Annotated in this window: 108 protein-coding genes and 1 tRNA gene (2 of these 109 running past the window's edge); 28 read left to right on the plus strand and 81 right to left on the minus strand. The window is 62.8% G+C overall.

What is annotated here, in order from left to right; translation table 11 throughout:
* The 12 genes from ACP7BZ_RS17570 to ssuE all read right to left on the minus strand — a co-directional run.
* Positions 1–626: the 5' portion of an acetyl-CoA C-acyltransferase gene (locus ACP7BZ_RS17570; protein WP_426115506.1), read on the minus strand. Its footprint begins 571 nt before the window's first position; 626 of the gene's 1,197 nt are visible here — the first part of the coding sequence; the start codon lies at positions 624–626; the stop codon falls past the left edge of the window.
* Between the two features lie 27 nt (positions 627–653).
* Positions 654–3,053 (minus strand): 3-hydroxyacyl-CoA dehydrogenase/enoyl-CoA hydratase family protein, encoded by a 2,400-nt coding sequence (locus tag ACP7BZ_RS17575; RefSeq protein ID WP_426115508.1) that lies wholly within the window; start codon positions 3,051–3,053, stop codon positions 654–656.
* Positions 3,054–3,075: 22 nt separating this feature from the next.
* Positions 3,076–4,866 carry an acyl-CoA dehydrogenase C-terminal domain-containing protein gene (locus ACP7BZ_RS17580; protein WP_426115510.1) on the minus strand — a complete coding sequence of 597 codons (1,791 nt, stop codon included), beginning with the start codon at positions 4,864–4,866 and terminating at the stop codon, positions 3,076–3,078.
* A 98-nt stretch (positions 4,867–4,964) separates the two neighbouring features.
* Positions 4,965–5,594, minus strand: a complete 630-nt coding sequence (locus tag ACP7BZ_RS17585; protein ID WP_426115512.1) for a TetR/AcrR family transcriptional regulator — start codon at positions 5,592–5,594, stop codon at positions 4,965–4,967.
* A 229-nt stretch (positions 5,595–5,823) separates the two neighbouring features.
* Positions 5,824–6,198: an RNA-binding S4 domain-containing protein gene (locus ACP7BZ_RS17590; RefSeq protein WP_426115514.1), complete on the minus strand. Its 375-nt coding sequence runs from the start codon at positions 6,196–6,198 to the stop codon at positions 5,824–5,826.
* A 13-nt stretch (positions 6,199–6,211) separates the two neighbouring features.
* Positions 6,212–7,372 carry a cardiolipin synthase ClsB gene (clsB, locus tag ACP7BZ_RS17595; RefSeq protein WP_426115516.1) on the minus strand — a complete coding sequence of 387 codons (1,161 nt, stop codon included), beginning with the start codon at positions 7,370–7,372 and terminating at the stop codon, positions 6,212–6,214.
* Positions 7,373–7,398: 26 nt separating this feature from the next.
* Positions 7,399–8,211, minus strand: coding sequence for an endonuclease/exonuclease/phosphatase family protein (locus tag ACP7BZ_RS17600; RefSeq protein ID WP_426115518.1), 813 nt, complete (start codon positions 8,209–8,211; stop codon positions 7,399–7,401).
* 66 nt (positions 8,212–8,277) lie between these two features.
* Positions 8,278–9,087, minus strand: coding sequence for an ATP-binding cassette domain-containing protein (locus ACP7BZ_RS17605; protein WP_426115520.1), 810 nt, complete (start codon positions 9,085–9,087; stop codon positions 8,278–8,280).
* Positions 9,088–9,093: 6 nt separating this feature from the next.
* On the minus strand, positions 9,094–9,879 hold the full coding sequence (gene ssuC / locus ACP7BZ_RS17610; RefSeq protein WP_426115522.1) for an aliphatic sulfonate ABC transporter permease SsuC: 786 nt from the start codon (positions 9,877–9,879) through the stop codon (positions 9,094–9,096).
* A 1-nt stretch (position 9,880) separates the two neighbouring features.
* Positions 9,881–11,023, minus strand: coding sequence for an FMNH2-dependent alkanesulfonate monooxygenase (gene ssuD, locus ACP7BZ_RS17615; RefSeq protein WP_426115757.1), 1,143 nt, complete (start codon positions 11,021–11,023; stop codon positions 9,881–9,883).
* Positions 11,024–11,074: 51 nt separating this feature from the next.
* Entirely contained in the window at positions 11,075–12,052 is a 978-nt protein-coding gene (locus tag ACP7BZ_RS17620) for a sulfonate ABC transporter substrate-binding protein (protein ID WP_426115524.1), read from the minus strand.
* Positions 12,053–12,065: 13 nt separating this feature from the next.
* Positions 12,066–12,641 carry an NADPH-dependent FMN reductase gene (gene ssuE / locus ACP7BZ_RS17625; RefSeq protein WP_426115526.1) on the minus strand — a complete coding sequence of 192 codons (576 nt, stop codon included), beginning with the start codon at positions 12,639–12,641 and terminating at the stop codon, positions 12,066–12,068.
* Between the two features lie 195 nt (positions 12,642–12,836).
* Between ssuE and ACP7BZ_RS17630 the strand changes: the two genes are divergently transcribed.
* Genes ACP7BZ_RS17630 through ACP7BZ_RS17665 form a run of 8 tightly spaced genes read left to right on the plus strand, consistent with a single transcriptional unit; the run spans position 12,837 to position 20,245 of the window.
* Complete coding sequence (locus ACP7BZ_RS17630) at positions 12,837–14,015, plus strand: acyl-CoA dehydrogenase family protein (protein WP_426115528.1); 1,179 nt, start codon at positions 12,837–12,839, stop codon at positions 14,013–14,015.
* Between the two features lies 1 nt (position 14,016).
* Entirely contained in the window at positions 14,017–14,820 is an 804-nt protein-coding gene (locus ACP7BZ_RS17635) for a methionine ABC transporter ATP-binding protein (RefSeq protein ID WP_426115530.1), read from the plus strand.
* Entirely contained in the window at positions 14,813–15,487 is a 675-nt protein-coding gene (locus ACP7BZ_RS17640; RefSeq protein WP_426115532.1) for a methionine ABC transporter permease, read from the plus strand. Before ACP7BZ_RS17635 ends, ACP7BZ_RS17640 begins: the two co-directional genes overlap by 8 nt.
* A gap of 35 nt (positions 15,488–15,522) precedes the next feature.
* Positions 15,523–16,356, plus strand: coding sequence for a MetQ/NlpA family ABC transporter substrate-binding protein (locus ACP7BZ_RS17645; protein WP_426115534.1), 834 nt, complete (start codon positions 15,523–15,525; stop codon positions 16,354–16,356).
* A complete protein-coding gene (locus tag ACP7BZ_RS17650; RefSeq protein ID WP_426115536.1) occupies positions 16,353–17,747 on the plus strand; it encodes an LLM class flavin-dependent oxidoreductase in 1,395 nt (464 codons plus the stop codon). The genes ACP7BZ_RS17645 and ACP7BZ_RS17650 overlap by 4 nt, the downstream gene beginning before the upstream one ends.
* A complete protein-coding gene (locus ACP7BZ_RS17655; RefSeq protein WP_426115538.1) occupies positions 17,737–18,714 on the plus strand; it encodes an aliphatic sulfonate ABC transporter substrate-binding protein in 978 nt (325 codons plus the stop codon). The genes ACP7BZ_RS17650 and ACP7BZ_RS17655 overlap by 11 nt, the downstream gene beginning before the upstream one ends.
* A 2-nt stretch (positions 18,715–18,716) precedes the next feature.
* Positions 18,717–19,532 carry an ABC transporter permease gene (locus ACP7BZ_RS17660; RefSeq protein ID WP_426115540.1) on the plus strand — a complete coding sequence of 272 codons (816 nt, stop codon included), beginning with the start codon at positions 18,717–18,719 and terminating at the stop codon, positions 19,530–19,532.
* Positions 19,529–20,245 carry an ABC transporter ATP-binding protein gene (locus ACP7BZ_RS17665; RefSeq protein ID WP_426115542.1) on the plus strand — a complete coding sequence of 239 codons (717 nt, stop codon included), beginning with the start codon at positions 19,529–19,531 and terminating at the stop codon, positions 20,243–20,245. The genes ACP7BZ_RS17660 and ACP7BZ_RS17665 overlap by 4 nt, the downstream gene beginning before the upstream one ends.
* A 113-nt stretch (positions 20,246–20,358) precedes the next feature.
* Here ACP7BZ_RS17665 and ACP7BZ_RS17670 read toward each other — a convergent pair whose 3' ends face one another.
* The 5 genes from ACP7BZ_RS17670 to ACP7BZ_RS17690 all read right to left on the minus strand — a co-directional run bounded on the left by ACP7BZ_RS17670 (position 20,359) and on the right by ACP7BZ_RS17690 (position 24,772).
* Positions 20,359–21,327: a lysozyme inhibitor LprI family protein gene (locus ACP7BZ_RS17670; protein ID WP_426115544.1), complete on the minus strand. Its 969-nt coding sequence runs from the start codon at positions 21,325–21,327 to the stop codon at positions 20,359–20,361.
* Between the two features lie 34 nt (positions 21,328–21,361).
* Positions 21,362–21,817 carry a dihydroneopterin triphosphate diphosphatase gene (nudB, locus tag ACP7BZ_RS17675; protein ID WP_426115546.1) on the minus strand — a complete coding sequence of 152 codons (456 nt, stop codon included), beginning with the start codon at positions 21,815–21,817 and terminating at the stop codon, positions 21,362–21,364.
* A 102-nt stretch (positions 21,818–21,919) separates the two neighbouring features.
* A complete protein-coding gene (gene aspS / locus ACP7BZ_RS17680) occupies positions 21,920–23,716 on the minus strand; it encodes an aspartate--tRNA ligase (protein ID WP_426115759.1) in 1,797 nt (598 codons plus the stop codon).
* A 24-nt stretch (positions 23,717–23,740) separates the two neighbouring features.
* A complete protein-coding gene (locus ACP7BZ_RS17685; protein ID WP_426115548.1) occupies positions 23,741–24,367 on the minus strand; it encodes a DUF502 domain-containing protein in 627 nt (208 codons plus the stop codon).
* Between the two features lie 84 nt (positions 24,368–24,451).
* Positions 24,452–24,772, minus strand: coding sequence for an FmdB family zinc ribbon protein (locus ACP7BZ_RS17690; RefSeq protein ID WP_426115550.1), 321 nt, complete (start codon positions 24,770–24,772; stop codon positions 24,452–24,454).
* Positions 24,773–24,866: 94 nt separating this feature from the next.
* Here ACP7BZ_RS17690 and ACP7BZ_RS17695 point away from each other — a divergent pair, with 94 nt between their 5' ends.
* Positions 24,867–25,151: a hypothetical protein gene (locus ACP7BZ_RS17695; RefSeq protein ID WP_426115552.1), complete on the plus strand. Its 285-nt coding sequence runs from the start codon at positions 24,867–24,869 to the stop codon at positions 25,149–25,151.
* Positions 25,152–25,167: 16 nt separating this feature from the next.
* The gene (locus ACP7BZ_RS17700; protein ID WP_426115554.1) at positions 25,168–25,518 is read left to right on the plus strand and encodes a nuclear transport factor 2 family protein; all 351 of its coding nucleotides are present in this window, start codon (positions 25,168–25,170) and stop codon (positions 25,516–25,518) included.
* Positions 25,519–25,528: 10 nt separating this feature from the next.
* Here ACP7BZ_RS17700 and blaOXA (ACP7BZ_RS17705) read toward each other — a convergent pair whose 3' ends face one another.
* From blaOXA (ACP7BZ_RS17705) to ACP7BZ_RS17765, 13 genes are all read right to left on the minus strand, one after another.
* Positions 25,529–26,305, minus strand: a complete 777-nt coding sequence (gene blaOXA, locus ACP7BZ_RS17705; RefSeq protein WP_426115761.1) for a class D beta-lactamase — start codon at positions 26,303–26,305, stop codon at positions 25,529–25,531.
* Between the two features lie 23 nt (positions 26,306–26,328).
* The gene (gene bla / locus ACP7BZ_RS17710; RefSeq protein WP_426115556.1) at positions 26,329–27,183 is read right to left on the minus strand and encodes a subclass B3 metallo-beta-lactamase; all 855 of its coding nucleotides are present in this window, start codon (positions 27,181–27,183) and stop codon (positions 26,329–26,331) included.
* 24 nt (positions 27,184–27,207) lie between these two features.
* Positions 27,208–29,022 (minus strand): class D beta-lactamase, encoded by a 1,815-nt coding sequence (gene blaOXA, locus ACP7BZ_RS17715; RefSeq protein WP_426115558.1) that lies wholly within the window; start codon positions 29,020–29,022, stop codon positions 27,208–27,210.
* On the minus strand, positions 29,019–29,402 hold the full coding sequence (locus ACP7BZ_RS17720; protein WP_426115560.1) for a BlaI/MecI/CopY family transcriptional regulator: 384 nt from the start codon (positions 29,400–29,402) through the stop codon (positions 29,019–29,021). Before ACP7BZ_RS17720 ends, blaOXA (ACP7BZ_RS17715) begins: the two co-directional genes overlap by 4 nt.
* A gap of 58 nt (positions 29,403–29,460) precedes the next feature.
* Complete coding sequence (locus ACP7BZ_RS17725) at positions 29,461–30,084, minus strand: SAM-dependent methyltransferase (protein ID WP_426115562.1); 624 nt, start codon at positions 30,082–30,084, stop codon at positions 29,461–29,463.
* A 3-nt stretch (positions 30,085–30,087) separates the two neighbouring features.
* Entirely contained in the window at positions 30,088–31,653 is a 1,566-nt protein-coding gene (gene ubiB / locus ACP7BZ_RS17730; protein WP_426115564.1) for a ubiquinone biosynthesis regulatory protein kinase UbiB, read from the minus strand.
* Complete coding sequence (locus ACP7BZ_RS17735) at positions 31,653–32,303, minus strand: ubiquinone biosynthesis accessory factor UbiJ (protein WP_426115566.1); 651 nt, start codon at positions 32,301–32,303, stop codon at positions 31,653–31,655. The genes ubiB and ACP7BZ_RS17735 overlap by 1 nt, the downstream gene beginning before the upstream one ends.
* Before the next feature lie 134 nt (positions 32,304–32,437).
* On the minus strand, positions 32,438–33,376 hold the full coding sequence (locus tag ACP7BZ_RS17740; RefSeq protein WP_426115568.1) for a Tim44 domain-containing protein: 939 nt from the start codon (positions 33,374–33,376) through the stop codon (positions 32,438–32,440).
* Between the two features lie 10 nt (positions 33,377–33,386).
* Complete coding sequence (gene ubiE, locus ACP7BZ_RS17745) at positions 33,387–34,121, minus strand: bifunctional demethylmenaquinone methyltransferase/2-methoxy-6-polyprenyl-1,4-benzoquinol methylase UbiE (RefSeq protein ID WP_426115570.1); 735 nt, start codon at positions 34,119–34,121, stop codon at positions 33,387–33,389.
* 108 nt (positions 34,122–34,229) lie between these two features.
* On the minus strand, positions 34,230–34,649 hold the full coding sequence (locus tag ACP7BZ_RS17750; RefSeq protein ID WP_426115572.1) for a gamma-butyrobetaine hydroxylase-like domain-containing protein: 420 nt from the start codon (positions 34,647–34,649) through the stop codon (positions 34,230–34,232).
* A gap of 9 nt (positions 34,650–34,658) precedes the next feature.
* Positions 34,659–35,087, minus strand: a complete 429-nt coding sequence (locus tag ACP7BZ_RS17755) for an HIT family protein (RefSeq protein ID WP_426115574.1) — start codon at positions 35,085–35,087, stop codon at positions 34,659–34,661.
* Positions 35,084–39,106 carry a DUF3683 domain-containing protein gene (locus ACP7BZ_RS17760; protein ID WP_426115576.1) on the minus strand — a complete coding sequence of 1,341 codons (4,023 nt, stop codon included), beginning with the start codon at positions 39,104–39,106 and terminating at the stop codon, positions 35,084–35,086. The genes ACP7BZ_RS17755 and ACP7BZ_RS17760 overlap by 4 nt, the downstream gene beginning before the upstream one ends.
* Positions 39,107–39,266: 160 nt before the next feature.
* Positions 39,267–39,758 (minus strand): YqaA family protein, encoded by a 492-nt coding sequence (locus ACP7BZ_RS17765; RefSeq protein WP_426115578.1) that lies wholly within the window; start codon positions 39,756–39,758, stop codon positions 39,267–39,269.
* A gap of 201 nt (positions 39,759–39,959) precedes the next feature.
* On the opposite strand from ACP7BZ_RS17765, the gene ilvA reads away from it, so the two are divergent.
* The 6 genes from ilvA to rapZ all read left to right on the plus strand — a co-directional run bounded on the left by ilvA (position 39,960) and on the right by rapZ (position 45,325).
* Positions 39,960–41,492: a threonine ammonia-lyase, biosynthetic gene (gene ilvA, locus ACP7BZ_RS17770; protein WP_426115580.1), complete on the plus strand. Its 1,533-nt coding sequence runs from the start codon at positions 39,960–39,962 to the stop codon at positions 41,490–41,492.
* 14 nt (positions 41,493–41,506) lie between these two features.
* A complete protein-coding gene (gene queF, locus ACP7BZ_RS17775; RefSeq protein WP_426115582.1) occupies positions 41,507–42,352 on the plus strand; it encodes an NADPH-dependent 7-cyano-7-deazaguanine reductase QueF in 846 nt (281 codons plus the stop codon).
* 194 nt (positions 42,353–42,546) lie between these two features.
* Positions 42,547–43,029: a PTS sugar transporter subunit IIA gene (locus tag ACP7BZ_RS17780; protein WP_426115584.1), complete on the plus strand. Its 483-nt coding sequence runs from the start codon at positions 42,547–42,549 to the stop codon at positions 43,027–43,029.
* A 51-nt stretch (positions 43,030–43,080) separates the two neighbouring features.
* Complete coding sequence (hprK, locus tag ACP7BZ_RS17785; protein WP_426115586.1) at positions 43,081–44,016, plus strand: HPr(Ser) kinase/phosphatase; 936 nt, start codon at positions 43,081–43,083, stop codon at positions 44,014–44,016.
* The gene (locus ACP7BZ_RS17790; protein WP_426115588.1) at positions 44,016–44,417 is read left to right on the plus strand and encodes a PPC domain-containing DNA-binding protein; all 402 of its coding nucleotides are present in this window, start codon (positions 44,016–44,018) and stop codon (positions 44,415–44,417) included. The genes hprK and ACP7BZ_RS17790 overlap by 1 nt, the downstream gene beginning before the upstream one ends.
* Positions 44,418–44,461: 44 nt before the next feature.
* Entirely contained in the window at positions 44,462–45,325 is an 864-nt protein-coding gene (gene rapZ / locus ACP7BZ_RS17795; protein WP_426115590.1) for an RNase adapter RapZ, read from the plus strand.
* Positions 45,326–45,327: 2 nt separating this feature from the next.
* Here the strand turns inward: rapZ and ACP7BZ_RS17800 are convergent, their stop codons facing one another.
* From ACP7BZ_RS17800 to ACP7BZ_RS17835, 8 genes are all read right to left on the minus strand, one after another.
* Positions 45,328–46,425, minus strand: coding sequence for an enoyl-CoA hydratase/isomerase family protein (locus ACP7BZ_RS17800; RefSeq protein ID WP_426115592.1), 1,098 nt, complete (start codon positions 46,423–46,425; stop codon positions 45,328–45,330).
* Positions 46,426–46,531: 106 nt separating this feature from the next.
* Entirely contained in the window at positions 46,532–46,888 is a 357-nt protein-coding gene (hpf, locus tag ACP7BZ_RS17805) for a ribosome hibernation-promoting factor, HPF/YfiA family (RefSeq protein WP_426115594.1), read from the minus strand.
* A 79-nt stretch (positions 46,889–46,967) separates the two neighbouring features.
* The gene (locus ACP7BZ_RS17810; protein WP_426115596.1) at positions 46,968–48,458 is read right to left on the minus strand and encodes an RNA polymerase factor sigma-54; all 1,491 of its coding nucleotides are present in this window, start codon (positions 48,456–48,458) and stop codon (positions 46,968–46,970) included.
* 20 nt (positions 48,459–48,478) lie between these two features.
* Complete coding sequence (gene lptB, locus ACP7BZ_RS17815) at positions 48,479–49,237, minus strand: LPS export ABC transporter ATP-binding protein (RefSeq protein WP_426115598.1); 759 nt, start codon at positions 49,235–49,237, stop codon at positions 48,479–48,481.
* On the minus strand, positions 49,234–49,872 hold the full coding sequence (gene lptA, locus ACP7BZ_RS17820; RefSeq protein WP_426115600.1) for a lipopolysaccharide transport periplasmic protein LptA: 639 nt from the start codon (positions 49,870–49,872) through the stop codon (positions 49,234–49,236). The genes lptB and lptA overlap by 4 nt, the downstream gene beginning before the upstream one ends.
* 42 nt (positions 49,873–49,914) lie before the next feature.
* Positions 49,915–50,526 (minus strand): LPS export ABC transporter periplasmic protein LptC, encoded by a 612-nt coding sequence (gene lptC, locus ACP7BZ_RS17825; protein WP_426115602.1) that lies wholly within the window; start codon positions 50,524–50,526, stop codon positions 49,915–49,917.
* 1 nt (position 50,527) lies between these two features.
* A complete protein-coding gene (locus tag ACP7BZ_RS17830; RefSeq protein ID WP_426115604.1) occupies positions 50,528–51,070 on the minus strand; it encodes a KdsC family phosphatase in 543 nt (180 codons plus the stop codon).
* Positions 51,070–52,068, minus strand: coding sequence for a KpsF/GutQ family sugar-phosphate isomerase (locus tag ACP7BZ_RS17835; RefSeq protein WP_426115606.1), 999 nt, complete (start codon positions 52,066–52,068; stop codon positions 51,070–51,072). Before ACP7BZ_RS17835 ends, ACP7BZ_RS17830 begins: the two co-directional genes overlap by 1 nt.
* Positions 52,069–52,211: 143 nt before the next feature.
* On the opposite strand from ACP7BZ_RS17835, the gene ACP7BZ_RS17840 reads away from it, so the two are divergent.
* A complete protein-coding gene (locus tag ACP7BZ_RS17840) occupies positions 52,212–54,197 on the plus strand; it encodes a monovalent cation:proton antiporter-2 (CPA2) family protein (protein WP_426115608.1) in 1,986 nt (661 codons plus the stop codon).
* A 19-nt stretch (positions 54,198–54,216) separates the two neighbouring features.
* On the opposite strand, the gene ACP7BZ_RS17845 is transcribed toward ACP7BZ_RS17840, so the two are convergent.
* The 3 genes from ACP7BZ_RS17845 to ychF form a co-directional block, all read right to left on the minus strand.
* Complete coding sequence (locus ACP7BZ_RS17845) at positions 54,217–55,350, minus strand: diguanylate cyclase (RefSeq protein WP_426115610.1); 1,134 nt, start codon at positions 55,348–55,350, stop codon at positions 54,217–54,219.
* A gap of 182 nt (positions 55,351–55,532) precedes the next feature.
* A complete protein-coding gene (locus tag ACP7BZ_RS17850; protein ID WP_426115612.1) occupies positions 55,533–56,381 on the minus strand; it encodes an MOSC domain-containing protein in 849 nt (282 codons plus the stop codon).
* 107 nt (positions 56,382–56,488) lie between these two features.
* The gene (gene ychF, locus ACP7BZ_RS17855) at positions 56,489–57,580 is read right to left on the minus strand and encodes a redox-regulated ATPase YchF (protein WP_426115614.1); all 1,092 of its coding nucleotides are present in this window, start codon (positions 57,578–57,580) and stop codon (positions 56,489–56,491) included.
* 280 nt (positions 57,581–57,860) lie between these two features.
* Between ychF and ACP7BZ_RS17860 the strand changes: the two genes are divergently transcribed.
* Complete coding sequence (locus ACP7BZ_RS17860; protein ID WP_426115616.1) at positions 57,861–58,523, plus strand: PEP-CTERM sorting domain-containing protein; 663 nt, start codon at positions 57,861–57,863, stop codon at positions 58,521–58,523.
* Between the two features lie 135 nt (positions 58,524–58,658).
* Here the strand turns inward: ACP7BZ_RS17860 and ACP7BZ_RS17865 are convergent, their stop codons facing one another.
* The 8 genes from ACP7BZ_RS17865 to ACP7BZ_RS17900 all read right to left on the minus strand — a co-directional run bounded on the left by ACP7BZ_RS17865 (position 58,659) and on the right by ACP7BZ_RS17900 (position 65,922).
* Positions 58,659–59,741: a patatin-like phospholipase family protein gene (locus ACP7BZ_RS17865; RefSeq protein WP_426115618.1), complete on the minus strand. Its 1,083-nt coding sequence runs from the start codon at positions 59,739–59,741 to the stop codon at positions 58,659–58,661.
* 5 nt (positions 59,742–59,746) lie between these two features.
* Positions 59,747–60,331 (minus strand): aminoacyl-tRNA hydrolase, encoded by a 585-nt coding sequence (pth, locus tag ACP7BZ_RS17870; protein ID WP_426115620.1) that lies wholly within the window; start codon positions 60,329–60,331, stop codon positions 59,747–59,749.
* 121 nt (positions 60,332–60,452) lie between these two features.
* A complete protein-coding gene (locus ACP7BZ_RS17875; protein WP_426115622.1) occupies positions 60,453–61,064 on the minus strand; it encodes a 50S ribosomal protein L25/general stress protein Ctc in 612 nt (203 codons plus the stop codon).
* 187 nt (positions 61,065–61,251) lie between these two features.
* On the minus strand, positions 61,252–62,202 hold the full coding sequence (locus ACP7BZ_RS17880) for a ribose-phosphate pyrophosphokinase (protein ID WP_426115624.1): 951 nt from the start codon (positions 62,200–62,202) through the stop codon (positions 61,252–61,254).
* Between the two features lie 144 nt (positions 62,203–62,346).
* A tRNA-Gln gene (locus ACP7BZ_RS17885) sits at positions 62,347–62,423 on the minus strand.
* Between the two features lie 67 nt (positions 62,424–62,490).
* Entirely contained in the window at positions 62,491–63,396 is a 906-nt protein-coding gene (gene ispE / locus ACP7BZ_RS17890) for a 4-(cytidine 5'-diphospho)-2-C-methyl-D-erythritol kinase (protein WP_426115626.1), read from the minus strand.
* 1 nt (position 63,397) lies between these two features.
* Positions 63,398–64,024: a lipoprotein insertase outer membrane protein LolB gene (locus ACP7BZ_RS17895; protein ID WP_426115628.1), complete on the minus strand. Its 627-nt coding sequence runs from the start codon at positions 64,022–64,024 to the stop codon at positions 63,398–63,400.
* Positions 64,025–64,068: 44 nt separating this feature from the next.
* Positions 64,069–65,922 carry a tetratricopeptide repeat protein gene (locus ACP7BZ_RS17900; RefSeq protein ID WP_426115630.1) on the minus strand — a complete coding sequence of 618 codons (1,854 nt, stop codon included), beginning with the start codon at positions 65,920–65,922 and terminating at the stop codon, positions 64,069–64,071.
* Between the two features lie 127 nt (positions 65,923–66,049).
* On the opposite strand from ACP7BZ_RS17900, the gene mutM reads away from it, so the two are divergent.
* The 3 genes from mutM to mutY are packed head-to-tail and all read left to right on the plus strand — an operon-like array spanning position 66,050 to position 69,932.
* Positions 66,050–66,889, plus strand: coding sequence for a bifunctional DNA-formamidopyrimidine glycosylase/DNA-(apurinic or apyrimidinic site) lyase (gene mutM, locus ACP7BZ_RS17905; RefSeq protein WP_426115632.1), 840 nt, complete (start codon positions 66,050–66,052; stop codon positions 66,887–66,889).
* Positions 66,890–66,906: 17 nt separating this feature from the next.
* Positions 66,907–68,835: a dynamin family protein gene (locus tag ACP7BZ_RS17910; RefSeq protein ID WP_426115634.1), complete on the plus strand. Its 1,929-nt coding sequence runs from the start codon at positions 66,907–66,909 to the stop codon at positions 68,833–68,835.
* On the plus strand, positions 68,832–69,932 hold the full coding sequence (gene mutY, locus ACP7BZ_RS17915; RefSeq protein ID WP_426115636.1) for an A/G-specific adenine glycosylase: 1,101 nt from the start codon (positions 68,832–68,834) through the stop codon (positions 69,930–69,932). Before ACP7BZ_RS17910 ends, mutY begins: the two co-directional genes overlap by 4 nt.
* A gap of 27 nt (positions 69,933–69,959) precedes the next feature.
* Here mutY and ACP7BZ_RS17920 read toward each other — a convergent pair whose 3' ends face one another.
* The 8 genes from ACP7BZ_RS17920 to ACP7BZ_RS17955 all read right to left on the minus strand — a co-directional run bounded on the left by ACP7BZ_RS17920 (position 69,960) and on the right by ACP7BZ_RS17955 (position 80,192).
* Positions 69,960–71,105: a deoxyguanosinetriphosphate triphosphohydrolase gene (locus ACP7BZ_RS17920; RefSeq protein WP_426115638.1), complete on the minus strand. Its 1,146-nt coding sequence runs from the start codon at positions 71,103–71,105 to the stop codon at positions 69,960–69,962.
* Positions 71,102–72,721, minus strand: a complete 1,620-nt coding sequence (aroKB, locus tag ACP7BZ_RS17925; protein ID WP_426115763.1) for a bifunctional shikimate kinase/3-dehydroquinate synthase AroKB — start codon at positions 72,719–72,721, stop codon at positions 71,102–71,104. Before aroKB ends, ACP7BZ_RS17920 begins: the two co-directional genes overlap by 4 nt.
* A gap of 29 nt (positions 72,722–72,750) precedes the next feature.
* Entirely contained in the window at positions 72,751–74,889 is a 2,139-nt protein-coding gene (locus ACP7BZ_RS17930) for a hypothetical protein (RefSeq protein ID WP_426115640.1), read from the minus strand.
* Positions 74,890–74,952: 63 nt separating this feature from the next.
* Positions 74,953–77,217, minus strand: coding sequence for a type IV pilus secretin PilQ (pilQ, locus tag ACP7BZ_RS17935; protein WP_426115642.1), 2,265 nt, complete (start codon positions 77,215–77,217; stop codon positions 74,953–74,955).
* Complete coding sequence (locus tag ACP7BZ_RS17940) at positions 77,214–77,768, minus strand: pilus assembly protein PilP (protein ID WP_426115644.1); 555 nt, start codon at positions 77,766–77,768, stop codon at positions 77,214–77,216. The genes pilQ and ACP7BZ_RS17940 overlap by 4 nt, the downstream gene beginning before the upstream one ends.
* Complete coding sequence (locus ACP7BZ_RS17945) at positions 77,765–78,433, minus strand: type 4a pilus biogenesis protein PilO (RefSeq protein ID WP_426115646.1); 669 nt, start codon at positions 78,431–78,433, stop codon at positions 77,765–77,767. The genes ACP7BZ_RS17940 and ACP7BZ_RS17945 overlap by 4 nt, the downstream gene beginning before the upstream one ends.
* A gap of 8 nt (positions 78,434–78,441) precedes the next feature.
* Positions 78,442–79,119 (minus strand): PilN domain-containing protein, encoded by a 678-nt coding sequence (locus ACP7BZ_RS17950; RefSeq protein WP_426115648.1) that lies wholly within the window; start codon positions 79,117–79,119, stop codon positions 78,442–78,444.
* A complete protein-coding gene (locus tag ACP7BZ_RS17955) occupies positions 79,119–80,192 on the minus strand; it encodes a pilus assembly protein PilM (protein WP_426115650.1) in 1,074 nt (357 codons plus the stop codon). Before ACP7BZ_RS17955 ends, ACP7BZ_RS17950 begins: the two co-directional genes overlap by 1 nt.
* Positions 80,193–80,583: 391 nt before the next feature.
* On the opposite strand from ACP7BZ_RS17955, the gene ACP7BZ_RS17960 reads away from it, so the two are divergent.
* Entirely contained in the window at positions 80,584–82,953 is a 2,370-nt protein-coding gene (locus tag ACP7BZ_RS17960) for a penicillin-binding protein 1A (RefSeq protein WP_426115652.1), read from the plus strand.
* A gap of 35 nt (positions 82,954–82,988) precedes the next feature.
* On the opposite strand, the gene cyaY is transcribed toward ACP7BZ_RS17960, so the two are convergent.
* Positions 82,989–83,315 (minus strand): iron donor protein CyaY, encoded by a 327-nt coding sequence (cyaY, locus tag ACP7BZ_RS17965; RefSeq protein ID WP_426115654.1) that lies wholly within the window; start codon positions 83,313–83,315, stop codon positions 82,989–82,991.
* 93 nt (positions 83,316–83,408) lie between these two features.
* Between cyaY and lptM the strand changes: the two genes are divergently transcribed.
* Together lptM and lysA are read left to right on the plus strand one after the other, a co-directional pair.
* Positions 83,409–83,567 (plus strand): LPS translocon maturation chaperone LptM, encoded by a 159-nt coding sequence (lptM, locus tag ACP7BZ_RS17970; RefSeq protein WP_426115656.1) that lies wholly within the window; start codon positions 83,409–83,411, stop codon positions 83,565–83,567.
* A gap of 54 nt (positions 83,568–83,621) precedes the next feature.
* Positions 83,622–84,914 carry a diaminopimelate decarboxylase gene (lysA, locus tag ACP7BZ_RS17975; RefSeq protein ID WP_426115658.1) on the plus strand — a complete coding sequence of 431 codons (1,293 nt, stop codon included), beginning with the start codon at positions 83,622–83,624 and terminating at the stop codon, positions 84,912–84,914.
* 20 nt (positions 84,915–84,934) lie between these two features.
* On the opposite strand, the gene ACP7BZ_RS17980 is transcribed toward lysA, so the two are convergent.
* The 5 genes from ACP7BZ_RS17980 to ACP7BZ_RS18000 form a co-directional block, all read right to left on the minus strand.
* Positions 84,935–85,570: a sulfite oxidase heme-binding subunit YedZ gene (locus ACP7BZ_RS17980; RefSeq protein ID WP_426115660.1), complete on the minus strand. Its 636-nt coding sequence runs from the start codon at positions 85,568–85,570 to the stop codon at positions 84,935–84,937.
* 2 nt (positions 85,571–85,572) lie between these two features.
* A complete protein-coding gene (msrP, locus tag ACP7BZ_RS17985) occupies positions 85,573–86,550 on the minus strand; it encodes a protein-methionine-sulfoxide reductase catalytic subunit MsrP (RefSeq protein WP_426115662.1) in 978 nt (325 codons plus the stop codon).
* A 110-nt stretch (positions 86,551–86,660) separates the two neighbouring features.
* The gene (gene ccsB, locus ACP7BZ_RS17990) at positions 86,661–87,833 is read right to left on the minus strand and encodes a c-type cytochrome biogenesis protein CcsB (RefSeq protein ID WP_426115664.1); all 1,173 of its coding nucleotides are present in this window, start codon (positions 87,831–87,833) and stop codon (positions 86,661–86,663) included.
* Between the two features lie 34 nt (positions 87,834–87,867).
* Positions 87,868–89,982, minus strand: a complete 2,115-nt coding sequence (locus tag ACP7BZ_RS17995) for a cytochrome c biogenesis protein ResB (protein ID WP_426115666.1) — start codon at positions 89,980–89,982, stop codon at positions 87,868–87,870.
* A gap of 115 nt (positions 89,983–90,097) precedes the next feature.
* Positions 90,098–90,793 carry a c-type cytochrome gene (locus tag ACP7BZ_RS18000; protein ID WP_426115668.1) on the minus strand — a complete coding sequence of 232 codons (696 nt, stop codon included), beginning with the start codon at positions 90,791–90,793 and terminating at the stop codon, positions 90,098–90,100.
* A 200-nt stretch (positions 90,794–90,993) separates the two neighbouring features.
* Between ACP7BZ_RS18000 and yihA the strand changes: the two genes are divergently transcribed.
* Entirely contained in the window at positions 90,994–91,716 is a 723-nt protein-coding gene (gene yihA, locus ACP7BZ_RS18005) for a ribosome biogenesis GTP-binding protein YihA/YsxC (RefSeq protein WP_426115671.1), read from the plus strand.
* 55 nt (positions 91,717–91,771) lie between these two features.
* Positions 91,772–92,785 carry a porphobilinogen synthase gene (hemB, locus tag ACP7BZ_RS18010; protein WP_426115673.1) on the plus strand — a complete coding sequence of 338 codons (1,014 nt, stop codon included), beginning with the start codon at positions 91,772–91,774 and terminating at the stop codon, positions 92,783–92,785.
* A gap of 76 nt (positions 92,786–92,861) precedes the next feature.
* On the opposite strand, the gene ACP7BZ_RS18015 is transcribed toward hemB, so the two are convergent.
* The 5 genes from ACP7BZ_RS18015 to ACP7BZ_RS18035 all read right to left on the minus strand — a co-directional run bounded on the left by ACP7BZ_RS18015 (position 92,862) and on the right by ACP7BZ_RS18035 (position 100,562).
* Entirely contained in the window at positions 92,862–93,767 is a 906-nt protein-coding gene (locus tag ACP7BZ_RS18015) for a hypothetical protein (RefSeq protein WP_426115675.1), read from the minus strand.
* A 231-nt stretch (positions 93,768–93,998) separates the two neighbouring features.
* Positions 93,999–97,118 (minus strand): efflux RND transporter permease subunit, encoded by a 3,120-nt coding sequence (locus tag ACP7BZ_RS18020; RefSeq protein ID WP_426115677.1) that lies wholly within the window; start codon positions 97,116–97,118, stop codon positions 93,999–94,001.
* Positions 97,115–98,311 carry an efflux RND transporter periplasmic adaptor subunit gene (locus tag ACP7BZ_RS18025; RefSeq protein ID WP_426115679.1) on the minus strand — a complete coding sequence of 399 codons (1,197 nt, stop codon included), beginning with the start codon at positions 98,309–98,311 and terminating at the stop codon, positions 97,115–97,117. The genes ACP7BZ_RS18020 and ACP7BZ_RS18025 overlap by 4 nt, the downstream gene beginning before the upstream one ends.
* A 170-nt stretch (positions 98,312–98,481) precedes the next feature.
* A complete protein-coding gene (locus tag ACP7BZ_RS18030) occupies positions 98,482–99,837 on the minus strand; it encodes an ATP-binding protein (RefSeq protein ID WP_426115680.1) in 1,356 nt (451 codons plus the stop codon).
* Entirely contained in the window at positions 99,834–100,562 is a 729-nt protein-coding gene (locus tag ACP7BZ_RS18035) for a response regulator (RefSeq protein WP_426115682.1), read from the minus strand. The genes ACP7BZ_RS18030 and ACP7BZ_RS18035 overlap by 4 nt, the downstream gene beginning before the upstream one ends.
* Positions 100,563–100,763: 201 nt before the next feature.
* Here ACP7BZ_RS18035 and ACP7BZ_RS18040 point away from each other — a divergent pair, with 201 nt between their 5' ends.
* Positions 100,764–101,267 carry a Spy/CpxP family protein refolding chaperone gene (locus ACP7BZ_RS18040; RefSeq protein WP_426115684.1) on the plus strand — a complete coding sequence of 168 codons (504 nt, stop codon included), beginning with the start codon at positions 100,764–100,766 and terminating at the stop codon, positions 101,265–101,267.
* 157 nt (positions 101,268–101,424) lie between these two features.
* A complete protein-coding gene (locus ACP7BZ_RS18045; protein ID WP_426115686.1) occupies positions 101,425–102,033 on the plus strand; it encodes a hypothetical protein in 609 nt (202 codons plus the stop codon).
* 4 nt (positions 102,034–102,037) lie between these two features.
* Here the strand turns inward: ACP7BZ_RS18045 and dsbD are convergent, their stop codons facing one another.
* From dsbD to rpsE, 13 genes are all read right to left on the minus strand, one after another.
* Complete coding sequence (gene dsbD / locus ACP7BZ_RS18050; RefSeq protein ID WP_426115688.1) at positions 102,038–103,846, minus strand: protein-disulfide reductase DsbD; 1,809 nt, start codon at positions 103,844–103,846, stop codon at positions 102,038–102,040.
* 84 nt (positions 103,847–103,930) lie between these two features.
* Positions 103,931–105,265: an ATP-binding protein gene (locus tag ACP7BZ_RS18055; protein WP_426115690.1), complete on the minus strand. Its 1,335-nt coding sequence runs from the start codon at positions 105,263–105,265 to the stop codon at positions 103,931–103,933.
* A 221-nt stretch (positions 105,266–105,486) separates the two neighbouring features.
* Positions 105,487–105,882 carry a 50S ribosomal protein L17 gene (rplQ, locus tag ACP7BZ_RS18060; protein WP_426115692.1) on the minus strand — a complete coding sequence of 132 codons (396 nt, stop codon included), beginning with the start codon at positions 105,880–105,882 and terminating at the stop codon, positions 105,487–105,489.
* Between the two features lie 118 nt (positions 105,883–106,000).
* Positions 106,001–106,978, minus strand: coding sequence for a DNA-directed RNA polymerase subunit alpha (locus ACP7BZ_RS18065; protein ID WP_426115694.1), 978 nt, complete (start codon positions 106,976–106,978; stop codon positions 106,001–106,003).
* Positions 106,979–107,091: 113 nt separating this feature from the next.
* Positions 107,092–107,715 carry a 30S ribosomal protein S4 gene (gene rpsD, locus ACP7BZ_RS18070; protein WP_426115696.1) on the minus strand — a complete coding sequence of 208 codons (624 nt, stop codon included), beginning with the start codon at positions 107,713–107,715 and terminating at the stop codon, positions 107,092–107,094.
* Between the two features lie 235 nt (positions 107,716–107,950).
* Positions 107,951–108,355 carry a 30S ribosomal protein S11 gene (rpsK, locus tag ACP7BZ_RS18075; protein WP_008444339.1) on the minus strand — a complete coding sequence of 135 codons (405 nt, stop codon included), beginning with the start codon at positions 108,353–108,355 and terminating at the stop codon, positions 107,951–107,953.
* Positions 108,356–108,367: 12 nt separating this feature from the next.
* Positions 108,368–108,733, minus strand: a complete 366-nt coding sequence (gene rpsM, locus ACP7BZ_RS18080) for a 30S ribosomal protein S13 (RefSeq protein ID WP_426115698.1) — start codon at positions 108,731–108,733, stop codon at positions 108,368–108,370.
* Positions 108,734–108,761: 28 nt separating this feature from the next.
* A complete protein-coding gene (gene rpmJ, locus ACP7BZ_RS18085; protein WP_010394471.1) occupies positions 108,762–108,875 on the minus strand; it encodes a 50S ribosomal protein L36 in 114 nt (37 codons plus the stop codon).
* 42 nt (positions 108,876–108,917) lie between these two features.
* Positions 108,918–109,136 (minus strand): translation initiation factor IF-1, encoded by a 219-nt coding sequence (gene infA, locus ACP7BZ_RS18090; RefSeq protein WP_005663428.1) that lies wholly within the window; start codon positions 109,134–109,136, stop codon positions 108,918–108,920.
* Between the two features lie 21 nt (positions 109,137–109,157).
* Entirely contained in the window at positions 109,158–110,492 is a 1,335-nt protein-coding gene (gene secY / locus ACP7BZ_RS18095) for a preprotein translocase subunit SecY (protein ID WP_426115700.1), read from the minus strand.
* Positions 110,493–110,520: 28 nt separating this feature from the next.
* Positions 110,521–110,952, minus strand: a complete 432-nt coding sequence (rplO, locus tag ACP7BZ_RS18100) for a 50S ribosomal protein L15 (RefSeq protein ID WP_426115702.1) — start codon at positions 110,950–110,952, stop codon at positions 110,521–110,523.
* Between the two features lie 28 nt (positions 110,953–110,980).
* On the minus strand, positions 110,981–111,172 hold the full coding sequence (gene rpmD / locus ACP7BZ_RS18105; RefSeq protein WP_426115765.1) for a 50S ribosomal protein L30: 192 nt from the start codon (positions 111,170–111,172) through the stop codon (positions 110,981–110,983).
* A gap of 10 nt (positions 111,173–111,182) precedes the next feature.
* Positions 111,183–111,582, minus strand: the 3' portion of a protein-coding gene (gene rpsE / locus ACP7BZ_RS18110; RefSeq protein WP_054265836.1) for a 30S ribosomal protein S5. 119 nt of this gene lie beyond the right edge of the window; the window shows 400 of its 519 coding nt (coding positions 120–519); the start codon falls outside the window, past its right edge; it ends in the stop codon at positions 111,183–111,185.

Raw genomic sequence — 111,582 nt, forward strand, 5'->3', positions numbered from 1 at the left:
GTGGCCAGGTTCGGCGTGCGCGTGATGATCTCGACCGGCGTGGTCTCGTCCTTGAAGAAGCCGGCCTGCTGGGCGGCGATGGCGCGGCGGTGCGATTCGACAGCGAAGGCGTCTTGCGCTTCGCGCGAGATGTTCCACTGGGTGGCGACTTTTTCCGCCGTCAAGCCCATGCCGTAGGCCATGCCGATGTTGTCGTCGCTAAACATATTCATGTTCATCGATGGGTGGTGGCCCATCATCGGCACCATCGACATCGATTCGACGCCACCGGCGATCATGACGTCGGCTTCACCGACGCGGATGCGGTCGGCGGCCATGGCAATGGCGGTGATGCCCGAGGCGCAATAACGGTTGACGGTGACGCCGCCCACCGTTTTCGGCAGGCCGGCCAGCAGCACCGCCATGCGGGCAATATTAAAGCCCTGCTCCGCTTCCGGGAACGAGCAGCCGATGATGGCGTCGGTGATCAGGGCCGGGTCGAGGCCGGGCGCCTGCGCCATCGCGCTTTGCAGCACGCGCACCAGCAAATCGTCCGGACGGGTGGTCTTGAACATGCCGCGCGGCGCCTTGCCGATCGGGGTGCGGGTGGCGGCGACGATGTAAGCGTCTTGAAGTTGTTTGGTCATTTTCGTCTCTCTGTTCTGATCAAGCGCTTAATTGCGGACTGGCTTACCGGTCTGCATCATGCCCATGATCCGTTCCTGCGATTTCGGGTGGTTGAGCAGCTCAAGGAAGGCCTTGCATTCCATGTCCAGCAGCCACTGCTCGTTGACCACACTGCCCTGGTCGACATCGCCGCCGGTGACGATGGTGGCGATCATCTCGCCGAGCTTGAAGTCGTGCGCCGAAATAAAGCCGCCGTCGCGCATATTGACCAGCTGCGCCTTGATGGTGGCCAGGCCATAGCAGCCCGTCACGGTGATCGGCTTTTGCAGCGGTGGACGGTAGCCGGCGTCAAACATGGCGCGCGCTTCGACCTTGGCCACGTGCAGCAGTTCATAGGCATTGAAGACGATGACGTCGTCTTCTTTCAGGTAACCCATCGCTTTCGCTTCCAGCGCCGATTTGGACACATTGGCCATGGCGGCATTGGTAAAGCCGGTTTTCAGGAAGTGCAGGATGTCGCTGCCTTTGGCCTCCATCGAGGCGCGCGCAGCGGCTTCCTTCAAGCCGCCGCCGGCCGGGATCAGGCCCACGCCCACTTCGACCAGGCCGATATACGACTCGATCGACGCCACCCGTTTGGAGGCGTGCAGCGCCATTTCGCAACCACCGCCCAGCGCCAGCCCGGCCACGGCGGCGACCACCGGCACGTTCGAATATTTCATCCCCATGAAGGCATTTTGCAGCGCCTTGATGCCCGGCTCCATCGCCTTGGCGCCACCCTGCATGAACAGCGGCAGGGCCGCCTGCAGATCGGCGCCAGCGGAAAACGCGCCGCCTTCGGCCGCATCGGTATTCCAGATCACCAGGCCCTTGAAGTTCTTGGCCGCTTCTTCCTGCGCCATTTTCAGGCCATTGATGACGCCTTCGCCGATCACGTGCATCTTGGTTTTCAGGGAGATGACGAGGACCTCGTCTTGCATGTGCCAGATGCGTACCGATTCATCTTCAAAGAAGGTCACGCCGGCAGTCTTGCCGTCGATCGCCCTGGTGCCGAACATGGGGGCGCGGAAGGCCTGGCGGTCGTACACGGCCAGGGTCGAACGGGGCACGAAGGTGTCTTTCGACACCGAGTAGGAACCCGCTTCGGTATGCACGCCGCCTGCTTCGGCAACCGCGCCGCTGGTGACCCACGCCGGCAATGGCGTGTTGGTCAGTGCGCGGCCTGCGGCGATGTCTTCGCTGATCCAGGTGGCGATCTGCTGCCAGCCGCTGGCCTGCCAGGTTTCAAACGGGCCGACGTTCCAGCCAAACCCCCAGCGCATGGCGAAATCGATGTCGCGCGCATTGTCGGCGATCGAACCGGCGTGCACGGCGATGTAGTGAAAGGCGTCGCGGAAGATCGCCCACAGGAACTGCCCCTGTGGATTGGTCGACTCGCGCAGGGCCTTAAATTTTTTGACCGGGTCTTTTTCTTTGAGGATGCGGCCAATGATGTCGGCCGCCTTGCCGCCGCCGGTGACGTAGTCGCCGGTCGCAAAGTCGAGACGTAAAATATCCTTGCCAACCTTTTTGTAAAAGCCGGCACCGGTTTTTTGGCCGAGGGCGCCGGCGGCGACCAGTTTGGCCAGCACGTCCGGGGTTTTATACAGCGCGAAAAACGGGTCGTCCTGCAGGGTGTCCTGCATGGTCTTGATGACGTGGCCCATGGTGTCGAGACCGACGACGTCGGCGGTGCGGAAGGTGCCCGACTTGGCGCGACCGAGCTTGGCGCCGGTCAGGTCATCGACGACGTCGACCGACAGGCCGAATTTTTCCGCTTCGTGGATGGTCGCCAGCATGCCGAAGATACCGACGCGGTTGGCGATGAAGTTCGGCGTGTCCTTGGCGCGCACGACGCCCTTGCCCAGGGTGGTGGTCAGGAAGCCTTCGAGCTGGTCGACGATGGCGGCGCTGGTCGAGGCGGTCGGGATGATCTCGACCAGGTGCATATAGCGCGGCGGGTTAAAAAAGTGCACGCCGCAGAAACGTGCTTTCAGGGCGTCGTCGAAACCGTCGGCCAGCGCGGTGATCGACAGGCCCGACGTGTTCGACGCAAAAATGGCGTTGGGGGCGATGTGCGGCGCGACCTTTTTGTACAGGTCGTGTTTCCAGTCCATGCGCTCGGCGATGGCTTCGATGATCAGGTCGCAGCCGGCCAGCAGGTCGAGGTTGTCGTCGTAATTGGCGACCTCGATCAGGGCAGCGTCGTCGCGGTTACCGAGCGGCGCCGGGCTGAGTTTTTTCAGGTTCTCGATGGCGCGCAGGACGATGCCGTTTTTCGGCCCTTCCTTCGCTGGCAGATCGAACAGCACAACCGGGACTTTCGCATTGATGCAGTGGGCGGCGATTTGCGCGCCCATCACACCGGCGCCCAGCACGGCGACTTTTTTGACAATAAAATGGCTCATGAATGTCTCTCGATTTTTTTAGTTAGAACAGGTCAGCATCGAGCGCCAGCAGATTGGCGGCGCCCGAACGGGCCTGGCGAATGAGCATCGCGGTTTCTGGATACAGGCGGCCGAAGTAAAAGCGCGAGGTGGCCAGCTTGGCCTTGTAAAAATTGTCGCCCGAATCTTCCTTGGCCAGCGCGATCTTCGCCATCTGGGCAAAGAAGTAGCTGTAGACCAGGTGGCCGACCACGCGCAGGTACGGCACGCAGGCCGCGCCCACTTCGTCGGGGTTCTGGAACGCTTTCATGCCGATTTCCATGGTCAATTTCGTGACCTTGTCGCCCAGCTCGCCCAGTGGCGTGATGAACTCGGACATCGCTTCATCGGTGCCATTGTCTTCGACGAAGGCCTTGATTTTTTCGCCGAACTTGCGCAGCTTGGCGCCGTTGTCCATCAAGATTTTGCGGCCCAGCAGGTCGAGCGACTGGATGGTGTTGGTGCCCTCGTAAATCATGTTGATGCGGGCGTCGCGCACGTACTGCTCCATGCCCCATTCGGCGATGTAGCCGTGGCCGCCGTACACCTGCATCGCTTCGGAGGTGGCGATCCAGCCATTGTCGGTAATGAAGGCCTTGATGATGGGGGTCAGCAGGGCCACTTCATCGGCCGCTTCCTTGCGCACATCGGCGTCCGGGTGGTGCAGTTCGCGGTCGATCTGCAGCGCCACGTAGGAGGAAAACGCGCGCGCGCCCTCGGCATACGCTTTGGCCGTCAACAGCATGCGGCGTACATCGGGATGGACGATGATCGGATCGGCCGGTTTGTCGGGCGCTTTGGGGCCGGACAGGCTGCGCATCTGGATGCGGTCGCGGGCATACACCAGGGCGTTTTGATACGCCACTTCGGTCAGGCCCAGCGACTGCATGCCAACGCCCAGGCGGGCCGCGTTCATGAACACGAACATGGCATTGAGACCCTTGTTGGGCTCGCCGATAATCCAGGCCTTGGCCGAATCGAGGTTCATCTGGCAGGTGGAGTTGCCGTGGATGCCCATTTTTTCTTCGATGGCGCCGCAGGTGATGGGATTGCGCGCGCCGACGCTGCCGTCTTCATTGGGCAGGAACTTCGGCACGACAAACAGCGAAATACCTTTCGAGCCTTCCGGCGCGCCAGGCACACGGGCCAGTACCAGGTGGACGATGTTGGCAGCCATGTCGTGTTCGCCGGCCGAAATGAAGATTTTTGAGCCGGTGATCAGCCACGAGCCGTCATCCTGCGGCAGCGCTTTCGAGCGCAGCATGCCGAGGTCGGTGCCGCAATGGGCTTCGGTCAGGCACATGGTGCCGGTCCATTCGCCGGAGACCAGCTTTGGCAGGTACAGTTTTTTCTGCTGCTCGGTGCCGTGTTCGCGCAGGCACTCGTAGGCGCCGTGCGACAGGCCGGGGTACATGGTCCAGGCCTGGTTGGACGAGTTGAGCATTTCGTAGAACGAGTTGTTGAGCACCACCGGCAAGCCCTGGCCGCCGTATTCGGGATCGCAGGCCAGCGCGGCCCAGCCGCCATCGACGTACTTCTGGTAGGCGTCCTTAAAACCCTTGGGGGTGGTCACCGACTTGCTGGCGGCATCGTAATGGCAGCCTTCGCGGTCACCCGAATGGTTCAGCGGGAACAGCACTTCCTGGGTGAATTTGGCGCCCTCTTCCAGCACCTGGTTGATGATGTCGGCGTCGACATCTTCAAATTTGGGGATGGCCTTGAGTTCTTCGGTGACGTTGAACATTTCGTGCAGCACGAACTGCATGTCCCTGAGTGGCGCGATGTATTGACCCATGGTGTTTCTCCTGACAAGGTGGAATTTGACGAATGATGTAAGTACAAAAAATTCGGTACAGCGATACTACCTGCAGGGCGCAGTGGGCGCCTGCATTGTTACGGCTTGCCGGCGTCGGCAAGGTCGGCAGCGACGGCCGGCTGGTCACGGTAATTTTCAATCAGCCGCTCAAAACCGCGGCGGCAGCGCTCGACACTGCCGGGCATGCGCAGGAAGCGGGCATCGTGGTGCAGGGCCAGGATCAGGCCATACATTTCATAGACCAGCTGGGCGGCATCGGTATCGGCCTGCAAATCGCCGACGCTGATCGCTTGCTCGGTACAGCGCAGCAGCGCGCCCTGCCAGGCGCGCACCATGGCGACGAGCTCTTCGCGGATGGGCCCCTGGCGGTCGTCGTACTCGACGGCGCCACTGATATAAATGCAACCCGAGGCAATTTCGACGCTGACCCGCTTGACCCAGCGGGCGAACATCGAACGCAGGCGCGGCAAGCCGCGTGGCTCTTGCACGCTGGGAAAAAACACTTCCTGCTCGAAGCGCGCGTGGTACAGCTTCAATACTTCGATCTGCAAGTCTTCACGCGAGCCAAAGTGCGCGAACACCCCCGACTTGCTCATGTTCATCTTGTCCGCGAGCAAGCCGATGGTCAGACCCTCGAGCCCTTCCCGGCTGGCCAGGTCGAGCGCCACGTCGAGGATGGCGGCCCGGGTCAACTCGCCCTTGCGCATGAATTTGACTGAAGTATTGATAATTTACCTACAAAGTGGAATAGTAAGACGCTGCCGAAAAAATCCGAACGCTCGTACTATTATCCAGGCAGCGGTAAATGTCAAACTGGAACTTAGAAGGGCGATTCTATTTACCCACGCCTGTTCCGACACTGCCGGGGGCGATTGCGCCTTCATGCGCCCTTGGGACAGGCAGCTGCGCTGCCAGTGCCAGGGTCATTGACGCTCACTATTCGCTGGCCTTGGTCAGCGCCCGCCGATCGCGCTTGGTCGGCCGCCCCTTGATGGTACTGCCCGGCTCCGGATACAGGCGCCGGCCTTCCTTCATCAATTCGCGCTTGGCCACGCTGGCAGCGCTTTCGTCATACAGCGAGCGCGCCACCGGCGCCGGCCCGCGCTGGTCGGAAATTTGCAGCACTTCGACATCCCAGCGGTCGGCGCCATTGTCGATATTGAGCAGATCGCCCAGCTTGACGGCGCGCGCCGGCTTGATCCGTTCGCCATCGAGGCGCACCCGGCCATTGTCGATGGCGTCGGTTGCCAGCGAGCGGGTTTTAAAAAAACGGGCGGCCCACAGCCACTTGTCGATGCGTACTTGATCCATGCAGTGTCCAGAGTCAGGCGTAGCCAATGGCGACCACGCGCATCACCAGTTTATACAAAAAATAGGCGGCGCCGTAGCCGGCCCGCTTGATCCTGCCGACGTGCTTGAAGTGGTCGACGGCGATAACGACACCGTCGGCGATGCCGGCCTCGATGTGCGCGCGCATGCTGGCGGCAAACTGGGCATCGCGCACCACCACGTTCGCTTCCTGGTTCAAGAACAGCGACAGGCCATCGCAATTGGACGAACCGACCGTCGCCCAGTCATCGTCAATGACGGCGACCTTGGCGTGCAGCTGGGTTTTCTGGTACTCGACGACATTCACCCCACAGCCCAGCAGTTTCGGATAAAACGAATGCGCCACCATGTCTTGCAACTGAAATTCACCGACGCCGATCAACAGCGTCACCTTGACGCCGCGCTCGGCCGCGCGCCCCAGCGCTTCGCGAAATTTCCGGCCCGGGGCGAAATACGGATTGGCCATCAGGATGCTGCTGCGGGCGCGGCCGATCGCCTGCAGGTAGGCGCGCTGGATGGTGCGGCGGTTGCGAAAATTGTCGCGCACCACGAAGCCAGCCTGCATGGGACCGTTGCCGGCGACCGGGCCGTCGCGCTTCATTTGACGGAACAGATCGAGGCGGCGCAGCAAGCCCATGCGCCCGACCCGTGCCCACTGGGCCTGCGCTTCGCGGTGGATGTCCTCGACCAGCGGGCCCGTCACGCGCACGGCAAAGTCCCAGCGCGGGGCCGGCAGGCGCACGTGGGGGTTGTAATCGCACAGGTAATCGTCATTGACGTTGATGCCGCCGACGAAGGCCACGCTGCGGTCGACCACGGTGATCTTGCGGTGGGTGCGGGTGACGCCCTTTTTGAACCAGGGATTAAAAATGCGGCAATGCACGCCCGCTTCAGCAAACACGGCAGCGAGCCGCTTGCACTGGGCATGGCCGCTGCCGAACCAGTCGATGACGACGCGCACCTTGATGCCGCGGCGGGCAGCCGCCACCAGCGCCTGCTCGACGGCAGCGCCGGTATCGTCGGCGGCAAAGATATAGGTTTCGAAATGGATTTCGCTGTGCGCTGCGGCGATTGCAGCGAGCAGGTCGGGAAACAGTGCCACCCCGCTCTCGAGTAGCCTTACATCATTGTTGTATTGATAAAGGACTGAACGCATGGGGGCGTGGCGGCCGCGCGCGGGGCTCAGGCCAGCTTGAGGGTGGCAACGATGGGCGCGTGGTCCGACAGCTTGGCCCACAGGGGACCATGGAGGACCTCGGCGGTATCAACCTTGAAACCGCGCACATAGATGCGGTCAAGCCGGAAACACGGCAGCGCCGCCGGAAAAGTGCGCGCCGGCGTTACCTTGCGCTTGGTGCCCATCAAGCCGCGCACCATGCCACCGAGCATGGAGCCACTGCCCAGTTCGTCGAACACTTCCGTCACCCCCAGCTTGTCGCGCAGCGTGGCCGACAGGGTGTTGCGCCAGTCATTGAAGTCGCCGGCGATGATGACCGGTTCGCCAGCGGGCGCCGACGCCAGCACGCAATTGATCAGCGCTTCGGTCTGGCGCGTGCGCCCCGCTTCGAACAGGCCCAGGTGGACGACGAAACAGTGCACGCTGCCGCTGGGGGTATCGAGCATGCAGTGCAAAATGCCGCGCTGCTCATAGGCGTGGTCGGAGACATCGTGGTTGTGCATGTTGCCGATCGGGAACGCCGAGAGCAAGGCGTTGCCGTGGTGCCCATGGTCGTAAATGGCATTCATGCCGTAGGCAGCGTGGTGCGATTCGCCGGCAAAATAGTCGTGCTGGGCCGCTTGCGGCCAGTGACGCTGGCCGCGCGTTTCATCGCCAAATTTGCTGGTGTACTTGTCGTGCTTGCCCTGCACTTCTTGCAGGAACACCACCTCGGCGTCGAACAGGCCGATCGCCTTCTTCAGCGCCAGCACGCGCGGGGTGGCGCGGATGGTGGACACGCCCTTGTGGATGTTATAGGTGGCAACGCGAATTTTCATGAGAACATTCTAACCTCAACTGAGGCCGAAAATGTTCCAACACTCAATTGTGCGCGACCGCGCCCTTCAAGCGTGCTGCGCCGCCGGTTGGCCCAGCAAATGCTGCAGCAGATGCTGTTCCAGTGCAGCAAACCGGGCATCGCGCTGGCGCGGACGGGGCAGGTCGACCACCACTTCGAGGGCGATGCGGCCCGCTTCGATCACCAGCACGCGGTCGGCCAGCGCCAGTGCTTCCTGCACATCATGGGTCACCAGGACGGCCGTAAAACCCCGTGCCAGCCACAGCGACTCAATCAGGCGCTGCATCTCGATGCGGGTGAGGGCATCGAGCGCGCCGAGTGGTTCGTCAAGCAGCAGCAGGGGCGGCTGATGCAGCAGTGCGCGCGCCAGCGCCACCCGCTGCCGCTGCCCGCCCGACAGCAGTGCCGGCCAGTCGGCGGCGCGACCGGCCAGGCCAACGGCGCCCAGCGCCGCGTCGGCATCGGCGCCGTTGGCCGGGCCTCGCGCACCGAGCCGCACATTGTCGCGCACCGATTTCCATGGCAGCAGGCGGGCTTCCTGGAACATCATGCGCATTCTGGCGGCGCCCTCGATGCTGCCGCCGTCGAGGGTCTCCAGGCCGGCGATGGCGCGCAGCAGCGTGCTTTTACCGCAGCCGCTGCGACCGACGATGGCGACAAATTCGCCAGCCGCCAGTGCCAGGTCGATGCCATCGAGGACGCTGCGCGCGCCGAACGATTTACGGAGCGCACGCACGGTCAGCGCTGTGCCCTGGCGCGCGCCTGCCGCTGTTGCTGTTGCTGTTGCTGTTGCTGTTGCGGTTGCTGCGGCTGCGGCGGCGCCGACGCGCGTGGTTTCGATCAAGTTAGTTTGCATGGGTTCTCACAGGTAGGCAGGATTCCAGCGCAGGCAGCGCCGTTCGAGCGCGCGTGCCAGCACATCGGCGCCCTTGCCCAGCAGGGCGTACAGCAAAATCCCCACCAGCACGACATCGGTTTGCAAAAATTCGCGGGCATTCATGGTCATGTAACCGATGCCAGCCTGCGCCGAAATGGTCTCGGCCACGATCAGCAGCACCCACACCAGGCCCAGCGAAAAGCGCACGCCCACCAGGATCGCGGGCAGCGCCGCCGGCAAAATGACATCGCGGTACAGGGGCCAGCCGCGCACCCCATAACTTTTCGCCATTTCGATCAGCGCCTGGTCAGCCGAGCGGATACCGTGAAAGGTATTGAGGTAGACGGGGAAGAACACGCCCACCGCCAGCAAAAACAGCTTGGCCGTTTCATCGATGCCGAACCACAGGATCACCAGCGGAATCAGGGCCAGCGCCGGGATGTTGCGCACCATTTGCAAGGTGGTGTCGAGCAGCGTTTCAGCGCGCCGCACACTGCCTGTCAACAGCCCCAGTGACAGCCCGAGGCCAGCGCCGATGGCAAAGCCCGATAGCGCCCGCCACAGGCTGGCGCGCAGGTGCAGCGCCAGCTCGCCCGACAGCGCCAGCCGCCAGAACGCTTTCGCCACGGCCAGCGGTTCGGGCAGGATGCGGCTCGACAGCCAGCCAGCGCGCGCCGCCACTTCCCAGCCGACGACCAGCGCCAGCGGCAGCGCCCATGGTGCCAGTGCAGTCAAAGCAGAGCGCAGGGGACGGCGGCGCAGCCGGGCCACTTCAAGCCGCCTTTTTCGGCACGATATCGCTGGCCATCATTTCGCCAAACGGGCCCGTGATCGACTGTTCGCCGGCGTCTTTGCCTTTACCCAGCAGGGGAAATACCAGCTCGGCAAAGCGGTACGATTCTTCCAGGTGGGGATAGCCGGAAAAAATAAAGGTATCGATACCGAGGTCGGCGTACTCGCGGATGCGCGCCGCCACCGTTTCCGGGTCGCCCACCAGCGCCGTGCCGGCACCGCCGCGCACCAGGCCAACACCGGCCCACAGATTGGGCGAGACTTCGAGCTGGTCGCGCCGTCCACCGTGCAGGGCGGCCATGCGCTGCTGGCCCACCGAATCCATTTTGGCAAACGCCTGCTGCGCCTTGGCGATCACCTCGTCGTCGAGGTGGCTGATCAAGTCGTCGGCGGCGCGCCACGCTGCTTCACTGGTCTCGCGCACGATCACGTGCAGGCGGATGCCAAAGGTGAGCGTGCGGCCATGTTTGGCGGCGCGGGCGCGCACATCCTGCAGTTTTTCCGCCACCGCTGCCGGTGGCTCGCCCCAGGTCAGATAGGTATCCATCTGCTCGGCCGCCAGCTCGTGGGCAGGCTCGGACGAGCCGCCGAAGTACAGCGGCGGATACGGCTTTTGCACGGGTGGATATAAAGTCCTGGCGCCCTTGACCTGCAGGTGCTTGCCTTCGAAATCGTAGCCGGCAGCGCCGCCCTCGCCCGCCATCGAGGCGCGCCAGATGCGGAAAAATTCGTCGGAGATTTCATAGCGCCTGGCGTGATCGGCAAACACGCCGTCCGCTTCCAGCTCGCCCTGATCGCCGCCGGTGACGACGTTGATCAACAGGCGGCCGTTCGACAGCCGGTCGAAGGTCGACGCCATGCGCACCGCCAGACCGGGGCTCGACAGGCCGGGGCGGATCGCCACCAGAAATTTGAGTTTTTGCGTCACCGCGATCAGGCTGGAGGCAACCACCCAGGCGTCTTCACACGAGCGCCCGGTCGGCAGCAGCACGCCGTCGTAACCGAGGGTGTCGGCGGCCACCGCCACCTGCTGCAAATAGGCGGCATCGACGGCGCGGGCGCCTTTGGTGGTGCCCAGATAGCGGCTGTCGCCGTGGGTGGGAATGAACCAGAAAATGTTCAAGGGTTTTTTGGATGACATGAGCGACTCTCTAGCGTTATGAGCGGTGCGCGCTTAGCGCGCCGCCAGCAGGGCGTTTTTCACCACGATGGGGCCGGGGATCAGTTTTAATTGGGCGAACACGTCGGCGATTTTCTGCTGCTCGGCGATCACCGCCGCCGACACCGGCTTGACACCGTACGAATAGCGCCGGGCGGCGCGCGTCAGCACCGCCGTCTCCAGCCCCGTTTGCGCGGCGAGGATGGCGGCCACTTCTGACAGGTGGGCGCGGCCCCAGTCGTCGACCTTGGCCAGTTCTTCCAGCACGATGGCGACGATGTCGGCGTTCTTTTCCGCATAGCTGCGCGCGGCCAGATAAAACTGGTGATTCGACACCAGTGCGCTGCCATCGGCCAGCACGCGCGCGCCCAGCTGGTGCTCGGCGGCGGCCAGGAACGGGTCCCAGATGGCCCAGGCATCGACCGCGCCCCGCTCAAACGCGGCGCGGGCATCGGCCGGTGGCAGGAACACCGTTTGAATGTCGGGGTAGGCGATGCCGGCTTTTTCCAGCGCTTTTACCAGCAGGTAGTGCACGTTCGAACCCTTGTTGAGCGCCACCTTCTTGCCGCGCAAATCGGCCAGCGTGCGCAGGGGCGAATTTTTCGGCACCACGATCGCTTCCGAACCGGGCGACGGCGGCTCGTAGCCGACGTACACCAGGTTGGCGCCGGCCGCCTGCGCAAAAATGGGCGGCGCCTCGCCGACGGTACCAAAATCAATGCTGCCGACATTGAGGCCCTCGAGCAGCACGGGGCCGGCGGGAAACTCGGTCCATTTGACGCTGATGCCCTGGGCGGCGAGGCGGGCATCGAGCGTGCCGCGGCCCTTGAGCAGGGTCAGCGTGCCGTATTTCTGGTAGCCGATGCGCACTGCGCGCTTGCCACCGTCAGCCGCTGCTCTGGCAGCGCCCGCGGGCAGCATGCCAGCGAGCATGGCAGCGCCCATCAGGGCCAACGTCTGGCGGCGGGCGGCGCGGTGAGTGGAATGGGTCATTGTCAAAATCCGATCAGGCCAGGGCCGGTTGGGGAGTCAGGGAAGCAGGACGGCGCAGGGCCAGCGAAAACAGTTCGGACGACAGTTGCTCGACCCCGCGCGCGACCCGCACGGCGATCGCCTCATCGAGACTCAAGCCATGCTCGGCGTGCCAGCGCAACTGGTCGGAGGTCGTATAAATGCTGGGCAAAATAAACCGTGCCGACAGCGAAGCGAGCACCGGACGCAAGGCGTAATCGAGCGCCAGCATGTGTGACTGACTGCCGCCGGTGGCAATTGGCAGCACCAGCTTGCCCTCCAAACCGTCTTGCGGCAGCAGATCAAGAAAGGCCTTCAAGATGCCTGAATACGCAGCCTTGTAGACCGGTGTGGCCACCACCACGGCGTCGGCAGCGGCCACCAGTGCCAGCGCCCGCACGATGGCGGGGTCGGCAAAGTCGGCGTGCAGCAGCGCGCCGGCGGGCAGATCGCGCACCTGCAGCCGGCTGCACTGGTGGCCGTGTGAAGCGAGCCGCTCGCCGATATGGTGCAGCAGGCGGGCGCCGCTGGAGGTGGGTGCGGGACTGCCGCCGATCAGGAGAACGCTCATATAGCTTCCGATGCAAGTTGATTTGTCAACAGGCTAAAGCGCACTTCTGAAAACGCGAACGAATCAATTCGCGCTTCGATATGCGAATTTCGTTCGCGCGTTTTTCGCATATCGAAGCACGGATATCTTCGTTCCCACCGGGGCTGGCGCGAGGCACGATAAAAATCATCGTCCTTTCAAGAATGCGTTTTTACTATGCCTGACAGCCTGCAACAAATTGACCCGCGCAGCATCGCCACCGAGCTGGCCGCCTGGCTGGCCAGCACCGCCGTCGAACGCGACCGCGCCGGTGGCCATGCGGGCCGCGAACGCGAAGCGATCCGCGCCTCCGGTTTGCTGGCCCTGTCCATCCCCGTCGACTACGGCGGCGCTGGCGCCGACTGGCCCACCGTCTACGCCACCATCCGCATCCTGGCGCAGGCCGACAGCGCGCTGGCCCATGTTTACGGTTTTCACCACCTGCAGTTAGCCGGCCTGACCCTGTATGGCAGCGCTGCCCAGCGCCAGCGCCTGCTGACGGCCACCGTGCGCGAGCGCCTGTTCTGGGGGAATGCCTTAAATCCCCTCGACAAGCGCACCGTCGCCAGCGCCAGCGCCGATGGCTTTGTCCTTGACGGCATCAAGAGCTTTTCCTCCGGCTCGGTGGGCGCCGACTGGCTCACCGTGTCGGCCTGGGATCACAGCGTCGACGGCGCGCTGATCGCCGTGCTGCCCGCGAGCCAGCCGGGCATCAGCGTGCATCCCGACTGGGATGCGTTTGGCCAGCGCCAGACCGACAGCGGCAACGTGCGTTTCGAGCAGGTCGCGCTGCCAGCCGATCTGGTACTGCAGGCGCCCGGTCAGGTGCCCACCGCCCAGGCCAGCCTGCGCTCGCAGGTGGCGCAGCTGATCATGGCGAACCTGTATCTGGGCATCGGCCAGGGCGCTTTCGCAGCGGCCCGCACCTACACCAAGGAACAGGCGCGCGCCTGGTTCGCCGCCGGTGTCGACAAGGCCACCGACGACCCGCTGCTGCAGCACCGCTACGGCAAGCTGTGGCTGCTGCTGCGCCCGGCCGAACTGGCCGTCGACCACGCTGCCGTGCTGCTCGACCAGGCTTACCGGCGCGGCGCCGCCCTGACCGGCGAAGAACGGGGACTGGTCGCCATCGCCGTGGCGGAAGCGAAAGCGCTGGCACATCAGGCGGGGCTGGAAATTAGCAGCCAGATGTTCGAGCTGACGGGGGCGCGCAGCACCTCGGCGCAATTCGGTTTTGACCGTTTTTGGCGCAACGTCCGCGTGCACACCCTGCACGATCCCATCGATTACAAGATCCGCGATCTTGGCCGCTACGCCCTCGATGGCAGCCTGCCACAGGCGACGGCGTATTCCTGATATGGCATCCCATCCTTCCCCCCTGATCCGCATCGAGCACGCCAGCAAGGCCTTCCCGCTGCCGCGCGGCGGCGCGTTCGATGCCGTGCGCGATGTCTCGCTAACGGTCGATGCCGGCGAAGTGTTCGGCCTGATCGGCAAGAGCGGCGCCGGCAAGTCGACCCTGCTACGCCTGATCAACCTGCTCGAACGGCCCGACCGCGGCCGCATTACCGTCGATGGCCACGAGCTGACGGCGCTGGGCAAGCGCGCGCTGCGGGAAGCGCGGCAAAACATCGGCATGATTTTTCAGCAGTTTAATTTGCTGCAAAACGCCACCGTATTCGACAACGTCGCCTTCCCTTTGCGCCTGCACGCCAGCGCCAGTAGCGTGGTGCACGCGCGCGTGCACGAATGCCTGGCGCTGGTGGGGCTGCAAGAGAAAGCCCACAGCTATCCGGCGCAGCTGTCGGGCGGCCAGCAGCAGCGCGTGGCGATTGCCCGTGCGCTGGCCAGCCGCCCGGCCGTGCTGCTGTGCGACGAGCCCACCTCCGCGCTCGATGCCGACACCACGCGCGAACTGCTCGCGACCCTGCGCGACATCAACCGCAACCTGGGGGTGACCATCGTCATCGTCAGCCATGCGCTGTCGGTGGTGGGCGCCATCTGCGACCGCGTCGCCGTCATCGAACACGGCGCCATCGCCGAGCAGTTCGCCGTCCACGAGCGCGCCACCGTGCGCCTGACGGCGCTGGGCCGCGAACTGGCGCAGTACAACAGCGCGCAACTGGCGGCGACGAGCTGGCGGGAGAGTGTCCATGCTTGACACCTTCCTCGTCAGCTTGAGCGCCCTGCTGCCCGAGCTGTGGGTCGCGGTGGGGCAGACCCTCACCATGCTGGGCATCGGCCTCGTGGCTGCGGTGCTGCTGGGCGGCCCGCTGGGGGTGCTGCTCTTCCTGGTGGCCGATGGCCAGTCGCTGCACAACCGCCCCGCCGCCCTGCTGCTTGGCTGGCTGGTCAACACGGTGCGCTCCTTCCCTTTCATCATCCTGCTGGTGGCGCTGGTGCCCTTTACCCGCTGGCTGGCCGGTACCTCGATCGGTCCGCTGGCGGCCAGCGTGCCGCTATCGATTGCCGCCATCGCCTACTTTGCCCGACTGGTCGAACAGAATTTGAAAGAAGTACCGCGCGGCGTTATCGAGGCCGCCCACGCAATGGGCGCCTCCGAATTGCAGATCGTCGTGCGGGTGCTGCTGGTGGAGGCGCGCGCCGGCCTGGTGCTGGCGCTGACGGTGCTGGCGATTAGCTTTTTGTCGTATTCGGCGGTGGCGGGCGTGGTCGGCGGCGGCGGCATCGGCGACCTCGCCATCCGCTATGGCTACTACCGCTTCGACACCACCGTCATGGTCGTCACCGTCGCCGTGCTGATCGCACTGGTGCAGGCGATCCAGTTTACCGGCACGCGGCTGGCGCGGCGGCTCGACCAGCGCTAAATTTTTATCCAACAATCATAACCAAGGCTTTGATCATGACCCTCGCTCGCCGCACCGCCATCACCCTCGCTATCGGCCTGGCCCTGGCCCTCACCTTCACTTCCCATTCGGCGCTGGCCAAAGACCCGAAAGAAATCGTCATCGGCACCAGTGCCGGGCCGTATGCCGACCAGATCAAGCTGGGCATCAAACCGATTCTGGAAAAGCAGGGCTACAAGGTCAAGCTGGTCGAGTTCAACGATTACATCCAGCCGAATTTTGCGCTGGCCGAAGGGGCACTGGACGCCAACGTGTTCCAGCACATCGTCTATCTGACCAAGTTCGCCACCGAGCACAAGCTGGCGCTGACGGATCTGGTGACGATTCCAACGGCGCCGATTGCCATTTACAGCCGCAAGCACCGCGCGCTCGGTGACGTCAAGGCCGGTAGCACGGTGGCGCTGCCGAACGACCCCACCAACCAGGCGCGCGCGCTGGTACTGCTCGACCAGCTGGGCTGGATCAAGCTGCGCGAGCATATCGACCCGATCCGGGCGTCCGAAAAAGACATCGCCGTCAACCTTCGCCACATCCAATTGCTGCCGCTGGAAGCGGCGCAGCTGCCGCGCGCGCTCGATGACGCCGACTTCGCTTTCGTCAATGGCAACTACGCGCTGGCCTCGGGCCTGAAACTGACAGATGCACTGGCGGCGGAAAAAATCTCGCCGAACTACATCAACCGGGTCGCCGTGCGCACCGCCGACAAGGACAAGCAGTTCGCCAAAGACATCGCTGCCGCCTACCGCTCGCGCGAATTCCTCGCCATCACCAACAAGTATTTTAGTGGCTATTCAAAGCCCGATTACCAGCTGGCGCTGGGGGCGCAATGAGCCGGCCGATCCGTTTTAATGCCTTCCAGATGAACACGGTGGGCCACCAGTCACCGGGGCTGTGGACGCACCCGCGCGACACCAGCGAACGCTATCTCGACGCCAGCCACTGGGTCGAACTGGCGCAGCTGCTGGAACGGGGCCGCTTTGACGCTTTGTTCCTGGCCGACGTGCTGGGGGTGTATGACGTCTACCAGGGCAGCGTCGACGCCGCCCTGCGCCATGGCGTGCAGGTGCCGCTGAACGATCCGCTGGCACTGGTGCCGCTGATGGCCCATGCGACCAGGCACCTGGGCTTTGGGGTGACGGCGGCGCTGACCTATGAGCACCCCTACACTTTCGCCCGCCGCATCTCCACGCTCGACCATCTCAGTGGCGGGCGCATTGGCTGGAACATCGTCACCGGTTACCTCGATAGCGCCGCGCGCAATCTGGGACTCGATCGCCAGCTGGGTCACGACGCCCGCTACGACCTGGCCGACGAGTACCTCGATGTGGTCTACAAGTTGTGGGAAAAGAGCTGGGACGACGACGCCGTCGTGCGCGACAAGGCCACCGGTGTCTACACCGATCCGGCCAGGGTCCACCCCATCAACCACCACGGCCGCCATTACCAGGTGCCGGGCATCCACCTGTGCGAGCCTTCTCCCCAGCGCACGCCGCTGCTGTACCAGGCTGGCGCCTCGCCGCGCGGCATCGCTTTCGCTGCGCGCCATGCCGAAGCGACCTTTGTCAGTGGGCCCAGTCAAGCGGTGGTCAAACGCTACGTCGAGCAGGCGCGCGCCGCTGCCAGCGCGGCCGGGCGCGATGGCCAGGCCCTGCTGGTGTATGCGCAGGCGCTGATCGTCACGGCGCCCACTGCGGCCGCTGCGCGCGCCAAGCTGGCCGAGTATGAAAGCCACATCGATATCGAAGCGGCGCTGGCGCTGTTGTCGGGCTGGACCGGTGTCGATTTCAGCCGCCAGCCGCTCGATGCCACCATCGACTATATCGATACCGAGGCGGGCCGCTCGGCGCTGGCGTCGCTCAGCGTGGCCGATCCGCAGCGCACGTGGACGGTGCGCGAAGCGGCCAGATTTATTGGCCTGGGCGGGCGCGGCCCCATCATCGTTGGCGACCCGGCCCAGGTGGCCGACCAGCTCGAAGCATGGCTGGATGACACCGGCATCGATGGTTTTAATCTGGCCTTCGCCGTCGCCCACGAATCGATGCGCGACGTGGTCGAGCTGATCGTGCCGGAATTGCAGCGGCGCGGCCGCTATCGCACCGACTACGCCGCTGGCACCTTGCGCGAGCAACTGCTGGGGGCCGGTCCCCGTCTGCCTTTGACCCACCCGGGGCGCCAGGTGCGCCTCGATCCCTCCCCCCTGAAAGAAGCCCATGCAGCGTAGAGAACTCCTCAAACTGGCCGGCGCCACCGCGCTGGCCACCTTGCCGAAGCTGGGCGCCGCCGCGCCCCTCAAAGAAATCCGCCTCGACTACGCCTATTATTCGCCCACCAGCCTGGTACTGCGCCGCTTTGGCTGGCTCGAAGAAGCGTTTCGCGAAGACGGCGCCAGCGTCAAGTGGGTACTGAGCGCGGGCAGCAACCGTGCCCTCGAATACCTCAATGGCAACAGCATCGATATCGGCTCGAGCGCCGGTCTGGCGGCGCTGCTGGCAAAAGCCAATGGCAACCCGATCACCACACCGTATATTTTTTCGCGCCCCGAGTGGACTGCGCTGGTGGTCAGGAAAGACTCGCCGATCCGCACGCTGGCCGATTTGAAGGGCAAGAAAATTGCTGCCACCAAGGGCACCGATCCCTACCTGTTCCTGCTGCGCGCGCTGGCCAGCGCCGGCATCAAGCGCAGCGACATCGAGCACGTCGGCCTGCAGCACGCCGATGGCCGCGCCGCCCTCGAACAGGGCAAGGTCGACGCCTGGGCCGGGCTCGATCCGCACATGGCAGCGAGCGAGCTGGAAGGTGGCTCGCGGCTGTTGTACCGCAACGTCGCTTTCAACACCTACGGCTTTCTGAACGTGCGCGAAGATTTTTTGGCGGCCAATCCGCAGGCGGTGGCGAAAGTCATCAAGGGCTACGAAAAGGCGCGCGCCTGGCTGCGCGCCAATCCCGGCGAGGGCGCCCGCATCCTCGCCGAAGAAGCCAAGGTGTCGCTGCCGGTGGCGCTGCTGCAAATTAAGCTGCGCAGCGATTTTTCCAATCCGCAGCCGTCCAGCGAACACGTCAAGGCCCTGCAACTGGCGGCGCCCATCCTGCACGCCGAAAGGCTGGTCAAGGCCGATACCGACATCGCCCGCGTGATCGGTGCGCTGGTCGATACCCGCTTTGCCCAGCCGTATATTGTGCGCGCGTGACCATGAACACCCGCTCGCTGCGCCTGGCGGTGAGGCCCCGCCTTCGGCTGGCGTGGCCACGCCTGCCCCTCGGTTTGCTGCTGCCACTGTCGCTGCTGGTGCTGGCCGAAGTGCTGGTGCGCGGTGGCGTCGTCCCCGCCAACCTGCTGCCGGCGCCCAGCCAGGTAGTCGAGACCATCATCTGGCTGGGCGGCCACGGCCTGGCCGGTCACGTGGTGAGCAGCAGCCTGCGCGTGCTGCTGGGCTTTGTCGCCGGCGCCACGCTGGGCGTGGTGCTGGGGGCGGCGGTGGCAGTCAGTCGCCGCACCGAGGCCGTGCTCGACCCCACCCTGCAGGCGTTGCGGGCGATTCCCTCGCTGGCCTGGGTGCCCCTGCTGCTGCTGTGGTTCGGTATCGATGAAACGCCCAAGCTGGTATTGATCGCCATTGGCGCCTTTTTTCCCGTCTACATGGGGGCAGTTGCTGGCATTGGCGGCGTCGATCGCAAGCTGGTCGAAGTGGGCCGCCTGTATCGCCTGGGGCAGCTGGCGCTGCTGCGGCGCGTGCTGCTGCCGGCGGCGCTGCCATCCCTGATGACGGGCTTGCGCAATGGCCTGGGGCTGGCGTGGATGTTCATGGTGGCCGCTGAACTGATTGCCGCCAGCCGCGGGCTCGGTTACCTGCTGTCCGATGGCCGCGAAACCAGCCGCGCCGACATCGTGCTCGCCGCCATCGTGCTGCTGGCCATGCTGGGCAAGGCCAGCGACGCTGCCATGCGCGCACTGGAAAAGCACTGGCTGCACTGGCGCGACAGCTTTGCGCCACAGGAGCACCCATGACGCTGCTGCAAATGGCGGTGACCGAAAAACGGCTGGGCGGGCGCAGCATCTTGCGCGACATCCGGCTGGCGCTGGCGCCGGGCGAGATTGTCAGCCTGGTGGGCGCCAGCGGCGGCGGCAAGAGCACGCTGCTGGCGATTGCCGCCGGCCTCGATACGGCCTACCAGGGCCAGGTGCTGCTGGGCGGCGTGGCCGTCACCGGTCCGGTCGATGCCATTGGCATGGTGTTCCAGGAGCCGCGCCTGTTCCCGTGGCTGACGGCGGCGCAGAATATCGGCTTTGGTGGCAGCTTTGATGACCAGCGCATCGCCGCCCTGCTGGCCGAGGTGGGGCTGGCCGGACGTGGTGACGCCCTGCCGCACCAGCTGTCGGGCGGTCAGGCGCAGCGGGTGGCACTGGCGCGCGCGCTGGTGCGGCGCCCGCGCGTGCTGCTGCTCGACGAGCCTTTCTCGGCGGTCGACGCCCTCACCCGCATGCAGCTGCAGGAACTGCTGCTGGCGGTGGCGCGCGAACACGCGGTGACGGTGTTGATGGTGACGCACGACATCGATGAGGCGCTCTTCCTCGGTGACCGTATCGTGCTGCTGGGCGATGGCGTGACTGACTATGCGCTGCCGGCCGCGCGGCCGCGCGATGACGGCAGCGGCGCGGCGGTCAGGAACAGCATCCTGGCGCGACTGCATGCAGCAGGGGGTCTGGCGCTGCGCGCCTGAGCCAATGTTGATTGGCCCAGCAAGGCGAGGCGTTGGTGGCGGGCCGACGCAGTCGCTGCTGCAACCTTGGCACAGGCACCGCGCGCTTTGCCCGCGGTGCCTGTGCCCCTGCGTCAACCGGACGTCAGCTGCCGCAGCCGCCATTGCGTCAGCAAGGCCTTCAGCGAGTCCGCCGGCAGCTGCGGATAACGCAGCGCGGCAAACGCCAGCCACGCATCGCGGTAAGCGAGCCAGGCACGCTGGGTGGTGCGAATGTCGGTCGCGCTGATGGCGTCGGTACCGGCGTCGCTGGACAGCGTCTGCATGCGCTCGCCATACAGACGGTTGAGTTCAGCGTCGTCGAGCGCGTACTGCGCTGGCGGCGGCACCTTGAACACGCCTTTTTCAAATGCCGCCAGGTGCTCGCGCAGCCACTCGGTCTCGCGCGCCTGCGCGTCGACGACAAAACCGTTGTAGCCGGTGCCGCCACGCGGCGTTTCCCGGTCGCCGTGCGCCGTGGCGAAGGCGGCGTTGGCCTTGACCAGGCGGTCGAGCGCGCGCCCCTGCAGCGCCGGCAGCGACGCCCGCAAACGCGCCACGTAGGCCGCCTCGACGCGGCCGGCGCGCGCGGCGCGTATGGCTGAACAGACGCCTCCCATCATGCCGCTGGTGATGTCGTCGCACTGGTCGTAGCGCGCACCCGCCGCCAACGTCGACAGGTGCAGCACGCGCCCTTCCATTTCGGCCGGCGCGCCGCCCGCGCTGCAGGCGTAATGGGTGGCGACGTCAAGGTCGCGTGGCACCCCAAGGCCGTTCGCGTACAGCATCGACAGCACGTCGGTGTCGCCGGTCGCACTGGCGCATCTGCGCACCGCAGCCCATTCGGCGGCGCTGGTGACGGCTTGATCGAGCTTGGTGTAATACAAGGTGTCAGCGTCGCAGTGGGACTCCAGGGCCGCTGGCAGCTTCGGCGCGGCATGCTGCACACGCATGCAGATCTGGTACCACGGCGCCTGCCGGTCAGGGGCGCCGCCGAAATTTTGCGTGTTGGGATAATCCTGTGCCAGTGCCGGCCAGGCCAACAGTGCCAGGAGTGCCAGCATCGCGCCCAGGGGTAAGCACCGGCGCAGGCGCATGTCAGCCCTGCCCTAGCTGCTGCGGCAGCTGCAATATCGCTTCCGCATTCGACGACGAAAAACAGCGGTCGGCCGCTTCCAGGTAGGGCAGCCACGCATGCTGCACATGCTCGCGCGCGCTGAGGGTAATGGCCACCGCGCGCGGCACGCACACGCTAAATACGTGCTCGGTGTTTTGCGTCACGCCGGGCGCATAGCGGTGGCGCCAGACGGGATAAATTTCGTAGACATTGGTCATGTGCCAGTCGCGCAGGACGATAGTCTGGCCATCGGCAACGATGCCGGTTTCTTCGAACAGCTCGCGCGCGGCGGTGCTGATCAGGGGTTCGTCGAGGCTGTCGAGCGAACCGGTGACCGATTGCCAGAAGCCCGCCTTGTCGGCGCGCTCGATGAGCAGCACCTCCAGGTCGGACGTGTGGATGACGACGAGCACGGATTCGGGAATTTTATGCGGCATGGCCGTTAGATTACCGTAAAACGCCCGATGCCATCGGCGGCCGAAAAAAAAGCCGGCTTCGCCAGAAGCCGGCTTGATGCAATCACGCGAGCGGGGGGCGTGTCAGACGACTTTTGGCTCGGCGTTACGCAGGCGGATATGCAGCTCTTTCAACTGCTTCTCGTCCACTTCCGACGGCGCGTTGGTCAACAGGCACTGCGCGCGCTGGGTTTTCGGGAAGGCGATGACGTCGCGGATCGAGTCCGAACCGGTCATCATGGTGACGATGCGGTCCAGGCCAAAGGCCAGGCCACCGTGCGGTGGCGCGCCGTATTGCAAGGCGTCGAGCAGGAAGCCGAATTTGAGTTGCGCTTCTTCCGCATCGATTTTCAAGGCGCGGAACACCTTGCTCTGCACTTCTTCACGGTGGATACGGATCGAACCGCCGCCCAGTTCCCAGCCGTTCAAGACCATGTCGTAGGCCTTCGAGATGCACGCACCTGGATCGGTTTCGAGCATGTCTTCATGGCCGTCTTTCGGCGCCGTGAACGGGTGGTGGGTGGCGTTCCAGCGGCCGCTTTCTTCGTCGTGCTCGAACATCGGGAAGTCGACCACCCACAGCGGCGCCCAGCGCTCTTCGAACAGGCCAGCCTTTTTGCCGAAGTCGGAGTGACCGATTTTTACGCGCAGCGCGCCGATGGCGTCGTTGACGATCTTGGCCTTGTCGGCGCCGAAGAAAATCAGGTCGCCATCCTGCGCGCCCGTCAGTTCGATGATCTGTGCCAGCGCTTCGTCGTGCAGGTTCTTGACGATCGGCGACTGCAGGCCGTCGCGGCCCTTGGCCTTCTCGTTGACCTTGATGTAAGCGAGGCCCTTGGCGCCATAGATGCTGACGAACTGGGTGTAGGCATCGATTTCCGAACGTGGCATGTTGCCGCCCTGCGGCACCAGCAAACCGACGATGCGGCCACCGACCGCGTTGGCGACGCCGGCGAACACTTTAAAATCGACCGTCTTCATGATCTCGGTGAGATCGGTAAATGCCATCTTGACGCGCATGTCCGGCTTGTCGGAACCGTACAGGCCCATGGCGTTGGCATAGTCCATCACCGGGAACGGGTTTGGCAGGTCGATGTCGAGGGTGTTCTTGAAGACCACGCGGATCATGTCTTCGAACAGGTCGCGGATTTCCTGTTCGGACAGGAAGGAGGTTTCGCAATCGATCTGGGTAAATTCAGGCTGGCGGTCAGCGCGCAAGTCTTCGTCGCGGAAGCACTTGGTGATCTGGTAGTAGCGGTCGAAGTTGGCCACCATCAGCAGCTGCTTGAACAGCTGCGGCGACTGCGGCAGGGCGAAGAATTTGCCCGCATTCACGCGCGACGGCACCAGATAGTCGCGCGCGCCTTCCGGCGTCGACTTGGTCAGCATCGGCGTTTCGATGTCGATGAAGCCGAGGTTGTCGAGGTACTTGCGCACTTCCATTGTCACCTTGTAGCGCAGGCGCAGATTGTTTTGCATCTGCGGGCGGCGCAGGTCGAGCACGCGGTGGGTCAGGCGGGTGGTTTCGGACAGGTTGTCGTCATCTAACTGGAACGGCACGGCGACCGAGGCGTTGAGCACTTCAACGCTGGTGGCGGTGATTTCGATTTTGCCCGACTTGAGGTTGCTGTTGACGGTGCCCTCAAGGCGGTTGGTGACGGTGCCGGTGATGCGCAGGCAGTATTCGTTACGGACCGACTCGGACGCCTTGAAAACGGCGGCATGGTCCGGGTGGCAGACGATCTGCACCAGGCCTTCGCGGTCGCGCAGGTCGATGAAAATGACGCCGCCGTGATCGCGGCGACGGTGAACCCAGCCGCACAGGCTGACGGTTTGGCCCAGCAGTTCTTCGGTCACGAGGCCGCAGTAGTGAGTACGCATGGAGGACATAGTTTTCGATCCAGGTTAGTTAATTTCAGACGCTGCCGGGGATTTCACCGGCAGGTGCTCGGGGGCGACGACGCCCATCGAGACGATGTATTTGAGGGCGGCATCGACACTCATGTCGAGTTCGATTACCTTGCTGCGTTCGAGCATCAGGAAAAAGCCCGACGTCGGGTTCGGCGTGGTCGGCACGTAGACGCTGACGAAGTCGCCCACCAGGTGGTTGCGCACGTCGCCGCCCGGCACGCCGGTCAGAAAACCGATGGTCCACGCATCGGCATGCGGGTATGGCAGCAGCACGGCCTTGCGAAACGCATTGCCCGACGACGAAAACAGGGTATCAGACACTTGCTTGACGCTGCCATACAGCGAGCTGACCACGGGGATGCGCTGCAACAGCTTTTCCCACATGCGCACCACGTAGTTGCCGACCAGGTTGTTGGTCAACAGCCCGGTGACAAACACGATCAGCACCGTCAGGATGGTGCCGAGGCCGGGAATGTCAAAGCCGAACAGTTCGCGCGGCTGCCACTGCTTGGGCAGAATCAGCAGCGACTGGTCCATGGTGCCAATCACCAGGTTGAGCACCCACGCCGTGATGGCCAGGGGCACCAGCACCAGCAAGCCTGTGATGAAATATTTACGCATGGTGTAGTCGGGTTCCCGGTTGTGTTCTTGGATGTTGCTTGGACGGTTCCTTGACCGCACAGGGCGCCAGCGCCCTGTGCAGGCTCAGGACTTGTCGCCGGCTGGGGTCGCCGGTTTGGCCGCTGGCGCACTGTCGGCAGCAGCATTACCAGACGCAGCAGACGCAGAAGCAGCGGCGGGCTTTTCGACCGGTCCGCTGGCCGTGCCGGTGGCTGGCGCCTTGCCCCCGCGGAAATCGGTGGCGTACCACCCGGTGCCCTTGAGCTGGAAGCCAGCGGCAGTCAGTTGCTTCTTGAAGGACGACATGCCGCACGATGGACAGACCGTCAGAACCGGGTCTGACATCTTCTGCAACACATCCTTGGCAAACCCGCATTCATCGCAGCGGTAAGCGTAAATCGGCATCGATAACTCCGCAAAAATCGTCAAAACCCTGAATTATAAAGCTTTTAGGACCGCTATCGACCATCATCGGCAAAAGGTCCGCGAGGACGCCGCCATGGCGGCCGGCAAAATACGGTCGAGTGTTGTATTTCATGTGCTGTGTACAAAAAGTATTTGCCGGCTACCAACATCGGTGATTAAATATCAACCACTGACGCATGACGTTGGTGGCGGGGATAACGCCACTCCCGCAGCACGCACCAAGACAAGAAACAGAAACCTGCGCGATCCGTCGCCGCATGGCATACAAGAAGCAAGTATTGAAAAGCCCGCACATGCGGGCTTTTTTTCACCTGCCGTGCGGGTTTGTCAGCCTGTTGCTGATCGCGCGCGGCCCTGACTGGGAAAACTTTGACATGACTGTCGACATGACCACGCCACTGCAAGTAATCGAATCCCAATTCGCCGCCTACAACGAGCGCGACCTGACCGCCTTCATGGCCCATTTCGCCGACGACATCAAGGTCTACCGCATGCCGGCGCTCACCGCCGCCATCGAGGGCAAGGCGGCACTGGCCGATTTTTATGCCAGTGAGCGCTTCAACCGCCCCGCCCTGCGCGCCGAACTGATCAACCGCATCGTCAACGGCAGCCGCGTCTTCGATCACGAGCGCATCTGGGGCGTGGCTGACACGCCGCTCGAGGTAGTGGCGGTGTTCGAGGTGCGCGATGGACGCATTCACAACATGTGGTCGTTTCCTGCCTGAACCTCAAGGCTTATAGCAAACCCAGCGCCGTCAGCGCCGCTTTGCCGAGCGGCACGCGCTTGGCGGCGGTATCGCCCACCACATCGATATTCAGGGCAAAGGTGTACAGCTTGCCGTCCTTGACCAGCCAGCCGACCCACCAGCCGATATCGATGTCCGGGTTGGCGGTGCCGCCCAGGCCCGTCTTGGCGTGCAGGTCGGCGCTGCCGTCCTGGCGCGTGATGTCGCGCACCGCCGCCATCGCGGCCTTTGAAAACGGCAGGCGGTCCTGCGCCAGCCTTTGTAAAAAGCCAGTCTGTTCAAGCGCGCTGATCTGTAATGGCCCCTTGAGCCAGAAATTGTCGACCCGGCTGCCGATCTCGCCATTGCCATAGTCAAACGTGCGCAGTTTGTCCTGCATGCGCTGCAAGCCGATGCGGCGCGCCATGCCCTGGTAGAGGGGCACATTGGAAATCTTGATGGCCTCGCGCAGCGACATGTCGTGTGCCCACTCGGGTCGCGACGTCGTGCCGCCGCCATACGGCAACACCGTGTCGACGCTGGCGGCGACGCCGCTGTCGAGGCCAATGAGGCTGTTGGGAATTTTAAAGGTCGAGGCGGGCACAAAACGCTGGCGGGCGCGCTGGCGGTCGTGCACCGTGTAGGCATCGGCGGCGACGTCGTGCACCACCAGAGTGCCGCGCACGCCGCTGTCGGCGAACAGGGCATCGATGCGGGGGTCTTCGCGCCACTCGGCCGCTTGCGCCAGCATGGGCGCGGTCGACAGCAGCAGTAGCGGCAGTAGCATAGCGACGAGACTGTGCACTCGCTTCATTTGGCTTCTTCTTTCAATAAGGTGAGCAGGCGCGCCTGTCCCTTGGCGGCGTAGGTGCGGCAAGCGGCGCTGTCGATGAAGGCGGCGTGGCCCAGCGTGGTTTGTTTGTCCTTGCGGGTCCACAGGTCGCCAAGCTCGGGATGGGCGGCAATCAGGATGTCGCACGGCAGCGCAGCGATCAGCGCAATCGAACGCTCAAGATCGGCGCGCGCCTGCGGGTAACTGGCGCTGCCGCTGTAGCGAAACGGTTTGGCGGCAAAGGCGCTCAGGCTGTCGGCAAACACCATGCTGGCGCTGCGCGTGCCTTCGCGCGCCTGCCACGTCCAGCTGACCCCGCCTGGCGCGTGGCCAGGCGTGTAATGGGCCGTCACCTGCAGGCTGCCCAGCTTGACGACGTCGCCGTCAGCCAGCGCGCGCACGCGGGCGATCGGCGCCATGGCCGGCAAGTTGCTGTACTGGGGGTCGGCCTTGTCGGCCACCCCGCTGGTGAGCACGGCAGCGCCAGCCTTGCTGGTCAGGACGGTGGCGCCCGACAGCTTTTGTAATTCGGCAATGCCGCCCGCGTGATCGAAGTGCTGGTGCGAATTGAGGATGAACTTGATGTCCTCGACCTTGAAACCGAGCTGGCGGATGTGGGCGACGATCTGCACCGGCGACTGCGGCGTGCCACCATCGATGAGGATGTGGCCGTCGGGCGAGGTGATCAGGACGGAACTGAGGCCGCGCACGCCCACATAGTAGGTGTTGCCGTAGATGGCGAACGGTTCTTGCGGCGCGTTCCAGTCATCGGCCAGCGCCGGCAGGGCCGATACCGTTAGCGCGCACAGCAGCGCCAGGCGAGTCACTTGCATGGGAGTCTCCTTGTTAAACAGTAATTAGAGCGCATCGAGACGCGCCGGCAAGCCGTCCAGAAACGCCTGTTTGACCAGCGGACCGGCCGCCCTGCCCGGCCGTTTCTGGTCGAGCAGCAGGCGGGCAAACACCAGCGTGCGCGTGCCCTTGGTGGCCCAGCCGACGAACCAGCCATAAGAGCGGGCCGGGTCGGCCTGGCCATTGGCCAGCACCGGGCTGGCAGTGCCGGTCTTGCCGTACACCTGCCAGCCGTCCTGCGCGGGCAGTTGCAGCAACTGGGCGGTCAGATCGACTGCCTGGGCGCTGACCGGCAAATTGCGGTTGACCAGATGGCGCAGGAAAGCTGCCTGCTCGCTTGGCGAAATCTGCATCGATGAGCTGATCCACGACATCGTCAAGCCGTTGTTGCGACCGCGGTCGCCCGAGGCATCGCGGTTGCCGTAACTAAAACCGTCGAGATAACGGGCCAGCCGCGCCGCTCCCAGTTTGCCGGTGACCAGCTGCGCATACCAGACGGTGGAGTTCTTGATCCAGCTGGTGGGATCGGTGGCGCGCCGCCACTCGGGGTTCCAGCTGACATAACTGGGCCGATACGGTAGCAGCGGCGTATGGGCGTCGTGCAGCAGGCCGCTGTCAAAGCCCATCAGGCTCACCGGAATGTTGAAGGTCGAGGCGGGCGTGATGCGGGTGTCGCAGTCGCCATCGCGCTGCAGGGTGCGGCCGCTGGCGGCGTCGACGATCAGGGTGCAATCGAGGGCGCCGCTGGCAGTATTGTTGGCCGGTGCCGACAATGGCAGTAGCAGCGGCAAGGGCAGCGGCGCCGCGTGCCAGGCCAGCGCCGGTTGCAGGCTCAGGTTGCCGATGAACACCGCTGCCAGCGCCAGCAGCGCCAGCGAACGGCTGCGGCGGCCCTGGCCCGCCGTCAGCGGCGCGCGGATCAGACCGATGCGCGCAGCCAGGCTGGCGCCGCTGGAGACACTGGCGCCAGCGAAGGCCAGCATGGCGCCGTGGCAGCGCTGGGTTTTGAACTGGGCCAGCAAGGCGCCCGCATAATCCTTGCGCTCGGCTTGCGGACGGCCGTCCAGCACGTCGCGGTCGCAAGCCAGTTCCTGGGCCCACGACAACTGGGCGCGCAGCAGGCGCATGGCAGGATGAAACCACAGCAGCGTCTGCAGGGCCAGGGCGGCGGCGAGCCAATGCAGGTCGCGCCGGCGCCAGTGGGTCAGCTCGTGGCTGACGATCAGGCCCTGCTGGGTAGCGGGAAAATCGCGCAAGTGACGGGGCAGCAGCAGGCGCGGCTGAAACAGGCCGACCAGCATGGGAGAAATGGCGGCGTCGACTTCGAACACGGCCAGCGCTGCGCCAGCCTGGATGCCGGCATAACATTCGCGCGGCCCCAGGCGCACGCCGGCACGGGCCAGCAGGTCCAGCGTGCGCTGGTTGCGCCACTGGCGCGCCAGCGCCGTGCTGATCCCCACGCCATACACCAGCAGCCACAGCTGGGCAGCACGCAGCAGCCAGTCGATGGCAGGGGCCAGCGCCGTCGCTGGAACGGCGGCGGCCAGCGGCGCGGCGCCCACGCGCGCCACCGTGCTGGCGGCCACTTCATTGACGTCGATGGCCGGCACCGCGCGCAGCGGCGCCGTTTGCGGCACCAGCACCAGCACGAAGGTGGCGACGATGGCCAGTTGGCCCAGCAAACACACCGAGCGCTGCAGCGCCAGCGCCGGCAACCAGCGGCGGCACAGCGCCAGCACCGCCCACACGGCGCCGCCGGCCGCCAGGCTGGCGATGGTCGCCAGCGCGAAGCGCATGCAAAACAGGTCGAATGCGCTCATGACGCGGCGCCTTCATCCTCCGGCCAGTCGTGCAGCAGTTGCTCGAGCTGGGCCAGTTCGGCTTCATCGACCAGTTTGCTGCCGGTGAACATGGTGACCGGCAAAGGCGTGTCGATTTCCATCACGCGGCGGCCGAAATCATGGGCGAAGGCAGCCAGGGTGTCGACCTTTTCCAGTACCGCCTGGTAGACCTGCATGCCGTGCCGCACTTCCTGGCGTACCATGCCCTTCTCCAGCATGCGCTCGAGCGTCTTGCGGGTCGACGAATACGACCAGTCCAGCTCGTCGACGATGCGTTCGTGGATTTCGCGGGCAGACAGGGGCTGCTGGCGCCACAGGGCCTTGAGCAGACTGAGTTCAGAAATGGACGGGACGGCCATGGGACACTCCGGTGTGACGAGTAGCCTAATTATGCGACCGTTGTCGCATGACTGTCAATTACTGTCCGTGCACCTCGGTGCGGCGGCGCCACACTTGCCAGCGCTCCTTGCCCTTGAACACGGCAATCGAATCGCTGACGGCGGCATCGACGAGGCAATCGAAATGGGGCAAGAGCAAATCGTCCAGCTGCGCCTGGCTGATGCCGAACGGCGGCCCTTTCGGATTGCTGTCGAAAAAGAAGAAGCCGGCCAGCAGCGCGCCCGCTGGCAGCAATTGGGCGTAACGGGCCGCCACCTGCGGCCACATGGCGGGCGGCAGCGCGCACAGAAAGGCCCGCTCGTAGATCAGCTGCAAGGGCGTCGCTGGCGCATAGGTGAAAAAATCGGCCAGCAGCACGCGATCTCGCCACGGTCCCAGGTGGGCCTGTGCGTGGGCAACGGCGGCGGCAGAAAAATCGATGGCGGTGGCGTCCCAGCCCAGCTCGCACAAGGCGGCCAGTTCCCAGGCCGCGCCGCAGCCGGGAATCAGGGTCACCAGCGGTGCCGAGGCGGCGGCAAAGTCGCGCAAGTCGTGCGGCACGCCGCCGCGGTCCCAGGGCATAAAGCCGCGCGTAAAACGCTCGTCCCAGAAAGCGGCAGCGCGCGGATCGCGCACCGTCAACGGGGCCGGCGCTGCGCTCATTGCTTACAGAGCGCCGTGGTAGTGAATGAACAGCGTGATGGCGCCGAAGCCGGCTGCCAGCGCCACCGTGAAGGACACAAAAAAGCCCAGCAAGCGGTTGGTGCGGCGCTGTTCGAGCAGCAGCAGGCGCATCATCTCGGTGTCGGCGCCGCCCGGCTGCACGCCTTCCAGCGCCCGGTGTACCAGCCGCGGCAGTTGCGGAAAGATTTGCGCGTAGCGCGGCGCTTCCGCCTTCAGGCGCTCGACCAGGCCGCGCCAGCCAACCTGTTCGCCCATCCATTTTTCCAGGTAGGGCTTGGCGGTTTTCCACAGGTCGAGGTTGGGGTCGAGCTGGCGCCCCAGTCCCTCGATATTCAATAAGGTCTTTTGCAGCAGCACCAGTTGCGGCTGCACTTCGACATTGAAGCGGCGCGAGGTCTGGAACAGGCGCAGCAGGATCTGCCCAAACGAAATATCTTTCAGTGGACGATCAAAAATCGGTTCGCAGCAGGCGCGCACGGCCGATTCGAGTTCATCGACGCGGGTGCTCTTTGGCGCCCAGCCCGACTCGATGTGGGCTTCGGCCACGCGCTTGTAATCGCGCTGGAAAAAGGCCAGAAAGTTTTGCGACAAATAATCCTTGTCGAAGTCGTTGAGGGTGCCCATGACGCCGAAATCGAGGGCGATGTAGCGACCAAACGTTTCCGGCGCCACCGAGACCAGGATGTTACCGGGGTGCATATCGGCATGAAAAAAACCGTCGCGAAACACCTGGGTAAAGAAAATCTCCACGCCGTCGCTCGACAGTTTCGACAGGTCGACGCCGGCCGCCGACAGCCGCTCGATTTGCGAGACGGGGATGCCGTACATGCGTTCCATGACGATGACGCTGCTGGAACAATAGTCCCAGTACATTTCCGGCACCATCAGCAAATTCGAATTGGCAAAGTTGCGGCGCAGCTGGCTGGCATTCGCCGCTTCGCGCATCAGGTCGAGTTCGTCATGGAGGTATTTGTCGAATTCGCCCACCACTTCGCGCGGCTTCAGGCGCTTGCTTTCGGTCCACAGGCGTTCCACCCATTCGGCCGCCAGGTGCATCAGGGCGACGTCTTCATCGATCGATTTTTTCATGCCCGGACGCAGCACCTTGACGGCCACCTGCTTGCCGTTTTTCAGCACAGCGAAGTGGACCTGGGCGATCGAGGCCGAGGCCACCGGGTCGCGCTCGAAGCTGGCAAACAATTGATCGGGATGGGCGCCCAGCGACTTGGTGATTTGCGCGATGGCCAGGTCGGAGTCGAACGGCGGCACCCGGTCTTGCAGGGCGGCCAGTTCGGCGGTGATATCGGGCGGCATCAGGTCGGCGCGCGTCGACAGCACCTGGCCGAACTTGACGAAGATCGGCCCCAGCTCTTCGAGCGCCATGCGCAGGCGCACGCCACGGGGGGCGGAAATATCGCGCCAAAACACCACGGTCTTGATCAGCTTGGCGGTGCGCGGCACCTTGAAGCCGGAGATGGCAATCTCGTCCAGGCCATATTTGGTCGCCACCCGCAGAATTTTCAGCAGGCGCAGGAATTTCAATATCATCAGCGGTCCAGGGAGGGCGGCAGCACGGCAGCGGCCGTGGTGTTGTTCAATTGGTGCTCAAGCCGGGCGAGGCGCTTGGCGGCCCGCTCGACGTCGTCGCGCAGGCGCACGATGTCGGCCCCCATCTGCTCGAGCATGGCCGGACGCACCAGCACGCTTTGTTCTTCCGTCAAAAACTCGGCCAGGTTTTCACCGAACTTGCGCTGGCCACTGGCCGCTGCCGCTGCCAGCGCGCGGGCGCTGCCGGCAAGGCGGGTGGCAAGGACGGGACCGGCAAAGCGTTGCAGATCGGCCTCGGGTTCCCAGCGCAGCTGTTTGCTCAGCTGGGAAATGGTGTTGGCAAACTCGGCATCGCCCTCGATCTTGACGTACGAGAAGGCGCGATCACGCTGTTGCGCGATCAGGGGCAGATCTGCCAGTTGCATGCGGATGGTCACGGCGGCCGGCAGCGCCGCCGTGCCGGCGGCCAGCATGCCGTCTGCCGTCACTTGCAGGCGCACGGCAATACTGCCCGCATCGATCAGCGCCAGCTTGCCCGCATGCAGGCGCAGGGCATCGCGGGCCCACGGCTCTTGCGCGAGCAGGTGATTGATGGCCGCCACGGCCGGCGTGGCAAGGCTCAGATCGGGCAACAGGGAAGCAGCGGGCATGGGTCTCAGGATACTCTCAGGATTATCTCAGGATATAAACAAAAAAAACCGCCCGGGCGACGGGCGGTTTCGATCTTACCAGTTTGCCGGCGAGAATCCCTGTGCGTTAGGGCACGCTGGCACAATCAGGCGTTTCACGACAATTGCTGAATCCCGGCCAGCACCCAGCCACCATTGCCGGTAGTTGGCTTGGACATATTCCATACTTCGGCAAACGGCTCGGCAGCTGCGGTCGGTGCCGACTTGATCATGCCGGTGAACTTGACGCTGGCGAGGTACTCGTTGCCGATCGTTTCGATGCCGAGCAGTTCGCCATCGATGGTGACGACATCGGTAAAGTCGGCGCTGGCGCCGCGTTCCTGGATTTGCATCTTCAGTTCGGCATACACTTCCGGCGTGGTAAATTCGCGCAGGTCGTTGGTGTCAGCCTTGTCCCAGGCCGCTTGCATGCGGATGAAGGACGACTTGGCGTGGCGCAGGAAGCCCGCGCTGTCGAAGTCGGCAGGCACGCCGAAGGTGGCTGCCGGGGCGGCGCTGGCGGCGGCTGGCGACTCGAAAGCGGCAGGCTGCGGCGCGTAGCCTTGATTGACATTGTTGTTCAAGCCGGAACCGATTTCAGGCGTGGCACTGCCTGCCGGGGCTGGCGAATTAAACGCACTGAAACCGCCGCCGTTCGCCGTTGCCGGCGCCGACTTGCGACGGAACATGTTGTAGATGAAGAAGGCGGCAGCGGCCAGCAGGGCGATCATCAGGATCGAGCTGATGGCCGAGGCCATGGCGCCGCCGAGACCGAAGTGCGACAGCATGGCGCCCAGGCCCAGGCCCAGCAGTGCGCCGCCCAGGATGCCCTTCCAGCGCGACGCCGGTTTTGGCACGGCGGCCGGGGCCACCGGCGCCGGGGCGGGCGCGGCTTGCTGGCGTTGCACTGGCGCCGCCGGGGCGGCCTGCTGACGGCTCACCGACTGCGACTGCCGGCCGATCGAACGACCGCCACCGAGTGGCCGGGCGGCCGCTTCAGCGACCATCGACAACAGGGTCACAGCGATCATCGTGCTGGCGAAAAATTTTTTCATTGTTGTCATCCTAAAGTTTGATTCCAGTGTGGAGAGCGGCCACACCTGCCGTCAGATTGTAATAATCGACCCGTTCCAGTCCGGCCGTTTCCATCATCGTTTTCAGGGTTTCCTGATCGGGATGCATGCGGATCGATTCGGCCAGGTAGCGGTAACTGTCGGCGTCGCCGGCAATTTTTTGGCCCAACCATGGCAGCACGGAAAACGAATACAGGTCATACGGTTTTTGCAGGGGTGCGGCGACCTTGGAAAACTCCAGCACCAGCAGCTTGCCGCCCGGTTTCAACACGCGGCGCATTTCCGCCAGCGCCAGGTCCTTGTGAGTCATGTTGCGCAAGCCAAAAGCGACACTGACCCGGTCAAAATAATTGTCGGGAAACGGCAGCTTTTCCGCATCACACAGCAAGGTGGGGGTCATCATGCCTTTGTTCAAGAGGCGGTCGCGACCCACGCGCAACATCGACTCGTTGATGTCGGTGAGCCACACCTCGCCCGTCGGCCCGGCCTGCTTGGCAAAGGCCTTGGCCAGATCACCCGTGCCACCGGCAATGTCGAGCACCTTGAAGCCGGGACGCACACCCGCCTTGGCGATGGTGAAAATCTTCCAGGCGCGGTGCAGGCCGGCCGACATCAAGTCGTTCATGACGTCGTACTTGGCGGCGACAGAGTGAAACACTTTGGCGACTTCGTGGACTTTATCGTCCTCGGAGACGGTTTTGTAGCCGAAATGGGTGGTGTTGGTCATGGGTGGGGCTGCCGGTTGATGGTGGCTGCATTATATACAAGGCAGCGGCAGGCACGCTTGCGGCGCGGTGCCCGTCCGCAATCTGCGCGAAAGCGTGGGACACCCTGTTTAACCGCAGCTTTTTGCCTTGGTCGGCGCGCCGGGGATGGCGGCGCCGGGAGCGCGGCCGCTGTCGCCGGGAAAACCGGCTTCTTCCAGCTGGCGCAGGTACTCGCTCCACATGGCGCCCTGCTCGGCGCCCAGTTTGTACAGGTAGGCAAAGGTGTACAGGCCACTGTCATGGCCATCGGAAAAGGTGGGCTTGACCGCGTAGTTGCCGACCGGCTCGAGGTCGGTGATGCCGACGTCGCGTTTGCCCAGTTGCAGCACTTCCTGGCCGGCGCCATGGCCTTTGACTTCGGCCGAGGGTGAGTACACCCGCAGGTATTCAAACGGCATGGTGAACGCGGCGCCGTCGTCGAAGGCGATGTCGAGCAGCCGCGACTGCTGGTGGACGGTCAGATCGGTAGGGACAGGGTTACTCATCATTGAATCACTTTATGCAGTGAGGCGGCGCACAAGCTCCGCGCTCAGTTGGGGCAGCAAGGCGCGCCGGGCGGCTAGCACCGACGGCGCGCTCGCGCGCACGGCGGCGGCCCACACGGGCGCCGGGAAATGGGCATCGTCGAGGTAACGGGGAATGATGTGCCAGTGCAGGTGCGGCACCATGTTACCAAGGCTTGCCAGGTTGATTTTATGGGGAGACATGACCGCGCGCACGGCCAGCTCGACGCGGTTGACCACATCGTTGAGCGCCAGCCGCTCGGATTCAGACAAGTCGCTCATCTCTTGCACATGGTCGTGCCAGATCACCCGTACGAACCCGGGATAGGCGGCATCGTCGACCAGGATCACCGCCAGCCGATCGCTGCGCCAGAGCGGCGTGACAGCCAGCTGGCACAGCTCGCAAGGGGGGGGCGCACTCATACCAGCACCCGCTCGATGCCGCCATTGTTGGCGCGCGCGACGTAATCGGGCATCCAGTTCTCGCCCAGCAGGTGGCGGGCGATTTCCACCACGATGTAGTCGGCGGTGGCACCCGCATCGTGGTTGTAGCGCGTCAGACCCTGCAGGCAGGATGGGCAGCTGGTAAGGATTTTCACTTCGCCGTCAAAGCCATCGGCGCGCAACTTGGCGGCGCCCTTTTCCATTTCATCCTGCTTGCGGTAGCGCACCTGGGTGGCGATATCGGGCCGCGAAATGCCGAAGGTGCCCGACTCGCCGCAGCAGCGGTCATTCTTTTCAATCTTGATGTCGTCAAAGGTCGACACCAGCGCATTGACGGTCTTGACCGAATCCTGCAGCTTCATCGGGTTGTGGCAAGGCTCGTGGTACATGTAGCGGGTGCCACTGACGCCCTCGAGCCGCACGCCTTTTTCCAGCAGATATTCGTGGATGTCCATGATGCGGCAACCGGGGAAAATTTTATCGAACTCATAGGTCGCCAGCTGGTCATAACAGGTACCGCACGAGACCAGCACGGTCTTGATGTCCAGATAATTGAGCGTATTGGCCATCCGATGAAACAGCACACGATTGTCCGTCATCATCTTGTCGGCCTTGTCGAACTGGCCGGCGCCCCGTTGCGGGTAGCCGCAGCACAGGTAGCCCGGTGGCAGCACCGTTTGCACGCCCACTTCCCACAGCATCGCCTGCGTCGCCAGGCCCACCTGGGAAAACAGGCGCTCGGAGCCGCAGCCGGGGAAATAAAACACCGCTTCCGTGTCGGCATTGGTCAGCTTCGGATTGCGGATGATGGGGATGATTTTATCGTCTTCAATATCGAGCAGCGCGCGCGCGGTTTTCTTCGGCAAGTTGCCCGGCATTTTCTTGTTAATAAAGTGAATCACCTGCTCGCGCACGGGCGCTTTGCCCGTGGTCGGCGGTGGCGCCTTGACCTGTTTGGCGGCAAACTTGCGGAAAATCGCATTGCCCATGCGCTGGACCTTGAACCCAATCCCCGTCATCGCCAGCCGCGCCGCGTTGATGGTGGTGGGGTCGGTGGCGTTCAAGAAGAACATGGCCGCCGCATTGGCTGGCTTGAAGCTCTTCTTGTCCATCTTGCGCAAAAGATTGCGCATGTTCATCGACACATCACCGAAGTCAATGTTGACAGGGCAAGGCGTGACGCACTTGTGGCAGACGGTGCAGTGATCGGCGACGTCTTCGAATTCTTCCCAGTGGCGGATCGAGACGCCGCGCCGGGTCTGCTCTTCATACAGAAACGCTTCGACCAGCAGCGACGTGGCCAGGATCTTGTCACGCGGCGAATACAGCAAATTGGCGCGCGGCACGTGGGTGGTGCAAACCGGTTTGCACTTGCCGCAGCGCAGGCAATCCTTGACGCTGTTGGCAATCGCGCCGATGTCGCTTTGCTGCATGATCAGCGATTCGTGGCCCATCAGGCCGAACGATGGCGTGTAGGCATTGGTGAGATCGGCCTTAAACCCATCGAGGTTGAGCAGCTTGCCCTTGTTGAAGCGCCCTTCCGGATCGATGCGCAGCTTGTAATCGCGAAAGCCGCTGATCTCGTCTTCGGTCAGAAATTCCAGCTTGGTGATGCCGATGCCGTGCTCGCCAGAAATGACGCCATCGAGCGAACGCGCCAGCGCCATGATCCGTTCGACCGCCTGGTGGGCATCTTGCAGCATGGCGTAATCGTCCGAATTGACGGGCAGATTGGTGTGCACATTGCCGTCGCCGGCGTGCATGTGCAGGGCGACGAACACGCGCGAGCGCAGCACGCGGGCATGCACGGCGGTCAATTCATCGAGGATCAGCTTGAAAGCGGCACCGTTAAAAATCTGCCGCAAGGGCGCGCGGATTTCCTGCTTCCACGACACGCGCACGGTGCGGTCCTGGACGACGTCGAACACGGTGGCGTTTGGCTGCCCATACAGGCGCTGTTCGAAGGCGACGGCCAGCTCTTGCAGGCCGAGCTCGGCCATGCGGTAGCGGCCTTCCTGCAAATCGGTGTCAAGATTGTCGAGCAGCCACAGCCAGCGCGCCTGCGCTGCTGCCAGCACCAGATCGGCCTGCTGCACGCGGTCGCCCAGCATTTCTTCGATGCCGATCGCTTCGCCGTTGGCATCGTCGCTTTTGCCCACCGGCAGGTTGCCGCCGCCGATCAAGGCGCGCAACTGCTCGACCAGTTTGAGCTTGTTGCGGATCGACAGTTCGATGTTGATGCGCTCGATGCCATCCGTGTACTCGCCCATGCGGCCGAGCGGAATAACAACGTCTTCGTTGATCTTAAAAGCGTTGGTGTGCTTGGCGATGGCGGCGGTGCGGGCGCGGTCGAGCCAGAATTTCTTGCGCGCTTCGGCACTGACGGCAACAAAACCTTCACCGACCCGGGTATTGGCCAGCCGCACCACTTCGGAGGCGGCAATGGCAACGGCGTTTTCATCGTCACCGACGATGTCGCCGAACAGCGCCATTTTCGGCAGCACGGCGCGTTTCGACTTGGTGGCGTAGCCGACCGCGCGCAGATAGCGCTCGTCGAGGTGCTCGAGGCCCGCCAGGCGCACGCTGGCAAACTGGGCACCGCCCGTCTTCGGCAAGTTGTCGAGGTAATCCTTGATTTCCACGATCGATGGAATGGCATCGCGCGCCTGGCCAAAAAACTCCAGGCACACGGTGCGCGCATGCGCCGGCATCTTGTGCAAAATCCAGCGCGCCGACGTGATCAAGCCATCGCAACCTTCTTTTTGCACGCCGGGCAGACCGGACAGAAATTTGTCGGTGACGTCCTTGCCCAGGCCCTCTTTGCGGAACTTGCTGCCGGGGATAACCAGGGTTTCCGTCTTAAAGGGCGCGCTTTTCGCTTCGCCTTTGGCGTTCGGGTGGGTCCACTCGAGCAGGAAGGTGGCAGATGGGGCGTCGTGAATTTTCGACAGATTGTGATCGAGGCGGGTGACGTCGAGCCAGTCGCCATTGGGATCGACCATTTTCCACGATGCCAGATTGTCCAGCGCCGTGCCCCACAGTACGGCTTTCTTGCCACCCGCATTCATCGCGATATTGCCGCCAATGCAGGACGCTTCGGCCGAAGTGGGGTCGACGGCGAACACGAAGCCGGCGCGGTCGGCAGCGTCGGAGACGCGCTTGGTGACCACGCCAGCGCCCGAATAAATGGTGGCGTAATCGCGCTCGAGGCCGGGCAGGCGCGTCATTTCCACGGCACCGAGGTCGATCAGTTTTTCCGTGTTGATGACGGCTGACATGGGCGTCAGGGGAATGGCGCCGCCCGTGTAACCGGTGCCGCCGCCGCGCGGGATGATGGTCAGCCCCAGTTCGATGCAACCGGTAACGAGACCGGCCATTTCATCCTCGCTGTCGGGGGTGAGTACCAGAAAGGGGTATTCGACGCGCCAGTCGGTGGCGTCGGTGACGTGGGAAACGCGCTTGATGCCATCGAAGCAGATGTTGTGCTTGGCGGTATAGCGCCCCAGCACCTTGAGGGCGCGCTTGCGCAAGTCATAGGTGGCGCGGAACTCGGCACCAAAATCATCGACTGCCTTGCGGGCGGCGGCCAGCAGACGCTCGACGGCGGCACTGCGGGCAGCGCTGACGGCAGCGTCGCTGTCCGTGTCGCTACCGGTGGCCAGGCGGCGCTTGTCGACTTCGGCGAGGCGGTGGTGCAAGGCCTCGATCAGTTCGGCGCGCCGCTTGGGGTTGTCCAGCATGTCGTCTTGCAGATAGGGATTGCGGCGCACCACCCAAATGTCGCCCAGCACTTCGTAGAGCATGCGCGCCGAGCGCCCCGTCTGGCGCGAACCGCGCAATTCGTTGAGCAGTTGCCAGGCGTCTTCACCGAGCAGGCGAATGACAATTTCGCGGTCGGAAAACGAGGTGTAGTTATAGGGGATTTCGCGCAAGCGCGTGGGCGCCGGGCCGAGCGGCATGTCGGACAGGAGGGCCTGGATCTGGACTGGGGCGTTCATGGAGTGAGGGCATAGGGGCTGAACTGCGGATAACCATTCTAGCGTATTGCGCTGCACCACGTTGGACGGGGGGCCGAAGCAATGGCGATGGAAGCAAGCCTGTACAACCTAAAATTTGGTCAAACCAAAAAAGACCGAAGCAATGCGCAGCAATCTACCCTCAAGAGAGCAGATCACCGAGCTTTTTCCAGGCCCCGTCCGGCACATACAGCAGCAGGTACGTGATGCTGAGATAGCGCACGAATTTGCCGATCGCCATGTAGGCGACGCTGGGCCAGAATGGCATGTGCAACCAGCCCGCCATGGTGCACAGGGGATCGCCTATGCCGGGCAGCCACGACAGCAGCATGGTTTTCGGTCCATAGTGTTCCAGCCAGCCAAACCAGCGCGTGCGGCGCTCTTTGGCAAAAGCCAGCTTGGCCCGGTAACCGAGCAAATAATCAAAGGCGCCACCCAGGGTGTTGCCCAGCGTTCCCACCAGGATGGCGGACCAGAACAGCGCTGGATTGGCCTTGATGACGGCGAACACGGCCGGCTCCGACCCCAGCGGCAGCAAAGTTGCGGAAACAAAACTAATTAAAAAGATCGACCACAAGCCCACTGCGGGCGCGGCAACCAGTTTTAACAGCCACAGGACGGCGGACTCGATCATCAGGGAAGACCCGGGTCGGCGACACAGGCATGGCGGGGAGGCGTCTATTATAATAAGGAAAACTGCTTGTAACGACACGATATGCAGCGTCCGCTATCCAGGACGCGGGTCGCACTGCCAGACCGGTCATCCGCCGTGCTGGTCAGTTCTGGTCAGCTTCGTTTGAATGTCCACTGACTGCCTAGACTGCCTGCCATCCTGATGACCATCGATTACCTGAAGAAAATCCTCACCTCGCGCGTCTATGACGTCGCCCAGGAAACGCCGCTTGAACTGGCGCCATCGCTGTCGCAGCGTTTCGACAACCGCATCTATTTCAAGCGCGAAGACATGCAAAGCGTGTTCAGCTTTAAATTGCGGGGCGCCTATAACAAGATGGCGCAGCTGTCTGCGGCCCAGCTCAAGCGGGGCGTGATTTGCGCCTCGGCCGGCAACCATGCGCAGGGGGTGGCGCTGTCGGCCGCCCGGCTGGGCTGCCGCGCCCTGATCGTCATGCCCACCACCACCCCGCCCCTGAAAATTGACGCCGTGCGCGAGCGGGGCGGCGCCAACGTCGAAATCGTGCTGCACGGCGATTCCTACACGGACGCTTACAACCACGCATTGACGCTCGAGCGGGAGCAGAGTCTGACCTTTGTCCACCCGTTCGACGATGCCGACGTGATTGCCGGCCAGGGCACCATCGGCATGGAAATCCTGCGCCAGCACTCGGGGCCGATTCACGCCATCTTTGTCGCCATCGGCGGCGGCGGCTTGATTTCGGGCATCGGCGCCTACGTCAAGGCGGTGCGCCCCGACATTAAAATCATCGGCGTGCAAACGCTGGATTCCGATGCCATGGCGAAAAGTTTAAAGGCGGGCCACCGCGTCACCCTGCCCGACGTCGGCCTGTTTTCCGACGGCACCGCCGTGCGCCTGGTGGGCGAAGAAACCTTCAGAGTGGCGCAACAGGTGGTCGACGACATCATCATCGTCGATACCGATGCCATTTGCGCCGCCATCAAGGACGTGTTTCAAGACACCCGCAGCATCCTCGAGCCGGCCGGCGCGCTGGCGGTGGCCGGCGCCAAGGCCTACGTCGAACGGGCGGCCATGTCGAAACAGCCAATCGCCGGCCAAACCCTGGTGGCAATTGCCTGCGGCGCCAACATGAATTTCGACCGCCTGCGCTTCGTCGCCGAACGGGCCGAGCTCGGTGAAGCGCGCGAAGCGGTATTTGCCGTCACCATGCCGGAAGAACGTGGCAGTTTTCGGCGTTTTTGCCAGCTGGTGGGCCCGCGCAATGTCACCGAGTTCAATTACCGGGTCAGCGACCAGGCCCAGGCCCACGTGTTTGTCGGCATCCAGATTGGCAACCGCAGCGAATCGGGCTTGCTTGCCCGTCATTTTGAGCAGCACGATTTCAAGACGCTCGACCTGACCCACGACGAACTGGCAAAATTGCATATCCGCCATTTGGTGGGAGGCAAGAGTGCGCTGGCCCACGACGAGTTGTTGTACCGTTTTGAATTTCCCGAGCGCCCGGGCGCGCTGATGCGCTTCCTGGAAAGCATGGCACCGAACTGGAATATTTCGTTATTTCACTATCGCAACCAGGGCGGCGATGTCGGCCGCATCCTGGTCGGCTTGCAAGTGCCGGGTGAAGAAATGGGGGCCTTCCGCCTGTTCCTTGCCAGCCTCGGCTACCGCCACTGGGACGAGTCGGCCAACCCCGTCTACAAACTATTTTTATAATGCACTGATTGATCATGATGCCCGATACCGCCGCCAACACGCCGACCGATTCGCCACTGGGCAAAATTGCCGCTTATCGCAGCGATTACGCCCCCGAGTTGTTGTTCCCGATCGCCCGCCAGGGCAAGCGCGATGAATTGCAGCTGACCGGCACGCTGCCGTTTTTTGGTGTCGATATCTGGAACGCTTACGAGGTGTCGTGGCTGAACATGCGTGGCAAGCCGCAGGTGGCGATTGCTACCATCACGGCGCCGGCCGACAGCCCAAATATCGTCGAATCGAAATCCTTCAAACTGTATTTGAATTCGTTCAACCAGACTCGGCTGGCCAACGAAGCAGCCTTGCTGGCCCTGCTGCGCGAAGACTTGTCGGCTGGCTTCGGCGCCCCCGTGCAAGTGCGCCTGTGCCTGCCCGAGCAGTTCGGTCAGCTCAACATGGGCGAACTGGACGGCCTGCTGCTCGATCGTCTCGACCTCGAGATCGACAGTTATGCGCCCGCTCCCGAGCAGCTAACTGCCAACTTTGATGGCGCACCGGTCGAAGAAAAGCTGATCTCTCACCTGCTCAAATCGAATTGCCTGGTGACGGGACAGCCCGACTGGGCCAGCGTGCAAATCCATTACGTGGGACCGCAAATCAACCAGGAAAGTCTGCTGCGTTACCTGATTGGTTTCCGTGAACACAATGAATTTCACGAGCAATGTGTCGAGCGGATTTTTGTCGATATCTTGCGCACCTGCAAGCCGCAAAAACTGGCCGTCTATGCGCGCTATACGCGCCGCGGCGGCCTTGATATCAACCCGTGGCGCGCCAACTTTACGAGTGCCCCTCCCTTGAATTTACGTAACGCACGGCAATAAACTGGACGGTTTGATGTTGCACAAGGGCGCTCAAGCGTCCCCTTGACCACCTTCCCGGGGGGGCATACGGTGGGACTTCGACAGCGACCGTTGTTCCAGTGCTTGCACACCAATAAATGCGGTGTCACTGCCTGCAAACAAGCCTATAATTCCGAGTCGCAAGTCAATGTGCGGATTGCACCACTTTTAGTGTTATGACCAATCTTAGTAAAATTTTATCGCTCGAAAACGTCCAGCTCGATCTCGAGGTGTCCAGCAAAAAGCGGGCATTTGAGCAAGCCGGGCTGATTTTCGAGAATAACTGCGGCATCGCCCGCTCGACCGTCTCTGACAATCTGTTCGCCCGCGAACGGCTTGGCTCCACTGGCCTCGGCCATGGCGTCGCCGTGCCGCACGGCCGCATCAAGGGCAGCAAGAGTTTAAAATCGCCGCTGGCCGCCTTCGTCCGCCTGGCTGAGCCGATTCCGTTCGAATCGCCCGACGGCCAGCCGGTCAGTCTGCTGTTCTTTTTGCTCATTCCCGACCACGTCACCCAGCAGCATCTGGAAATCCTTTCCGAGATCGCCGAAATGTTTTCCGACGACGCCATCCGCACCGTGCTGTCGACCGAGACCGACCCGCGCGCGGTCCATTCGCGCATTATCAATTGGCAACCGAGCCTGCAGGCCTTGGGTTAAACTTCTTCGTGCCGGGCGCCTTCCAGCCCTCCACTTACTGAAGACCACTCGATGCTGCAATCTCCGCTGACGATCCAACGGCTGTACGACGACAATCGCGAAAGCTTGCAACTGGGCTGGTTCGCCGGCTTCCCCGGCGGCGAACGGCTGATCTCGGGCGACGTCGCCTCCGCCGCCGACCAGGTCGGCCACCTCAATTTGATCCACCCGGGTCGCATCCAGGTGTTCGGACACCAGGAACTGACCTATTACCACCGCCTCAAATCGAATTCGCGCAGCCACGTGATTGGCGAACTGATCGCCGGCGGCCCCCCCGCCCTGATCATCGCCCAGGGGCTCGACACCCCGCCCGACATCCTCGCCATTTGCGACGAACAAAATATCCCCCTGTTTTCCACCCCGCTGCCGGCCGCCCAGGTCATCGATTACCTGCGCGTCTACCTGTCGAAAAAGCTGGCGCAACGGATCATCATGCATGGCGTTTTCATGGATGTGCTGGGGGTCGGCGTGCTGATCACCGGCGACTCCGGGCTGGGCAAGAGCGAGCTGGGGCTCGAGCTCATTTCCCGCAGCCACGGCCTGGTGGCCGATGATGCCGTCGAATTTTCGCGCATCGCGCCAAATATGATCGAGGGGCGCTGCCCGCCCCTGCTGCAAAACCTGCTCGAAGTGCGCGGCCTTGGCCTGCTCGACATCAAGGCGATTTTTGGCGAAACCGCCGTGCGCCGCAAGATGCGCCTGAAATTGATCGTCCACCTGGTGCGCCGCAGCGCCCTCGAAGAAGAAGCCGAGCGCCTGCCCTTCCTGTTCCCCACCGAAGATGTGCTGGGCTTACCGATCCGCAAAGTGGTGATTCCCGTGGCGGCTGGCCGCAACATCGCGGTGCTGCTGGAGGCGGCGGTGCGCAATACGATCCTGCAACTGCGCGGTATCGATACCTTGCAGGAATTCATGGAACGGCAGCGCCAGGCGATGAGCGGCGACTAGTGGAGAGCTTGCCGCTACGTCTGCCACCGGGCGCCGACTTGCGCCGCGCACTCGAGCAGGCCCTCAGCGACCGGCAACTGGGCGGCGCCTTTGTTGTCTCCGGCATGGGCAGCTTGCAGGGCGCGCGCCTGCGCTTTGCCGGCGCTGCCGATGCCAGCGTGCTGACGGGCGACTTTGAAATTATTTCGATGGCCGGCGCCATCACGGCCGACGGTGCCCATCTGCACATGGCGGTGGCCGACAGCGCTGGCCAGGTGCTGGGCGGGCACGTGGTGTACGGCAATATCGTGCGTACCACCGCCGAAATTTTGCTGGCAGTAACGACCGGCTGGCAACTGGCGCGTGCCTACGATACTGCCAGCGGCTACCCTGAACTGGTGGTGCGGCCCGACCGCAAATAAGGCCGCGCCGTTCGCCCTGGCGCCGGATGCGGTATCATCGCGCCATGCAAATCGTCCTCATTTCTGGTATTTCCGGCTCCGGCAAATCGGTGGCCCTCAACGTTCTCGAGGACGCCGGCTACTATTGTGTGGATAATCTGCCGCCGGCCCTGCTGGGGCCACTGGTCGACACCCTGATCGCCGAGGGCGTGCCCAGCCTGGCGGTGGCGGTCGATGCCCGCAGCTCGGAGTCGCTGGTCGAATTGCCCGTCAATGTGGCCGAACTGAAGGCGCAGGGGCATGACGTCAAGGTCATGTTCCTGACCTCGAATACCCATTCGCTGGTGGCGCGGTTTTCCGAAACGCGCCGCAGCCACCCGCTGTCGCACCAGCTGCGCCCGGACGAAAACCCGGCGTCGCGCCGCACCCTGATCGAATGCATCACCGAAGAGCGCGAACGGCTGTCTGCCATCGAGCAACTGGGCCTGGTCATCGATACCTCGGACCTGTCCGCCAATAAATTGCGTGCCTGGATCAAGGAACTGGTGGCGCTCGAACGCGCGCCGCTGACGCTGTTTTTCGAGTCCTTTGCCTTCAAGCTCGGCGTGCCGCTCGATGCCGATTTCGTCTTCGATGTGCGGGCCCTGCCCAATCCCTACTACGACATCAGGCTGCGCCCGCTGACCGGCATGGATGCGCCCGTCATCGCCTTCCTCGACGCCCAGCCGGCGGCCGGCGAACTGCTCGAAGATATCCGCGCGTTCATTGAAAAATGGCTGCCCTCATTTAAAACCGACAACCGCAGCTACCTGACGGTGGCGCTCGGTTGCACAGGTGGTCAGCACCGCTCGGTGTATATGGCCGAGCGGCTGGCGGCGTATTTCGCGCCCACCGAACGGGTGGTGCTGCGCCACCGCGAACAATCGTAGCTTTATTCTTTCCCGAGGTCGCGCAGCGGATGCGCGCGCGCCGGCCACGGTGACGCGAAAAACCGTTCGACCATCGCTGCCGTCACACCTTCGAGCGTGGCCGGGTTCCACACCGGCGCATTGTCCTTGTCGATCACCAGCGCGCGTATGCCTTCGAGCACTTCGCCATGTTCAAAATTGCGCCGCACCAGGATGCGTTCCATGCGCAGGCAATCGGCGAGATCGAGGCTGGCGCCGCGCGTCAACAGTTGCAGGGTCACTTTTAACAGCAGCGGCGAGCGCTTGTGCATGGCGGCCAGCGCTTTTTGCATCAGTACGCTGTCGTCGGTGGCCAGCGAAGCAATGATGGCTTCAATGGTGGAATGACTAAAATGGCGGTCGATGGCGGCGCGCGCCTCGGCCAGCGGCGCCAGAGCAGCGTCGGCGGCGGCCCGGTGCGGCGCGGCAAACGCCGCCACCGCAGCGCGCAGCTGGGTGCCTGGGGTGGTCTCGATCAGTTCAAGCAGCGCCGCCATCTGTGCCTGCGGCACGAAGGTGTCGGCCAGGCCGCAATAGAGGGCGTCGGCGGCGCGCACGGTCAAGCCCGTCAGTGCCAGGTAATACCCCAGCCGGCCCGGTGCATGGCTGAGAAAATAACTGCCGCCCACATCGGGAAACAGGCCAATGTTCACTTCCGGCATGGCCAGTTTGCTGCCATCGGTGACCACCCGCAAGCCGCGCTGGCGGTGCGCTTCCGACACGCCCAGACCGCCCCCCATCACCACCCCATCCATCAGGGCAATATAGGTTTTCGGATAAAAGTGAATCAGGTGGTTGAGGCGGTATTCTTCGGTGAAAAAATCTTCCAGCGAGGCGCTGCCACCGGTGGTCGGCAGCGTGCCGACGTCGTAAAAATAGCGGATGTCGCCGCCCGCGCACAGGGCCTTGTCGGTGCTGCTGCGCAGTACCACGGCGTCGATGGCATCGTCATCCTGCCACGCCAGCAGCACGTCGGTGAGCGCGCGGATCATTTCCAGCGACAGCGAATTGAGGGTGCGCGGACGGTCGAGCGTGATGATGGCGGTGCGGTTGGCGATGCGGGTCTTGACGAAGTCGGTCATGGCGGCAGAGAGAGGGGAAAACACCTATTCTAGCAGCGACGCCGGCACGCCCGACGTGACAAGGGCGCCCGCGGGCGCCCTCATCCATATTAGGGGACCTGGTGACTCAGGCAGCAGCGGCCGGCAGTTCTTCTTCGGACAGGTGCTTGATGGCCTGGTGATCGTGGTCCTGGACCTGGGTTTTGTATTTCATGACCTGGCGATCGAGCTTGTCGATCAAGCCGTCGATGGCGGCATACAGGTCGTGCGACAGGGCGTTAACGTTGATGGTCTTGCCCGGAAGTCGGAGGTTGATTTCGGCTTTTTGCCGTTTTTCTTTTTCAGTCAGATTGTCGACGGTGAGGATGACGGCAATGTCGATCACTTGATCAAAATGGCGCCGGACGCGTTCCAGTTTGCTCTGTACGTATTCACGGATGGCTGGGGTCACTTCAAGATGATGTCCGCTGATTGTGAGATTCATACACACTCCTTTGATGATGTCGCTTCCTGTTCATGCAAACCGCATAAAGCGGGACGCAGAGGAACACTGAAAAAACGATCTACAGATTCTTGCGAAGAGCGACGGGCGGGATTTTCAGCGCTTCACGGTATTTGGCCACCGTGCGGCGCGCTATGACCATACCTTGTTCCCCCAGCATGTCTGCGATCTTGCTGTCTGAAAGTGGATTCTTCGGGTCTTCCGCTCCTGTCAATTGCACGATGAGTGCCCGGATCGCTGTCGACGATGCTTCGCCGCCGGCGTCGGTCGCCACGTGGCTGCCAAAGAAATATTTCAACTCAAACATTCCATGCGGGGTCAGCATGTATTTTTGAGTGGTTACCCGGGAGATAGTGCTCTCGTGTAGGCCCAGTGTATCAGCAATTTCACGCAGCACAAGGGGACGCATGGCGACCGCGCCGTGCGAAAAAAAGTTACGTTGCCGCTCCACAATTGCTTCGGCGACCCGCAAGATGGTGTCGAAACGCTGCCGCATATTTTTGATTAGCCACTTTGCTTCCTGCAACTGGGCGCCCATCTGGCCCTCGCCCTTGCCCTGCTTGAGCAGGCTGGCGTACATATTGTTGACCCGCAGGCGCGGCATGACGTCATTGTTCAGGCTGACGGTCCAGCCGCCGCGCGCCTTGCGCACGATGACGTCGGGCACCACGTAATCGGAGGTGCCGGCGCCGAAACCGGCGCCCGGATGGGGGTTGCACTGGCGGATCACCACTTGCGCCTCGCGCAAATCTTCGTCATCGCAAGCGAGCGCTTTTTTGAGCTTGTTAAATTCGCGCTGGGCGAACCAGGTCAAGTGCTTGCAGACGATCTCGAGCGCCATGCGGCGCGTCACCATGGCGATTGCCGGCATGCGGCGAATCTGCAGCGCCAGGCACTCGCCGGCATTCCTCGCGCCCACCCCGGCGGGATCAAAACTTTGCAGCAGCGAGAGCGCGGTTTTCAGTTCGTCCGCATCGATCTCCAGCTCGGCCGGCATGCGCTCCAGTATCTCTTCGAGCGACTCGGTCAGATAGCCATTGTCGTCGAGGGCATCGATCATCAGTTCGACCAGCGCGCGGTCGCGCAGTTCCAGCATCGCCAGGCGCATCTGTTCGGACAGGTGCTCGCGCAGGGTGGTGGCGGTCGCTTCGATCTGCGGGCGCGATTCCTCGTCGTCGGGCGACTTGTTGCGCGACGCTTCGCTCCAGTCTTCGCTGTCGGCGCTGGTGTCCTGGGTGCTCTCGCCACCCATGTCGACCGCTTCGCCACTGTCGGCGTCGGCCGCCGGTGCATCGGCGTTGGGCGGTGCATCCTGGTTGCCCACTTCAGGTGCTTCGGCATTGCCGCTGGCGCCGACGGCGCCGTCGGCGAGCAGGCGCACCGAGTGGTCGAGCGGATCGTCGAGGCGCTCGAGCAGGGGATTGTCGGACAACAGATGCTCGAGTTCCTGGTGCAGCTCGAGGGTCGACAGTTGCAGCAGGCGGATCGACTGCTGCAGCTGCGGCGTGAGCGCCAGGTGTTGCGAGGTACGTAGTTGAAGTGACTGTTTCATGGCTCGCTTTTGACGGATGCTTACATGCGGAAGTGTTCGCCCAGGTACACGCGCCGCACCGACTCGTCGGCGATGATGTCGTCAGGGCTGCCCGAAGCGAGCACGGCGCCCTGGTTGATGATGTAAGCACGGTCGCAGATACCCAGCGTCTCGCGCACATTGTGGTCGGTAATGAGGACGCCAATACCGCGCTCTTTCAAAAAGCGCACGATGCGCTGGATCTCGATGACGGCGATCGGATCGACCCCGGCGAATGGTTCATCGAGCAGCACGAAGCGCGGGTTGGTGGCCAGCGCCCGGGCGATTTCCACCCGCCGGCGCTCACCGCCCGACAGCGACAAAGCCTGGTTGTCGCGCAGCTTGTCGATCTGCAGATCTGCCAGCAGGCTGTCGAGCCGCTCGGTGATCTGCGCTTTGGTCAAGGCCTTGCCGTCGACTTTTTGCAGCTCGAGCACGGCGCGGATATTCTCTTCCACCGTCAGCTTGCGAAACACCGACGCTTCCTGCGGCAGATACGACAGGCCGAGGGCAGCGCGGCGGTGGATCGGCAGGCGCGAGATGTCGACGCCGCTGATGTCGATGGTGCCGGCGTCCGACGGCACCAGCCCGACGATCATGTAGAACGAGGTGGTTTTACCGGCGCCATTCGGCCCCAGCAAACCGACCACTTCGCCGCACTCGACCTGCAGCGAGACGTCGCGCACCACCAGCCGCTTGCCATAGCTTTTTTGCAGGCCGCGCACGATCAGCGTGCTGCCACACGATTTCGCTTCGATCATGGCTTTTTCGCCGCTGCGGGAACGCCTGGCGCTGGTGCTGATGCAGGTGCTGGTGCCGGCGCTGCGCCTGGCGCCGGCGGCAGCTTCGGCTCGATCACCATCCGTACGCGGCCACCATCGGCCTTGGTGGTGCCGCTGACATCGTTCTCGACCGCATAGACTTCCTTGCGGCTGTCGTAGGACAGATAAGGCCCCTGCACTTCCTGGGTCTTGCGCTTGTTTTCGACGGTGGTGATCTTCGCCTTTGAAAACAGTTTGACGATTTCCAGCTTGTTGTCGTATTCGATGCGCTCGGCCTCGCCCTCATCCCAGATATCGCCGCCGTCGCGCTTCTGGCGGAAGGTGGCCAGGCTGCCCGGATCGGCATAAAAGGTGGCGTAGACGTAGCCTTCCGGGTCGCTCTTGATGATGGCGCGACCGGCCTTCATCAACAGGGTGCCGCGCTGCAGTTCGACATTGCCCACCAGGGTGCGCGTCTGCGTCACATCGTTGATGGTGATGGAGGCGGCATCGACGATGGTCTGCTTGGACGAGTCGGCGCGTTCGGCACGGGCGGCACCGCCGACGGTGACGGTGACGGCAACAGCGACGGCAACGTCGACAAACAGGGCCCGGCTAAAAAAACGAAATGGCATGGTCGGTTCTCGATTTCAGAAAAAGGGACGTCACGGCGCCCGCTAGCGGCGGCGCTGCGGCGGCGGCGGCGGGTAGACCAGGTGGGCGCGGTTATAAATATCGATCTGGCCGGCGGCGCGGTCGGCCAGCATGCCCACACCGGTGACGACGGTGTCACCCTGCAGCATCTCGACCGGCAGATCGGTGCGCAGCTTGTCTTCGTCGGTGAGGATGGTGAGCGCCTCGGTTTTCAGGCGCAGGTGCGGGCCCTGATTTGATGCCGGCCGCTCGACCAGCACGTTGCCCATCATGTCGACGATATTTTTCGTCTGGTCGATGCGGCCATTCGCCGCCGTCATGGTCATCGGCGGCAGCGGCGGCGACAGGCTCTGTACCACCGGCAGCACGATGTCGGCGGTGTCGTTATCGGGGCGGTGGGTCAGCTTGTCGCCAGCGACGATGTAGCGCGGCTTGCCGTCAGCGGTCATCTTGACCACACTGAAATTGTCGACGATGTAGTCAGGTTCACTGCGGGCGACACTGCTGCTGGCAAAATCGCCGCGGTTGATCACTTCGACCAGCCAGAAGCTGCCGAGGGCCAGCAGGACGCCAGCGCCGATGGTGGCGCTGACCTGCCAGCGGTGCGAAGTGCGCTTGTGGCGGGGGCGTGCCATGTCAGGCGAAGTACGGCGCCAGCGCGGCGTCGTAGCTGTGTTGGGCGCGCATGATCAGGTCGCACAGTTCGCGCACGGCGCCACGGCCGCCGGACGCACGGGTGACGTAGTGCACGCGGTGCTGCACTTCGCCGTGGCCACTGGGCACGGTGACGGCAAAGCCGACCTGGCGCAGCAGCGGCAGGTCGATGACGTCGTCGCCGATGTAGGCGCAGTCGGCTGCCGTCAAGCCAGTCAAGGCCAGCAGCTCGGCAAAGGCGATGCGCTTGTCGTGCGTGCCCTGGTAGACGTGGGCGATTTTCAGATCGGCCGCGCGGCGTACCACCACCGCCGACTTGCGGGCGCTGATGATGGCCACCGGCACGCCGGTTTTTTGCAGCAGCTCGATGCCCATGCCGTCGAGCACATTGAAGGTCTTGGTCACTTCACCATCGGCGCCGTAGGTCAGGCTGCCGTCGGTGAGGATGCCGTCGACGTCGAGGATCAGCAGGCGCACGGCAGCGGCGCGGCGCACGTGGTCCAGGGTGTAGTCAGCGTTGATCATCAGATCACCTTGGCGCGCGTGAGGTCGTGGATATGCAGGGCGCCCACCAGCTTGTCGTCGGCATCGACCACCAGCATCTGGTTGATGCGGTGCTGTTCCATGATGGCGACGGCGTCGACCGCCAGCTGCTCGGCGCGCACGCGGCGCGGGTCGGCATGCATGACGTCGCGGATCATGATCTTCGTAAAATCCTGCACCCGTTCGATCAGGCGGCGCAAGTCGCCATCGGTGAACACGCCGATCGGGCGCTGCGCGGCGTCGACGATGGCGGTCATGCCCATGCCCTTCTGGGTGATTTCCAGCAGCGCCTGCGACAGCGTGGCATCGACCGGCACGGCGGGCACGGCGGCGCCACTGCGCATGACGTCGCGCACGTGCGTGAGCAAACGGCGACCGAGAGCGCCACCGGGGTGCGAGCGGGCGAAATCTTCTTCGCGAAAGCCGCGCGCATCGAGCAGCGCCACTGCCAGGGCGTCACCCAGCGCCAGCGTGACGGTGGTGCTGGCCGTCGGCGCCAGATTCATCGGGCAGGCTTCCTTGGCCACCGAGACGTCCAGGTGAACATCGGCCATCAGTGCCAGCGACGATTGCGGCTTGCCGGTCATCGAAATGAGCGGCGCGCCCATGCGCTTGACGATCGGCAGAATGGCCATCAGTTCGGCCGATTCACCCGAATACGAAATGGCGATGAAGGCGTCTTGCGGGGTCACCATGCCAAGGTCGCCGTGGGCCGCTTCGGCCGGGTGGACGAACATGGCGGGGGTGCCGGTCGAGGCCAGGGTGGCGGCGATCTTGCGGGCGATGTGGCCGGACTTGCCGATCCCCGATACCACCACGCGCCCGCTGCAGGCGAGCAGCAGACTGACGGCGCGGCCGACGCTGTCGTCAGTGGCGAGGCGCTCGTGCAAGGCGCGGATGGCGTCGGCCTCGATCGCCAGCGTTTCGCGCGCGAGCTGCATGGAACGCTGCATCAGGTTTTCGTCAAAAGCTTTCAACATTGTTTTTTCATGGGTTACACTCGTCCAGGCAGTATAAACGAATTGGGAAAGCAAAAAACTTGCCAGTCATTTTACATCACCGTCTTTACGCTGTTCTTATCACTTGTTCGACTGCCGCAGCGTTGCGGCGGCGCCGTTAGCCCATGGCGTCCGGCCTCGAACTGACCCTGCTGCTACTGGGCAGCGCCGTCCTCGGCGTGGTGCTGTTTCGCATGCTGCACCTGCCGCCCATGCTGGGCTATCTGGCGGTCGGCATCCTGATCGGTCCGCACGCACTGGGGCTGGCTGACAACAACGCCTCGACCCATGCGCTGGCCGAATTCGGCGTGGTATTTTTGATGTTTTCCATCGGCCTCGAGTTTTCGCTGTCACAGTTAAAGGCGATGCGCTCGATCGTGTTCGGCCTGGGCCTGGCGCAGGTACTGGCGACCATCGCTGCCAGCATGGCGCTGGCGCTGGTGCTGGCAACCGTGCTGCCGCCGCCCTGGCGCATCAGCTGGCAGGCGGCGTTTGCGCTGGGCGGCGCGCTGGCGATGTCGTCCACCGCCATCGTCTCGAAGATGCTGACCGAACGGCTCGAACTGGAAAGCCAGCACGGTCGCCGCATCATCGGCGTCTTGCTGTTCCAGGATCTGGCGGTGGTGCCGCTGCTGATCCTGATCCCGTCGCTGGCGCAAAAGCCCACCGAGCTGGCCGCCACCCTGGGCTGGGCCAGTCTAAAAGCCGTGGTGGTGCTGGTGCTGCTGTTGTTTTTCGGCCAGAAGCTGATGCGCAAGTGGTTCACCCTGGTGGTCAAACGGCGCTCGCAGGAACTGTTCATGCTCAACCTGCTGTTGATCACCCTGGGGGCGGCCTGGATTACCGAGAAGGCCGGCCTGTCGATGGCGCTGGGCGCTTTTGTGGCCGGCATGCTGGTGTCGGAAACCCAGTACAAGCACCAGGTGGAAGAAGACATCAAGCCGTTTCGCGATGTTTTACTGGGACTGTTTTTCATCACCGTCGGCATGCTGCTCAATGTTGGCCTGGTGCTGCAGCACTGGCTGCTGGTGCTGGCGCTGCTGTGCGGACCGGTGCTGCTCAAGTTCGCCCTCATCGCCGGGCTGGCCAAGCTGTTCGGCGCCTCCGACGGCGTCTCCATGCGCACCGGCCTGGCACTGGCGCAGGCCGGCGAATTCGGCTTCGTGCTGCTCAATCTGACTGCCGGCGCGGCGCTGATCGATCCCTTCATCATCCAGCTGGTGCTGGCGTCGATGGTGCTGTCGATGCTGATCGCACCGCTGATCATCGCCAAGTCCGACCAGATCGTCATGAAGGTGGCCACCAACGAATGGATGCTGCAGTCGCTGCAGCTCACGCAAATCGCCAGCCGCAGCATGGCCCTGCAAAAGCACGTGATCGTCGCCGGTTTCGGCCGCAGCGGGCAATCGCTGGCGACCCTGCTGACGGAAGAAAAAGTGACCTACCAGGCGCTCGACCTCGACCCCGAACGGGTGCAGGAAGCGCAGGCGGCCGGTGCCCACGTGGCGTATGGCGACGCGGCCCGCCGCGAGTCGCTGGTGGCGGCCGGTATCAACCGCGCCAGCTGCCTGGTGATCACCTATGCCGACACGGCGTCGGCCCTGAAAGTGCTGCACCTGGCACACGAACTGGCGCCGGCGCTGCCGGTGATCGTGCGCAGTCACGACGACACCGACCTCGATTTGTTGAAACGCGCCGGGGCCGCCGAGGTGGTGCCGGAGGCGCTCGAGGGCAGCCTGATGCTGGCCTCGCACGCGCTGGTGATGATGGGCGTGCCGCTGCGCCGCGTGGTGCACCGGGTGCAGGAATCGCGCGATGAACGCTACGCTTCGCTGCGCGGCTATTTTCACGGCGCCGGTGATATTTCGGACGATCCCGCGCACCTGTACGTGCGCCTGCATACGGTGACGTTGGGCGAGCACGCCGGCGCGGTCGGCAAGTGCATTGGCGAGCTCGAACTGGGCGCGGTCGGCGCCGAGGTGACCGCGGTGCGCCGCGGCAGGCAGCGCATCGACAGCAGTGCGCAGACGGTGCTCCATGCCGGCGATGTGGTGGTGCTGCGTGGTTCGGGCGAGGCCGTCACGCGCGCCGAAGGGCGCCTGCTGCAGTAGCGGACTAACGCGCTAACGCTCAGTCGTCGAAGCTGACCACGCGGTTGCGCCCCGTTTCCTTGGCCTGGTAGAGGGCCGAATCGGCCTGCGCCACCAGCTGCTGGGCGACGCCCTCGATGGCATGATCGCGCTCGAAATCGTCGAGGGTGGCCACGCCAATCGACACCGACACCGGCAGCAGTTCGCCGCTCGATAATTCAAACGGGATGTTGGCGATACTGGCGCGGATGCGCTGGGCGACGACGGTGGCGCTGTCCAGATCGGCGTCGATGAGCAGCACGACGAATTCTTCGCCACCGAAGCGGCCGAGGGCATCGGAGATGCGCAGCTCGGCCTTGATGCGGCTGGCCACTTCGCGCAGCACTTCATCGCCGCCCTGGTGACCGACGCTGTCGTTGACCAGCTTAAAGTGGTCGATATCGATGTACATGCAGGAGATGCGGTAGGCCTGGCGGCGCGCGCGGCCGATTTCTTCGAGCAGGCGGCGGTCGATGTAGCGGCGGTTGTAGACGCCGGTGAGCGAATCGGTCAACCCGATGTACTTCAGCATTTCGTTGCTGATCACGTTTTCCAGGCAGATGGCGATGATCGATGCCATGTGCTCGATAAAATCGGTGGCCAGGGTGGGGGTAAAGCGGCTGGGGTTGACGCTGCCCAGGTTGAGACTGCCAATCACGCGGCGGTTGCGCAGCAGCGGCACCTGGGCAATGGTCTGCAAACCGGCGGGCGCGTGCGGAAACATCGCCTGGTGCAGCCCCGCCATGTACGGCCCCAGCTGCGGCTTGGGCATGCCGGTCAGCGCGCCCAGGCGGGTGGGGGCGAAGCCGAGCGCATGCTCGCTGTCGACAAAGATCAGTTCCGGAAAACTGGCAAAATCCACGCCCAGCTTGTCCATCACCGTGTGGATGTCAGCGTCCTTGTCGACCAGCGCGAGGGTGACGGTATCGAGATTCGAAATCGCCGGCAAGCTCTGGAAGATGGTGCCGATCAATTCCGGGAAGCTGGCAGCGCCGACAATTTCCAGGTCGAAGGCCTGGTGCCGGCACATGATGGAATGGTTCAGTTCGGCTTGTTCGATCAGATAGGCCAGGTGCGTCCGTAAAGTCGCATTTTCCGCTTCCAGTTCGTGCGGCGAGGCAAGCTGTTCGGACATGGCGCTCCTGACAAAAATAGTGGCTGGGTAGACATTCAACAAGTACCGCCACCTTACGCCAACTTGCCGCGCTTGGAAACGAATTAAGTTGTCGGCAGATACTTTTTATCACACAAAAGCGAGTACTGCGCGACCACCTAATCAGGCGTGATTGCCGTCTGATAACAAGGATGGGCTAGTAATTACTCAAATGCCAATTCGGCCTCGACCTGCTGCCCCACCGTCAGACGCACGCCGGCGCCAGCGCTGACGATGCAATTCATGCCGACGCAAACGGCGTCGTCGAGCAGCGCCTTGCGGCGAAAGCGCTGCAGGACGTCGAGCGGATCGGGGCCGCGCTCGGCCGTGGCCTGGTCGATCGCCGGAATCGGGCAGCGCGGGCATGGCTTGACGGGGGTGATGACAGCGTCGCCGATCGTCAAACGGCCAAGGTAGTCTTCCTCGAAACTGGCCAGACCGGCCACCACCAGGTTGGGGCGGAAGCGGTTCATGGGCAGCGCCGCGCGACCGGCCTGCAGCAGTTGTGCATTGATGTCGTCGAGCGAGGCGGCGCCGATCAGCAGCAGCGGATAGCCATCGGCGAAGCGGGTGGGGGCGCCGATCCCCCCGGTCCAGCGCTGGCCCGTCAGGCGCACGGCGTCGGCAGCAAAGCGCACCAGCCGGCAAGCCACGCCGAGCGCGGCGCTGAACCAGCGGGCGGCGGCGTCGCCACCATCGTCGGCGTCGAACACCTCGTCCCACAGGGTGACGCGCACCAGGCGGGCGTCCTGCTGGTGGGGGTACGGCAGCGCCAGCGGCGACTGGCCGGGGGCCGACAGCAGCAGCGCGTGCGGCGCAAGCTGGGGCCGGATCACGGCCATGCGCGGGTATTCACGCTGGGTCAGGAAGTGGCCGTTGGTATCGACCACCATCCACTGGCGGTCGGCCAGCACGCCCGTCGACAGGCCCGCCGGCGTCAGGATGGCGTCCGGCACATCGATGCCGGCGCACGATTTGATGGGGTAAATGGTCAGTTGGGTGAGGATGGCCATGATGGTCGGACAGACAGTAAAACACCCAGTATCGCAGGTCGCTGCGCCGTTGCGGCGTAAAAAAGGGCGCCGTGGCGCCCTCGGGGACAACGCTGGCGTGTGCGCCCTTAGACGTTGAACAGGAAGTTGAGCACGTCGCCATCCTTGACGACGTATTCCTTGCCTTCGGCGCGCATCTTGCCCGCTTCCTTGGCGCCCGCCTCGCCCTTGAAGGCAATGAAGTCTTCATAAGCGATGGTCTGGGCGCGAATAAAGCCCCGTTCAAAGTCGGTGTGAATGACGCCGGCAGCCTGGGGCGCGGTGTCGCCCACGTGAATGGTCCAGGCGCGCACTTCCTTGACGCCGGCGGTGAAATAAGTTTGCAAGCCCAGCAGTTTTTGGGCGGCGCGGATCAGGCGGTCGAGGCCCGGTTCCTGCATGCCCATGTCGGCCAGGAAGGCCCCCTTGTCGTCATCGTCGAGGTCGGCAATTTCCGACTCGATCGAGGCGCAGATGGCGACGATGGGGGCGTTTTGCGCATTGGCGTAGGCGGTCAGCTGGTCGAGCAGCGGGTTGTTGGTAAACCCCGTATCGGAGACGTTGGCGACGAACATGGCCGGCTTGGCGGTGATCAGGCACAGCGTCTTGATCAGCGCCAGGTCGTCGGCATCGAGCCCCAGCGTGCGCACTGGCAAGCCCTGGTTCAGGTGCGGCATCAGGCGCTCGCAGATGGCGACCAGCTTGGCGGCATCCTTGTCACCCGAGCGGGCTTTCTTGTTTTCGCGGTGAATCGCTTTTTCGACGGCGGCCATGTCGGCCAGCGCCAGCTCGGTCTGGATGACTTCGATGTCGTCGAGCGGGCTGATTTTGCCGGCCACGTGGATCACGTTGTCGTCCTCGAAGCAGCGCACGACGTTGACGATGGCGTCGGTTTCGCGGATGTGCGAGAGGAACTGGTTGCCCAGGCCCTCGCCTTTCGAGGCACCGGCCACCAGCCCGGCAATGTCGACGAACTCGACGATGGCATTGACCATGCGCTCGGGCTTGACGATGGCCGCCAGCGCGTCCATGCGCGGGTCCGGCACTTCGACGACGCCGACGTTCGGCTCGATGGTGCAGAACGGATAGTTCTCAGCTGGAATGCCGGCCTTGGTCAGCGCATTGAAAAGGGTGGACTTGCCGACGTTGGGCAGGCCGACGATGCCGCATTGGAGACTCATGGGAAAACTTTCTGATTCGATGGGCGGAAGCGCACGGCAGCCTGATAAAACGGTGCGGCGGTCCTAAACCCCATATTGTAACCGGGCTGGCCTCGCGCTGCCGCAAAAATAGCCAGACCGGGATGCTGGCGCTGCCACCAAAAAATCTGTCGAGAAAATTTACATTCCTGCGCGCTACATTTCTCCAATTAATTTAAAATGGAATAAATTCAACTACTTATGGGTGCTGGCATGCGATTTGCATCAGCACCACCAACAATTCACTTCTGACGAAATCATCATGAAAAAATTCCTGCAAGCGGCTTTCCTGATCACCGCACTGTTTGCCAGCGGCGTCCAGGCCTCGACGATTCGCGGCACCGGCACGGCAGCGCTGGTGGGCGGCGACCTGACCGATCCTGAAAACAATGGCAATCCGGACGCCAACATCGGTTACAACGCCACCTTTCGCTCGTCCGATAGCGCCGGTTTCGCCGGTGAAGGCCCATTCAACGTGTTCGACAACCGCCTTGGCGCGACGGTCGACAAATGGTGCTGTGGCACCGGTAACGTCTGGGTGGAAGCGGACTTCGGCAGCAAGCGATACACGCTGACCAGCTTTACGGCCTCGTCGGCCAACGATGTGCCCGAGCGCGATTCGATTCACTGGAAAATCCTCGGCTCTAACGACGGCATCAGCTACACCACCATCTTTGCTTACGACAATACGGTGTCGGCCTGGAGCGACCGCCTGCAAGTGATCCAGTTTGTGGCGGGCACCGACTTTACGGCGCCGGCCGCTTACAGCATCTTCCGCTACCAGTCGACCGGCACCAACACCGGCATGCACCAGCTGGGCGAACTGGAGTTTTTCGGCAACGCCGTGCCAGAACCAGGCGCCCCGGCCCTGCTGGCTCTTGGCCTGGCCGCGCTGATGGTGGCGCGCCGCATGCGCAAGAACTAAGCTGACCAACACCACACGAACCGCTGCCTGCAGCGGTTTTTTTTCGGCTTGTTTTCGGCTTGTTTTCGGCTTGTTTTCGGCTTGTTTTCGGCTTGTTTTCGGCTTGTTTTCGGCTTGCCTTCGTGTCGTTTTGGTCTACAACGCCTGAACAAGGGCCAGGTCGGGCCGCGCGACAAACTCGGCAAACGCATCGCGCAAGCGCTCGCCTTCGCCGATGGCGCGCTGCCAGGCGGCGATGCGGGCGCCATGATCGAGGCCGTAATACGTAAAATCCTTGCGATCTGGCAGCTTGGCACGGGGCAGACGCTGCACGAACCGGGCTGACGGCGCCACGATCAGCACATTGTCCAGCCAGGCCCGCTGGGGACCGCGCGCCAAGCGCCGCCACGGCATCGCCTTGTCGAGCCAGCCTGGCACGATGTGCTCGCCAAAGTGGGGATACAGCACCAGGTCGTCCGTCTGCCGCGCATACGGCAGCGCCAGGTGGTAATCGATGATGCCACCGTCCCAGTAGTGTCCGGCGGGCGCGCCCGGCAGCGCGCGCACCGGCTGCATGATCAAGGGCAGGCTGCCCGAGGCCAGCAGTGCCGGCGCCAGGTTGGCCGGCGTCAGCGGGGCAAAGTGGGTGCGAAAATCATCGAACGGGGCGCGCAGCCAGTCGGCGCCGCCGCGCGCATCGCCCAGCACCACGCGCTCGACCATGGCAGCGAGCGCGCGCCGCCCCGTCAGATTGCGCATGGCGGCCCAGGCAAAACCGCGCAGCTCGGCACTGCGGCCGAGGGGCGCGGCCAGCGCGCCCCTGCCGCGGTTGCTGATCAGGTGCAGGCGGTGCTGCGGGTGGTTCAGCATGGCGGACGCCTGGTCACCGATAAAATCGGCCAGCAGCTGGCGGCACACGCCGTCGATTTCCTGCTGCGACGGCTTGGCGCTGTAGCGTTGCTCGCTATACAGTCGGCCCAGGCGGGCAAACGCCGCCACCGGGTCGCTCTGGCAAGCCGCTGCCATGCGCCAGGCGCCGATCGAGGCGCCGATCAGGGTGCGCGGGCGCGGCGCCGCCGGCAAATAGCTGCCAAACAAAAACTGGTCGAGCGCCTGAAAGATCAAGCCCTTGGGGCCGCCTGCAGCGGCGGGGATGATGCCGATATCGGCTGCCTGCAAGCCATGCGTGCGGATGCGCGCGCGCGCGCGCGGTCCGGCGTGAAAGGTCAGCGCCGACACTGCGATCAGGCGGTATGCAACTGCATGGTGGCCGCATCGAACTTGCCATCGATGGCCAGCGGCAGCACGCGCAGCGCCTTGTCGATGGCGTCGTCGATCAGCGACTGCTCTTCCTTGCGCGGCCGGTGCAACACAAAATCGGCCACGGCTTGGTGGGAATTGAGACTGCGCGGATGGCCGATGCCGATGCGCACGCGCCAGTAATCCTGGGTGGCCAGCGCCGCCGTGATGTCTTTTAGACCGTTGTGGCCGCCTGAAGAGCCGCCCTTTTTCATCTTGACGACGCCGGGCGACAGGTCGAGCTCGTCGTGGACCACCAGGATCTCGTGCGGACTGATTTTATAAAACCGTGCCAGCTGGCCGACTGCCAGCCCGGAGCGGTTCATGAAGGTCAGCGGCTCGAGCAAAAACAGCTCGTTGGCACCGACCTTCGCCTTGCCGAGCTTGGCGTTAAAGCGCGCTTCATGCTGCAGGCGGCAGCCGGGCAGGCTGTTGGCGAACTGGTCGACCAGCCAGAAGCCGGCGTTGTGGCGGGTTTGTTCGTATTCGGGGCCAGGGTTGCCGAGGCCGACGATCAGGCGGATGGACATGTCGATCAATTCAAAAAAGCACAAGCTCGAGAGTAAAGCAAAACCACGGCTTCAGCGTAAAAAAACCCGCCGCGGCCGAAGCCGGGCGGGTTTTGATGGTGCGCTTACTGCAAAAGAAAAATTACTTCTTTTCAGCGGCGACTGGCTCGACAACAGCGGCTTCGTCAGCGACTTTGCCGGCTGGGATTGCAGCGGTAGCAACGGTCTGGTCATCGCCGTGGGCAATAACGGTCACGCCTTTTGGCAGTTTCAGAGCCGACACGTGGATCGAGTGGCCCACTTCGATGGTCGACAGGTCGACTTCGATGAATTCTGGCAGATCGGCAGGCAGGCAGGTAATGTCGAGGTCGGTCAGCACGTGCGAAATGACAGCACCGCTCAGTTTCACGGCAGGCGACAACTCGGCGTTGACGAAGTGCAGCGCGACTTTCTTGTGCATCGCTTGCTTGGCATCGACGCGCTGGAAGTCAGCGTGCAGAACCAGTTGCTTAAATGCGTGCATCTGGAAGTCGCGCAGCACGACTTGCTGGCTGACGCCGTCGATTTCCAGATCGAGGATCGAACCGTGGAAGGCTTCTTTTTTCAGCGCGTGGTACAGCGCATTGCCATCGAGCGAAATCATGACGGGAGCGTCGACGCCACCGTAGATGATGCCAGGCGTTTGGCCCGAAATACGCAGGCGGCGGCTCGCTCCGGACCCCTGCAACGTGCGATTAAATGCGATAACTTTCATGTGTAACTCCATAAATTGCAGGACTGAATTGCCCTGCGGTTGAAACGCCCGCGACCAGGCATTTCCAAAAGTCGACCACCGTGGCGGCCGAAAAAACGGTAAATATTTTAAACGGCAACGGCGCCCTGGCCAACAGCCCGGGCGCCGTGCAGATGAGGTTGCCGCTTGCAAGCAAGCGGCGGCGTCACTAGTCGATAAACAGGGAGATCACCGAATCGCCCTTGATGATGCGTTTAAACGTTTCAGCCAGCAGGGGCGCACACGACACCTGGCGGATCTTGCCGCAGGCAGCGGCCGCGGCCGACAGCGGAATGGTGTCAGTGACCACCAATTCATCGAGCGGCGAGGCGGAAATGCGGTCGATGGCGGGACCCGACAGCACCGGGTGGGTGCAGTACGCCACCACTTTCTTGGCGCCGCGCGACTTCAACACTTCGGCAGCCTTGGTCAGGGTGCCGGCGGTGTCGACCATGTCGTCCATGATGACGCAGTTGCGGCCTTCGACTTCACCGATGATGTTCATCACTTCCGACACGTTCGCCTTCGGGCGGCGCTTGTCGATGATGGCCAGGTCGCAGCCGAGACGCTTGGCCAGCGCCCGCGCACGCACCACGCCGCCGACGTCGGGCGAGACCACCAGCAGGTCGTCGTAATTCTTTTTCTGCAAGTCGCCCAGCAAAATGGGCGACGCATAAATGTTGTCAACCGGGATGTCGAAAAAGCCCTGGATCTGGTCAGCGTGCAAGTCCATGATCAGGACGCGCTCGACCCCGGCTTTTTCCAGCATATTGGCCACCACCTTGGCCGAGATGGCCACGCGCGCCGAACGGGGGCGGCGGTCCTGGCGGGCATACCCAAAATACGGGATGGCGGCGGTAATGCGACCGGCCGAAGCGCGCTTGAGGGCATCGACCATCAGGATGATTTCCATCAGGCTGTCGTTGGTCGGCGCGCACGTCGACTGCAACACGAAGACGTCTTTACCGCGCACGTTTTCATTGATCTCGACCATCACTTCGCCATCAGAAAATTTCGACACCACGGCCTTGCCGAGAGGAATGCCGAGATTTTTTACGACTCCTTCTGCCAGCGCGGGGTTAGCGTTGCCGGTAAAAACCATCAGGTTTTCATAAGCCATGGGAGTCCCGAGAGAAGATACGTTGAAGTCTTGAAGTAAGGCCAGGCCGTAAGGCGACTGACTGCACATAGAGTGACCCGAGCGCGGGTCCGGCGATCTTGCAGGCTGGACGCGAATAGCGCATCGACAGTCCCGCAAAATGAATGGCAGGGGAACAAGGATTCGAACCTTGGTATGCTGGAATCAAAATCCAGTGCCTTAACCAGCTTGGCGATTCCCCTACGCAACTGCTTTGCTTGTCGCGATGTTCGACGCATTGTATCGTCATTCATCACGCCAGGCCAAATTCTATTCGATAACACCATCAATTTGCAACTGCGCTTGAAGGGGATGACGCTGCAGCGACCTGGCCACAAAGCCGCGCCACTGCGATGGCAACTGCGCCAACACCAGGGCGGCGGCAGCTTCGCTGGCAAACGCGCAAAACACGCATGCTCCCGAACCTGTCATCCTCGACTCGCCGTATGCCGCCAACCATTCGACCGCTGCTGCTACCGGCGGGAACAAGCGTGCTGCAACGGCTTGCAAATCGTTTCTTCCGTAAGCCTGCAGACTTGATGCTGTCTTCAGGTGTCTGGAAAAGTCCGTTATTCTGACCGGTTTCGCGTCCCTTGTCAAATCCGCCGCAGAAAAGATTGATGCAGTCGGCACTTCCACGCCGGGCGCGATGACCACATACCAGCAATCGGGCGTTTCCACCGCTGTCATTTGCTCACCGACGCCTTCGACGAAGGCATTTTGGCCAAACAAAAAAAACGGGATGTCGGCGCCCAGCGGCAAGCCCAGCGCCATCAGCTCGGCGCCCGTAAAGCCAGCGTGCCACAGATGATTGGCCGCCATCAAGGCGGTGGCGGCATCGGACGATCCGCCACCCAAACCGCCGCCCATCGGCAGGCGCTTGGTCACATGGACATCGACGCCGGGCGGCAGCCGGCCGTGGCGCTCATAAAAAGCGCCTTGCAGCAAGCGCAACGCGCGCACCACCAGGTCGCTCTCGGCGGGCACGCCAGCCAGTTCACTGGTGCGGACAATCCGCTCATCGGCGCGCAACGACAGGTCGAGGCTGTCGCCAACATCGATCAGCTGGAATACCGACTGCAGCAAGTGATAACCATCGGCGCGCCGCCCGGTAATGTGCAGAAACAAATTGAGTTTTGCCGGGGCCGCGCACCCGAGCAGCGAACGCGCCCTCACCTCAACCCTGGCCGTCGAGGACGATGCGGATGGCCAGCTCTTCGGTGGCGGCGCCCGCCGCCGCGTCGTGCTCGGCATCGATGCGCTTGGGCAGCAGCCGGCCGCCGGCGTCGTTTTGCCAGGACACAAAGCGCAGGCGCCAGCCATCGCGCGTGGTGACGGTGTTGGTGGCGGCAGAGGCGACAAAACGGCTGCCGTCAGCGGCGCTGGCATAGCCTTGCAGCCAGTCACGCAAGCCCGACACCGGCAAGGTCCAGCCCAGCGCGGCGGTGGTCAATGACTCAAGGTCGGCCGCCACCTGCGGCGCCTTGTCAGCCTGCACCAGGGTGGCCGACTGCGCAGTGACGCTGATGGTGGCGATGGTGGCCAGCGGCGACGATAAGGTGACGTCGAGGCGCGCCGGCGTTTGTACCCAGGTGAACTTGCCAGTGAGCGACTCGGGATTGCCATTGTGCTTGTAGTTGACGGACAGGCGGCCGCTGGCATCGAAGGTGGCGCGGTAAGCGGCCAGCGGCGCTGCCGTCGCGCTGCCGGCCGGCAGCGGCGCCTTTGAGATCGGCGACATGGCGGCGCAACCACCGAGCAGGATGGCGCACAGGCCGGCGCTCAATAAGGAACTTGCTTGCATCGGTTTTTTTAATTTTTTTTAAAAAATGGGAACATGGGAAGGGCTCAGATGCTGGTGCGCAGGCGCGCCAGCGTGCTTTTGAGGGTGTCGTTTTTAGGGTCCTTGTTGAGCGCTTCGCGCCACAGCTTGCGGGCATCGGCTTGCTGTCCCTTTTGCCACAACACTTCACCAAGATGAACGGCAATTTCGGCGTCACTGCGCAGCGCGTAGGCCTGGCGCAACTGCTTTTCGGCGGCGTTCAGATTACCCATCCGAAATTGTACCCAGCCCATGCTGTCCATGATGAAGGGATCATCGGGCGCCATTTGCAGCGCCTTGGTGATCAGTTCGAGCGCTTCCGGCAGGCGGATATTGCGCTCGGCCAGCGAGTAGCCGAGGGCGTTGTAGGCCTGGTGATGGTCGGGCACCTGGGCGATCACCTTGCGCAGCGCCTGCTCCATGTCGTCGAGGCGGCCCATTTTTTCCGCCAGCATGGCGACATCGTAGAGCACATCGGCATTGCCGGGGAAGGTAGTCAGGGCCGTTTGCAGCAGCACGTAGGCATCCTGCAAACGGCCGGCTTCGCGCAAGACCTGGGCGTCAGCGAGCACGATCTGCGCCTGTTCGGCCTCGGTCGATGTCGCCAGCTTGGCCAGCAGTGCGCGGGCGCCGTCGACATCGCCACGCTTGCCGAGTAGCTGGGCGCGCCTGAGCTGGGCGGCAAACCAGCCCCGTTCATCGTCGTCGATCTTGTCGAGCCAGGCCAGCGCCGCGCCGCTGTCGCCCCGTTCCTCGGCCAGCTGGGACAGCAGGCTGTAGGCACGGGCGGTGTCGATATCGCCATTGCTCTGTCCGCTGGCGGCGTCGGCAAACCGCTGCAGGTAGGATTCGGCGCTGGCGCTGTCGTTCATTTGCAGCGAGACGATGCCAAGCGCGTACAGGGTGCTCAGATTGTCGGGCTGGCCCTTGAGCAGGGTACGCAATTCTTCGCGCGCGGGACCGAACTGACGCGCCCCCGCCAGCAGGCGCGCATGGGCCGCGCGAACTTCGCGGGCGTTCGGGTGGGCTTTAAGGAAGCGCCCCAGCAAGGCTTGCGCCGCCGCTTCATCGGCGCTGACCTGGGCCACCATCAGCACGGCGATTTCGGAATCGGGTTTGAGGGCCAGCGCCGCCTGCGCTTCCACGCTGGCGCGCGCTTTGTCGCCGCGGCCAAACGCCGCCTGCGCCAGCACCAGGTGGCCTTCGAGGGTGCGGCTGTACGGCGCCACCAGCCGCTCCAGCATGGCACTGGCGGCGGCTTTGTCCTTGGCGCGTCCCAGCAACTGCTGGGTCTGGAACATCAGCAGCGCACGGTCGCCCCCAGCAGCAGCAGCCAGCCGGCTGCGAAAGATCCCTTCGGCGTCGCTGATATCGTCGGACAACACGACGATGCCCAGGTAATACTGGGCCGCCTCATCCGATTGCGGCGCCAGTTCGCGCCACAGCCGCACCGCTGCCAGGGTCGGCTCGCCCTGTTGCGAGGCCAGCGCGATTTCGGTAGCGCGCTGGGCCAGGCGCGGGTCACGGGTTTGCTGGGCGGCGCCCATCATGACCATGAAAGGCCCCTGCCAGTTGCCGTTTTTAAAATCAATTTCGGCCACCATCAGCTTGTACAACAGTTCGCTGGTCAGGGCCACATTCGGTAGCTGCGGATCGGCCTGCAGGGCCACCGGCTCGGCCGTTACGGGGGTGGTGCGCTCGACCGACCAGGCCGGCGCGGCAATGGCGGCCGGCGCCGCATTGCCGTTGGCGGCAGCAGCAGCAGCAGCAGCAGCGGGGACAGGCACGACAGCAGCGGCCGCCGGCACCGGGACCGGGCCGGCCGTACCGCACGCCGTCAACACACCGGCGAGAGTTACAATGACGAAAGCGTTTTTCAAGGCAGTTCCAAGATGACCCGATTGATCCCAGATTCTACGCGCAACCACCGCCCTGCGTGCGCCAATGCCGCGCACCATTGCCGCTTGACCGGCAGCGGCAGCGGCCGTCACGCGATTGCGAGCGCGCATGCCTGAATTACCCGAAGTTGAAGTCACCCGCCGTGGCGTTGCCCCGCACCTCGAGGGCCGGCTGGTCGAACAGGTGCTGTTGCGCCGCGATGGCCTGCGCTGGCCCTTCCCGCCCAACCTGCCGGCACTGCTGGAGGGACGGCGGATTAACACCACCGGACGGCGCGGCAAATACCTGTTGTTGCACTTCGACCACGGCAGCCTGATTATTCACCTGGGCATGTCGGGCCACTTGCGCGTGCTCGATCCGGCCACCGCTGTCAAAAAGCATGACCATGTCGACCTCATCGTCGCCGGCCCGGCCGGTGCGCCGGCGCAGGCGCTGCGGCTGAACGATCCGCGCCGCTTCGGCGCGGTACTGTGGCACGCCAACGACGACGGCGAGCTGGCCTCCCATGTGTTGCTGCGCGGCCTGGGGGTGGAACCACTCGAAGCAGGGTTCGATGGCGGCACCTTGTATCGTGCCAGCCGCGGTCGCAGCGCGCCCATCAAGCAATTTTTGTTGGGCGGTGACATCGTTGTGGGCGTCGGCAATATTTACGCTTGTGAGAGTTTGTTTCAAGCAAAAATTAACCCAAAAACCGCCGCTGGACGCATTTCACGCGCCCGTTATGACGTTTTGGCGCTAGCAATCCGCCAAATTCTTGCCGAGGCAATCGTGCAAGGAGGTAGTACATTGCGTGACTTTCTTGCCGTCAATGGCCAATCGGGCTATTTCCAACAGACATATTTCGTCTATGATCGTGAAAGAGTGCCGTGCCGCAACTGTGGCACGCCGATCCGCCGGATCGTGCAGGGGCAGCGCTCAACATTTTATTGTGTAAACTGCCAAAAATAACAGGCTAGGTGAGCAAGATGGTGCAGGACTTCCAACAGTACAGCGCATGGCGCCAGAGCGTCGTCGCGGCCCTTGAAAACTACCAGATGTGGGTCACCGCCGCCGAACTGACCGATGGCGCCACCGAACAGCGCATCGCCCGCGCGCTGGCCCGCCTGGCCGACGACAAGCTGTCGGTGGCGTTTGTCGCCGAATTTTCGCGCGGCAAGTCCGAATTGATCAACGCCCTGTTCTTCGCCGATTATGGCCAGCGCATCCTGCCATCGGCGGCCGGCCGCACCACCATGTGCCCGACCGAACTGCTGTACGACCCGGCCCACCCGCCCAGCCTGCGCCTGCTGCCCATCGAAACGCGGCTGAACAACCTGTCGACCAGCGATTACCGCGACGACCCCAGTGCCTGGACGGTGCTGCCGCTGTTGCCCGGCGACGGTGCCCAGATGACGGAAACGTTCAAGCAGGTCAGCCTGACCAAGATGGTCAGCCCGGCCGAAGCGAGCCGCTACGGCCTGTACGACGCCGCCGATGCCGATGCCGCCAGCACGCTCGACGCCAACGGCATGGTCGAGGTGTCGCTGTGGCGCCACGCCATTATCAATTTCCCCCATCCGCTGCTGCAGCAGGGACTCGTCATTCTCGACACGCCAGGGCTGAACGCCATCGGCACCGAGCCCGAACTGACCCTCAACCTGATTCCGAATGCCCACGCGGTGCTGTTCATCCTGGCCGCCGAGACGGGCGTGACCAAGAGCGACATCGATGTCTGGCGCACCCACATCGGCGGTGGCCGCGGCCGCATTGTCGTCCTCAATAAAATCGATGCCATGTGGGACGAGCTGAAAACCGACGCCGCCAACGACGCCGAGATCGCCCGCCAGCAGGCCAGCGTGGCGCAGTTGCTGGCCTTGAGCCCGCGCCAGGTGTATCCGGTGTCGGCGCAAAAGGCGCTGGTGGCGAAGATCAACCAGGACATGGCGCTGCTGGAAAAAAGCCGCCTGGGCCAACTTGAATCGGCGCTGTTCAACGAACTGATTCCCTCCAAGAAGGACATCATCCGCTCGCAGCTGGCCGACGATATGGCGCAGCTGACGGTGGCCCAGCACGCCATCCTGAGCGCGCGCGGACGCGACCTGATCGAACAGCTGCAGGAACTGCGCAGCCTGCGCGGCAAGAACCACAGCGTGGTCACCCACATGATGCGCCGCGTCGAAATGGAAAAGAAAGAATTCGACGCCAGCCTGGTCAAACTGGCCGGCACCCGCGCGGTGTTCGCGCGCCTGTCGACCGAACTGTTTACCACCATGGGCATGGAGACGGTGCAGCAGGAGGTGGCCGCCGTGCGCGAAGCCATGCATGCCAGCCTGTTCGCCACCGGCATGCGCGGCCCCGTCAAATTTTTCTTTGACCAGGCCAAGCACAATCTCGACGAAGCAGTCGCCAAGGTGGCTGAAATCGGCGCCATGATGGAGTCGATGTATAAAAAATTCTCCACCGAGCACGGCCTCACTTTATCGCTGCCGATGCTGTTCTCGTTCGACAAATACCGCGCCGAACTCGATGCCATCGAGGCGGTGTACCAGAAGCAGTTCGGCACCACCACCCTGCTGCTGACCGGCCGCAGCGCGCTGGTCGAGCGCTTTTTTGATTCGATCGCTTCGCGCGTGCGGCGCACCTACCGCGCCGCCAATGCCGATGTCGAAGCGTGGCTGAAAGTGATCATGGCGCCGCTCGAATCGCAGATCCGCCAGCACAAGGACCAGCTCAAGCACCGGCTGGCATCGATTAGCCGCATTCACGACGCCACCGACAGCCTGGAACAGAAAATCGAAGCGTTCGAAGCGACCCAGGCCAGTTTACAGCGGGTCGAGGAGCAGCTGCGCCAGCTCGCTGGCGGCGTCGACGCCGCCCTCGCCGGCCGCGCGCCGCCATTAGGTGTGGCGGCGTGAAGCGGGCGCAGCGACCCGACGATCTGCAGCCCTTGCACGACCCGACCTTTGCGGCCGCCGTCATCGACTGGCAGCGCCAGCACGGCCGCCACGCGCTGCCGTGGCAAAACACCCGCGACGCTTACCGCATCTGGCTCTCTGAAATCATGCTGCAGCAGACCCAGGTCGCCGCCGTGCTGGGCTATTATGCCCGCTTCCTCGAGCGCTGCCCCACCGTCGCATCGCTGGCCGCAGCGTCGGCCGAAGAAGTGATGCAGTTGTGGAGCGGCCTCGGTTACTACACGCGCGCGCGCAACCTGCACGCGTGCGCCAAACGCGTGGTGGCCGAATATGGCGGCCAGTTCCCCGTCGATCCGGCGCTGCTGGCCGACTTGCCCGGCATCGGCCGCTCGACGGCGGCGGCGATTTCCGCCTTCGCGTACGGCACCCGCGCGGCCATCCTCGATGGCAACGTCAAGCGCGTGTTTGCGCGCGTGTTCGGCGTCGAGCAATACCCGGGCATCAAACCGGTGGAAGACGCCCTGTGGCGGCGCGCCGAGGCGCTGCTGCCGGAGAGCGGCATCGAGCGCTATACGCAGGGTCTGATGGATCTGGGCGCCACCCTGTGCACGCGCGCCAATCCGGCCTGCGAGCGCTGCCCGCTGCGCCTGCGCTGCGCGGCGTATGCCAGCGGCCGCACCGCCGAACTGCCGGTACGCAAACCACCCAAGACCACGCCGGAAAAACGCGCCGCCATGCTGGTGGTGCTCGACGCCGGCCAGGTGCTGCTCGAGCAGCGCGCCGACAGCGGCATCTGGGGCGGCCTGCTGTCACTGCCGGAAGTCGATGGCCACGCCGCCCTTGGCGTGGCGCTGCCGGACGTGCTGGCCTCGGCGCAGCGCTTCGGCGCCGTCGACACCATCGATGCACTGCTGCCGCTGACCCACGGTTTTACCCACTACAAGCTGCACATCCACCCGCGCCAGGTGGCGCTGTCGCAGCGGGCGGCGCCGGTCGATGGTTTTGTGTGGTGGGACCTCGACAAGATCGGCGCGGCGCCGTTGCCGGCACCGGTCAAAAAACTGCTGGCGCAGCTGGCCGCGCCGTCGCTGTTTTAACGCGCTGGTTTAACGCGCGGTGTTAACTTACAGCTCGTCGATCGAAAAAATGCGCCGGTGTTCGCGGATGGCATAACGGTCCGTCATGCCGGCGATGTAGTCGGCGATCTTGCGCGCCTGGCGCTCGGTGTCGCTGCCATCGCCTGCGGCCAGCTGATAATCGGGCGGCAGCAGCACCGGATCTTTCATGAAAGCGTCGAACAGGTCATTGACGATGCGACTGGCCTTTACACGCATGCGGTTGACCTGGTAATGACGATACAGGTTGGCGTGCAAAAAGCGCTTCAAGGCCGTCGTTTCGGCCTTCATGGTGTCGGAAAAACGGATCAGCGGCGCGCTGGCGCGGACGTCGTCGATGTGGCGTGGGGCAGCGTCGGCAATCAGCGCCGCCGACGTCGCGACGACATCGGCAGTCATCACGGTGATCATGCGGCGCGAGGTTTCGTAAAGCGCGCGGCGGCCCGGCAGGCCGGGGTATCTTGCCTCGACCTCGTGATAAAAGCGGGCGAACAGGTCCACTTCCATCATCTGCGCCATGCTGATCAGGCCCGAGCGCAAGCCGTCATCGATGTCGTGATTGTTGTAGGCGATTTCATCTGCCAGATTGGTCAGCTGCGCTTCCAGGCTGGGCTGGGTGCGCAGCAAGAAGCGCTGACCCAGTTCCCCCAGCGTGCGCGCGTTGGCCGCCGAGCAGTGCTTCAAAATGCCTTCGCGCGTTTCGAACATCAGGTTCAGGCCATCGAAGTCGCCGTAGTGCTCTTCAAGCGAATCGACCACCCGCAGGCTTTGCAGATTGTGCTCGAAGCCGCCGTATGCACCCATGCACTCGTTGAGCACATCCTGGCCGACGTGGCCGAACGGCGTGTGGCCCAGGTCGTGCGCCAGCGACACCGCTTCGACCAGGTCTTCATTGAGCTGCAAGCTGCGCGCCAGGGTGCGGCCAATTTGCGCCACTTCGATCGAATGGGTCAGGCGGGTGCGGAACAGGTCGCCCTCGTGATTGAGGAACACCTGGGTCTTGTATTCGAGGCGGCGAAACGCCGTCGAGTGGATGATGCGGTCGCGGTCGCGCTGAAATTCGCTGCGCGAACCGGCCGGCGCTTCGGCAAAGGCGCGCCCCCGGCCCTGCTGCGAATGGGCGGCGTAGGGCGCCAGGCGGTCGTCGAAATTCATGGCGCGCTGCAGGCGGCGATGGTCTCGAGCAGCAGCGCGCGCGGGGCGTTGCCGATGCTCGGTGAGCCCAGCGGCTTCAATAGAATAAACTTGATGTCGCCGCCTTCGTTTTTCTTGTCCACTTCCATCAGCTCGATCCAGCGCGCCGGCGCCATCGGCGGCGCCAGCGTCGGCAGGCCGGCAGCGGCAACCAGCGCGCGCACCCGCGCCAGCGCTGCAGCGTCGATGTGTCCGAGGCGGTGCGACAGATCGGCGGCCATCACCATGCCGCAGCCGACTGCTTCGCCGTGCAGCCAGGCGCCGTATCCCATGCCCGCTTCGATGGCGTGACCAAAGGTGTGGCCGAAATTGAGGATGGCGCGCAGGCCGCCCTCGCGTTCATCCTGGCGCACCACCTCGGCCTTGATTTCACACGAGCGCGACACCGCATACGCCAGAGCGCTGCGCTCGCCCGCCACCAGCTGGCCGATATGCGCTTCGATCCAGCTGAAAAAATGGGCGTCGGTGATGGCGCCGTGCTTGATCACTTCGGCCAGGCCGGCGGCCAGCTCGCGCTGTGGCAAGGTGGCCAGGGCGGCGGTATCGGCCAGCACCGCGCGCGGCTGGTAAAAGGCGCCGATCATGTTTTTACCGAGCGGGTGGTTGATGCCGGTCTTGCCGCCCACCGACGAGTCGACCTGCGCCAGCAGCGTGGTCGGCAACTGCACGAAGGGCACGCCGCGCATGTAGCTGGCGGCGGCGTAGCCGGTGAGGTCGCCAATCACGCCGCCGCCCAGCGCCACCAGGGTGGTCTTGCGGTCGCACTGGTGCGCCAGCAGGGCGTCGAACACGGTCATCAGGGACGCTTGCGTCTTGTATTGTTCGCCGTCGGGCAGGATGATTTCGAGGACCTCGCGGCCAGCCTTGCGCAGCGCTGCCGTCACCCGCGCCAGGTACAGCGGGGCGACCGTGGTGTTGCAGACGATGGCGACCTGGCGGCCCTGGATGTGGCGGCTGAGCAGGTCGGCATCGTCGAGCACGTTGGCGCCGATGATGATCGGGTAGCTGCGCTCGCCAAGGTCGACGGTGAGGGTAATCGGGGACTGCTGGGTCATCGTGTCGGTGGCCGCCAGAGCCTGCGCGCGCGCGGGTGCGCCGATCAGGTCGAGCTGGTCCAGAATGGTTTGAACCATCGATTGTACGTTAGGGCGGCCGGTGTCGATCACCAGTTCGGCGATCTCGCGGTAGAGCGGCTCGCGCTCGACCAGCAATTGTTCAAGTTTGCGGCGCGGATCGGCCGTTTGCAGCAGGGGCCGGTTCTTGTCGTGACCGGTACGCTGGAGGATGTTGTGGACGTTGGCGCGCAAATAAATGACGATGCCGCCGGCGGCCAGCCGTGCCCGGTTGTCAGCCGACAGTACCGCACCGCCACCGGTGGCCAGCACGATGCCGTCCTGGCCGCACAGATCGCGGATGACGTCGGCCTCGCGCCGGCGAAAGCTCGCTTCGCCTTCGATTTCAAAAATCCACGGGATCGAGGCGCCCGTACGGGCTTCGATCTCGTGGTCCGAGTCAATGAAACGCTTGCCTAATTTTCTGGCGAGGATACGACCAATTGTCGTCTTCCCCGCCCCCATCAGTCCTACCAGATAGATATTTCTCGATTTCACGGCTTCGATTTGAAGGGGAACAGCAGCGTGGCCCCCAACGGTGTTTTCACACTGACCGAGAAGGAGCCATCGGCGCAGGCCGCCTCAGGTTTGATGGTCACAGCGTGAATGGTACCGCTTTTTGAGTTATTCGACGGCACTTTGTTAGGCGACACAGTGCCCGGTACCAGTTTGTCGGCATCGGCGGTGGCGACATCGGTGTTGTACGGCAGGGTATTGCCGTTCACATCGAACAGGCGGAAGTACAAGCTCTGCGCCGAGCAGCCGCTACCGGAGACGCCGGCGATGACGTTTTCAGCGCCATCGGCAGCGGTCCAGTCGCGGCAGCTGCTGCCGGTACAGAACTGGCGCTTGAAGTTCGGCGTCGACCCGCTGAAGACAAATTCGGCGGTGGCACGGATGTAGGTCACGCCAAATGAGGTCGGCGGCGTGGCCGAATAGCCCTGGTGGCCGTACGGGAACGGCAGATCCTTGGCGGGATCGAGGACACCGTCGAAGTTGGCGTCGAGGAAGGCGTCGCCCATCGCAGAGAACGGCTCGCCGGCACCGGCAGCGCAGGTATCCACCAGCGGCCGGTAGACGGCCGACGGGCTGGCGCCAGCTGGCGTGGTGAAGCTGGTGCAGGTGTACTGGCCGTCGCCGTTGAGATCGACAAACGTCGGGATGCCCTGGGCGAAGGCCAGCACGGTCACGCGGCCATTGACCGGGCGGAAGTTTTGCGACTTCAGTTTGACCGTGCAAGCACCGTCGGTGGTCTGGCAGGCGCCCTGGGCCGACGAGGCAATGGCGCCGCCGGCGGTGACAAAGTTGACCGTCGTGCCGTCCGATACGGGGTTGCCGTACTGGTCGGCCATGGCAATGGTGACGTTGGACACAATACCGTCATGGTCCCAGCCTTCGATGTTGAACGCATCGGCGCTGAGCGACATCGATTTCTGGATCGGCAGGCCGGTCGACACGGTCAGCGAATCGGACAGGCCGCTGAGAGTGGCGCCGTTGCGGTTCGCTTCGGCGATCACCCGCACTGGCGTCGGGATGGTACCCGACGATACCGTGGTGTTGACTAAGCCGGTGCTGTCGCTGGTGGCAACGACCGGGTTGACCGACAGGCCGCCGGTCGAGGTGGTCGGGGTAAACTTGACGTCGACGCCGGCCAGGCCGTTGCCGAGCTGGTCGACGACACGGAAGGTCAGCTGGGCCGATTCCGAACGGCCCAGACCGCCCGAGCCCTTGAGAACGATCGAATTGTTCCCCGTGCTCGCGGTAACGAACTGCACCGAACCGACGGCGGCCGGATCGACCTTGACGCTGATGGTCTGACTCGAATTGCCGACCGCGGCGGTAATCACGTCGGTGCCACGCAGGCAACCATTGTTGGTGTACGTCACCGAGCGCACGCCGGCCGTCAGGCCGCCCGGCGTCAGGGTGGCCTTGCCATCGCCGGCGCACAGCGACGACAGGGTCAGGCCGCTGGTATCGCTGACCGGTTGGCCACCGCTGGTGACGGGAACGTTGAGCGAGAGCGAACTGAAGGCCGACAGGCTGGCCGGCGCCGCCGTGCTAAACGACAGCGTACCCACGGTCAGCGGTGCGGCGCCGATCGACAGCGTGGCGCCGCCGGTGGCAGTCTTGCCATCGGACGTGGTGCCGGTCGCGGTCACCGAGACGGCGCCGGCAGCGGTGAAGCTGGCCGGCTTGACAGTGATGACGGCAACGCCAGCGGCATCGGTCAGGGCCGAGCCAGACACAGGATTGAACGTCAGCAGGGTGGCATCGCTGCTGACAAAGGTGACGACCGCATTGGTGGCCGGGGTGCCGCTGGCGGTGAGGAAGGTGGCCTTGACGGTGCCGTTCTGGCTGCCCGACAGGCTGCTGATGGCGGCATTGGCGCCATCGGTGATCTTTAAGGTCAGGGTCGGCGTGGTGACGGGGGTGGTGCCGCCAGTGCTGCCACCGGTGCTGCCGCCAGTAGTGCCGCCGCTGGTGCCGCCGCTGGTGCCGCCGGTCGCGGCGCTACCGGTCGTGCCAGCTGAACCACCGCCGCCGCCGCAGGCTGCAAGCGAACCGGACAACAGGCCAATGGCGGCATAGCGGGCCAGTACGGCCGGGGACAACGATTTTTTTGTGAGCAGCATAATTGATCCAGTAAAAGTGGCACGCAGGGTTTGGGCGGCAGGGGTCATGATGGTGCCGCCAATTTATCGGGTGGGCGCAGCGTCGGCTACAATTTTTGGCGTCAAAAACACCAGCAATTCATTCTTCGACGATTCGCGACCGGTGGTCTTGAACAGGTAGCCAAGGAAGGGCACATCGCCCAGCAGCGGCACCTTGCTGGCACTGGTGCTGTCGACCTGCTGGTAAATGCCGCCGAGCACAACCGTACCGCCATTTTCGACGCGTACCTTGGTCTTGACGTGCTGGTTGTTGATGGCAAAGCCGGCCGGCGTCGAATCGCCCTTGGAATCCTTGTTGATCTCGACGTCGAGGATGACGTTGCCGTCAGGCGTGATCTGCGGCGTCACTTCGAGGCGCAACACCGCCTTTTTGAAGCTGATCGAGGTGGCGCCGCTGCTGGTGGCGACCTGGTAAGGCAGTTCGACACCCTGTTCGATCAGGGCCACCATCTTGTCTTCCGTCAGCACGCGCGGGTTCGACAGGATCTTGCCCTTGCCATCGGCTTCGAGGGCCGACAGTTCCAGGTTGAGGAAGCGGTTGGCGGCGGCCGAAAACAGCGAGAACGCCACGGTGGCCGGCGGGATGGTGCCGATCGACGCTGCAGGCAGGTTGATCAGCTGGCTGTTGGCGAAGGCATCGGCAGCGCTGCCGCCCACCTGGCCAGAGGCCTGGCCGGCGCCGCTGATGTTGCCGCCGATGGCGACCCGGTTGTTGCCGTTGAGCTGGTAACCGCCGTCGCCGCCACGGGTGGCGCGCAAGTCGGAAAAGCCCAGCTTGGCGCCAAGGTTGCGGCTGAAGCTGTCCGTCGCTTCGACCAGGCGTGCTTCGATCAGCACTTGCTTCGAAGCGATGTCGGTCTTGAGGATCAGGCGGCGGATGTCTTCCACTTTCGAGGCGATGTCGGTGACGAACAGCTGGTTGGTGCGCACATCGATGATGGCGCTGCCGCGCTTGGACAGGACGCGGTTGCGGCTGTCGGTGCTGCTGTCGATACCGAGAACGGTACGGAACGATTCGGCCTTTTGATAATTGAGCTGGAAAATTTCCGAGCGCAGCGGTTCGAGTTCAGCGATCTGTGCGCGCTGCTCGAGCTCGAGCTTTTCCTTGGAAAGCAATTCTTCGCGCGGCGCAATCCACAGCACCGTGCCATTCTTGCGCATGTCCAGGCCCTTCGCTTGCAGGACGACGTCGAGCGCCTGGTCCCACGGCACTTCTTTCAGGCGCAGGGTGAGGTTGCCGGTGACCGAATCGCTGGTGATGATGTTCAGACCAGAGATATCGGCGATCGCCTGCAGCGCCGCGCGCACTTCCACGTTCTGGAAATTAAACGACAGCTTCTCGCCCCGATAACCCTGGCCGCCCTGGGTGACCTTGTTGGGGTCTTCCTTGATCGGCTTGATGTCGATCACCAGCTGGGTGTCGCTCTGGTACACCGACTGTTCCCACAGGCCGCGCGCTTCGATGGTCATGCGCGTATTGTCGCCCTGCGGTGCGGTGGTCACCAGCGCCACCGGGGTGCCGAAGTCGGTGACGTCGATGCGGCGGCGCAAGCTGGCCGGCACCCCCGTCTTCATGAAGTCGACCAGCACCTTGTTGCCCACCTGGCGCACATCGACGGCGACCTGGCTGTTCGGCAGGTCGACGACGATGCGCCCTTCGCCATTGGCGCCACGCTTGAAGTCGAGGTCGCGCAGCACGGGAAGCGGGCCCTGGGCAGCAGCAGCAGCAGCGGCGGCAGTGGTAGCAGTAGCAGTGGTAGCAGTGGTAGCAGTAGCAGCGCGCGGTGCGAGCGGCAGGCCGACGCTGTTGACGGCCTGGGCGACGCCGCCCGAGCCTTCGATGGTGACGATGATCGACTTGCCATCGATGGCAGTGGCGTAATTGAGCGGCCGCTTCAGGTTGAGCACCATGCGGGTGCGGGGACCGGCCTGCGCCACGTTGACGCTGCGCACATCGCCGACATTGATGTCCTGGCTGGTTTTACCGGTGAAATTGGTGGTGGCAGCAAAATCGAGGGCAATCCGGCTCGGATTACTGATCAGGAAACCGACCGGCAATGCCGTCGGCGCCTCGCGCATGGCAATGTTGACGATCACGTTGCTGCCCTGCACATTGGCGGTGATCGATTCGATGCCGTTGGCTTGCGCCTGCGCAGGCTTGGCCGCCTCTGCTGCTGGCGCCGCTGCCTGGGCCAGCACGATCGGCGCCGGCAGGGCCAGCGTCACCAGCGTAAAGCAGCGCAGCAGCGCCGCCATCAAACCAGTGCGGGAAATTTTTAAAGCGTTCATTTTTTAGACTCCTTACTTTCCTGCAATTCCAGCTTCGCCAACCGCTCGACCCATTCGCCGCCGGCATCCTGAACCACTTCCTTGATATTCACGGCAGTATCGCTCACAGCGAGGATGGTGCCGAAATTTTGACCGATACGCTGGCCTGGCCTGACCTGGAAAATCTGCCGGTCAAGCTGGATCAGGGCATAGCTTTTACCGCCCTTCTCCATCGTGCCCACCATGCTCAACGTGTCGAGCGGGTAGTTTTCCAGTAATTCTTTACGACGCGTCAGATCGGGCTTGAGGCGGTCGTTGCTGTTTTGCGCCGCCAGCGCCAGCTCGGCGAGCAGCTTGTTGGCGTTGAACGGATCGAGGCTCGCGCGCGCCGTGTAGGCAAACGGAATGAAGGTCTTCGGCTCCGGGATCGGCTTGACCGAGACCCGGGTTTCTTTCTTGACCTCGTTCATCCAGTCCTGCACTTCGCGCACGTCGCTGGCACCGCAGCCGGCCAGCAGCAACAGGGCGGCGATGGCGCCAGCGTTTTTGAGGGGGTGGGGCATGCGGCTCATTTAGGGGCTCCAGCGGCCTTGGCTTTTTCCAGACGGGCCTTGCGCTGCGCATTGGCTTCCTCGGGATCGAGATAGCGGAACGTCTTGGCGACAGCGTCAAGGGCCAGCGAGCCATCCTTGCCGGCCGTCAGCGTCATGTTATTGAGCGTGACGATGCGCGGCAGATTGGCCATATCGGCCGCAAAGGCGCCGATGTCGTGGTAGTTGCCGGTGACCTTGATATCGATCGGTTGCTCGGCGTAGTAATCGCGCACCACCACCTGGCCCGGACGGAACAGATCGAACTGCAAGCCGCGGCCGAGACCGGCCTGGTTGATGTCCGACAGCAGCGCCGCCATTTCCGCCTTGTTCGGCAATTGCTTTTGCAAGCGCTCGACGTACTGGTCGACCTGCATTTTTTGCTTCTGCAACGCTTCCAGGTTGATCGCCTGCGCCATCTTGCTGCGGTACTGCTCGCGCAGGGTGACTTCTTTCGCCGCCAGCGCTTCGCGTTCTTCGAACTGGTTACTCCAGTAAAACCAGTAACCGAGGCCGAGCACGCCGACCATCACGCCGAGGGCGCACAGCATGCGCGGCGCTACCGGCCACAGGCCCGGATGGCGACCAGACAGGCCGTCGAACTGGCCGCTGAGCGATGCACTCATTTCTTTCAGATTGATGTCCATGGGATTCCTTACTTCGGCGCCGGCCCGGCCGCAGCCGGGGTGGGTGCCGCTGCCGCTGCCACCGGTTTCACGCCCGCTTTGTCGCTGCCGTCGGGGTTCTTGTCGGCGGCTTTGTCCGGGTCCATGTCGCGTGGGCGCTTGATGCCAACGGTGAGGGTAAATTCGACCACCTTGCGCCCGCTTTTACTCTGCTGCAAAACGGCGGCCTTCACTTCGGTCAAATCAGGTTTTTCCAGCCACATCGAATTGTTGGCCAGGTTGCGCAGCAGTTCGGCAACCCGCTCCTGCGACTGCGCCACACCGGACAGGGTGACGCGCTGGCCTTCCTGTTTGACACTCTTGAGGTAGACCCCGGCCGGCGTTTGCTTGACCAGTTCATCGAGCAGATAGACGGGCTGGTTGCGGTCCGCCTGCAAGTCTTCGACCGCCTGCTGGCGCGCCTTGAGCGCTTCGATTTCCTGCTTGAGGGTGGCGATGGCGACAATTTTCGTGTCGAGCTCGGCATTGGCCTTGGTGAGTACCTCGTTGCGTTCGTTCTGGATGGCGACGCGGGTGGCGTTATAGCCGCCCACGCCGAGTACCACGGCGGCGCCGACAATTCCGCCAAGCACCAACAGAGCGGCGAAGGCGGTCTTCTTGAGTTTGCGTTTTGCTTCGCGGTGCGGCAGCAAATTAATGCGGATCATTAGCCGAACCTCCTCAGAGCCAGGCCGCAGGCGACCAGATAGGCAGGCGCCTCGGCCCGCAGGCTCGATTCACGCACGCCGGGCGCCAGTGCCATGCCTTTGAACGGCGACACAACGGCGGTGGAAATTTTGGTGCGCGCAGCGACCACATCGAGCAGGCCCGGCATCAGGGCACAACCGCCCGCCAGGTACAGCTGGTCGACCCGGGTGTACGGCGTCGACGTATAAAAAAACTGGATGGCACGGGTGATTTCCGAGGCGGCGTTTTCAAGGAACGGCGCGGCGTGGTCGACCTGGTAACTGTCGGGCAATTCACCGGCACGCTTTTTCGCATCGGCCACTTCGAACGACAGGCCGTAGGCGCGCACCAGGTCCTGGGTCAGCTGGTTGCCGCCAAACGGCTGCTCGCGCTCATAGATTGTTTCGCTGCCGATCATCACCGAGATATGGGTGACCTGGGCGCCGATCTGGAACAGGGCGACGATCTTGTCGGCCGCGCCCGGCTGGTTGGCGGTGACGCGCTCAAGGGCGGCGCGGGCGGCGTACGATTCGATGTCCATCACCGTCGCACTCAGGCCGGCCGCTTCGGCAATGGCGACGCGGTCCTCGACCTTTTCCTTGCGCGCCGCCGCCAGCATGACGTCGATATCGTCAGGCGCATTGGCGGCCATGCCCAGCACTTCGAAGTCCAGGCTCACTTCATCGAGGGCGAACGGAATGTACTGGCTCGCTTCCGATTCGACCTGCACTTCGAGCTGGTCGTCGGCCAGACCGGCCGGCAAGATAATTTTCTTGGTGATCACCGAGGCGGGCGGCATGCCGAGGGCGACCAGCTTGGCGCGGGTACCGCTTTTTTTCCACACGCGGCGCACGGCATCGGAGACTTGCTCGATATTTTCGATATTGCCATCGACCACAGCGCCGCGCGGCAGCGGCTCCGAGGCGAACCGCTCGAGGCGCAGTTCGCCCTTGCCGAGATCGGCCAGTTCAACCAGACGCACACCCGAGGTGCTGATATCCAGACCCACCAGCGGAGGGCTGGCTTTGCCGAACAGGGAAGCTAGATTTATCATTCCGACCGTACTCCTGAACACCGCAACAGCGTTTGGAACCACAAGGTGCACTTGCAGAACCGGCCACCATCGCGCTCAATGACCCGAAATTTGTTATAAAACCGCCACTTAGCGACTTGGTGCGAAGCGGAATATTAAATCGTAGCAACACTGTCCGACGAGTGTAAAGGTATTTCTGCACTGGAACATTCGGTCGACGGGCGGGAATGCCACACTCTGTGAACTCGCTGACATCACAGTTGTCTGGTGCACCACTGGTTGTCCAGATAAAGTACATTTCCGGTTACATTTCGACGCAATTTTGGCCGATATTTAACATTCGCTGGCGCGCTGGCGCGGCCGAACAGCTCCCGTATAATGGATTGGCTTAGTTAACTGAAAGATGCGGCGCATGAAGTCATCGAACGGCCAGACCAAAACCGACAAATCCTCGCGCTCGGCAGCAGCGACGCCGGGCGGGCGCCCCCTCACCGCGCGGCGCGTGCTGCTGGTGCTTGCCGGGGTGCTGGGCGGCACCGGCCTGGCTGCCGTTCTGGTGGTGGTGTTTGCGCTGGCGATGGCCTACCCCAACCTGCCTGCCCTCGACACGCTCACCGATTACCGGCCGAAAATGCCACTGCGGGTGTTTTCCGCCGATGGCGTGCTCATCGGTGAGTTCGGCGAAGAGCGCCGCACCCTGGTGCGCTTCGCTGAAATCCCCACGGTGATGAAAAAAGCCGTGCTGGCCATCGAAGACGACCGCTTCTACTCGCACGGCGGGGTCGATTACCTGGGCATCCTGCGCGCGGCCGTGCACAACGCCACCGGCGGCGCCCGTCAGGGTGCCTCGACCATCACCCAGCAGGTGGCGCGCAATTTTTTCCTGTCGTCCGAACAGACGCTCAAACGCAAGGCCTACGAAGTGCTGCTGGCCTGGAAAATTGAAAAAAACCTCAGCAAGGACCAGATTCTCGAGGTCTACATGAACCAGATTTACCTGGGCCAGCGCGCCTTCGGTTTTTCCTCGGCCGCGCAGATCTATTTCGGTAAAAATTTAAAGGACATCAGCGTCGCCGAAGCGGCCATGCTGGCCGGCCTGCCGAAAGCGCCGTCCGCCTACAATCCGGTGGTCAACCCCAAGCGCGCCCGCACGCGCCAGCAATACATCCTGGTACGCATGCACCAGCTCGGTTACATCACCGACGCGCAGTTCGAACAGGCCAAGGCCGAGCCCCTGAAAATCAAGACCGACAGTGGCGAATTCGGCGTGCATGCCGAGTACGTGGCCGAAATGGCGCGCCAGCTGGTCTACGAGCAGTTCAAGGAAGAGACCTACACGCGCGGCCTGAATGTCTTTACCACGGTCACCAAGGCGGACCAGGATGCCGCTTACCTGGCCCTGCGGCGCGGCGTGATGGACTACGAAAAGCGCCATGCCTATCGCGGGCCGGAAGCCTACGTCGACATCCCCACCGTCAAGGAAGACGCTGACGAGGCGATCGAGGCGGAACTGGCCGAGCACCCCGACAGCGACGATATCGTCGCTGCCATGGTGCTGCAGGCCAGCGCCGGCGCCATCACCGCCGTCACCGCTTCTGGCGAAGAAATCAAGATCAGCGGCGCCGGCCTGAGTTTTGTCCGCGAATGGCTGTCGGACAAGGCTGCGCCGAACCGCCGTCTGCGCCGCGGCGCCGTCATCCGCGTGACCCAGGATGGCGGCGCCAGCTGGAGCGTGACGCAGATGCCGGAAATCGAATCGGCCTTCGTTGCCGCCGACACCACCGACGGCGCCATCCGCGCGCTGGTGGGCGGCTTCGATTACAACCGCAACAAGTTCAACCACGTCAGCCAGGCCTGGCGTCAGCCCGGCTCGTCGTTCAAGCCGTTTATTTATTCGGCCTCGCTCGAGCGCGGCCTGTCACCGGCGACCATCATCAACGATGCGCCGATATCGTTCGATGCGGGGCAGACCGGCGGCCAGGCCTGGGAGCCAAAAAATTACGACGGCAAGTATGAAGGGCCGATGACGATGCGGCGCGGCCTGACCAAATCGAAGAACATGATTTCGATCCGTATCCTGCACAAGATCGGCGCCAAATATGGGCAGGAATACACCAGCCGCTTCGGGTTCGATCCGGAAAAAAATCCACCCTACCTGACCCTGGCGCTGGGCGCCGGCTCCACCACGCCGCTGCAAATGGCGGGCGCGTACGCCGTGTTCGCCAACGGCGGCTACCGCGTCAGCCCTTACCTGATTTCCAAGGTGACCGATGCGGATGGCAAGATCCTGTCGCAGGCTGCGCCCGACAAGGCTGGCGTCGATGCCAACCGGGTGATCGATGAACGCAATGCCTTCCTGGTCGACAGCATGCTCAAGGATGTGGTGCGCTACGGTACCGCCAGCAAGGCGATGGTCTTGAAACGCACCGATCTGGCTGGCAAGACGGGCACCACCAACGATTCGATCGACGCCTGGTTCGCCGGTTACGCCGGCAAGATGGTGGGCATCGCCTGGATCGGTTACGACCAGCCGCGCAACCTGGGCAACAAGGAAACCGGCGGTGGCCTGGCGCTGCCGATCTGGATCGGCTTCATGCAAAAGGCCCTGAAAAACGTGCCGGTCGACGAGCGCGTGGTGCCGGCCGGGGTGGTCCAGTACGGCGACGAATATTACTATGCCGAAAATCCACCGGGCACCGGTGTGCAAAGTCTCGATGTCGGCACGCGCGGCACGCCGGCTGAAGAAAAGCAGAAGGATGCGGTCAAGAACGAGTTGTTCTGACCGCTTGCGGGCGCCGGCACGCCCGCAATGCCGTCTTACAGCGTGATAGTGGCACCGCCCTGGCCGCTGGCCAGGGTTGACAGCGTGGCCAGCAGTTCGGAGCCGTCACGGGTGTTGATCCAGGCCCCGCCGATGCGCTTGTAGTGGTAGCCACCGGCCTTGGCGGCCACCCACAATTCTTGCATGGGGGCCTGGCTGTTGACGATGATCTTGCTGCCGTTGTCGATGAATTCGATTTCCAGCACGTTGCCGCTGCGCTTGCACTCGACGTCGATGACGTCTTCGTCGTTGAGCTTGTCCATCGCCGCTTCAATGCCATTCAAGGTGCTTTCAGCCAGGGCTAAAAATTCTGTTTCGCTCATGCTACACTCCAAGGTCCAGGTCTAACTTCCATCAATCAGACAGTGATTCTAATCGTGAAGTCCCCATTCATGTTCGCAGCCGTGTTAATGCCCGTGCTTGCGCTCCTCCTAAGCGGCCTGAGCGGCTGCGGCCAGACCGGTCCGCTGTACCTGCCGAAGCCCGCCGCCCGCCCACCGGTGGTGCAGCCGGCAACGGTGGCGCCGGTCATTTCCACGGTGCCGGCGCAGCCCAACGGCAGCCCCTCCCAATAAGCCATCACCAATCAACCTCAACCTGCTGTTATCCGTCAGAGTCCGCCGCCCGCCATGTCCCATTCCACGCCACATTTTGACTACCACAATGGCGTCCTGCACGCCGAAACCACCGCGCTGTCGACCCTCGCCGAAGTGTACGGCACCCCGCTCTACGTGTATTCAAAGGCCGCCCTGCTGAGTAATTTCGATGCCTACGCCAGTGCCTGCGGCACGCGCGACGCCCTCATCTGCTACGCCATGAAGGCCAATTCCAACCTGGCCATTCTCGATTTGCTGGCGCGGCGCGGGGCCGGTTTCGACATCGTCTCCGGCGGCGAACTGCTGCGCGTGCTGGCCGCTGGCGGCGACCCTGGCAAGGTGATTTTTTCCGGTGTCGGCAAAAGCGTCGCTGACATGCGGCTGGCGCTCAGTCACGACATCCTGTGCTTCAATGTCGAATCGATTGCCGAACTGCACCGTCTGAACGAGGTCGCCGGCAGCATGGGCAAGACGGCGCGCATTTCGCTGCGCGTCAACCCGAACGTCGATGCCAAGACCCACCCGTATATCGCCACCGGCTTGAAGGCGAGCAAATTCGGGGTGGCGTTTGATGATGCCCTGCAAACTTACCGGGTCGCCGCCGCCCTGCCCCACCTGGCGGTGACGGGCATCGATTGCCACATCGGCTCGCAACTGCTGGACGACGCCCCGCTGCTCGCAGCGCTCGACAAACTGATCGAACTGATCGACGAACTGGCCCTCGAAGGCATCGTGCTGCACCACCTCGACATCGGTGGCGGCCTCGGCATTGATTATGGCGAAGCGGGCGAAGCGGCGCCGGTGCCGGTGGACATTTACCTGGGCCGCCTGTTCCGCCGCATCGACCAGTGGCGCAGCGCGCGCCATGATGGCGTGCCGATCAAGGTAATTTTTGAGCCGGGCCGCTCGATTGTCGGCAATGTCGGCGTGCTGTTGACCACCGTCGAATACCTCAAAAAAGGCGAAGAGAAAAATTTCTGCATCGTCGATGCAGCGATGAACGACCTGATGCGCCCGGCCCTGTACCAGGCCTGGATGGGTGTGCATGCAGTGCGCCCGCACAGCGGCGAGACGGCCGACCTGTACGACGTCGTCGGTCCGGTCTGCGAATCGGGCGACTGGCTGGCCAAGGACCGCATCCTGTCGGCCGAAGCGGGCGATGTGCTGGCCATTACGTGCGCCGGCGCCTACGGCTTGACGATGGCGTCGAACTATAACACGCGCGGGCGCGCCGCCGAAGTGATCGTCGACGGCGATCGCGTGCACCTGGTGCGCGAGCGCGAGCAGGCGGCCGACCTGTTCGCCCTGGAACGCCTGATCAAGTAAAAACACGGCGCACGACCGCGTCAAGTCCGCGCCGGCACCACCGCGCGCGGCGCCTTGGTCAGTTTCCAGTACAGCCGCAAGCCGAGCAGCAGCGCCACGATGGCGCCGAATATGATCGGCTGCTGGAAATTGTGCTTGGCTGCCTTCATCCACCAGAAATGCAGAATCCCGAGCGGCGCGATCAGGTAGATCAGCCGGTGCAGCCATTGCCAGCGCTTGCCGCCGAGCTTGCGAATCATGGCATTGGTGCTGGTTGCCGCCAGCGGCATCAACAGCACGAAGGCAATAAACCCCACCGTAATGAAGGGGCGCTTGATGACGTCTTTCCACATCGCCTCGAGGTCGAAAAAATGATCGAACCAGAGGAAGGTCATGAAGTGCAGGAAGGCGTAAAAGAATGCAAACAGGCCCACTTCGCGGCGCAGTTTGACTAACCAGTTCCAGCCGCTCAAGCGGCGCACGGGCGTCACCGCCAGGGTGATGCACAGAAAATACAGGGTCCAGTCACCGGTGCCGCGGGTGATGTGTTCGAGCGGCTCGACCAGCCGGCCGCTGATGGTCAGATAGGCCATCTGCGCCACTGGAATGAGGGCCAGCAAGAAAACGACCGCCTTGATCGCGCTCACCTGGCGCGCACTGGGATTGAACGCCGTCATGGTTAAAAATTCTTTTTCAAGTCCATGCCGGTGTACAGCGATGCCACGTCACTGTAGCCGTTGAACATCAGCGTCTTGCGCTTTTTCTGGAAAAAGCCATCTTCGCCGATGCGCCGCTCGCTCGCCTGCGACCAGCGCGGGTGATCGACGTCCGGATTGACGTTCGAATAAAAGCCATATTCGGACGGTGCCGAGATATTCCAGGCGGTCTTGGGCATGTCCTTGACGAAGCGGATCTTGACGATCGACTTGGCCGATTTAAAACCATATTTCCAAGGCACCACGATACGCACGGGCGCGCCGTTTTGGTTCGGCAGCACCTGGCCATACATGCCTACCGTCAGCAGTGTCAGCGGGTGCATGGCTTCGTCGATGCGCAAGCCTTCCACGTACGGCCAGTTGAGTACCCGGCTGTTCACCCCCGGCATTTGCTTGGGATCGGCCAGCGTGACGAACTCGATGAACTTGGCATTGCCGTTCGGCTCAACCTTCTTGATCAGGTTCGACAACGAATAGCCGACCCACGGAATGACCATCGACCAGCCTTCGACGCAGCGCAGGCGATAGGCGCGCTCTTCCAGCGGCGCCAGCTTGGTCAGCGCATCGATGTCGATCGTCATTGGCTTGTTGACCTCGCCCTCGATCGACACCGTCCATGGTCGCGTCTTGAGGGTGTGGGCGTTGACGGCCGGCTCCGACTTGTCGGTGCCGAACTCGTAGTAATTATTGTAGGTCGAGGCGTCCTTGAACGGCGTCTGCTTGTCGAGCGCCGAATAGGCTGGATTGAGCTTGGCTGCGAGCTTGGCGGCCGGGGTCTGGGCAAACGCTTCGCGGTTGGCCATTTCCCACAAGGCACCGCCAGCGGCAGCGCCCAGCGCCATCGCCTTGATGAAATTGCGCCGTTCTTCGTAGACGGCCTGCGGGGTGATTTCGGACGAATACGGTAAATCGAGACCGTTGGGGCTGCGTTTGATGAGCATGGCGTTCCTTGGCAATCGGTGGGTGCGGTGGCATGACAGGATCGGACACGATCCTTTGATTTGCCTTAAGCGACCACCAATATGCCATAGTTCTTTGTGAACTGCTGCGCTTACAACTTGCCGTACGAATGCAATCCTGACAAAAACATATTCACGCCAAGGAAGGCAAAGGTGGTCACCACCAGCCCGATCAGGGCCCACCAGGCGGCCACGCGGCCGCGCAGGCCGCTCATCAGGCGCATATGCAGCCAGGCGGCATAATTGAGCCAGACGATCAGTGCCCAGGTTTCTTTCGGGTCCCACGACCAGTAGCCGCCCCAGGCTTCGGCCGCCCACAGCGCGCCGAGGATGGTGGCGACGGTAAAAAAGGCGAAGCCGACCGAAATGGCCTTGTACATGACATCGTCGAGCACCTCCAGCGCCGGCAGGCGGTCGACCAGGTAGCCGTGCGATTTGAGCAGGTAAGCCGCGCCCACCATGGCGGCCAGGGCAAAGGTGCCGTAGCCGACGAAATTGGCCGGCACGTGGATTTTCATCCACCAGCTTTGCAGGGCCGGCACCAGCGGCTGGATGTCGGCGGCATCGCGCGACACCGTGTACCACAGCAAAAAGCCAACGGCGGCAGCGATCACCAGCAGCACGAAGGGGCCCAGCTGGCGGGTCTGGTAATGCGCTTCGTAGTACAGATAAAACATGGCAGTGATCATCGAAAACAGGATAAACACTTCATACAGATTCGACACGGGGATGTGGCCGACGTCGCTGCCGATCAGGTACGACTCGTACCAGCGCACCATCATGCCAGTCCAGCCCAGCACCACGGCGGCCCAGCACAGCTTGGAGCCGACGGCGCCACCGAAGGGCGAACGGGCGACCAGGCCGAGCCAGTAAAACGCGGTGGAAAACACGAACAGGGTACTCATCCACAAAATCGCCGACTGTGATGACAGCATGTATTTGAGGAAGAATTTTTTGTTGGCCAGGTCGAGGTTGCCGCCGTACAGGCCGATGGCGCACAGGGCCAGCAGCGCCACCAGCGGCATCAGCGCGCGCAGCGGCTTCCAGTGCCAGCCCAGGGCGGCGAACACGGGCACCGCGCACACCAGGATGGCTTGCTCGTAGACGTCCATGAAGCTGCCGTAACGGCTTAAGGCAAAGCCGGCGCCCAGCGCCAGGGCGATGGCAAACAGCCAGTCGGCGCTGCCCAGGCGGCGCAGATAGCCGGGGGCCTGTACGTAGGTTTGTCCGGGACTGCTACCGGGCTTGGCTTGTGATAATTCCATGAGGGTCTCCATACGGTTCAGCTTGAGGCGCAGCTTACGCCGATTGCGCGAGCTTGGCACTCATGTCGGTAAATTCGCCTTCGAAGTCGAGTGTCTTGCGCTGCGTGCTCATCGCCATCAAGCCATCGCTGCCACCGTCGGCATTGTCGGCGATCCAGATCCACAGGCGCCGCTCGCGGATATAAAACATCGAAAACACGCCCAGCACCAGCAGCAGGCAACCGAGATACACCACCTTTTTGCCAGGCGAGCGCGTGACCTGCAGCACCGAGGCTTTGACTTCATCGAATTGGTCGAGCTGCAGATAGACGGGGGCGCCGTACAGCACGCTGTCCGACAGCGCCAGCATCGACAGCTGCAAAAATTTGGCGTGCGCTTCGCTGGGCGCCAGCGCCGCCAGTCCGGCCTGCTCGCGGGCCGCCTGCCACAAGTGCCACAGGCTGCCATCGAGCATTTTCATGAAGATGTTGGCGGCCTTGGTCTGCTCATCCTGCGGCACCTTGATCGCTTCAATGAAGCGGGCCACTGCCGCCAGGCCGCCATCGCCCTTGCCGTCGCCGGCAAAGATGGCCAGGGTGCGTTCGGTCGACTCTTGTAACTGTTGCGACAGCGCCAGCGCCGCCGCGCTGGCGCCGGGCGGAATGGCCTGGCGTGCATAACGGGCGGCGGCATTCGCACGCAGGGCGGGATCGGCCAGCGCCGCGCGCAGGCGCATCCAGTCGCGCACGCTGTGCTCGTCGTCGGCGGGGATGCGCAGGAAGCGGAAGGCCTCGGCCTCGCTGGCGCGCATGCCGGTCAGATAGACCTGGCCGCCGTCGATGGTGACCGGTTGCATGTAATTCTGGTATTCACGCGCCTGGCCCGTGCTGTCGCGCAATTTATACTGGATGCTGGGACCGACGTTTTTCAAGTCCTTGTTGTTGGCGTTCTTGGCGGCCGAGCCGGAATGCTTGTCGAGGCTGGCCGATAACTGCTCGTTCAGGCTGGCGCCCTGCTTGACGGCGCGGGCGTCGCCGCCACCCATGTTTTCCACGTTAAACGGCCGAAAGCCGGACCATTCGACACTGTACTGGTCGGCGCCCCGCTTGAGGGGGGTGCTGCCATTGACCACACCGGTCAGGGCGAACGGACTGGCGTCGACGCCCGTCATGGGAAAGCCGGTCAGGGTCAGCTTGCTGCCGCCGTCGCCAAAACTCGACTGGTAGACCGCCACGCCCTGGTAGATCAGCGGCTTGTTCACTTCAATGGTGGCCGGAAAGCTCTTGCCAGTCTGATGGTCGTGGACCACGACGTCGCTGGCGAACAGCTTGGGCATGCCCGTCGAATAAAAATCGATGTGGAATTTTTTCAGCTCGATGGTGAATGGCAGATCCTGGATCAATACCCCGGTCGCCTGCGGAATGATGGCAACCGCACTGTTGCCTCCTTCCGGAATCTCGGTGTTGCCGCGGAAGGTGGGGTTGTTCAGGCTGAGCCGGTGCTGCGCGGGAATCTGGGCGATCACGCCATTGCCGGCAAATGGCGTCTTGCCCATGAACCACTGCTGCAAGCGGATCGGCAAGTCCGAATCGAGCATGCCGCCCACCAGGATGATGATGATGGCGCTGTGCGCAAAGATGTAGCCGAGCTTGTTAAACGCGCCCTTCTTGGCTGCCAGCAGCGTGCCATGGGGCTTGTCAACCAGTTTGATCTGATAGCCGGCGTCGCGTAGCCGCGCCATGCTTTGCTGCGCCAGTGCGGGACGCGCCAGCGCGCTCGTCCAGGTGGCCTTGTGGTGAAAATTGCGCAACGATTCTTCGCGCACGTTTTCGCGCCAGCTGCGCATGTCGCGCAACATCTTCGGGCCGTTGCGGGTGATGCACAGGGCGGTCGAGGTGATCAGAAATACCAGGATCAGCAGGAACCACCAGGCCGAATAGACGGCGTACAGGCCCAGGTGCCGAAAAATTTCGAACCAGAACGGTCCGAACTGGTCGACGTAATTGGGCATGGGGGCGTTTTGTGGCATCACCGTGCCAATCATCGACGAGATGGCGATGATCGCCAGCAAACTGATGGCAAAGCGCATCGACGACACCAGTTCGACGATATCACCGGCCTGGAAACGCCCCCGTTTCATTTCACCTGCTGCGCTGCGCATTGCATCCATCCCGTGTTGGTACTGCTGCTGTCTGTATCGCTGTCACACCAGCGACAACGATCATCGAAAATAAAAAAGGGCGGCCTGCTTGCGCGTGCCGCCCGTACGACGATACACCCGCCGCTTATTTGAGGCCGGCGATATAGTCTGCCACAGCCTTCATTTCGTCGTCCGACATGCGCTGTGCGAGCGTGGTCATTTGTACACTGTTCTTGCGGGCGCCGGTGCGAAAGGCCACCAGTTGGGCGACGCTGTAATCCTGGTGCTGGCCGGCCAGACGCGGGTACTGGATGGGGACGCCCGCGCCAGCGGCGCCATGGCAACTGGCGCAGGCAGCGACGCCGCGCTCGGCGATGCCGCCGCGGTAAATCTTGCGCCCCAGTTCGAGTGTGTCCTTGTTTTTGGCTGCGCCCCCTTTCGGCGCTTGCGCGGCGAGATAGGCGGCGACGTTTTTCTTTTCGTCGTCCGTCATCATTTTCGCGTAGGTCGTCATGATCGGGTGGGCGCGCGTCGGACCGGTAAATTCGACCAGCTGCTTGTAGACGTAATTGGAGACCTGGCCGGCCAGTTTCGGATTGGCGGCGATGGTCGAGTTGCCGGCGGCACCGTGGCAAGACAGGCAGGCGGGCAAGCCGCGCGCGGCGTCGCCGCCATCATAGAGGGTGGCGCCCTTGGCGGGATCGAGATTGACGACGGCGGCAGCGCCATGCGCCGTCTCGGCGGCCTGGGCCTGAGCGCCGGCGGCAACAGCCAGCGAGGCGATGATGAACAGCGATTTCACAAGTGCCGTAGCGGCGGAAGGGAACGAAGCTCGATTCATGCAAACACCCTGACCATGTAAAAATAAATTTTATTGAGGGGACGCCGGTTCGATGCCGTAGTACCTGATGCAGAAAATTCGCGGTCTCACGCGCCTGCAGCGGGCGCACCGCCAAGGCGGGGCGCGGGCATCGTAACCTCTTATTGTACAATAGCTTTCTTGCGTTATCGCCAGCTTTTATTTGCAATTTACCCTACTCCATGTCCAAACTCTGGCAAGCCCGTTTCTTCACCACCGTCAACCAACTGCGCGATCTGCCGACCACCACGGCGCCCGAGATCGCCTTTGCCGGGCGCTCCAACGCCGGCAAGTCGACGGCCATCAATATTCTGACCAATCAGAAGGGCCTGGCGTTCGCATCGAAAACGCCCGGCCGCACGCAGCACATCAATTATTTTTCCATCGGCGGCGCCCATGTGGGCCAGCACCGCAAGGATGCCCTGCGCCTCGATGAAGTCGAAGCGCTGCTGGTCGACCTGCCTGGCTACGGTTACGCCGAAGTGTCGGGCTCGGCCAAGCTGCACTGGCAAAAGCTGCTGGGCGACTACGTCCAGCGCCGTGACCAGCTGGCCGCGCTGGTCTTGATCATGGATTCGCGGCGGCCGTTTACCGATCTGGACATCCAGATGCTCGAATGGTTCGCCCCCACCGGCAAGCCGATTCACTGCATTCTGACCAAGGCGGACAAGCTCAACCGCAACGAATCGACCAACGCCCTGCGCAAGGCCCAGCAGATGCTCGCCAGCTACGTCGACGAAGACGGCGACGGCTTCCCCTTCACCGTGCAGCTGTTCTCGGCCCTCAAGCGGCTCGGCATCGATGAGGCCAATGACAAGATTATCGATCTGCTGGGCCTGGTGGACGTGGCGCCGGATCCGGACGCCGTGCTGATCGACCCGGTCGATGCGGATGACGCCGTTTAATTTTCCGGTTTAATTTTCCGTTTTAATTTTTCGTTTTAATTTTTAACTGAAAAACATGCCTGCTCACATACCTGCCGCCTACCCCGCCATCCGCCTGCGCCGCATGCGCCGCGACCCGTTTTCGCGCGCGCTGATGCGTGAAAACACCATCACGGCGCACGATCTGATCTACCCGGTGTTCATCCTCGATGGGGACAACCAGCGCCAGCCGGTGGGCTCGATGCCCGGCGTCGAGCGGGTGTCGATTGACCTGTTGCTGGAAGTGGCGGCCGAGTGCGTCGCGCTGGGCATTCCCGTGATCGCCCTGTTCCCGGTCATCGACAATGCGCTGAAAACCTATGATGGCGTCGAAGCGACCAACCCCGATGGCCTGGTGCCGCGCGCCATCAAGGCATTGAAGGCGAAATTTCCCCAGCTCGGCATCCTGACCGACATCGCCCTCGATCCCTACACCACCCATGGCCAGGATGGCTTGCCTGACGAAAACGGCTATATCGTCAACGAGACCACCATTGCCATGCTGATCCGCCAGGCCTTGACCCATGCGCGCGCTGGCGTCGACATCGTCGCCCCGTCCGACATGATGGATGGCCGCATCGGTGCGATCCGCGCGGCGCTCGAAGATGGTGGCCATATCCACACCCGCATCATGGCGTATTCGGCCAAATACGCGTCGGCGTTTTATGGCCCGTTCCGCGATGCGGTGGGATCTTCGGCCAACCTCGGCAAGGCCGACAAGAACACCTATCAGATGGACCCGGCGAACTCCGACGAAGCGCTGCGCGAAGTGGCGCTCGATCTGGCCGAAGGGGCCGATATGGTGATGGTCAAGCCGGGCATGCCGTACCTGGACATCGTGCGGCGCGTGAAAGATGAATTCCGCGTGCCCACCTTTGCCTATCAAGTCAGCGGCGAATATGCGATGTTGAAGGCGGCCGCGCAAAACGGCTGGCTCGACCATGACAAGGTAATGATGGAATCGATGATGGCGTTCAAGCGCGCTGGCGCCGACGGCGTGTTGACGTATTTTGCGCGGGATATTGCGCGGCTGTTGAAGCAGTCAGCTTGATGGGCTAGCGCGGCGAGGTTTGCCGTGCGCTCAATCACATAGGGGACAGGCCAGGCCTGTCCCCTTTTTTTGTCGACTAACGCCGCGGTGCCTTGTACTCAGGGAACATCTCCTTGAACAGGAAGGCTTGCAGTTCCGACGTATCTTTCGGCCGCGCGCTCATCGTCACCACCCGTTGCAGGCGGTGCGAATCCCACTCGAAGTCGCCGGTTTTTTCCTTGCGAATCAGTTCGATCATCTTGTTGATGATGGCCGTTTCGATATCCGGCTCGGTGCCCTGCTCCACCGTCACCTGTTGCAGCCAGCGCCGCTTGAAATTCGGATTCCAGCCGCGGAACTTGACCTCGGCGCGGTTGAATGTCTTGTTGGTAATCGAAAACACCCCGCCCGATTCATTGCGGTCATCGCCGTGCGAGCGGCCATTGGCGGCGGCAATATTTGCCATGGCCACGCGGGTGGCCTTAGCGTTTTCACTTTCTTCGCCCGGCGCATCGCTGGGGTCCTTGGCGCCACGGGCCTTGCGGCGCGCTTCGATATACGCCTGCATATCGGTCTCTTGCGGCGGACTTTCCTTCACTGGCGTGGGCGGCGCTTCTTTTACCAGCTCGACCGGCTTTTCGTTTGGCAAGGTGATGGTATTGGGCAGGCGCTGGATCTGCACTGGCTTGCTGACCGGGGTCGGCCTGGTTTTCGGCGCTTTTTTCGGTGCCTGCTGCTGCGGTGGGGTCTTTTTCGGCTTGCCCACAGGCAGCGGCGCGATATACACCATGGTGGCACCGGCCGGCGGCGGCGCATGGCGCTCGCGGTTCGGTTGCAGGAAATAAATGGCAATTAACAGCAAGTGCAGCAGCACCGTGATGGCAATCCCGGTGCGGTTCGGCTTGCGCTGGCCGTACTCGCTCACACCAGCGACGGGTAAAGGCTGCCCGCACAGGGCGCAGACGCCGTCTTCGGTGTGGGAGTGATGGGTGTGGTCACGCAAAATGAAAGTCTGCTCACTCAATGGGGAAGGGTCTCGATGAAAGATGTTACTCACTCATGGCCGCAGTCTACCCGGTTTAGGCAGATGATGCGAAGACCTGGTGGCATGCTGGACCCCGACGCAACAGCTGATCGCTGATCGCTGGTGCGCCAAGCCTGCAGCTTACAAGAGTCCGGGCCACCGCATGTGACAGAATGTATCGCGCTAAGCCCGGCCTAAGTCTCTTTACATTTATTTATGCGCGAGGTGAACCACGTTGCTCGCCTCCGCCTCGGCAAACTCGGTGTCGTCCATCGGACCGGCACCGCTGTACTTGTCGAGGAACAGATAAATGACCGGGGTGATGTACAGCGTAATGACTTGCGAAAACAGCAGGCCGCCGCAGACGGCCAGGCCCAGCGGCTGACGCAGTTCGGCGCCAGCGCCCAGTCCCAGCGCAATCGGCAGCGCGCCCATCAGCGCGGCCAGGGTGGTCATCAGGATCGGCCGGAAGCGCAACACGCACGCTTCGCGGATCGCTGCGGCCGGACTCATACCCTGGTTGCGCTGGGCGTCGAGGGCAAAGTCGATCATCATGATGGCGTTTTTCTTGACGATACCAATCAGCATCAAGATACCGATGATGGCAATCATGGTCAGATCGAGCCCAAAAATACGCAGGGTCAACAGCGCGCCCACCGCCGCCGATGGCAAGCCGGCCAGGATGGTCAGCGGGTGGATAAAACTTTCATACAGCACGCCGAGCAGCACATAGATGACGCCCAGCGCTGCCACGATCAGGATGATCTGGCTCGACTGCGAATCCTGGAACACGGCGGCATCACCGCCGTAGCGGGTGATGACGGCCGCTGGCAGATTCATGTCGCCCCCCATCTTGTCGATGGCAGCGGTGGCTACCCCGAGGGGCACGTCGGGCGCCAGATTGAACGACAGCGTGATTGCCTGCAATTGGCCCTGGTGGTTGACGGAAATCGGCCCCACCGTGCGCTCGACGGTGGCAAAGCTCGACAGCTTGACCAGCTGGCCCCCCTTGTTGCGCACCGAGACCCGCTCAAGCGCATCGTCGAACTGGCGGTCCGCTTCGGACGCTTCGAGAATCACATAATAAGAAGCAGCCGGCGCATAAATGGTCGACACCTGGCGCTCACCGAAGGCGGCGTACAGCGCCGTGCGCACGTCGACCATCGCAACGCCCAGCGTATTGGCCTTGTCGCGGTCAATTTTCAGCTGCGCCTGCAAGCCGCGGTTTTGCGAATCGCTGGTGACGTCGCGGAAGTTCGGATTGGCGCGCATGCCATCCTGGAACTTGCTGGCCCAGCTGCCCAGCGACTCGGCGCCGCTGCCAACGCTTTGCAGGGTGTACTGGTAACGGCTTTTTGATTGGCGTCCGCCCAGCTGCAAGTTTTGCACCGGGCGCAGATAAACGGCGATGCCGGGCAGAGCGCGGGTGGCTTTGCGCAGGCGGTCGAGCACCACCGGCATCTTGTCGCGCTCGCCCCTGGCCTTGAGCACCATGAACATGCGACCACTGTTGCCGCCACCGGTGAACGAGGTGACGTCCTTGATGGCGGGATCGGCCATCATGATGGCGACCACTTTTTCCTGCAATACCAGCAAGGCCGCCGACGAGGTGTCTTCAGCCGCTTCGGTGGTCACCTGCACCTGCCCCAGGTCTTCTTCGGGGAAGAAACCCTTCGGGATGGTGACGTACAGCACCACCGTCAGGGCGAAGGTGGCCAGCGCCACCAGCAGCACGATGTTGCGGTGCGCCAGCGCGATGTCGAGCGTCGAGGCGTAGCCGTTGCGCACCCTGGCAAAGCCGGCTTCGAAATGGCGGCCGATGAACGATTTTTCGCCCTCGCCATTTTCCACATGGGGCGGCAGCAGGCGGCTGGCCAGCATCGGCACCAGGGTCAGCGACACCACCGCCGAGACCAGGATCGACAGGCCGACGACGACGGCAAATTCGTGAAACAGCAAGCCAATCACACCGGGCATGAAGAAAATCGGGATGAACACGGCGACCAGGGAGATCGAAATGGAAATAATCGTAAACCCCATTTCCTTGGCGCCCACCAGCGACGCATGCAAAGGCTTCTTGCCCATCTCGATGTGCCGCACGATGTTTTCCAGCACCACGATGGCGTCATCGACCACCAGGCCGACGGCCAGCGTGATGCCGAGCAGGGAAACGTTGTCGAGGCTGTAGCCGAGCCAGTTCAGCAGCGACAGCGCGCCCAGCAGCGAAATCGGCATGGTGACGGCCGGAATGAAGGTGGCGGCGGCGCGGTGCAGGAACAGAAAGATCACCATCACCACCAGCGCCACCGTCAGCGCCAGCGTCAGGTTGACGTCGTGGATCGCTTCGCGGATCGATACCGAGCGGTCATTGACCAGGTTGATCTTGATGGAAGCGGGCACCTGCGACTGAAAGCGTGGTAACAGTTTGCGGACGGCGTCGACCACTTCGACGGTATTCGCATTCGGCTGGCGCTGCACCAGCAGCACGATGGAGCGCTCGCCGTTGTAGCTGCCGGCCGTTTTGACGGACTGAAAACTGTCTTCGACGGTGGCGACGTCTTTCAGGCGCACCGGGTCGCCATTGCGGGTGGCGACGATCAGTTCGGCAAACTCGCTCGCTTTCATCAGCTGCGGGTTGCCCTGGATGGTGAGGGTCTGGCTGGGGCCGTCGAGAATGCCGAGCGGCGAATTGGAGTTGGCGGCGCGCAGGGCAATCGCCAGTTCATCCATCGACAGATTGCGTGCATTCATCATGTCCGCCTGCGCGCGGACCCGCACGGCAAAGCGTTTCTGGCCATTGACCGTGACCTGGGCCACGCCGGGCAGGGTCGACAGGCTGGGGGCGATCAGGTTTTCTGCATAGTCGTTCAAGTCCGACAGGCTCATCGACGGCGACGTCATGGTCATGAACAGCACCGGCGCATCGGCCGGATTGACCTTGCGGTAGGACGGCAATTCCGTCATTTCAGCGGGCAACTGGCGCTGGGCGCCCAGCAAGGCCGCCTGGACGTCGACGGCGGCGGTATTGATATCGATCGAGGGATCAAATTCCAAGGTCAGCGAGGTCGCCCCCTGGGTGCTCGACGAGGTGATCAGGTTGATGCCGGCGATGGTGGAAAACTGCTTTTCCAGGGGCAGCGCCACCGACGACGCCATGGTCTCCGGGCTGGCGCCGGACAGGTTGGCGTTGACGTTGATAACCGGGGTGTTATAGCTCGGCAGCGCCGCCACCGGGATGCTGCGGTAGGCCAGAATGCCGACCAGGATCATGCTGATCGACAGCAGCACCACCATGACGGGGCGCCGGATGCACAGTTCGGAAATATTCATGCGGCCCCATCCTTGCCCGCGGTCTTGGCGTCGGTCTTGCCGTCAGTCTTGGCAGCGGCGGGCTTGTCGGCCGTTTCAGCCAGCTTGACCTTGCCACCCGGACGCAGGTTCTGTTTGCCGTCGGTAATCACCCGTTCGTCACCCGTTAAACCTGATACTGCCGCGTTCAAGCCCCAGGCGTGCAGGCGCGCCACCGGCACCTGGCGGGCCGACTGGTCGGTGTCGACCACGTAGACGAAGGTGCCGCGGGTATTGATGATGATGGCCGTTTGTGGAATCACCACCGCGCCCGTCAGCGTTTGCACGGTGATGCGGGTGTTGACGTACTGGCCCGGCCACAGGCTGCTGTCGCGGTTGTCGAACTGCGCTTTCACGCGGATGGTGCCGGACATGGCATCGACCGTGTTATCGATAAAGCTGATGGCACCAATGACGCCGGCCGCGCCGGCGCTGCTGTTCGGGCTGGCCTGTACCGCCACCTTGCCGCGTTTTTGCGCGGCAATCAGTTCGCCCAGCGCCGCTTCCGGCAGGGTGAACGAGACGGAAATGGGGTCGAGCTGGGTGATGGTGGTGAGCGAGGTCGCCAGTTGCACCAGGCTGCCCGGATAGACATTGATGGCGCCGACGCGCCCGCTCATCGGCGCGCGGATGGTGTTATAGCTGGCCGACACGCCCGACGCGCGCAGCGCCGCCTGGTCGGCGGTCAGCAGGGCACGGGCCGAGTCGACCTGGCTTTTGAGGGTATCGAGGGCGCTTTGGGCCAGAAATTTTTGCGCCACCAGTTCGGTGCTGCGCTTGTACTGGCGCTCGACATCGGCCAGCGCCGCCTGATCACGGGCGATCTGCGCGTGCGCCTTGTCGACATTGGCGGCATCGCTGCGGTCGTCCAGCGAAAACATCAGATCGCCCTTCTTGACGAACTGGCCTTCCTTGATGTGGACGGTGCGGACGGTCGAGGTGGTCTGCGGGTGCAGGTCGACGGTGGACAGTGGCGTGACGGTGCCGTTCGATTGCAGCACGACGGGCACATCCTGGCGCAGCGGCTTGATAACGCTGACCACGGTCGGTGGCTGGGCCGCGCCGTTCTTGCCGCCGGCAGGGGCCGATGAGCTGCTGCCCCCGCTCAGGTACCAGGCGGTGGCGCCAACGATGGCGAGGGCGGCGGCGATGACGCCAATAGAAGGTTTGCTCATGCTGTTTCCTGGCCACCTCGTGGGCAGCGGTTTTGTGGTCTGGTGTTGGATAAAAAGGAAAAAAGAAAGAAACGGGGTGAAAAACTGCGCGAGTATTGTCGCATATTTCTTCTAGGACATTCTTTGAGGCGACAGTCGACAAGGACTAGCCCGGTCGAGGCGCGCGCGATTCAAGACGCCGGTAATAACAAGGTCACTTCAAGGCCCCCCTGTTGACGGTTGAGCAAGGAGATGGTGCCGCCATGTTGCTCGGCAATATTGCGGGCAATGGTCAAGCCAAGCCCGGTGCCACCCGATTCGCGCGAGCGCGAGGTTTCGATGCGATAAAACGGTTCGAACACGCGCGCCAGTTCATCGGCGGCGATGCCAGGACCATTGTCGCAGATGCGGATGCGCACGGCACCCGGCTGGCGGTCGACGGCGACATCGGCGCGCTGGCCGTACTTGACGGCATTGTCGATCAGGTTGACCAGGCAGCGCCGCAGCGACATGGGCCGCCCCAGCACGGCGACATTGGCGCTGCCGCGCAGCACCACTTGCTGGCCGCTGTCGCTGGCGTCATCGCACACGCTGTCGAGCAGCGAATCGACGTCGAGCGAATGCATGGCCTCGGTGGTATCCATGCTGCGCGCCAGATCGAGTCCTTCGCGCACCATCGCCTGCATGGCCGACAAGTCGCCGATCAGGCGCTCCTGCAGCTCGCTGTCGCCGACCTTTTCCAGCCGCAGGCGCAGGCGCGTCAGCGGGGTCTGCAGATCATGGGTGATCGCCGCCAGCATCTGGGTGCGCTGAAAAATGTATTGGCGGATGCGCGCCTGCATCGCATTGAAGGCGGCGCTGGCCTGGCGAATCTCGCTGGCGCCGCTCAGCGACAGCGGTGCCCGGTTGATGTCATTGCCCAGGTCCTTGGCGGCCTGCGCCAGCTGCTTGAGGGGGCGCGTGGTCATTTTGGCCACCAGGTAGGCGAGCAAGGCAATGCTGGCCAGGAACAGGCTGATGATGGGCGTCAAATTGGTTTTTTCGGCATACGGATAAATGCGCGGCGGCAGCACCGACAGGCGCAGCTGCTCGCCATCGCGCAGGCGGATGTCGATCAGTTCGCAGGCACCGCGCCACGGACCACTCTGCAGGGTGCCGAACATCGACGGTGTGGTGCGCGGCACATCGCAGGCGGCCGGGCGGCCGGCAATCGAGACGATCTGGTAAGCGCTGCCCATGCGTTCGCGCAGCGCCACGGCAAACTCGGTGGGCTTGTCTGCATGCACCAGTTCGCCCTGACGTTGTTCCAGCCGCACGCCGGGACGATTGGCCACGGCCAGGTAGGCCAGACGGGCCGAGGCGGGGACCACTTCGGTGGCCATGATCAATTGCTCGGCGCGTTCGAGGGCATGGCCGTCGCGCACCCCTTCGATGGCCCGCTGGCGTTCGGCGTCGGCGGCCCACTGGGTCAGCGCCGCGCTCAGCACGATTCCTAGCAGCAAAGTAAAAAACACCCGGCCCGTCATCGAGCCGAAGAACGCCCTCATGCCGACGGCTCCACCGTGACCTGACCGGCCAGCACGTAGCCGCCATTGCGCACCGTTTTGATAATTTGCGGCAGGCGCGCATCTTCGCCCAGCTTCTGGCGCAGGCGGCTGATCTGGATGTCGATCGAGCGATCGAAGGGATCGGCGTCGCGCCCCTGGGTCAGATTGAGCAATTGATCGCGGTTCAGTACCCGATTCGGGTGTTCGAGGAACACCCGCAGCAGGCGAAATTCGGCGCCCGACAGCATGATCACCAGGCCATCGGGATTGAGCAGGTGGCGCGCGGTGAGGTCGAGCGTCCAGCCGGCAAATTTCATTTGCTGGGCGTTGTCGGCCGGGGTATTCGAAGGCATGGCATGGCTGCGCCGCAGCACGCTGCGGATCCTGGCGAGCAGTTCGCGCGGCTCGAAGGGCTTGGGCAAATAATCGTCGGCGCCCATTTCCAGGCCCAGAATACGGTCGAGCGGCTCGCTGCGCGCGGTCAACATGATCACCGGCAGGCTCGAATGGGCACGCAGCTTGCGGCACAGGGTCAGGCCATCGTCGCCAGGCAGATTCAGGTCGAGCACCAGCAAATCAGGACGGGCTTCGTCGAGCACTTTCCACATGGCCGTGCCATCGGCCGCTGCCAGCGCCCGGTAGCCATTCGACTCGAGATAATCGGCCAGCAGGGAACGGATGTCGCGGTCATCGTCGACGATCAAAATTGTAGAAGGATTATCCATGCGACCAATTATCGCCACTTATCCCCCTGTTGCACAGTGAGTTTGTATCGCCATGTATATACGGCTTTGGACGAAACACTTAGATACAAACTATGACAATACAGAAACGCCGATGTTACACCTGGCGCCCATGATGGACAGCGTGCAGTCGTAGTTGAAGTGCCCATCCGCTGCAGTCAACTTAACCTAGGAAGCGCCCCCATGAATACCATTCGCAAACAGATCATCATCGCCCTCGCCGTCCTCGGCCTGGGTAGCGCCGCCGTGCACGCCCAGACGGCGCCGCCAGAAGGCAGCCACGCCAATGCCATGTCGCAACAGCAGCGCGCGGCGAAAATGAGCGAGCACTGGAACAAACGCCAGGCCAGCTTGCATGATGCGCTGCAACTGACGGGCGGCCAGGAAGCCGCCTGGACGGCCTACCTGAGCGCCATCCGTCCCGATCCGAAACTGGCCCCGCAGCCGGGCGAGCGGGACGCCTGGAAGACCATGAATGCGCCGCAGCGCCTCGACAAAATGATCGCCATGAGCGAACAGCATACGGCACACATGAAAGCCTCGGCCGGCGCACTCAACACTTTTTATTCGGTACTCAATCCGACCCAAAAGAAAGTGTTTGATCAGCAATTTATGGGCGAAGGCCATCATGGTCGCCATCAAGGCGGGCACGGCGGCCCTGAAGGACATGCCGCACCACGCGGCTAACTAGTCTGGCGGGGTGTTGCAGCAGGGAGGCGCTGCGGCGCCTCTTTGCACATTTTCGCAACATCGTGCCGCCTAATTCGTGCCAATTGACCAAAAGTCAGTGTAGGATCATATTGTATCCGTACGGCAATAGACGCAGGCGGTTCGTGGAGGCATGATGACTAGCAGTGTGTATGACAAGACTGACAAGGGTCGCGAAGAAATCGCCACCCGTAAATACCAACTTCCCGCCCGTGTGCGAACACTGCTGTTGCTGGTCGATGGGCGCCGCCCGCTCGAATGGTTGCTGAGCAACGTCGCCGGCCTGGGCCTGACCGCCCAGCACGTGGAAGAACTGCATGAGCAGGGCTACATTGCCGTCATTGCCAGCGCCGCGCCGGCGGCAGTGTCGGCGCCGGCCGCCAGGGTCGCCAGCAAGGTCGAGACGATGACGGCGATGATGGCCGATTCGGCCGAACTGCAGTTGGCGCTGCAACAATTCTATAGCCGCAGCATCAAGGCAGCGCTGGGCTTGCGCGGCATGATGCTGCAAATGAAAGTGGAGAAGGCCGCCAGCGTGCCAGCCATGCGCGAATTGCGCACGCCGTTTCTGCAGGCGGTGATCAAGGCCAAGGGCAGCGAAGTGGCGATTGCCCTGCGTGACGAGCTCGATGCGCTGCTGGGCGGCCCACCCGATAACGACGAGGTCATCATGCCGGCACCGGGCGAAGCCGCCCATGGCGCTTTTGATTTTTTCAATATGTCGAGCGGCGCGATCGATTACTGAGCGCTCAGCGCAGGCGCGCCAGCGACGCCGTGAATTTTTGCGGGTCCTGGTAGCCGATCACGCGGCTATCGGCAATTTCTTTGCCGCTTTTGTCAAACAGGATGATGCCGGGCGGTCCAAACAAATTGAAGCGCTTGAGCATGGCCTTGTCGGCGGCGTCGTTGGCGCTGACATCCACTTGCAGCAACACGGTATCGGCCAGCAGGGTTTTGACGGCCGGCGCGACGAAGGTCAGTTTTTCCATTTCCTTGCAGGACACACACCAGTCGGCATAAAAATCGAGCATGGCGCTCTTTCCGCCCGCCTGCGCCAGGGCCGCATCGAGCTGCTCGACCGTCTTAATGCGGGTAAACCGCAGCCCCTGCTCGGCATGACCGCTGGCGGCCAGGTGCGAGAGCGGCGCCAGCGGGTCGCGGCCGCCGCTGGCCACGCCAATCAGTTGCAAGATCCCCAGCACGGCCAGCGCCGCGCCCAGTGCGTTGGCATGCCAGCGCTGATGGCTGCGCAGCAAATAGAAACCATAGCCAAGCAGCAAGGCGGCCCACGCCAGCATCTGCACGGCCGGCGGCAATACCGGCGCCACCAGCCAGATCGCCATCGCCAGCATCAATACGCCAAAGAAGCGCTTGACCGCATCCATCCATTTACCTGCCTTCGGCAACAGCGAACCGGCCGACACCCCTACCAGCAGCAAGGGAATGCTCATGCCGATGGCCATCGAAAACAGTGCAGCGCCACCGATCAGCACATCGCGCGACTGGCTGATATACACCAGCGCGCCAGCAAGGGGCGCCGCCACGCAGGGGCCGACGATCAGGGCGGAGATGGCGCCCATGGCGAACACGCCGCCCAGCTTGCCAGCCTTTTGCTTGCCCGACACACCGGCCAGGCGGGTTTGCAGCGCACCCGGCATCTGCAATTCGTAGACGCCGAACATCGACAGCGACATGATGACGATTAACAGGCTGAAGGCACCGAGCACCCATGGATTTTGCAGCGCTGCCGCCAGCCCCTCGCCAGCCAGGCCCGCCGCCACGCCCAGCGCGGTGTAGACAATCGCCATGCCGAGCGCATAGGCGACCGACAGCAGCAAGCCGCGGCCGCGCTTGATGTTTGCGCCTTCGCCGACAATGATCGAAGAGAGGATCGGTACCATCGGCAGCACGCACGGGGTAAACGCCAGGCCCAGGCCGAGCAGGAAAAATGCGGGGACGATGGCCAGCAGCTGGCCGCCGCCGAGCACCAGGGCAATGCTGCCGAGGTCGGAAGTGGCGGGCGCCGGTGCGCTGGCGACGCTGGCGGCGCTGGCCGCCGCTGCGGCCAGCGTTGGCGTCGGTGCCAGGCTGGCCGCCGGCGTCGGGCTCATCGCCGCGTTTGGCGAGGTTGCCGTGCTGTTGGCCATCAAGCGGGCGCTGGCGTCCTGGGGGGCATAGCACAGGCCGGCGTCGGCGCAACCTTGCGACTGGGCGTTGATAGTAAACAAGCCGGGAGCATTGACCGGCAGCACGACGGTGACGCTGGCGCGGTAAGTCTCGACATTCTTCTGGAAGGTGTCGTCAAATTTTACTTTGCCGGCAGGGAATACTGGGATGCCCAGGGTGGCGCCCTCGGCCGTGAATTTGAAGCGCTCGCGGTACATATAGTAACCGTCGGCAATTTGATAGGTGACAGCGACGTGGCTGCCATCCTGCATGCGGGCGGAAAATTTGAAGGCCTGTTCGGGGGCCAGATAATCATCGGCAGCGTGGGCGCCGTTGATGGCTGCCCACAGCAGCAGCAGCACGGCGAACAGACGGGGCAACACTTGAAACATGATTTTCCTGGATGAAGAACGGCGGCAGCGAGCATCTTACACCGAGCGCCCCATTCTGACTTGTCCCGCCAGCGCCGGCGCCGCCTATTGCAGATACAGCGGCAGACGTAGCGTAAATACACTGCCGCAGCCGGCACCGGCGCTGGCGGCGCTGACCGTCCCCGCGTGCGCCTCGACCAGGCTCTTGACCAGCGCCAGGCCCAGCCCCAGGCCACCGCCCATGCGATCCGATGAACGCTCGGCTTGCACATACAAATCGAACAGGCGCGGCATCAGTGACGCGTCGATGCCGCTGCCATTATCGGTCACTTGCAACAGCGCCATGCTGCCCTGCGCCTCCAGGCGAATCTCGATGGCGCCGCCGTCGTTGGTGTAGCGGATCGCGTTGGTTAGCAAGTTGCTGAGCACTTGCACCAGCCGCGTGTGGTCGCCCAGCACCTGCAGCCGGGTCGCGCACAGCGCTTGCGCCATCCGATGCAGTTTCAGGCTGGCCGCAGCCTGCACCTGCTCGCTGGCAGCCGCAATCACGGCGTGCAGCTCGACCGGTACTGTGTCGATCTGCACCAGCCCGCGGCTGACACGCGAGACGTCGAGCAAATCTTCCACCAGCTTACTCATATGCACCACCTGGCGGGCGATCAGCGCGCCCATCTGGGTGGTACGCTCGGCACTGACGGTCTTCGATTGCAGCAACTGGGCGGCCATGCCGGCCGCCGACAGCGGCCCGCGCAATTCGTGGCTGAGGATGGCGAGAAACTCGTCCTTGCTGCGATCGGCCTGCTGCAACGCCGCCGCCTTGTCGTCCAGCAGGGTGTTGAGCGAAGCGATCCGGCTATTCGTTTCTTCGAGCCGGGCGGTGGCCTCCATCAACTCATCCTGACGCAGCTGCAGGGCAGCCAGGGTGTCGGTCAGTTCACGGTTTTGGTGGCGCGCTTCGGACAAGGCAGCGTCGGTTGGCAAGGTCTTGAAGCTGGCGATGATGGGGGCGAGTGTGTGCGCCGTCACGGTCGGCGCCTGCGCCGGCAAATATTTACCGACGATAATACGGGTGCCGCCTGGGCCACTGAGCAGATCGAAGTGATCCATCAAGCGCCGCGCCGACAGGATGCCCAAGCCCATGCCGGTGGCCGAGCGGTAGCGGCCGGACAGGATCAGGTCGATGTCGGCGATGCCGGCCCCCTGATCCTCGACCGTGATCAATAGTTGCGGGCGGGCGTCATCGGCGCCAATGGCAAACGCAATGGTCCCGGTGCCGGCATAATTAAAAATGTTGCGCGCCAGTTCGGACACCACGGTACCGATACGGGCCTGGTCGAGGGCCGCAAAGCCACAGGCGGCGGCAATCTGGCGCGCACGCTGACGGCCGGCGATGACGTCGAATTCGGTGGCAATGGCAGTGAGCAAAATGCGGTCAACCATGCACCAGGCCCCGCGCTCTCTTGCAACTGCTCATGCACCGCTCTCCCCCATCGATGCCTGCAGCGAAGCGTGCCCGAATGGCACAGGCGGCGCAGGCCGGCGACTATTATACCCTGCTGAAAATGTACTTGATGCAACACAACCTTGGCACTGGTGGCCGCCTGAACAAAAAAATGCCGCTCAAGCGAGCGGCATTTTTAGACTACTACCTGGAACGACGATTACTCGGCGGTCGGAGCAGCATCGACGTCGGAGACGTCAGGACGGTCCATCAGTTCGACGTAGCACATTGGTGCATTGTCGCCGACGCGGAAACCCATTTTCAGGATACGCAGGTAGCCACCATTACGGTTGGCATAACGTGGGCCCAGTTCAGCGAACAGTTTCAAGACCATTTCGCGGTCGCGCAAGCGGGAGAACGCCAGACGCTTGTTGGCCAGGGTGTCGGTCTTACCCATGGTCAGGATCGGCTCAACGACTTTGCGCAGTTCCTTGGCTTTTGGCAGGGTCGTCTTGATGGCTTCATGACGCAGCAGGGAAACGGTCATGTTGCGCAGCATGGCGAGGCGGTGGGACGAAGTACGATTCAGCTTGCGAAGGCCGTGACGGTGACGCATGGTAATTCCTTTCGGTTTTATTCCAGTTCTTCGATCAATTCAGGCAATGCCTCAATTGCGGACCGGTTATTGGGGGGTTATGGCCAGCCTGACAACACGCCAGGCCGGGGTGCAGCAATTACTTTTCCAGGCCAGCAGGCGGCCAGTTTTCCAGCTTCATACCCAGGGTCAGGCCACGCGATGCAAGTACTTCCTTGATCTCGTTGAGCGACTTGCGGCCCAGGTTTGGCGTCTTCAACAGCTCGTTTCCCGAACGCTGGATCAGGTCGCCAATGTAATAAATGTTTTCCGCCTTCAGGCAGTTGGCCGAACGCACGGTCAACTCGAGGTCGTCGACTGGACGCAGCAGAATCGGATCGACCAGCGGTGCACGCGATGGCGCTTCGGCAGCAGCTTCGGTGCCTTCCAGGGCAGCAAACACATTCAACTGGTCCACCAGAACGCGGGCCGACTGGCGGATCGCTTCTTCCGGCGTGATGACGCCGTTGGTTTCAATGTTGATGATCAGCTTGTCCAGGTCGGTACGTTGTTCAACGCGTGCCGATTCCACGAAGTACGATACGCGGCGTACTGGCGAGAACGATGCGTCCAGAATGATGCGGCCGATGGTTTTATTGGTGTCTTCCGACAGACGACGGACGTTACCTGGCACATAGCCACGGCCTTTTTCGACCTTGATCTGCATGTCCAGCTTGCCGCCAGCGGTCAGGTGGGCAATCACGTGATCCGGGTTGATCAGCTCGACATCGTGTGGCAGGTCGATATCCGATGCCAGGATGGCGCCTTCGCCTTCCTTTTTCAGGGTCAGCGTGACAGCATCACGGTTATGGACCTTGAACACCACGCCCTTGAGGTTGAGCAGCAGGTCGACCACGTCTTCCTGCACGCCGTCGAGCGACGAGTACTCGTGCACGACACCGGCGATCGTCACTTCGGTCGGCGCGTAGCCCACCATCGACGACAGCAGCACGCGGCGCAGCGCGTTGCCGAGAGTGTGACCGTAGCCACGCTCGAACGGCTCCATGGTGACCTTGGCATGACCGGCGCCGAGCGCTTCAACATCAATAATACGTGGCTTCAACAAACTGTTTTGCATGTAAATGTCCTTTTCAATACCCTCGGCCCGTTACGCCGATAAGGCTGATGGCATTAGTGAAAACGCCCACTCCTGTTGGAGCGGGCGGGAAACGTGACTAACTGGACAACGAATTAACGCGAGTACAGTTCGACGATCAGTGCTTCGTTGACGTCGTTGGCGATTTCGTTACGCTCTGGGAACGAACGGAACGTGCCTTCCATCTTCTTGGCATCAACCGACACCCAGCTTGGCATACCGATCTGTTCAGCCAGCGACAGGGCTTCGACGATACGAACTTGCTTTTTGGCTTTTTCACGAACAGCGATGACGTCGCCGGTCTTGACCGCGAACGACGCGATGTTGACGACGTTGCCGTTCACGGTGAACGCTTTGTGGCTAACCAGCTGACGCGCTTCAGCGCGGGTCGAACCGAAGCCCATGCGGTAGCAGACGTTGTCGAGACGCGCTTCCAGCAAACGGAGCAGGGTTTCGCCGGTGTTGCCCTTGCGACGCGAAGCTTCAGCGAAGTAGCGGCGGAACTGACGCTCGAGGACGCCGTACATGCGCTTGACTTTTTGCTTTTCGCGCAGCTGGTTACCGTAGTCCGAGGTACGGGCACCGGATTTAACACCGTGCTGGCCTGGCTTGACGTCCAGTTTGCATTTCGAATCGAGGGAGCGGCGTGCGCTCTTGAGGAACAGGTCCGTGCCTTCACGGCGGGACAGTTTTGCTTTAGGTCCGATATAACGTGCCACGATGAATCCTTTAGTTGTAAATGACGCCCCGACGCAATGCGACAGGCGCTAGTTCGAATGCCGTCTTGAACTTGTCTTGAACTTAGCAAGTTGAAAAGCGGTCGAACGGTGGCTGAAACATGCCTGCAATGTGAACATTCCAGACAACGACAGCCGGGCAGTATACCCTAACGGGGCCTGCGCCGGCAATCTTTGTGCAGTGTGACCTGCCAACGACGAAGTAGTTAGCCGAAGCTTAGATACGACGACGCTTTGGGGGACGGCAACCGTTGTGCGGTACTGGCGTCACGTCCTGGATTTCGGTGATCTTGATACCCAGGTTGTTCAGAGCACGCACAGCCGATTCACGGCCTGGGCCTGGGCCCTTGATACGAACTTCCAGATTCTTGACACCGCACTCGACAGCGACCTTGCCAGCTGCTTCGGCTGCAACCTGCGCTGCAAACGGGGTCGATTTACGCGAACCCTTGAAGCCGGCGCCACCCGAAGTCGCCCACGACAGGGCATTGCCCTGACGGTCGGTGATCGTGATGATGGTGTTGTTGAAAGAAGCGTGCACGTGGGCGATGCCCTCGGCGACGTTTTTCTTAACCTTTTTGCGGACGCGTGCTGCTGCGGCGCTGCTTTGTTGCTTGGCCATAGTCGTTTCCTATTATTTCTTGAGCGATTGTGCGGCCTTGCGCGGACCTTTGCGGGTACGAGCGTTGGTGCGGGTACGCTGACCACGCACTGGCAGACCTTTACGGTGACGCATGCCACGGTAGCAGCCCAGGTCCATCAAGCGCTTGATGTTCATGGACAGCTCACGGCGCAAATCGCCTTCAACGACAAACTTGGCGACTTCGTCGCGCAGTTTCTCGAGTTCGTTATCGTCCAGGTCTTTGACCTTTTTATTGGTCGCAACACCCGTAGCGTCGCAGATTTTCTGCGAACGTGGACGGCCAACACCGTAGATCGCCGTCAGGCCGATAACAGTGTGTTGATGATTTGGGATGTTTACCCCTGCAATACGTGCCATTCGTTATTCCTCTATCAATAACGCTAAATTAACCTTGACGCTGCTTGTGACGCGGTTCCACGCAGATTACGCGGACAACGCCTTTGCGCTTGATGATCTTGCAGTTGCGGCAGATCCGCTTGACTGATGCGAGAACTTTCATGATTGCACTCTCTTTACGTTCGGATGGTTCGATTTCTAAATTTTACTTGGTTCGGAACACAATCCGGGCCCGGCTCAGGTCATACGGCGTCAACTCCACCGTGACTTTGTCGCCAGGAAGAATGCGAATGTAATTCATGCGCATTTTACCCGAAATGTGGCCGAGCACCACGTGGCCGTTTTCCAGCTTTACTCGAAATGTCGCGTTGGGGAGATTCTCAAGAATCTCGCCTTGCATTTGTATGACGTCGTCTTTTGCCATTCGCTGTGTCTTCCTGGGCGCTTATCGCGTCGGAATGCCGCCCTTGAAATTTGCCTTGCGCAGCAGTGATTCATATTGCTGCGACATGACGTAGTTCTGTACCTGAGCCATGAAGTCCATGGTGACAACTACAATAATCAACAGGGAGGTGCCGCCAAAATAAAACGGCACTTTCCATTTGGCTTGCATAAACTCCGGCAACAAACACACCAGGGTGATATACACCGCGCCAGCCAGGGTCAATCGCATCAGAATCTTGTCGATGTAACGGGCGGTTTGCTCACCAGGACGAATCCCCGGTACGAACGCGCCACTCTTCTTCAAGTTATCTGCTGTTTCTTTGCTGTTAAACACCAGCGCTGTATAGAAGAAACAGAAAAACACGATGGCCACCGCATACAGCAGCGCATGGATGGGTTCACCAGACCCCATCGATGCCGCCAGATCTTTCAGGAAACCGATGAACGGGTTACTCGTGTCCTTGCCCTTGGTGAACCAGTCAACGATCGTAGCCGGGAACAAGATGATCGACGAAGCAAAGATCGGTGGGATCACGCCGGCCATGTTCAGCTTCAACGGCAAGTGGCTGGTTTGACCGCCATATACCTTGTTGCCGACCTGACGCTTGGCGTAATTGACCAAAATCTTACGTTGTCCACGCTCAACAAATACCACAAAGTAGGTCACCAGTACCACTAGCAGAATGATGAAGATCGCGGCAAAGCTGCTGATCGAACCGTTCGAGATCAAGGTGAACAAGCCACCCAGTGCTGCCGGCAAACCGGCCGCGATCCCGGCAAAAATGATGATCGAAATACCGTTACCCAGACCGCGCTCCGTGATCTGCTCGCCGAGCCACATCAGGAACATGGTACCGGTCAGTAAAGTCACCACGGTGACGAAACGGAACGCCATGCCGGGATCGAGTACCAACCCTGGCTGCGATTCGAGTGCCACTGCAATGCCGAACGCCTGGAACAGCGCCAGTGCCACCGTGAAATACCGGGTGTACTGGGTGATCTTGCGACGGCCTGCTTCGCCCTCTTTCTTCAGCGCTTCCATCTGCGGCGACACGATCGACACCAACTGCATGATGATCGAAGCCGAGATGTAAGGCATGATGCCGAGAGCGAACACCGTGAAGCGGGACAGGGCGCCGCCTGAGAACATGTTGAACATGCCCAGGACGCCGCCTTCGTTCTGCTTGAACAATGCTGCCAGCTGGACCGGGTCAATCCCGGGGACCGGGATGTGCGCACCGATACGGTACACGACCAACGCGCCAAGCAAAAACCAGAGCCGGCCCCAAGGGAATCCCGCTGCTGCACTCTTACCAAGTTGTGAATTAGTCGCCAATTTTTGCTCCGATCAAGCCGTTCGCCAATTAGGCTACCGAGCCACCAGCTGCTTCGATGGCCGCTTTGGCGCCCTTCGTTGCTTTGATGCCTTTGAGGTTCACCGCTTTGGTGACTTCGCCGGACAGGATGACACGCACATCGCGCGCCAGCACTGGCAGGATACCTGCTTGCTTGAGCACCAGGATGTCGACATCGCCGACCGCCAGGTTGTTCAAGTCCGACAGACGCACTTCGGCTTTGAACGTGGCGTTCAAGGACTTGAAGCCGCGTTTTGGCAGACGGCGTTGCAGAGGCATCTGACCGCCTTCGAAACCGACTTTATGAAAGCCGCCCGAACGCGATTTTTGACCCTTGTGACCACGGCCGGACGTTTTGCCCAGACCGGAGCCGATACCGCGGCCGACGCGACGCTTGTAGTGCTTGGCGCCTTCGGCTGGTTGGATGGTATTGAGTTCCATGTTTTTCTCCGTTCGTAAGCGCGAGCGCTTACGACACAACTTTCACGAGGTACGAGACTTTGTTGATCATGCCGCGCACCGATGGGGTGTCTTCCAGCTCGGAGACCGAGTTGACGCGACGCAGACCCAGGCCGCGCACGGTCGCGCGATGCGATTCGCGCGTGCCGATCAGGCCCATGACCAACTGAACTTTGACGGTTTTAGTAGCTTCTTTAGTCATCATGTTCACCTTAAGCCAGGATGTCTTCAACCGACTTGCCGCGCTTGGCGGCAATGTCGGAAGCAGTGCTCATTTTCGACAGGCCGTCGAGAGTTGCGCGCACCAGGTTGTAAGGATTCGACGAGCCGGTGGATTTCGCCACGACATCGGTTACGCCCATTACTTCGAAGATTGCGCGCATGGCGCCACCAGCGATCACGCCGGTACCAGGCTTGGCGGGCATCATCATTACTTTCGATGCGCCGTGACGGCCGGTAACGGTGTGGTGCAGGGTACCGTTCTTCAGAGGCACCTTGATCAGGTTGCGACGGGCTTCTTCCATTGCCTTCTGCACACCGACTGGTACTTCTTTCGACTTGCCCTTGCCCATGCCGATGCGGCCATCGCCGTCACCGACGACGGTCAATGCG

The organism is Massilia sp. PWRC2 (genome assembly GCF_049896725.1).
Taxonomy (GTDB): Bacteria; Pseudomonadota; Gammaproteobacteria; order Burkholderiales; family Burkholderiaceae_D; genus JAFCUW01.

Coding starts and splice junctions, on each gene's coding strand:
- ACP7BZ_RS17575 (WP_426115508.1), bottom strand. CDS start 3,053: ATGAGCCATTTTATTGTCAAAAAAGTCGCCGTGCTGGGCGCCGGTGTG.
- ACP7BZ_RS17580 (WP_426115510.1), bottom strand. CDS start 4,866: ATGGGTCAATACATCGCGCCACTCAGGGACATGCAGTTCGTGCTGCAC.
- ACP7BZ_RS17585 (WP_426115512.1), bottom strand. CDS start 5,594: ATGCGCAAGGGCGAGTTGACCCGGGCCGCCATCCTCGACGTGGCGCTC.
- ACP7BZ_RS17590 (WP_426115514.1), bottom strand. CDS start 6,198: ATGGATCAAGTACGCATCGACAAGTGGCTGTGGGCCGCCCGTTTTTTT.
- clsB (WP_426115516.1), bottom strand. CDS start 7,372: ATGCGTTCAGTCCTTTATCAATACAACAATGATGTAAGGCTACTCGAG.
- ACP7BZ_RS17600 (WP_426115518.1), bottom strand. CDS start 8,211: ATGAAAATTCGCGTTGCCACCTATAACATCCACAAGGGCGTGTCCACC.
- ACP7BZ_RS17605 (WP_426115520.1), bottom strand. CDS start 9,087: ATGCAAACTAACTTGATCGAAACCACGCGCGTCGGCGCCGCCGCAGCC.
- ACP7BZ_RS17620 (WP_426115524.1), bottom strand. CDS start 12,052: ATGACCCATTCCACTCACCGCGCCGCCCGCCGCCAGACGTTGGCCCTG.
- ssuE (WP_426115526.1), bottom strand. CDS start 12,641: ATGAGCGTTCTCCTGATCGGCGGCAGTCCCGCACCCACCTCCAGCGGC.
- ACP7BZ_RS17630 (WP_426115528.1), top strand. CDS start 12,837: ATGCCTGACAGCCTGCAACAAATTGACCCGCGCAGCATCGCCACCGAG.
- ACP7BZ_RS17635 (WP_426115530.1), top strand. CDS start 14,017: ATGGCATCCCATCCTTCCCCCCTGATCCGCATCGAGCACGCCAGCAAG.
- ACP7BZ_RS17640 (WP_426115532.1), top strand. CDS start 14,813: ATGCTTGACACCTTCCTCGTCAGCTTGAGCGCCCTGCTGCCCGAGCTG.
- ACP7BZ_RS17645 (WP_426115534.1), top strand. CDS start 15,523: ATGACCCTCGCTCGCCGCACCGCCATCACCCTCGCTATCGGCCTGGCC.
- ACP7BZ_RS17650 (WP_426115536.1), top strand. CDS start 16,353: ATGAGCCGGCCGATCCGTTTTAATGCCTTCCAGATGAACACGGTGGGC.
- ACP7BZ_RS17655 (WP_426115538.1), top strand. CDS start 17,737: ATGCAGCGTAGAGAACTCCTCAAACTGGCCGGCGCCACCGCGCTGGCC.
- ACP7BZ_RS17660 (WP_426115540.1), top strand. CDS start 18,717: ATGAACACCCGCTCGCTGCGCCTGGCGGTGAGGCCCCGCCTTCGGCTG.
- ACP7BZ_RS17665 (WP_426115542.1), top strand. CDS start 19,529: ATGACGCTGCTGCAAATGGCGGTGACCGAAAAACGGCTGGGCGGGCGC.
- ACP7BZ_RS17670 (WP_426115544.1), bottom strand. CDS start 21,327: ATGCTGGCACTCCTGGCACTGTTGGCCTGGCCGGCACTGGCACAGGAT.
- nudB (WP_426115546.1), bottom strand. CDS start 21,817: ATGCCGCATAAAATTCCCGAATCCGTGCTCGTCGTCATCCACACGTCC.
- aspS (WP_426115759.1), bottom strand. CDS start 23,716: ATGCGTACTCACTACTGCGGCCTCGTGACCGAAGAACTGCTGGGCCAA.
- ACP7BZ_RS17685 (WP_426115548.1), bottom strand. CDS start 24,367: ATGCGTAAATATTTCATCACAGGCTTGCTGGTGCTGGTGCCCCTGGCC.
- ACP7BZ_RS17690 (WP_426115550.1), bottom strand. CDS start 24,772: ATGCCGATTTACGCTTACCGCTGCGATGAATGCGGGTTTGCCAAGGAT.
- ACP7BZ_RS17695 (WP_426115552.1), top strand. CDS start 24,867: ATGGCGGCCGGCAAAATACGGTCGAGTGTTGTATTTCATGTGCTGTGT.
- ACP7BZ_RS17700 (WP_426115554.1), top strand. CDS start 25,168: ATGACTGTCGACATGACCACGCCACTGCAAGTAATCGAATCCCAATTC.
- blaOXA (WP_426115761.1), bottom strand. CDS start 26,305: ATGCTACTGCCGCTACTGCTGCTGTCGACCGCGCCCATGCTGGCGCAA.
- bla (WP_426115556.1), bottom strand. CDS start 27,183: ATGCAAGTGACTCGCCTGGCGCTGCTGTGCGCGCTAACGGTATCGGCC.
- blaOXA (WP_426115558.1), bottom strand. CDS start 29,022: ATGAGCGCATTCGACCTGTTTTGCATGCGCTTCGCGCTGGCGACCATC.
- ACP7BZ_RS17720 (WP_426115560.1), bottom strand. CDS start 29,402: ATGGCCGTCCCGTCCATTTCTGAACTCAGTCTGCTCAAGGCCCTGTGG.
- ACP7BZ_RS17725 (WP_426115562.1), bottom strand. CDS start 30,084: ATGAGCGCAGCGCCGGCCCCGTTGACGGTGCGCGATCCGCGCGCTGCC.
- ubiB (WP_426115564.1), bottom strand. CDS start 31,653: ATGATATTGAAATTCCTGCGCCTGCTGAAAATTCTGCGGGTGGCGACC.
- ACP7BZ_RS17735 (WP_426115566.1), bottom strand. CDS start 32,303: ATGCCCGCTGCTTCCCTGTTGCCCGATCTGAGCCTTGCCACGCCGGCC.
- ACP7BZ_RS17740 (WP_426115568.1), bottom strand. CDS start 33,376: ATGAAAAAATTTTTCGCCAGCACGATGATCGCTGTGACCCTGTTGTCG.
- ubiE (WP_426115570.1), bottom strand. CDS start 34,121: ATGACCAACACCACCCATTTCGGCTACAAAACCGTCTCCGAGGACGAT.
- ACP7BZ_RS17750 (WP_426115572.1), bottom strand. CDS start 34,649: ATGATGAGTAACCCTGTCCCTACCGATCTGACCGTCCACCAGCAGTCG.
- ACP7BZ_RS17755 (WP_426115574.1), bottom strand. CDS start 35,087: ATGAGTGCGCCCCCCCCTTGCGAGCTGTGCCAGCTGGCTGTCACGCCG.
- ACP7BZ_RS17760 (WP_426115576.1), bottom strand. CDS start 39,106: ATGAACGCCCCAGTCCAGATCCAGGCCCTCCTGTCCGACATGCCGCTC.
- ACP7BZ_RS17765 (WP_426115578.1), bottom strand. CDS start 39,758: ATGATCGAGTCCGCCGTCCTGTGGCTGTTAAAACTGGTTGCCGCGCCC.
- ilvA (WP_426115580.1), top strand. CDS start 39,960: ATGACCATCGATTACCTGAAGAAAATCCTCACCTCGCGCGTCTATGAC.
- queF (WP_426115582.1), top strand. CDS start 41,507: ATGATGCCCGATACCGCCGCCAACACGCCGACCGATTCGCCACTGGGC.
- ACP7BZ_RS17780 (WP_426115584.1), top strand. CDS start 42,547: ATGACCAATCTTAGTAAAATTTTATCGCTCGAAAACGTCCAGCTCGAT.
- hprK (WP_426115586.1), top strand. CDS start 43,081: ATGCTGCAATCTCCGCTGACGATCCAACGGCTGTACGACGACAATCGC.
- rapZ (WP_426115590.1), top strand. CDS start 44,462: ATGCAAATCGTCCTCATTTCTGGTATTTCCGGCTCCGGCAAATCGGTG.
- ACP7BZ_RS17800 (WP_426115592.1), bottom strand. CDS start 46,425: ATGACCGACTTCGTCAAGACCCGCATCGCCAACCGCACCGCCATCATC.
- hpf (WP_426115594.1), bottom strand. CDS start 46,888: ATGAATCTCACAATCAGCGGACATCATCTTGAAGTGACCCCAGCCATC.
- ACP7BZ_RS17810 (WP_426115596.1), bottom strand. CDS start 48,458: ATGAAACAGTCACTTCAACTACGTACCTCGCAACACCTGGCGCTCACG.
- lptB (WP_426115598.1), bottom strand. CDS start 49,237: ATGATCGAAGCGAAATCGTGTGGCAGCACGCTGATCGTGCGCGGCCTG.
- lptA (WP_426115600.1), bottom strand. CDS start 49,872: ATGCCATTTCGTTTTTTTAGCCGGGCCCTGTTTGTCGACGTTGCCGTC.
- lptC (WP_426115602.1), bottom strand. CDS start 50,526: ATGGCACGCCCCCGCCACAAGCGCACTTCGCACCGCTGGCAGGTCAGC.
- ACP7BZ_RS17830 (WP_426115604.1), bottom strand. CDS start 51,070: ATGATCAACGCTGACTACACCCTGGACCACGTGCGCCGCGCCGCTGCC.
- ACP7BZ_RS17835 (WP_426115606.1), bottom strand. CDS start 52,068: ATGTTGAAAGCTTTTGACGAAAACCTGATGCAGCGTTCCATGCAGCTC.
- ACP7BZ_RS17840 (WP_426115608.1), top strand. CDS start 52,212: ATGGCGTCCGGCCTCGAACTGACCCTGCTGCTACTGGGCAGCGCCGTC.
- ACP7BZ_RS17845 (WP_426115610.1), bottom strand. CDS start 55,350: ATGTCCGAACAGCTTGCCTCGCCGCACGAACTGGAAGCGGAAAATGCG.
- ACP7BZ_RS17850 (WP_426115612.1), bottom strand. CDS start 56,381: ATGGCCATCCTCACCCAACTGACCATTTACCCCATCAAATCGTGCGCC.
- ychF (WP_426115614.1), bottom strand. CDS start 57,580: ATGAGTCTCCAATGCGGCATCGTCGGCCTGCCCAACGTCGGCAAGTCC.
- ACP7BZ_RS17860 (WP_426115616.1), top strand. CDS start 57,861: ATGAAAAAATTCCTGCAAGCGGCTTTCCTGATCACCGCACTGTTTGCC.
- pth (WP_426115620.1), bottom strand. CDS start 60,331: ATGTCCATCCGCCTGATCGTCGGCCTCGGCAACCCTGGCCCCGAATAC.
- ACP7BZ_RS17875 (WP_426115622.1), bottom strand. CDS start 61,064: ATGAAAGTTATCGCATTTAATCGCACGTTGCAGGGGTCCGGAGCGAGC.
- ACP7BZ_RS17880 (WP_426115624.1), bottom strand. CDS start 62,202: ATGGCTTATGAAAACCTGATGGTTTTTACCGGCAACGCTAACCCCGCG.
- ACP7BZ_RS17895 (WP_426115628.1), bottom strand. CDS start 64,024: ATGCAAGCAAGTTCCTTATTGAGCGCCGGCCTGTGCGCCATCCTGCTC.
- mutM (WP_426115632.1), top strand. CDS start 66,050: ATGCCTGAATTACCCGAAGTTGAAGTCACCCGCCGTGGCGTTGCCCCG.
- ACP7BZ_RS17910 (WP_426115634.1), top strand. CDS start 66,907: ATGGTGCAGGACTTCCAACAGTACAGCGCATGGCGCCAGAGCGTCGTC.
- ACP7BZ_RS17920 (WP_426115638.1), bottom strand. CDS start 71,105: ATGAATTTCGACGACCGCCTGGCGCCCTACGCCGCCCATTCGCAGCAG.
- aroKB (WP_426115763.1), bottom strand. CDS start 72,721: ATGGGGGCGGGGAAGACGACAATTGGTCGTATCCTCGCCAGAAAATTA.
- ACP7BZ_RS17930 (WP_426115640.1), bottom strand. CDS start 74,889: ATGCTGCTCACAAAAAAATCGTTGTCCCCGGCCGTACTGGCCCGCTAT.
- pilQ (WP_426115642.1), bottom strand. CDS start 77,217: ATGAACGCTTTAAAAATTTCCCGCACTGGTTTGATGGCGGCGCTGCTG.
- ACP7BZ_RS17940 (WP_426115644.1), bottom strand. CDS start 77,768: ATGAGCCGCATGCCCCACCCCCTCAAAAACGCTGGCGCCATCGCCGCC.
- ACP7BZ_RS17945 (WP_426115646.1), bottom strand. CDS start 78,433: ATGGACATCAATCTGAAAGAAATGAGTGCATCGCTCAGCGGCCAGTTC.
- ACP7BZ_RS17950 (WP_426115648.1), bottom strand. CDS start 79,119: ATGATCCGCATTAATTTGCTGCCGCACCGCGAAGCAAAACGCAAACTC.
- ACP7BZ_RS17955 (WP_426115650.1), bottom strand. CDS start 80,192: ATGATAAATCTAGCTTCCCTGTTCGGCAAAGCCAGCCCTCCGCTGGTG.
- ACP7BZ_RS17960 (WP_426115652.1), top strand. CDS start 80,584: ATGAAGTCATCGAACGGCCAGACCAAAACCGACAAATCCTCGCGCTCG.
- cyaY (WP_426115654.1), bottom strand. CDS start 83,315: ATGAGCGAAACAGAATTTTTAGCCCTGGCTGAAAGCACCTTGAATGGC.
- lysA (WP_426115658.1), top strand. CDS start 83,622: ATGTCCCATTCCACGCCACATTTTGACTACCACAATGGCGTCCTGCAC.
- ACP7BZ_RS17980 (WP_426115660.1), bottom strand. CDS start 85,570: ATGACGGCGTTCAATCCCAGTGCGCGCCAGGTGAGCGCGATCAAGGCG.
- msrP (WP_426115662.1), bottom strand. CDS start 86,550: ATGCTCATCAAACGCAGCCCCAACGGTCTCGATTTACCGTATTCGTCC.
- ccsB (WP_426115664.1), bottom strand. CDS start 87,833: ATGGAATTATCACAAGCCAAGCCCGGTAGCAGTCCCGGACAAACCTAC.
- ACP7BZ_RS17995 (WP_426115666.1), bottom strand. CDS start 89,982: ATGGATGCAATGCGCAGCGCAGCAGGTGAAATGAAACGGGGGCGTTTC.
- ACP7BZ_RS18000 (WP_426115668.1), bottom strand. CDS start 90,793: ATGAATCGAGCTTCGTTCCCTTCCGCCGCTACGGCACTTGTGAAATCG.
- yihA (WP_426115671.1), top strand. CDS start 90,994: ATGTCCAAACTCTGGCAAGCCCGTTTCTTCACCACCGTCAACCAACTG.
- hemB (WP_426115673.1), top strand. CDS start 91,772: ATGCCTGCTCACATACCTGCCGCCTACCCCGCCATCCGCCTGCGCCGC.
- ACP7BZ_RS18020 (WP_426115677.1), bottom strand. CDS start 97,118: ATGAATATTTCCGAACTGTGCATCCGGCGCCCCGTCATGGTGGTGCTG.
- ACP7BZ_RS18025 (WP_426115679.1), bottom strand. CDS start 98,311: ATGAGCAAACCTTCTATTGGCGTCATCGCCGCCGCCCTCGCCATCGTT.
- ACP7BZ_RS18030 (WP_426115680.1), bottom strand. CDS start 99,837: ATGAGGGCGTTCTTCGGCTCGATGACGGGCCGGGTGTTTTTTACTTTG.
- ACP7BZ_RS18035 (WP_426115682.1), bottom strand. CDS start 100,562: ATGGATAATCCTTCTACAATTTTGATCGTCGACGATGACCGCGACATC.
- ACP7BZ_RS18040 (WP_426115684.1), top strand. CDS start 100,764: ATGAATACCATTCGCAAACAGATCATCATCGCCCTCGCCGTCCTCGGC.
- ACP7BZ_RS18045 (WP_426115686.1), top strand. CDS start 101,425: ATGACTAGCAGTGTGTATGACAAGACTGACAAGGGTCGCGAAGAAATC.
- dsbD (WP_426115688.1), bottom strand. CDS start 103,846: ATGTTTCAAGTGTTGCCCCGTCTGTTCGCCGTGCTGCTGCTGCTGTGG.
- ACP7BZ_RS18055 (WP_426115690.1), bottom strand. CDS start 105,265: ATGGTTGACCGCATTTTGCTCACTGCCATTGCCACCGAATTCGACGTC.
- rplQ (WP_426115692.1), bottom strand. CDS start 105,882: ATGCGTCACCGTCACGGCCTTCGCAAGCTGAATCGTACTTCGTCCCAC.
- ACP7BZ_RS18065 (WP_426115694.1), bottom strand. CDS start 106,978: ATGCAAAACAGTTTGTTGAAGCCACGTATTATTGATGTTGAAGCGCTC.
- rpsK (WP_008444339.1), bottom strand. CDS start 108,355: ATGGCCAAGCAACAAAGCAGCGCCGCAGCAGCACGCGTCCGCAAAAAG.
- rpsM (WP_426115698.1), bottom strand. CDS start 108,733: ATGGCACGTATTGCAGGGGTAAACATCCCAAATCATCAACACACTGTT.
- rpmJ (WP_010394471.1), bottom strand. CDS start 108,875: ATGAAAGTTCTCGCATCAGTCAAGCGGATCTGCCGCAACTGCAAGATC.
- infA (WP_005663428.1), bottom strand. CDS start 109,136: ATGGCAAAAGACGACGTCATACAAATGCAAGGCGAGATTCTTGAGAAT.
- rplO (WP_426115702.1), bottom strand. CDS start 110,952: ATGGAACTCAATACCATCCAACCAGCCGAAGGCGCCAAGCACTACAAG.
- rpmD (WP_426115765.1), bottom strand. CDS start 111,172: ATGACTAAAGAAGCTACTAAAACCGTCAAAGTTCAGTTGGTCATGGGC.